The organism is Microbacterium sp. NPDC079356, assembly GCF_049545465.1.
Taxonomy (GTDB): Bacteria; Actinomycetota; Actinomycetes; order Actinomycetales; family Microbacteriaceae; genus Microbacterium; species Microbacterium gawkjiense.
On the sequence record NZ_JBMWDN010000006.1, the window covers coordinates 55,332 to 136,608 of the forward strand.

83 protein-coding genes (1 of these 83 running past the window's edge) are annotated in these 81,277 nt (G+C 70.9%); 67 read left to right on the top strand and 16 right to left on the bottom strand.

What is annotated here, in order from left to right:
- The 5 genes from ACPEH0_RS12885 to rpsO form a co-directional block, all read left to right on the top strand.
- On the top strand, window positions 1-34 hold the end of the coding sequence (locus tag ACPEH0_RS12885) for a PrsW family intramembrane metalloprotease (protein WP_217531401.1). The gene continues 1,124 nt to the left of window position 1, outside the view; the window shows 34 of its 1,158 coding nt (coding positions 1,125-1,158); the start codon falls outside the window, past its left edge; the stop codon is at window positions 32-34.
- A gap of 221 nt (window positions 35-255) precedes the next feature.
- Window positions 256-819, top strand: a complete 564-nt coding sequence (locus ACPEH0_RS12890) for a YceI family protein (RefSeq protein ID WP_064003157.1) — start codon at window positions 256-258, stop codon at window positions 817-819.
- A gap of 40 nt (window positions 820-859) precedes the next feature.
- Window positions 860-1,228 carry an FKBP-type peptidyl-prolyl cis-trans isomerase gene (locus ACPEH0_RS12895; protein WP_217531400.1) on the top strand — a complete coding sequence of 123 codons (369 nt, stop codon included), beginning with the start codon at window positions 860-862 and terminating at the stop codon, window positions 1,226-1,228.
- A gap of 78 nt (window positions 1,229-1,306) precedes the next feature.
- On the top strand, window positions 1,307-2,854 hold the full coding sequence (locus tag ACPEH0_RS12900; RefSeq protein ID WP_366214350.1) for a M15 family metallopeptidase: 1,548 nt from the start codon (window positions 1,307-1,309) through the stop codon (window positions 2,852-2,854).
- A 125-nt stretch (window positions 2,855-2,979) separates the two neighbouring features.
- A complete protein-coding gene (gene rpsO, locus ACPEH0_RS12905; RefSeq protein ID WP_018187174.1) occupies window positions 2,980-3,249 on the top strand; it encodes a 30S ribosomal protein S15 in 270 nt (89 codons plus the stop codon).
- 82 nt (window positions 3,250-3,331) lie between these two features.
- Here the strand turns inward: rpsO and ACPEH0_RS12910 are convergent, their stop codons facing one another.
- Entirely contained in the window at window positions 3,332-4,342 is a 1,011-nt protein-coding gene (locus ACPEH0_RS12910) for an isopenicillin N synthase family dioxygenase (protein ID WP_217531399.1), read from the bottom strand.
- Window positions 4,343-4,401: 59 nt separating this feature from the next.
- Window positions 4,402-4,911, bottom strand: coding sequence for an Lrp/AsnC family transcriptional regulator (locus ACPEH0_RS12915; RefSeq protein ID WP_366214351.1), 510 nt, complete (start codon window positions 4,909-4,911; stop codon window positions 4,402-4,404).
- A 119-nt stretch (window positions 4,912-5,030) separates the two neighbouring features.
- Here ACPEH0_RS12915 and ald point away from each other — a divergent pair, with 119 nt between their 5' ends.
- Window positions 5,031-6,128, top strand: coding sequence for an alanine dehydrogenase (ald, locus tag ACPEH0_RS12920; RefSeq protein ID WP_311289752.1), 1,098 nt, complete (start codon window positions 5,031-5,033; stop codon window positions 6,126-6,128).
- A gap of 6 nt (window positions 6,129-6,134) precedes the next feature.
- On the opposite strand, the gene ACPEH0_RS12925 is transcribed toward ald, so the two are convergent.
- The gene (locus ACPEH0_RS12925) at window positions 6,135-6,794 is read right to left on the bottom strand and encodes an acyltransferase family protein (protein ID WP_366214353.1); all 660 of its coding nucleotides are present in this window, start codon (window positions 6,792-6,794) and stop codon (window positions 6,135-6,137) included.
- 110 nt (window positions 6,795-6,904) lie between these two features.
- Between ACPEH0_RS12925 and ACPEH0_RS12930 the strand changes: the two genes are divergently transcribed.
- Entirely contained in the window at window positions 6,905-8,101 is a 1,197-nt protein-coding gene (locus ACPEH0_RS12930; protein ID WP_359920866.1) for an LLM class flavin-dependent oxidoreductase, read from the top strand.
- A complete protein-coding gene (locus tag ACPEH0_RS12935; RefSeq protein WP_366214354.1) occupies window positions 8,098-8,742 on the top strand; it encodes an FMN reductase in 645 nt (214 codons plus the stop codon). Before ACPEH0_RS12930 ends, ACPEH0_RS12935 begins: the two co-directional genes overlap by 4 nt.
- A 5-nt stretch (window positions 8,743-8,747) precedes the next feature.
- On the opposite strand, the gene ACPEH0_RS12940 is transcribed toward ACPEH0_RS12935, so the two are convergent.
- Window positions 8,748-9,344, bottom strand: a complete 597-nt coding sequence (locus ACPEH0_RS12940; protein WP_366214355.1) for a DedA family protein — start codon at window positions 9,342-9,344, stop codon at window positions 8,748-8,750.
- Between the two features lie 150 nt (window positions 9,345-9,494).
- Between ACPEH0_RS12940 and ACPEH0_RS12945 the strand changes: the two genes are divergently transcribed.
- Window positions 9,495-11,450, top strand: coding sequence for a glycosyltransferase (locus ACPEH0_RS12945; RefSeq protein WP_217531395.1), 1,956 nt, complete (start codon window positions 9,495-9,497; stop codon window positions 11,448-11,450).
- Between the two features lie 10 nt (window positions 11,451-11,460).
- On the opposite strand, the gene ACPEH0_RS12950 is transcribed toward ACPEH0_RS12945, so the two are convergent.
- Together ACPEH0_RS12950 and ACPEH0_RS12955 are read right to left on the bottom strand one after the other, a co-directional pair.
- Entirely contained in the window at window positions 11,461-12,141 is a 681-nt protein-coding gene (locus ACPEH0_RS12950; protein ID WP_311289757.1) for a response regulator, read from the bottom strand.
- Window positions 12,138-13,403, bottom strand: coding sequence for a sensor histidine kinase (locus tag ACPEH0_RS12955; protein WP_366214356.1), 1,266 nt, complete (start codon window positions 13,401-13,403; stop codon window positions 12,138-12,140). Before ACPEH0_RS12955 ends, ACPEH0_RS12950 begins: the two co-directional genes overlap by 4 nt.
- Before the next feature lie 127 nt (window positions 13,404-13,530).
- Here ACPEH0_RS12955 and ACPEH0_RS12960 point away from each other — a divergent pair, with 127 nt between their 5' ends.
- A complete protein-coding gene (locus tag ACPEH0_RS12960) occupies window positions 13,531-14,970 on the top strand; it encodes a cation:dicarboxylate symporter family transporter (protein ID WP_366214357.1) in 1,440 nt (479 codons plus the stop codon).
- A gap of 72 nt (window positions 14,971-15,042) precedes the next feature.
- Here the strand turns inward: ACPEH0_RS12960 and ACPEH0_RS12965 are convergent, their stop codons facing one another.
- Window positions 15,043-15,225 carry a DUF5302 domain-containing protein gene (locus ACPEH0_RS12965; RefSeq protein ID WP_064003169.1) on the bottom strand — a complete coding sequence of 61 codons (183 nt, stop codon included), beginning with the start codon at window positions 15,223-15,225 and terminating at the stop codon, window positions 15,043-15,045.
- Window positions 15,226-15,519: 294 nt separating this feature from the next.
- Between ACPEH0_RS12965 and ACPEH0_RS12970 the strand changes: the two genes are divergently transcribed.
- The 6 genes from ACPEH0_RS12970 to ACPEH0_RS12995 all read left to right on the top strand — a co-directional run bounded on the left by ACPEH0_RS12970 (window position 15,520) and on the right by ACPEH0_RS12995 (window position 21,763).
- Window positions 15,520-17,784, top strand: coding sequence for a polyribonucleotide nucleotidyltransferase (locus ACPEH0_RS12970; protein WP_064003170.1), 2,265 nt, complete (start codon window positions 15,520-15,522; stop codon window positions 17,782-17,784).
- 204 nt (window positions 17,785-17,988) lie between these two features.
- Window positions 17,989-19,008 carry an aldo/keto reductase gene (locus ACPEH0_RS12975; protein ID WP_217531392.1) on the top strand — a complete coding sequence of 340 codons (1,020 nt, stop codon included), beginning with the start codon at window positions 17,989-17,991 and terminating at the stop codon, window positions 19,006-19,008.
- A gap of 64 nt (window positions 19,009-19,072) precedes the next feature.
- A complete protein-coding gene (locus tag ACPEH0_RS12980) occupies window positions 19,073-19,672 on the top strand; it encodes a histidine phosphatase family protein (RefSeq protein WP_217531391.1) in 600 nt (199 codons plus the stop codon).
- A gap of 1 nt (window position 19,673) precedes the next feature.
- Window positions 19,674-20,495 carry a sulfite exporter TauE/SafE family protein gene (locus ACPEH0_RS12985; protein WP_217531390.1) on the top strand — a complete coding sequence of 274 codons (822 nt, stop codon included), beginning with the start codon at window positions 19,674-19,676 and terminating at the stop codon, window positions 20,493-20,495.
- A 9-nt stretch (window positions 20,496-20,504) separates the two neighbouring features.
- Complete coding sequence (dapB, locus tag ACPEH0_RS12990) at window positions 20,505-21,317, top strand: 4-hydroxy-tetrahydrodipicolinate reductase (protein ID WP_217531389.1); 813 nt, start codon at window positions 20,505-20,507, stop codon at window positions 21,315-21,317.
- Window positions 21,314-21,763, top strand: coding sequence for a tetratricopeptide repeat protein (locus ACPEH0_RS12995; RefSeq protein WP_366214358.1), 450 nt, complete (start codon window positions 21,314-21,316; stop codon window positions 21,761-21,763). The genes dapB and ACPEH0_RS12995 overlap by 4 nt, the downstream gene beginning before the upstream one ends.
- Window positions 21,764-21,767: 4 nt before the next feature.
- On the opposite strand, the gene ACPEH0_RS13000 is transcribed toward ACPEH0_RS12995, so the two are convergent.
- From ACPEH0_RS13000 to ACPEH0_RS13015, 4 genes are all read right to left on the bottom strand, one after another.
- Window positions 21,768-22,658: a TIGR01777 family oxidoreductase gene (locus ACPEH0_RS13000; RefSeq protein WP_366214359.1), complete on the bottom strand. Its 891-nt coding sequence runs from the start codon at window positions 22,656-22,658 to the stop codon at window positions 21,768-21,770.
- Complete coding sequence (locus ACPEH0_RS13005) at window positions 22,651-23,076, bottom strand: OsmC family peroxiredoxin (protein WP_359920772.1); 426 nt, start codon at window positions 23,074-23,076, stop codon at window positions 22,651-22,653. Before ACPEH0_RS13005 ends, ACPEH0_RS13000 begins: the two co-directional genes overlap by 8 nt.
- Window positions 23,077-23,170: 94 nt before the next feature.
- Window positions 23,171-23,737 carry a DUF4395 domain-containing protein gene (locus tag ACPEH0_RS13010; RefSeq protein ID WP_217531386.1) on the bottom strand — a complete coding sequence of 189 codons (567 nt, stop codon included), beginning with the start codon at window positions 23,735-23,737 and terminating at the stop codon, window positions 23,171-23,173.
- Window positions 23,730-24,167 carry a TlpA family protein disulfide reductase gene (locus ACPEH0_RS13015; RefSeq protein WP_064003179.1) on the bottom strand — a complete coding sequence of 146 codons (438 nt, stop codon included), beginning with the start codon at window positions 24,165-24,167 and terminating at the stop codon, window positions 23,730-23,732. Before ACPEH0_RS13015 ends, ACPEH0_RS13010 begins: the two co-directional genes overlap by 8 nt.
- 82 nt (window positions 24,168-24,249) lie before the next feature.
- On the opposite strand from ACPEH0_RS13015, the gene thyX reads away from it, so the two are divergent.
- The 18 genes from thyX (at window position 24,250) to dapF (ending at window position 42,082) form a co-directional block, all read left to right on the top strand.
- Window positions 24,250-24,993, top strand: coding sequence for an FAD-dependent thymidylate synthase (gene thyX, locus ACPEH0_RS13020; protein ID WP_217531385.1), 744 nt, complete (start codon window positions 24,250-24,252; stop codon window positions 24,991-24,993).
- A gap of 21 nt (window positions 24,994-25,014) precedes the next feature.
- Window positions 25,015-25,764 carry an SDR family NAD(P)-dependent oxidoreductase gene (locus tag ACPEH0_RS13025; protein WP_366214360.1) on the top strand — a complete coding sequence of 250 codons (750 nt, stop codon included), beginning with the start codon at window positions 25,015-25,017 and terminating at the stop codon, window positions 25,762-25,764.
- A 193-nt stretch (window positions 25,765-25,957) separates the two neighbouring features.
- A complete protein-coding gene (locus ACPEH0_RS13030; protein WP_366214361.1) occupies window positions 25,958-26,839 on the top strand; it encodes a type IV toxin-antitoxin system AbiEi family antitoxin domain-containing protein in 882 nt (293 codons plus the stop codon).
- Between the two features lie 164 nt (window positions 26,840-27,003).
- The gene (gene dapA / locus ACPEH0_RS13035; protein WP_064003182.1) at window positions 27,004-27,981 is read left to right on the top strand and encodes a 4-hydroxy-tetrahydrodipicolinate synthase; all 978 of its coding nucleotides are present in this window, start codon (window positions 27,004-27,006) and stop codon (window positions 27,979-27,981) included.
- On the top strand, window positions 27,978-29,654 hold the full coding sequence (locus tag ACPEH0_RS13040; RefSeq protein ID WP_311859948.1) for a ribonuclease J: 1,677 nt from the start codon (window positions 27,978-27,980) through the stop codon (window positions 29,652-29,654). Before dapA ends, ACPEH0_RS13040 begins: the two co-directional genes overlap by 4 nt.
- A 21-nt stretch (window positions 29,655-29,675) precedes the next feature.
- Complete coding sequence (locus ACPEH0_RS13045; protein WP_217531381.1) at window positions 29,676-30,167, top strand: GNAT family N-acetyltransferase; 492 nt, start codon at window positions 29,676-29,678, stop codon at window positions 30,165-30,167.
- A 68-nt stretch (window positions 30,168-30,235) separates the two neighbouring features.
- Window positions 30,236-32,932, top strand: coding sequence for an FtsK/SpoIIIE family DNA translocase (locus tag ACPEH0_RS13050; protein WP_253034314.1), 2,697 nt, complete (start codon window positions 30,236-30,238; stop codon window positions 32,930-32,932).
- Window positions 32,933-32,965: 33 nt separating this feature from the next.
- Window positions 32,966-33,532, top strand: coding sequence for a CDP-diacylglycerol--glycerol-3-phosphate 3-phosphatidyltransferase (gene pgsA / locus ACPEH0_RS13055; protein ID WP_217531379.1), 567 nt, complete (start codon window positions 32,966-32,968; stop codon window positions 33,530-33,532).
- Complete coding sequence (locus tag ACPEH0_RS13060; RefSeq protein WP_359920787.1) at window positions 33,532-34,068, top strand: CinA family protein; 537 nt, start codon at window positions 33,532-33,534, stop codon at window positions 34,066-34,068. Before pgsA ends, ACPEH0_RS13060 begins: the two co-directional genes overlap by 1 nt.
- A 149-nt stretch (window positions 34,069-34,217) precedes the next feature.
- Complete coding sequence (locus tag ACPEH0_RS13065) at window positions 34,218-34,538, top strand: helix-turn-helix domain-containing protein (RefSeq protein WP_311859944.1); 321 nt, start codon at window positions 34,218-34,220, stop codon at window positions 34,536-34,538.
- Between the two features lie 7 nt (window positions 34,539-34,545).
- Window positions 34,546-34,767, top strand: coding sequence for a DUF3046 domain-containing protein (locus ACPEH0_RS13070; protein WP_064003189.1), 222 nt, complete (start codon window positions 34,546-34,548; stop codon window positions 34,765-34,767).
- A 226-nt stretch (window positions 34,768-34,993) separates the two neighbouring features.
- Window positions 34,994-36,052, top strand: coding sequence for a recombinase RecA (gene recA / locus ACPEH0_RS13075; RefSeq protein WP_064003190.1), 1,059 nt, complete (start codon window positions 34,994-34,996; stop codon window positions 36,050-36,052).
- Between the two features lie 2 nt (window positions 36,053-36,054).
- Window positions 36,055-36,762, top strand: a complete 708-nt coding sequence (locus ACPEH0_RS13080; protein ID WP_366214362.1) for a regulatory protein RecX — start codon at window positions 36,055-36,057, stop codon at window positions 36,760-36,762.
- 83 nt (window positions 36,763-36,845) lie between these two features.
- Window positions 36,846-37,766 (top strand): ATP-binding cassette domain-containing protein, encoded by a 921-nt coding sequence (locus ACPEH0_RS13085; RefSeq protein ID WP_217531376.1) that lies wholly within the window; start codon window positions 36,846-36,848, stop codon window positions 37,764-37,766.
- Window positions 37,763-38,641, top strand: coding sequence for an ABC transporter permease (locus tag ACPEH0_RS13090; protein ID WP_366214363.1), 879 nt, complete (start codon window positions 37,763-37,765; stop codon window positions 38,639-38,641). The genes ACPEH0_RS13085 and ACPEH0_RS13090 overlap by 4 nt, the downstream gene beginning before the upstream one ends.
- A gap of 48 nt (window positions 38,642-38,689) precedes the next feature.
- Window positions 38,690-40,246 (top strand): tRNA (N6-isopentenyl adenosine(37)-C2)-methylthiotransferase MiaB, encoded by a 1,557-nt coding sequence (gene miaB / locus ACPEH0_RS13095; RefSeq protein ID WP_366214364.1) that lies wholly within the window; start codon window positions 38,690-38,692, stop codon window positions 40,244-40,246.
- A gap of 4 nt (window positions 40,247-40,250) precedes the next feature.
- The gene (gene miaA / locus ACPEH0_RS13100; protein ID WP_366214365.1) at window positions 40,251-41,177 is read left to right on the top strand and encodes a tRNA (adenosine(37)-N6)-dimethylallyltransferase MiaA; all 927 of its coding nucleotides are present in this window, start codon (window positions 40,251-40,253) and stop codon (window positions 41,175-41,177) included.
- A gap of 38 nt (window positions 41,178-41,215) precedes the next feature.
- Window positions 41,216-42,082, top strand: a complete 867-nt coding sequence (dapF, locus tag ACPEH0_RS13105) for a diaminopimelate epimerase (RefSeq protein WP_366214366.1) — start codon at window positions 41,216-41,218, stop codon at window positions 42,080-42,082.
- Window positions 42,083-42,096: 14 nt separating this feature from the next.
- Here the strand turns inward: dapF and ACPEH0_RS13110 are convergent, their stop codons facing one another.
- The gene (locus tag ACPEH0_RS13110) at window positions 42,097-42,738 is read right to left on the bottom strand and encodes a class I SAM-dependent methyltransferase (protein ID WP_217531371.1); all 642 of its coding nucleotides are present in this window, start codon (window positions 42,736-42,738) and stop codon (window positions 42,097-42,099) included.
- Window positions 42,739-42,816: 78 nt separating this feature from the next.
- Here ACPEH0_RS13110 and hflX point away from each other — a divergent pair, with 78 nt between their 5' ends.
- On the top strand, window positions 42,817-44,331 hold the full coding sequence (gene hflX / locus ACPEH0_RS13115) for a GTPase HflX (protein ID WP_064003198.1): 1,515 nt from the start codon (window positions 42,817-42,819) through the stop codon (window positions 44,329-44,331).
- Window positions 44,332-44,343: 12 nt separating this feature from the next.
- Here the strand turns inward: hflX and ACPEH0_RS13120 are convergent, their stop codons facing one another.
- The gene (locus ACPEH0_RS13120) at window positions 44,344-46,242 is read right to left on the bottom strand and encodes a prolyl oligopeptidase family serine peptidase (protein ID WP_366214367.1); all 1,899 of its coding nucleotides are present in this window, start codon (window positions 46,240-46,242) and stop codon (window positions 44,344-44,346) included.
- A gap of 210 nt (window positions 46,243-46,452) precedes the next feature.
- Between ACPEH0_RS13120 and ACPEH0_RS13125 the strand changes: the two genes are divergently transcribed.
- Window positions 46,453-47,409, top strand: coding sequence for a methylenetetrahydrofolate reductase (locus ACPEH0_RS13125; protein WP_217531369.1), 957 nt, complete (start codon window positions 46,453-46,455; stop codon window positions 47,407-47,409).
- Window positions 47,406-49,730 carry a 5-methyltetrahydropteroyltriglutamate--homocysteine S-methyltransferase gene (metE, locus tag ACPEH0_RS13130; RefSeq protein WP_366214368.1) on the top strand — a complete coding sequence of 775 codons (2,325 nt, stop codon included), beginning with the start codon at window positions 47,406-47,408 and terminating at the stop codon, window positions 49,728-49,730. Before ACPEH0_RS13125 ends, metE begins: the two co-directional genes overlap by 4 nt.
- Before the next feature lie 57 nt (window positions 49,731-49,787).
- Here the strand turns inward: metE and lexA are convergent, their stop codons facing one another.
- Window positions 49,788-50,453, bottom strand: coding sequence for a transcriptional repressor LexA (gene lexA, locus ACPEH0_RS13135; protein ID WP_064003202.1), 666 nt, complete (start codon window positions 50,451-50,453; stop codon window positions 49,788-49,790).
- A 277-nt stretch (window positions 50,454-50,730) separates the two neighbouring features.
- On the opposite strand from lexA, the gene ACPEH0_RS13140 reads away from it, so the two are divergent.
- Genes ACPEH0_RS13140 through ACPEH0_RS13165 form a run of 6 tightly spaced genes read left to right on the top strand, consistent with a single transcriptional unit; the run spans window position 50,731 to window position 55,093 of the window.
- Window positions 50,731-51,126 (top strand): LysM peptidoglycan-binding domain-containing protein, encoded by a 396-nt coding sequence (locus ACPEH0_RS13140; protein ID WP_217531367.1) that lies wholly within the window; start codon window positions 50,731-50,733, stop codon window positions 51,124-51,126.
- Between the two features lie 27 nt (window positions 51,127-51,153).
- Window positions 51,154-52,227, top strand: coding sequence for a histidinol-phosphate transaminase (locus tag ACPEH0_RS13145; protein WP_366214369.1), 1,074 nt, complete (start codon window positions 51,154-51,156; stop codon window positions 52,225-52,227).
- Window positions 52,228-52,280: 53 nt separating this feature from the next.
- Window positions 52,281-52,892: an imidazoleglycerol-phosphate dehydratase HisB gene (gene hisB, locus ACPEH0_RS13150; RefSeq protein WP_423719482.1), complete on the top strand. Its 612-nt coding sequence runs from the start codon at window positions 52,281-52,283 to the stop codon at window positions 52,890-52,892.
- Window positions 52,889-53,533 carry an imidazole glycerol phosphate synthase subunit HisH gene (gene hisH, locus ACPEH0_RS13155; protein WP_217531365.1) on the top strand — a complete coding sequence of 215 codons (645 nt, stop codon included), beginning with the start codon at window positions 52,889-52,891 and terminating at the stop codon, window positions 53,531-53,533. Before hisB ends, hisH begins: the two co-directional genes overlap by 4 nt.
- Before the next feature lie 53 nt (window positions 53,534-53,586).
- On the top strand, window positions 53,587-54,333 hold the full coding sequence (priA, locus tag ACPEH0_RS13160; RefSeq protein WP_217531364.1) for a bifunctional 1-(5-phosphoribosyl)-5-((5-phosphoribosylamino)methylideneamino)imidazole-4-carboxamide isomerase/phosphoribosylanthranilate isomerase PriA: 747 nt from the start codon (window positions 53,587-53,589) through the stop codon (window positions 54,331-54,333).
- A complete protein-coding gene (locus ACPEH0_RS13165; protein WP_366214371.1) occupies window positions 54,317-55,093 on the top strand; it encodes an SseB family protein in 777 nt (258 codons plus the stop codon). Before priA ends, ACPEH0_RS13165 begins: the two co-directional genes overlap by 17 nt.
- A gap of 3 nt (window positions 55,094-55,096) precedes the next feature.
- Here the strand turns inward: ACPEH0_RS13165 and ACPEH0_RS13170 are convergent, their stop codons facing one another.
- Window positions 55,097-55,495 (bottom strand): DUF1844 domain-containing protein, encoded by a 399-nt coding sequence (locus ACPEH0_RS13170; protein ID WP_064003209.1) that lies wholly within the window; start codon window positions 55,493-55,495, stop codon window positions 55,097-55,099.
- 210 nt (window positions 55,496-55,705) lie between these two features.
- Here ACPEH0_RS13170 and infC point away from each other — a divergent pair, with 210 nt between their 5' ends.
- From infC to ACPEH0_RS13225, 11 genes are all read left to right on the top strand, one after another.
- Window positions 55,706-56,368 (top strand): translation initiation factor IF-3, encoded by a 663-nt coding sequence (gene infC / locus ACPEH0_RS13175; protein WP_082886179.1) that lies wholly within the window; start codon window positions 55,706-55,708, stop codon window positions 56,366-56,368.
- 47 nt (window positions 56,369-56,415) lie between these two features.
- Window positions 56,416-56,610, top strand: a complete 195-nt coding sequence (gene rpmI, locus ACPEH0_RS13180; protein ID WP_064003210.1) for a 50S ribosomal protein L35 — start codon at window positions 56,416-56,418, stop codon at window positions 56,608-56,610.
- A 32-nt stretch (window positions 56,611-56,642) separates the two neighbouring features.
- Window positions 56,643-57,023 (top strand): 50S ribosomal protein L20, encoded by a 381-nt coding sequence (gene rplT / locus ACPEH0_RS13185; RefSeq protein WP_064003211.1) that lies wholly within the window; start codon window positions 56,643-56,645, stop codon window positions 57,021-57,023.
- A gap of 96 nt (window positions 57,024-57,119) precedes the next feature.
- Window positions 57,120-57,917, top strand: coding sequence for a TrmH family RNA methyltransferase (locus tag ACPEH0_RS13190; RefSeq protein ID WP_366214372.1), 798 nt, complete (start codon window positions 57,120-57,122; stop codon window positions 57,915-57,917).
- A 164-nt stretch (window positions 57,918-58,081) separates the two neighbouring features.
- Complete coding sequence (locus tag ACPEH0_RS13195) at window positions 58,082-58,801, top strand: amino acid ABC transporter ATP-binding protein (protein ID WP_197471643.1); 720 nt, start codon at window positions 58,082-58,084, stop codon at window positions 58,799-58,801.
- A 60-nt stretch (window positions 58,802-58,861) separates the two neighbouring features.
- The gene (locus tag ACPEH0_RS13200; protein WP_366214373.1) at window positions 58,862-59,770 is read left to right on the top strand and encodes a glutamate ABC transporter substrate-binding protein; all 909 of its coding nucleotides are present in this window, start codon (window positions 58,862-58,864) and stop codon (window positions 59,768-59,770) included.
- 72 nt (window positions 59,771-59,842) lie between these two features.
- Complete coding sequence (locus tag ACPEH0_RS13205) at window positions 59,843-60,499, top strand: amino acid ABC transporter permease (RefSeq protein ID WP_366214374.1); 657 nt, start codon at window positions 59,843-59,845, stop codon at window positions 60,497-60,499.
- Complete coding sequence (locus tag ACPEH0_RS13210) at window positions 60,496-61,422, top strand: amino acid ABC transporter permease (RefSeq protein WP_366214375.1); 927 nt, start codon at window positions 60,496-60,498, stop codon at window positions 61,420-61,422. The genes ACPEH0_RS13205 and ACPEH0_RS13210 overlap by 4 nt, the downstream gene beginning before the upstream one ends.
- Window positions 61,423-61,473: 51 nt before the next feature.
- Complete coding sequence (gene pheS, locus ACPEH0_RS13215; protein WP_366214376.1) at window positions 61,474-62,514, top strand: phenylalanine--tRNA ligase subunit alpha; 1,041 nt, start codon at window positions 61,474-61,476, stop codon at window positions 62,512-62,514.
- On the top strand, window positions 62,514-65,024 hold the full coding sequence (gene pheT / locus ACPEH0_RS13220; protein ID WP_366214377.1) for a phenylalanine--tRNA ligase subunit beta: 2,511 nt from the start codon (window positions 62,514-62,516) through the stop codon (window positions 65,022-65,024). Before pheS ends, pheT begins: the two co-directional genes overlap by 1 nt.
- Window positions 65,025-65,081: 57 nt before the next feature.
- Window positions 65,082-65,474: a hypothetical protein gene (locus tag ACPEH0_RS13225; RefSeq protein ID WP_366214378.1), complete on the top strand. Its 393-nt coding sequence runs from the start codon at window positions 65,082-65,084 to the stop codon at window positions 65,472-65,474.
- A 6-nt stretch (window positions 65,475-65,480) separates the two neighbouring features.
- Here the strand turns inward: ACPEH0_RS13225 and ACPEH0_RS13230 are convergent, their stop codons facing one another.
- Entirely contained in the window at window positions 65,481-66,605 is a 1,125-nt protein-coding gene (locus ACPEH0_RS13230) for an AAA family ATPase (protein ID WP_366214379.1), read from the bottom strand.
- Window positions 66,606-66,662: 57 nt separating this feature from the next.
- Between ACPEH0_RS13230 and ACPEH0_RS13235 the strand changes: the two genes are divergently transcribed.
- The 13 genes from ACPEH0_RS13235 to tyrS all read left to right on the top strand — a co-directional run bounded on the left by ACPEH0_RS13235 (window position 66,663) and on the right by tyrS (window position 80,837).
- The gene (locus ACPEH0_RS13235; RefSeq protein WP_366214380.1) at window positions 66,663-67,433 is read left to right on the top strand and encodes an ABC transporter ATP-binding protein; all 771 of its coding nucleotides are present in this window, start codon (window positions 66,663-66,665) and stop codon (window positions 67,431-67,433) included.
- Window positions 67,415-68,995 (top strand): hypothetical protein, encoded by a 1,581-nt coding sequence (locus ACPEH0_RS13240; RefSeq protein ID WP_366214381.1) that lies wholly within the window; start codon window positions 67,415-67,417, stop codon window positions 68,993-68,995. The genes ACPEH0_RS13235 and ACPEH0_RS13240 overlap by 19 nt, the downstream gene beginning before the upstream one ends.
- A gap of 48 nt (window positions 68,996-69,043) precedes the next feature.
- Window positions 69,044-70,036 carry an NAD-dependent epimerase/dehydratase family protein gene (locus tag ACPEH0_RS13245; protein ID WP_366214382.1) on the top strand — a complete coding sequence of 331 codons (993 nt, stop codon included), beginning with the start codon at window positions 69,044-69,046 and terminating at the stop codon, window positions 70,034-70,036.
- A 209-nt stretch (window positions 70,037-70,245) separates the two neighbouring features.
- Window positions 70,246-71,292, top strand: a complete 1,047-nt coding sequence (gene argC, locus ACPEH0_RS13250) for an N-acetyl-gamma-glutamyl-phosphate reductase (RefSeq protein ID WP_366214383.1) — start codon at window positions 70,246-70,248, stop codon at window positions 71,290-71,292.
- Window positions 71,289-72,446, top strand: a complete 1,158-nt coding sequence (gene argJ, locus ACPEH0_RS13255) for a bifunctional glutamate N-acetyltransferase/amino-acid acetyltransferase ArgJ (protein WP_366214384.1) — start codon at window positions 71,289-71,291, stop codon at window positions 72,444-72,446. Before argC ends, argJ begins: the two co-directional genes overlap by 4 nt.
- Window positions 72,443-73,342, top strand: a complete 900-nt coding sequence (gene argB, locus ACPEH0_RS13260) for an acetylglutamate kinase (protein WP_366214385.1) — start codon at window positions 72,443-72,445, stop codon at window positions 73,340-73,342. Before argJ ends, argB begins: the two co-directional genes overlap by 4 nt.
- A complete protein-coding gene (locus ACPEH0_RS13265) occupies window positions 73,339-74,598 on the top strand; it encodes an acetylornithine transaminase (RefSeq protein ID WP_366214386.1) in 1,260 nt (419 codons plus the stop codon). The genes argB and ACPEH0_RS13265 overlap by 4 nt, the downstream gene beginning before the upstream one ends.
- On the top strand, window positions 74,595-75,518 hold the full coding sequence (argF, locus tag ACPEH0_RS13270; protein WP_366214387.1) for an ornithine carbamoyltransferase: 924 nt from the start codon (window positions 74,595-74,597) through the stop codon (window positions 75,516-75,518). The genes ACPEH0_RS13265 and argF overlap by 4 nt, the downstream gene beginning before the upstream one ends.
- Window positions 75,497-76,624, top strand: coding sequence for a heparan-alpha-glucosaminide N-acetyltransferase domain-containing protein (locus ACPEH0_RS13275; protein WP_366214388.1), 1,128 nt, complete (start codon window positions 75,497-75,499; stop codon window positions 76,622-76,624). Before argF ends, ACPEH0_RS13275 begins: the two co-directional genes overlap by 22 nt.
- On the top strand, window positions 76,621-78,051 hold the full coding sequence (gene argH / locus ACPEH0_RS13280; RefSeq protein ID WP_366214389.1) for an argininosuccinate lyase: 1,431 nt from the start codon (window positions 76,621-76,623) through the stop codon (window positions 78,049-78,051). The genes ACPEH0_RS13275 and argH overlap by 4 nt, the downstream gene beginning before the upstream one ends.
- A gap of 88 nt (window positions 78,052-78,139) precedes the next feature.
- Complete coding sequence (locus ACPEH0_RS13285; protein ID WP_217531345.1) at window positions 78,140-78,781, top strand: SatD family protein; 642 nt, start codon at window positions 78,140-78,142, stop codon at window positions 78,779-78,781.
- Window positions 78,778-79,473: a hypothetical protein gene (locus tag ACPEH0_RS13290; protein WP_217531344.1), complete on the top strand. Its 696-nt coding sequence runs from the start codon at window positions 78,778-78,780 to the stop codon at window positions 79,471-79,473. The genes ACPEH0_RS13285 and ACPEH0_RS13290 overlap by 4 nt, the downstream gene beginning before the upstream one ends.
- 50 nt (window positions 79,474-79,523) lie before the next feature.
- Entirely contained in the window at window positions 79,524-80,837 is a 1,314-nt protein-coding gene (tyrS, locus tag ACPEH0_RS13295) for a tyrosine--tRNA ligase (protein WP_366214390.1), read from the top strand.
- The last annotated feature ends 440 nt before the right edge of the window (window positions 80,838-81,277 follow it).

An 81,277-nucleotide genomic window follows, 5' to 3' on the forward strand; every position in this document is an offset into this window, starting at 1 on the left:
CACGCGGGCCCGCGGGGACGTCCTCGCCCGCTGAGGGGGACTGCCGGAGAAAAGACTCAGCGCCCGGTGCCGCGGCGATGCCTGCGAGTCTTCCGGGCGCTGAGTTGGCCTGGAAAAATGATCCCGCTCACTCCCGACGCTGTCAAGACCCCCGCCCGCGGCGGGTTTTTCTATTCAGGGGAATAGGATCGGATGCGGCGACGTTTCGCCCTCTCGACCGCCGGAGCATTCCGGACCCCCAGACGAAGGACCACCATGACCGACTCCACCGCGACCCTCGACATCCCCGGCTACAAGGCGGGGACCTGGATCCTCGACGCCTCGCACAGCGAGGTCGGCTTCAGCGTCCGCCACATGATGATCTCGAAGGTCCGTGGCCACTTCAACGTCAAGGAGGCGACCCTCGTCGCCCCCGAGAACCCGCTCGAGGCCACTCTCGAGGCGAAGGTCGACGCGGCATCGCTCGACACCAAGGACGAGGGCCGCGACGGCCACCTCCGCAGCGCCGACTTCTTCGACGTCGAGACCTACCCCGAGATCACCTTCACGTCGACCGGTGTGCGCGTCGAGGGCGGCGACTTCCTCGTCGACGGCGACCTCACGATCAAGGACGTCACCAAGCCCGTCACCTTCGAGGTCGACTTCGGTGGCTTCGGCACCGACCCCTGGGGCAACTACAAGGCGGGTGCGACGGCGAAGACCGTCATCAACCGCGAGGACTTCGGTCTGACCTGGAACGCGGCGCTCGAGACCGGCGGCGTGCTCGTCGGCAAGGACGTCACCATCGAGCTCGACCTCCAGGGTTCCGTCCAGGCCTGACGGCTTTGACCACGGAGAGCGCCTCGGGTTGGATGGACTCATGACTGCAGACCGCACCAAGCCCGAGATCGACGCGCCTCAGGGTCCCGCACCCGCTGACCTGGTCGTCCGCGACCTGATCGAGGGGGACGGTGTCGAGGCGAAGCCCGGCGACACCGTCACCGTCCACTACGTGGGCGTCGAGTACCTCTCCGGTGAGGAGTTCGACTCGTCCTGGAACCGCGGCGAGAGCATCCAGTTCCCGCTCCGCGGCCTGATCCAGGGATGGCAGGACGGGATCCCGGGGATGAAGGTGGGCGGCCGGCGTGAACTCGTCATCCCGCCGCACCTCGCGTACGGTCCCGCCGGTGGACACTTCCTCGGCGGCAAGACGCTGATCTTCATCATCGATCTGCTCGACGTCGCCTGATCCGACGTCTCACGTGTGGCCCGGCCGTTCCTCGGTCGGGCCACACGTGCGCCCGGGCTCTGCCCTAAGGTGAGCACCATGGGGAACGAACGCCCGCGGGCACGGTGGACGGCGGTGCTCGCCGCGGCGGTACTCGCGTTGACCGTGGTCCTGACGCCCGGCGCGGCATCGGCGCAGACCGCGGCGCCCACCGGCACGCCCTCGCCCACGCCGACCCAGGCACCGACACCCACCCCGACACCCACCCCGACACCGACGGCATCCCCGTCCCCGGCGGTCACGGTCCACGGCTACTACCGCACGCCGTGGTCCACCGACCCGCGGGTCTACCGCACCCGGACGGACGGCAGCGTCACCGCGCTGTCGCGGGAGCAGTGGAAGGCCGCTGGGAGTCCCCGCATCCGCACCCTTCCCGTCACCTATGGGCGGGTGACGTGGTCCCCTCAGGTGTACGCACTGATCACCTGGCCGGACGGCACGGACGACCGCGGTGTCGACAAGGTCGTCGCGCTCGATCGGACGTCGTTCGTGAGCGCCGGCTCGCCGAAGGTCCGCCTGATGGGACATGTGTCGACGACGCGCTACTTCCGCTACCAGTCCGGGCCGTCGGACCTTTACGCGCGCACGCCCGACGGGAAGACGAAGAAGATGACGTCGGCGGAGCGGCGCGCGGCGGGTTCGCCGCGCGCGGGCTCCGTGGTGGCCGGCGGCTGGTACCGCGCCGTCTGGTCGCCCGCCGTGCACTTCGTCCGCACGAACGGATCGCACCGGGTGATCACGGCCGCGGAGTACCGGCGCGCCGGGAAGCCGCAGGTGGCGCGCGCTCCGGTCGTCTACGCGAAGACGGCATGGTCCCCGGTCGTCTACGGCCTCGTCACGTGGCCGACCTCGGCCGCCGACCGGAGCATCGACACCGTCGAAGCGCTCAGCGCGGCCGAGTACGCGCGGGCGGGCCGCCCGAAGACGACCATCCGCTCGCGGATCCCCGGCGATTCGTTCGTGCGCCTGTCGACGGGGTCCTTGATCCTCCACCGTATGGACGGCTATCTGACCCCGGTGACGACCGCGCAGTGGCGTTCCGCGGGGTCGCCCGCGGTCCGCACCGTCGCCCCCGGCAAGCCGATGTACATCCGCGGCATCCTGATCGTGAACAAGTCGATCCCGTTGCCGTCCTCCTACGGCAACGGGCTCCGTCCGGAGCTGACGAGCGCCTGGGCGAGGATGCGGGCCGACGCCAGGAAGGACGGCGTCTCGCTCTCGATCATCTCGGGCTTCCGCTCCTACGCCTCGCAGCAGAGCGTCTTCGCGAGCAAGGTCCGTCAGCACGGCAGGGCGGAGGCCGAACGGCGCTCGGCGCGACCCGGCCACAGCGAGCATCAGACCGGTTTGGCCATCGACGTCAATTCGATCTCGCAGTCCTGGGGCGAGACCCGCGCCGGCCGGTGGGTGGCCGCGAACGCGCATCGGTACGGTTTCATCGTGCGGTACCCCCGAGGCGAGGAGAAGGTGACCGGCTACCGCTGGGAGCCGTGGCACCTGCGGTACGTCGGCACGGGGGTGGCGACGCATCTGAAGAAGACCGGCCTCACGCTGGACGAGTACCTCGGTGTGACTTCGCGCTACTGACGGCGGGCGGTGACCTCGGTCCCCGTCGTGTAGACTCCTGTGGTTGCCGTTCGATCGGCCGCGGATAAAGAGAGCCCACGCATCAGGCGTCGGGCGCCGCGCAACGAAGAGGAAGGGGATCACCTATGGCACTGGAAGCAGACGTCAAGAAGGCGATCATCGAAGAGTACGCGACGCACCCCGGTGACACCGGATCCCCCGAGGTGCAGGTCGCGATGCTGACGCAGCGCATCAAGGACCTCACCGAGCACCTCAAGGAGCACAAGCACGACCACCACTCGCGTCGTGGGCTGTTCCTGCTCGTCGGTCAGCGCCGCCGTCTCCTGGGCTACCTCCAGGACGTCGACATCAACCGTTACCGCTCGCTCATCGAGCGCCTCGGCCTCCGTCGATAAGGCACCGCACCCAGCGTTCAATCGCGCAAAACATTCTTGAGAAGGCCGCCCCACGGTGTGGGGCGGTCTTCGTCGTTCCGGATCAGGCCCGCGCGGCGACGAGGTCGGGGTGCCAGATCGCGGCGACGTCCGGGTGCGCCCGCAGCCGCGACTTGAGCGCGTTCTCGCCGTGGAGCCCGTGGATGGGGTTGCGGGGGTCCTGCGACACCCCGCGCGCCTGAGCGGCCAGGTCGGCCGGGAGGTCGATCGCGGGCAGCTCGGCGTCGAGTGACGGGTTGAAGAAGAACGGGACCGAGATGCGGTCCTCGGGTGCCCGGGGCGAGACGACGCGATGGTTGGTCGCGGTGAGGTACCCGCCGGTGGCGTGTTCGAGCAGTTCGCCGATGTTGACGACGAAGGATCCCGGAACGGCGGGTGCGTCGATCCATTCGCCGTCGCGCTCGACCTGCAGGCCGCCCTTGCCGGGCTCGACCCACAGCAGCGTGACGACACCCGCATCCTTGTGCGCACCGACGCCCTGCTGGGGCTCGGGCGCAGCGGACCCCGGGTAGCGGACGATCTTGAGCAGGGTCTGCGCCTCGCCGAAGTGGTCGTCGAAGTAGGTCGCGGGTGCGCCGAGGGCCTCGGCCCACGCGCGCAGCAGCGTCCGGGCCACGTCCGACAGGATCGTCGTCCACTCCTCGGCGATCCCGCGGAGTTCGGGCTGGGCGCTCGGCCACAGGTTGGGTCCGACGAGCGCGGCGTAGGCGGGGGCGTCCGGGTCGGTCACCGCCGGGCGCTCCGGTCCGATGTCGATCTGCTCGCGCCAGTCCACGAGGCCCTGCGTGCGCTCGCCGCCGATACGCGTGTACCCGCGGAAGTGCGGGCTCTTCACGTTCTCGATCTCGAGCTTCGCCTCGTCGGGCAGCGCGAAGAAGGTGCGCGCGGCGCGGTGGAGGCGGGCCTCGAGTTCGGGGGAGACGCCCGTGCCGGTGAGGTAGAAGAACCCGACCTCGTGGGTGACCCGGCGCAGTTCGGCACGGAACGCGTCGGCGGCCTCGGGCCCCTGATCGAGCAGTGAGAGGTCGAGGACGGGGAGGCTCTGAGCGGACATGGTCCGAGGATAAGCAGGCCGCCCCGGCGTGCCGCCCAATGTTGCGGGTCGTTACCGGCTCAGTGGAACGGGGCGGCGACGCGATTGCGGTGGTAGTCGAAGATGATGCTCGTCCGGGTGTTCGCGACGCTGCGCTGCGCGGAGAGGTGCTCGACGACGAAGGCCCGCACCTCGCTGGAGTCCGCGACGGCGATGTGGATGAGGAAGTCGTCCGACCCGCCGAGGAAGAACATCTGGATGACCTGGGGGAGCCCGCGCACCTCGTGGGCGAACTCCGTGATGCTCTCGTGGCGCGAGCCGGGTCGCAGCGTCACGTGCACCATCGCCTGGAGTCCCGCACCGACGACCCGCTGGTCCACGCTCGCGTGGAAGCCGGTGAGGACCCCGCGCTCCACCAGCGCGCGGGTGCGGGCGTGCGCGGTCGACGGTGCCACCCCGATGCGGGCGGCGAGTTCCGCGTTCGTGAGCCGCGCATCGGCGGCGAGGGCGTCGACGATCGAACGATCGACCTCGTCGAGGTGGACGGCGGGTCGAAGATCCTTCGCCCGGTCGTGCGAAATAGCCGTCATTCCGTCTCCTTCTTCCGTCCCCAGGCCATCTTCACCGAAGGATGTTCCGTTGTCACACGTTCGTCACGAATCATCTGCAGGATGAATCCACATCACTCGCCGACGAGGAGCGTGCCGCCATGCGCATCGGGGTCCCCACTGAGATCAAGAACAACGAGAACCGGGTGGCGATCACCCCCGCCGGTGTGGACGCCCTCGTCTCCCGCGGTCATGAGGTCCTCGTGCAGTCCGGGGCCGGCGCGGGCTCCCGCCTCTCCGACGACGCCTTCGCGGCGGCCGGTGCGACGATCACGCCGGACGCCGAATCGACCTGGGGCGACGCCGAGCTCGTGGTGAAGGTCAAGGAGCCCATCGCCGCCGAGTACGGTCACCTCCGGGGCGACCTCACCCTCTTCGCCTACCTCCACCTGGCCGCGGACCGACCGCTCACCGACGCCCTCATTGCGGCGGGAACCACCGCCGTGGCGTACGAGACCGTGCAGGCGGCGGATCGGTCGCTGCCCCTCCTGTCGCCCATGAGCGAGGTCGCCGGCCGGATCTCCATCACCGTCGGCGCGCACACGCTCATGAGTGCCGCAGGCGGCCGCGGCACCCTCCTGGGCGGGGTCGCCGGGACGCCGAAGGCAAAGGTCGTCGTCATCGGCGGCGGGGTGGCCGGCGAGCACGCGGCGGCGAACGCCCTCGGGATGGGTGCGAACGTCACCGTCATCGATGTCTCGCTGCCGCGGCTGCGTGAGCTCGAGAAACGGTATGCCGGCCTGCACACCCGCGCCTCCAGCCGGTACGAGATCGCGGAGCAGGTGGCATCCGCTGATCTCGTCATCGGATCGGTCCTCATCCCGGGTGCGGCGGCGCCGAAGCTCGTCACGCTCGACATGGTGGCGGGCATGAAGGCGGGCGCGGTCCTCGTCGACATCGCGATCGACCAGGGCGGCTGCTTCGAGGGTTCGCGTCCGACCACGCACGACGACCCCACGTTCGCCGTCCACGACGCCGTGTACTACTGCGTCGCGAACATGCCCGGCGCGGTGCCCGAGACCTCCACGCGCGCCCTCACGAACGCAACGCTGCCCTACGTCACGGCGCTCGCCGACAAGGGGTGGGATGCCGCATCGGCGGCCGATCCCGCGCTGGCCAAGGGACTGAACGTGCGAGCGGGGCGGGTCGTCAACGAGGGCGTCGCCGCGGCGTTCGGCCTGTCGTTCGCCCCCGCCTGACTCCTCTCAGGTACTGGGCGTCCCGCTCGGCGCGCCCGGCCGCCGCGACCCCGTCGGGTCGTTGCGCCGTCCGTCGCTCCGCGTGAGGTCGGGGTCGGCGAAGAGCCATCCGGGGCGCGGTTCGATCAGCGGGCGGAAGACGCGGCGGACCGGTCGGGACGCCAGGAGCACCGTGATCGCCACCGACAGGAGGGCGACGAGCGGCAGCCACAGCCACGTCGGATCGAGTCCGCGCAGCACCCCCGATTCCCGGAACGGGTAGAGCACGAAGGAGTGCAGGAGGTAGACGTACATCGTGTACCGTCCGATCGAGGTCCAGCGGTACGGCAGCACGAGCCGGAAGATGGCGAGGGCGAGCAGGAACCAGAGGGTCCACGACGGCTGGGTGAGGTTCGGGTTCGCCTGGCCCTCGACGAGGAACTTCGTCAGCGTCCACAGGCCCTCGAAGATCACGTACGGCACGACGATGTCGGTGAGGAGACGGGTCATCCGTCGTCTGCTCGGCGGGTCGGAGCGCGAGAAGTAGCCCGAGATGAGCGCGAACGCCGGCATGTGGAACGCGTAGATCAGGAAGTAGAGGCTCTGCGCGATGTCCGAGTCGTACGTCAGCCGCTGGATGGCGTGCCCGAGGACGACGAGCAGTACCTGCGGGAATACCGTGGACACCACGGCGTTGACACCGGTATATTCACTTGCATGAATCGGGCGCGATCCGTCCGGGAATCGAGAGGGACACCGTGAGCGACACCAGCAGCACCACCACCACCTGGCCCGGGGTGCAGTTCGGCATCTTCACCGTCACCGACATCACGCAGGACCCCACCACGGGTCACACGCCGAGCGAGCGAGAGCGCATTGCGGCGACCGTCGAGATCGCCAAGCACGCCGAAGAGGTGGGCCTCGACGTCTTCGCCATCGGCGAGCACCACAACCCCCCGTTCTGGTCGTCCTCGCCGACGACGACGCTCGCGTACATCGCGGCGCAGACCGAGCGCCTCATCCTCTCGACCTCGACGACGCTCATCACGACGAACGACCCCGTGAAGATCGCCGAGGACTACGCGATGTTGCAGCACCTGTCGGGCGGTCGCATGGACCTCATGCTCGGGCGCGGCAACACCGGTCCCGTCTACCCCTGGTTCGGCAAGGACATCCGTCAGGGCGTGCCGCTCGCGATCGAGAACTACGCCCTGCTCCACAAGCTGTGGCGTGAGGACGTCGTCGACTTCGAGGGCACGTTCCGCACGCCGCTGCAGGGCTTCACCTCGACGCCGCGGCCGCTCGACGGTGTGCCGCCCTTCGTGTGGCACGGCTCGATCCGCACGCCCGAGATCGCCGAGCAGGCCGCGTACTACGGCGACGGCTTCTTCGCGAACAACATCTTCTGGCCCGCCGAGCACTACCAGCGCCTGATCGGCCTCTACCGTCAGCGCTGGGAGCACTACGGCCACGGGGCTCCCGAGACGGCGATCGTCGGCATCGGCGGTCAGGCGTTCATGGCGAAGAACTCGCAGGATGCCGTCGCGCAGTTCCGCCCGTACTTCGACAACGCCCCCGTCTACGGCCACGGCCCGTCGATGGAGGACTTCACCGAGATGACGCCGCTCACCGTCGGTTCGCCGCAGCAGGTGATCGACCGGTACGCAGGCATGCGCGACCTGTTCGGCGACTTCCAGCGTCAGCTCTTCCTCGTCGACCACGCGGGGCTTCCGTTGAAGACCGTGCTCGAGCAGCTCGACTTCCTCGGCGGCGAGGTCGTGCCGGTGCTCCGCAAGGAGCTGGCGAAGGATCGGCCGGCCATCGTCCCCGATGCCCCCACCCACGCGGCGCGGGTGGCTGCCACGTACGGTGACGGTCCGGTCCGTGAGGCCCGCCCGCGTGCGAACCGCGGCGACAACCTCTCCGGCCCGAGCCCGTACCAGGACACCCCGGCTCCCGTCGGCGCCGCGTTCGGTCTGGGCGGTGCACGATGACCGCCCGTCGCATCGCGGTCGTCTCCGCCGGGCTGTCGAACCCGTCGTCGACGCGGATGCTGGCCGACAAGCTGGCGACCGCCGTGCTCGCGGACCTGAAGGAACGGGGGGTGGAGGCATCCGTCGACACCTTCGAACTCCGCGAGTACGCGCACGACATCACGAACAACCTGCTCACCGGGTTCGCCCCGCCCGCCCTCGAGACGATGATCAACACGGTCGTGTCGGCCGACGCGCTCATCGTCGTGACGCCGATCTTCTCGACGAGCTACTCGGGCCTGTTCAAGTCGTTCATCGACGTGCTCGACCCCGACGCGCTGCAGGGCAAGCCCGTCCTCATCGGGGCGAACGCGGGGACGGCGCGGCACTCGCTCGCGATCGACTACGCGATCCGTCCGCTGTTCGCCTACCTGCACGCCGAGGCGGTCTCGACCGGTGTGTTCGCCGCGTCCTCGGACTGGGGTGCCCGCGCCGACGACGTCTCGCCGCTGTCGGCTCGCATCGAGCGCGGCGCACGGGAACTGGCGGATGCCGTGACGCGGCGCCCGGCCGGCGAGACGCTCGACCCGTTCGACCCCGAGTCCTACCTCGGCAAGGGCGGCTCGTTCGGCCACCTGCTCGGCGGTCTCACGGGGGAGTGACCCCGTCAGCGTGAGCGGCGGCCCGTCCAGCGGGCCGCCGCCGCGTCGATCGTCACGCCCAGGATGATCGCGACGGCGATGGAGACGATGACGGCCAGCGCGGGGCTCCCCGGCAGGAGACCGCCGATCGCGGCACCCACGACCGCCTGGTAGAGCGCCCAGACGCTCGCCGCGACCGCGACCGCACCCAGGTACCGGGCCGCGGGCACCCTCGTCGCTCCCGCGGTGAGGTTGACCGCGAGCCGCGCGAAGGGGATGAACCGCGCTGTGAACACCACCGTCGCCGTCCCGCGCGACAGGCGGGCTCCCGCCCACTCGAACGCGGCACGGATGCGGCGGTGCCGCATCCATCCCCACCGCTCCACGCCGGCGAACCGTCCCACGCCGTAGCAGAGCGCGTCGCCGCAGAAGGCGGCGACGGCGGCCACCGCGACGACGGCGGCGAGCGGGGGCGTCCCGGTGGCGGCTGCGAGCGCTCCCGCCGCGGTGACGGCCACCTCGCCCGGGACGACGACGAGGACGGCGTCGGCGAGGACGAGGGCGAAGAGCGCCGGCAGCGCCCACGGGCCCGCCGCGACGCTCGTCAGCAGATCGGCGAACACGGCGCCTGTGTAGCAGGCGGGGGTGAACGACGCGCGAACGGGGGACGGCGCGGAACCGGTCGGTGGACGCGCGGGGAGGGGTGGATGAACACTCCGCGATCCGGGCCTTCCGCGCTGTGTCAGGGCTCCGCCGCCCGTCACCCTGGTGCTGTGAGAGTCGCGGTCGTCACCGAGTCCTTCCTCCCGCACATGAATGGGGTCACCGGATCCGTCCTGCAGATCCGGGATCATCTCGAACGACGCGGGCACGACGTGTTCGTCATCGCGCCCGCCGCCGGACGCCGGGAGCTCGGGATGCCGGGCCGCGCCGTGCCGTCCGTCCCGCTGCCGCGGTACCCCGCCGTCCGTCTCGCCGTGCCGCCGGTCGCCTCGCTCGTCCGCGACCTCGCCCGCTTCGACGCGGACGTGGTCCACCTCGCCTCGCCGTTCCTGCTCGGGTGGCAGGGGCTGCTCGCCGCGGAGGCGCGCCGGCTGCCGAGCGTCGCCGTGTACCAGACCGACGTCGTCTCGTACGCGGGGAGGTACGGGCTCCCGCAGGGGGCCGCCCTGGCCGAGGCGCACGTGCGCCGGCTGCACCGCCGTGCGACCCTCACCCTCGCCCCCTCCGCGTCGGCGCGCGCGCAGCTCGAGGGGTTCGGCGTCGACCGCGTCGCGCTGTGGGGACGCGGCGTCGACGGTGCGCGGTTCACGCCGAGCCGACGCGACGAGCGGTGGCGGCGGAGCGTCGCCCCCGGCGAGGTGATCGTCGGGTACGTGGGGAGACTGGCTCCCGAGAAGCAGGTGGAGGACCTCGCGGCGCTGCGGGGGATCCCCGGCATCCGTCTCGTCATCGTCGGGGACGGGCCTGCGCGACCGGTCCTCGAGCAGCTCCTGCCGGACGCGGTCTTCCTCGGCCACCTCGACGGCGACGCGCTGGCGACCGCGCTCGCGTCGTTCGACGTCTTCGTCCACCCCGGCGAGAGCGAGACTTTCGGCCAGACGATCCAGGAGGCGCAGGCCAGCGGCGTCCCGGTCGTGGCGACGGGGGCCGGCGGTCCCGTCGACCTCGTCCGCAGCAGCGTCGACGGGTGGCTCTACCGCCCGGGCGACGCGGACGACCTGCGCGCGCGGGTCGCCGACCTCGCCGGCGACGGCGCGAAGCGGCGCGCCTTTGCCCGCGCCGCCCGCGACGCGGTGTCGGGACGCACCTGGGAGGCGCTCGCGGACCGCCTCGTCGAGCATTACGACCGTGCTGCGATGCTGCACCGGACGGATGCCGGGCGCCGGGCCCTCGCGTGGCCCCGCCCGGACGTCGCCGCCCCCGGCGCCGCGGAGGGGCGCTCCTGGTCCCGATACGTCGCGCTGGGGGACTCGATCTCCGAGGGCCTGTGCGATGCGTCCCGCATGCCGCGGGGTGCGTTCCGCGGATGGGCCGACCGGCTCGCGCACCTGCTCGCGCTGAGCGGCGGGGAGCGTCGTGCCTTCCGTTACGCGAACCTGGCCGTCCGCAGTCGCCGCGTCGCGCACCTCGTCGAGGAGCAGCTGCCCCGCTGTCTCGAGATGCGCCCCGACCTGGTGTCGGTGCTGATCGGCGCCAACGACCTCACGCAGGTGCGGTGCGACCCGGTCGCGCTGGCCGCGCAGGTGGAGGACGCCGTGACCCGCCTCCGCGACGCGGGGTGCGACGTGCTGCTTGCGACGGTCTTCCTCCCGGACAGGTGGGCGGCGGGCGTTTTCACCCGACGCTTCGCCGTCTACAACGCGCACCTGCGCCGGGCGGCCGCGCGCACCGGCGCGATCCTCCTCGACCTCGCGGCCCTCCCCGAGCTGTCGCGCGTCGAGCTCTGGGCCGACGACAAGGTGCACCTGCGCTCGCGGGGGCATCGCTACGTCGCCTATCGCGCCGCCGAGGCGGTCGGCATGCCCGACGCCGAGGCGCTCGCCGGTCTCGACGAGGCGTTCCACGTCGACGAGGAGCCCCCGGCCGGCTCGTGGCTGCGCCGCGATGCGCTGCCGTGGGTGTGGCGCCGGCTGCGGGGCCGGACGGCCGGGGACGGGCTGACGGCGAAGGTCCCGGACTACGTCCTGGTCGGCCGTCCCGCCGGGCGGGCCGGCGTGCAGCGCTGAACGGCGCCGCTCACTGCTTCCAGCGGTACTCCGTCTCGGGGCGACCCGGGGTCCCGTACCGTTGCACCCGCTCGACCCGGCCCGCCTCGGCGAGGTGCTCCAGGTATCGCCGCGCGGCGACCCGCGACATCCCGAGCCGGTCCGCCGCCTCCCGCGCCGACGCCGGCCCTGTCCGCAGCAGCGCGCTCACGCGGCCGAGGGTCTCGGGCGACAGCCCCTTCGGCAGAGTCGGCGCGGGCGCGGTGCGCAGCGTTCCGAGCATCGCGTCGATCTCGGCCTGCGTCGCCGCGCCCGCCGTCTGCGACACCTGGTCGCGGAAGCGGCGGTACTGCTGCATCCGATCCTGGAAGTCGCCGAACGTGAAGGGTTTGACGAGGTACTGCACCGCACCGAGCGTGATCGCCTGTCGCACCACCTCCGCATCGCGGACCGACGTGATCGCGATGACGTCGACCGTCCCGGCTCGGGCGCGCAAGTGGCGGAGGACATCGAGGCCCGAGCCGTCCGGCATCGTCATGTCGAGCAGGACGAGGTCGATGTCGGCGGCGCGGGGACTGTCGAGTAGGGCGGCGACGGCGGCGCGTGCGCCGGTGCACTCGGCGACGACCTCGAAGCCGTCCAGCCGCTCGACGTAGTGCCGGTGGAGTTCGAGGGTGAGGGCGTCGTCGTCGACGACCAGCACGCCGATCATCCGTTGCTCCGGGGGAGGATGACGCGGAACGTCGTCGGATCGGACGTCACCGAGATCGTGCCCTCGGCCTCCTCCACGATCGAGCGCACGAGGGCGAGGCCCACGCCGCGACCGAGCTCGCCCGCGGGTTTCGTCGAGAAGCCGTGCGCGAAGATGCGGTCCGCGATCTCAGCCGGGATGCCGTCCCCGCTGTCGGCGACCTCGACGGCGAGCTCGTCCTCCGCGGTGGGGGTCATGCGCACGTCCACCCACCGCGGCGCGGCGCCGGACGCCGCGGCATCCAGCGCATTGTCGATGAGGTTTCCGACGACCGACACCGCGTCGACGGGGGAAAGCACCGATCGCGGCGCGTCGGCGTCGATGCGCGCGCGCCACTCGATGCCGCGCTCGGCGGCCTGCGACGCCTTTCCGAGCAGCAGGGCGCCCACAGTGGGGTCGCCCTCGCGGCGGGCCGCGACCTGATCGACGAGCAACTGGCTCTGCCGGGCGTCCTCCGAGAGGATCTCGATCGCCTCGCTCGTGCGGCCCAGTTCGAGCAGGGCGATGGCCGTGTGCGATCGGTTGCCGTGCTCGTGCGTCTGCGCCCGGAGCGCCTCCCCGAGGGTGCGCATGGACTCGTACGACGAGACGGCGTCGCGCACCGCGCCGGCGGGGAGGTCTCCGGTGACCCGCCGGGTCGCCCGCCGGGCGAGGATGGCTCCGGCGAGCCCCGCCGCGGCGAGGACCACCGCGATGCCGACCGCCACCAGGACGCGCGGGCCGAGCGTCTCGGCGATCGATCCGATCGTGACGCCCACCGACACGCGCCCCACGACCTCGCCGTCCGAGACGACCGGCACGATCGTCCGGACGGACGGCCCCAGGGTCCCGGTGAACTCCTCCGTGAGGGTCGCGGTGCCCTCGGGGATGGTCCCGAGGTAGCGCTCGCCGATCCGAGCCGGGTCAGGATGGGTGATCCGGATGCCGGAGGGGTCCATCACGGTCACGAAGTCGACGCCGGCGTCGGCGATGATCGCCTCGATCACGGGCTGCAGGACGCGCGACGCCGCGGCGCGGTCCCCCTGCGCAAGGGCGTCGACGACGCCGGCGCTGTCGGCGATCGTCTCGGCCACCGCCCGCGTCACCCGCTCGGCCTCCGCGCGGACGGCGCGCTGGCCCTCCCAGAGCAGGATCCCCGCCATCGCGAGGGAGAGGACGACGACGGCGGCCGAGACGGCGACGAAGACGCGGGATGCCGCGCTCGTCGGTCGGGGTCGCGCCACCCTGCACTCCTCTCGCCGTTCTGCGAACAATACGACCACAACGGCGGATGCCGGTCCGCGAGGCGCACGCTGATCCTCGTCGACACCGCCGTCGGCTCACGACAAAGACTGTCACGCAGGAGAGATCATGGCCCTCACAACCTCGTTCCGGCTCCCCGGATACAACCCCCGCCGCGGCAAGCAGGCCTGGGACAAGCACACCTGGCTGTACGTCTCGGTGATCATCGCGGTGGTCCTCGGCTGCGTCGTCGGTCTCCTCTGGCCGACCTTCGCCGTCGAGCTGGAACCGGTCGGCAAAGCGTTCGTCAACCTCATCAAGATGATGATCGCGCCGATCATCTTCTGCACGATCGTCGTCGGGGTCGGCTCCATCGCCAAGGCGGCCACCGTCGGTCGCATCGGCGGCCTCGCGCTCCTCTACTTCATGGCGATGTCGACCTTCGCCCTGGGAGTCGGTCTCGTGGTCGGCAACATCATCCACCCGGGTGAGGGCCTCAACATGCAGAGCGCGACCTACGACACCGGTTCGCTGCCCGAGGCGAAGACGACGACGGAGTTCATCCTCGGCATCATCCCGACCACCTTCTTCTCGGCCTTCACCGGCGAGAGCGTCCTCCAGGTCCTGTTCATCGCTCTGCTCGTCGGCTTCGCCCTGCAGAAGATGGGCGCCAAGGGCGAGCCCATCATGAACGCGGTCAAGAACCTCCAGGCCCTCGTCTTCCGCATCCTCGGCATGATCCTCTGGCTCGCCCCGATCGGTGCGTTCGGCGCCATCGCCGCCGTCGTCGGCAAGACCGGTGTCGCGGCGATCCTGAGCCTCGGCCTTCTGATGATCGCCTTCTACATCACGTGCATCGTGTTCATCGTCGGCGTCCTCGGAACGCTCCTGTACGCCGTCGCCCGCATCAACATCTTCCAGGTGATGAAGTACCTCGGCCGCGAGTACCTGCTCATCGTGGGCACCTCCTCGAGCGAGTCGGCCCTGCCGCGCCTGATCGCCAAGATGGAGCACCTCGGCGTCTCCAAGCCCGTCGTGGGCATCACGGTCCCCACCGGGTACTCGTTCAACCTCGACGGCACCGCGATCTACCTGACGATGGCGTCGCTGTTCATCGCCGCCGGCATGGGCGCGCCGATGTCGATCCCCGAGCAGATCGGTCTCCTGGTCTTCATGATCATCGCCTCAAAGGGTGCTGCCGGTGTCACCGGTGCGGGCCTGGCGACCCTCGCGGGCGGTCTGCAGGCCTACCGCCCCGACCTCGTCAACGGCGTCGGCGTCATCGTCGGCATCGACCGGTTCATGTCCGAGGGCCGTGCGCTCACGAACTTCACCGGCAACGCGGTCGCGACGCTCCTCATCGGCACGTGGACGAAGCAGATCGATCGCGAGCAGGTCGCCGCGGTCCTCGCGGGGCAGCGACCCTTCGACGAGTCGACGCTCACGGGTCACGGCGTCTCGGACGACACCGGCGCCGTCGACACGACGGGCCTCGGTGACGCCGCCCTCGACGAGGCAGCGGCCAAGGAGGAGCGCGCTCGCCGCCGCGCGGAGGTGGCTTCGCACTGACGCGACACGAACGCGGCGGGCCCGGACAGCCAGAAGGTGTCCGGGCCCGCCGTCATGTCGGGCCGTTCGGGCTCAGCCGCTCTTGCGTCGGAACTCGCGCTTGGTGACGGCGCCGTGCGTCCCGTGCACGGCGGAGTCCCCGTCCAGGTGGGCTTCACCCTTCCGGCTCTGCGCGTTCTTCTTCTCGAGCGCCTCGCGGAACTTCCGCTTCATGTCTTCGGATGCCGCGTCCGCGGTCTTCTCGTCGTCGCTCATGCCGCCACGATACGCACTCCGAAGGGTCCGCTGATAGGCTGGGCCGGGTTGCCCGCGGTCCTCATCGCGGCATCCGCTCAACTTCACAGTGAGCTCATGGAGCAGGCCCGGCAGGAAGCTGGTCCCCTGTGGTGGATTCCCATCCCGTTCCCGCGGATGGTGGTCTTCGACTGGTGGCCAGCGCAGGCGGTCCTCGCGGATTCTCCGCGCGCCCATATCTGCCTGTTCCTGCTCCTTCGCACGATCTCGCTCGCGAAACGCGCGTGCGAGTCTAAACAAAGAAGGAGAGACCTCTTGGAAGGTCCTGAAATCACCGCCGCCGAAGCCGTCCTCGACAACGGACGCTTCGGCACCCGCACCGTCCGGTTCGAGACCGGACGCCTCGCCCAGCAGGCGCAGGGCGCCGTCGCCGCCTACCTCGACGAGGAGACGATGCTCCTGTCGGCCACCAGCGCCGGCAAGCACCCCCGTGAGGGCTTCGACTTCTTCCCGCTGACCGTCGACGTCGAAGAGCGTTCGTACGCGGCGGGCAAGATCCCCGGCTCGTTCTTCCGTCGCGAGGGTCGTCCCTCGACGGAGGCGATCCTCGTCTGCCGCCTCATCGACCGGCCGCTGCGTCCGTCGTTCGTCGACGGCCTCCGCAACGAGGTCCAGATCGTCGTGACGGTGCTGTCCATCGCGCCCGGCGAGTACTACGACGCCCTCGCGATCAATGCGGCCTCCGCGTCGACGCAGATCTCGGGTCTGCCGTTCTCGGGCCCGATCGCCGGTGTGCGCCTCGCGCTCATCCCCGGTCACGGCGAGCACGCCGACCAGTGGGTCGCGTTCCCGAACCAGAAGCAGGTCGAGGAGGCCGTATTCGACCTCATGGTCGCCGGTCGCGTCCTGCCCGACGGCGACGTCGCGATCATGATGGTCGAGGCCGAGGCCACCGAGAACTCGTGGAACCTCATCAAGGGCGGCGCCGTCAAGCCGAGCGAGGACATCGTCGCCGGTGGCCTCGAGGCCGCCAAGCCGTTCCTCAAGCAGCTCGTCGAGGCGCAGGCGCAGATGGCCGCCGAGTCCTCGCGCGAGCCGGGCGTCTACCCCGTCTTCCCGCCGTACAGCTCCGAGGTCTACGACTTCGTGGCCGGCCGCGCCTACGACGACCTGGTGAACGTGTACCAGATCGCCGACAAGCAGGAGCGTCAGGCTGCCGACGACGCCGTGAAGGACCGCGTCAAGGCGGAGCTCATCGCGGCCGTCGAGGCGGAGCAGCTGCCCGCCGGCGCGCCGATCGAGTTCTCCGCCGCGTACAAGTCGGTGACGAAGGTCGTCGTCCGCGGCCGCATCCTCTCCGAGGGCGTCCGCATGGACGGCCGCGGGCTGGCCGACATCCGTCCGCTCGACGCCGAGGTGCAGGTCATCCCGCGCGTCCACGGCTCGGCGATCTTCCAGCGCGGCGAGACCCAGATCCTGGGTGTCACCACTCTGAACATGCTCAAGATGGAGCAGCAGATCGACTCGCTGTCGCCCACGACGAGCAAGCGCTACATGCACCACTACAACTTCCCGCCCTACTCGACCGGTGAGACCGGCCGTGTCGGCAGCCCGAAGCGTCGCGAGATCGGGCACGGCTTCCTGGCCGAGCGCGCCCTCGTGCCCGTGCTGCCGAGCCGCGAGGAGTTCCCGTACGCGATCCGCCAGGTGTCCGAGGCGCTCGGCTCCAACGGCTCGACGTCGATGGGCTCGGTGTGCGCCTCGACCCTGTCGCTGCTGAACGCCGGTGTGCCGCTGCGCGCACCCGTCGCCGGCATCGCGATGGGCCTCGTGACCGACGAGGTCGACGGCCAGACGCGCTACGCCGCGCTGACCGATATCCTCGGCGCCGAGGACGCCCTCGGCGACATGGACTTCAAGGTCGCCGGCACGAGCGAGTTCATCACCGCGATCCAGCTCGACACGAAGCTCGACGGCATCCCGTCGTCGGTGCTCGCCGCCGCGCTGACGCAGGCGAAGGATGCCCGCCTCACGATCCTGAACGTCCTGAACTCGGCCATCGACGCGCCCGACGAGATGGCGCCCACCGCGCCGCGTGTCATCAGCGTCCAGATCCCGGTCGACAAGATCGGCGAGCTGATCGGCCCCAAGGGCAAGACGATCAACGCGATCCAGGACGAGACCGGCGCGCAGATCTCGATCGAGGACGACGGCACGGTGTACATCGGCGCCGTCGACGGTCCCTCGGCCGAGGCCGCGCGGGCGCAGGTGAACGCCATCGCCAACCCGACCAACCCCGAGGTCGGCGAGCAGTTCCTGGGCACGGTCGTCAAGATCGCGACCTTCGGTGCGTTCGTCTCGCTCCTGCCCGGCAAGGACGGCCTGCTGCACGTCAGCGAGGTCCGCAAGCTCGCGGGCGGCAAGCGTGTCGAGAACGTCGAGGACGTCCTCGGTGTCGGTCAGAAGATCCTGGTCCGCATCACCAAGATCGACGACCGCGGCAAGCTGTCGCTCGAGCCCGTGGTCGAGGAGTCGGCTCCCGCCGGCGACGCGGCCGCCGAGGCGCCGGCCGAGGCCTGATCCTCCTCTGACGAACGCCCGTCCTCTTCGGAGGGCGGGCGTTCGCCGTTTCACTGCCGCCCCGCTGCGGCAACCGTTATCGAAACGTCATCGTTCACGGGGTGGCTGTGCACGTCGCGTCCGAGGGCTGCTCTACCCTCGGAGTGAGCGCACCCGGCGGCGCGTGGACGCATGTCTCCCCGAGCGCTCTGCAAGGAGACGGGCATGGCAGCGTTCGAGACGGCGGATCCGACGTCGCCGAGCGCCGCGCCCACCCTGCACCCGTCCGGTCCGCTGCCCGTCCACGGCGCTCCGGTGGGGCGCACCGTGCGCGTCCCCCTGGGCGAGACCGGGTTCTCGGTGTTCCCGCTCATCCTCGGCGGCGGCGAGTTCGGCTGGCACGTCGACATCGCGGCGGCCCACGCCATCCTCGACCGCTACGTCGACCGCGGCGGCAATGCGCTCCACACCTCCGACAGCTACGCCGCCGGTCGCAGCGAGCACGCCATCGGCAGATGGATGGCGGCCCGGCGCAACCGCGACGACATCGTCCTCACGGTCCGGGTCGGTCGCGGCGCCGACAACCCCGGTCTCGGCCCGGTCAACCTCGTGCGGGCCGTCGAGGCATCCCTCATCCGACTCGGCACCGACCGGATCGACGTGCTGTCCCTCGACGGCACCTCCGACCGCACCACCATGCTCGAGGACACCCTCGCCACGGCGGAGTGGCTCGTCGAGTCGGGCAAGGTGCGCGCTGTCGGCGCCGCGGGCTACCGCGCCGCGCAGCTGGTGGAGGCCCGCATCCTGTCGGCGGCCGGATACCCCCGCTTCACGGTGCTCGACGTGCCGTACAACGTGCTCCGGCGCGACGAGTTCGACGGCGATCTGCGACTGGTCGCCGGCGCGCAGGGCATCGCCGTCACGCCGTCGCAGGCCCTCGAGCACGGGTACCTGTCGGGGATGCATCGCGACCGCGACCACGTCGGGGGCACGGTGCGCGGTCGCCAGTTGGCGGCGAGTATGAACCGTCGAGGCGCGCGCACCCTGCGGGCGCTCGACCGCATCTCGGGCGAGCTCGCGGTGCCGCCCGCCGCCGTCGCGATCGCCTGGCTCCTCGGGCAGCGGGTCGTCGCGGCCCCGATCGTCAACGCGTACGCCGTCGCCCACGTCGACGAACTCGTGCAAGGCGTCGGTGTGCACCTCAGCCGCGCCCACCTCGCAGAGATCGCGCGAGCCACCGACTGAGGCTGGTTTAGGGTGGAGGGAGCCGGGGCAACCCCCGGCGCACCTTCGACGAAGCGAGCAAGCGGTGACGCACTATCTTTATCTGGTGCGACACGGCGAGCACCTCGACGCCGAGCACGGGCTCGCCGACGGACCGCTTTCGCCGCGCGGTCGTCGGCAGGCCGAGCTTCTCGCCGATCGTCTCTCGGGCGTCCCGCTCACCGCTGTGTGGCACTCACCGCTGGTGCGTGCGGCCGAGACCGCTCGCGCTGTCGCCGAGCGCCTGCCCGCGGTCGACCCCGAGCCCACCGCCCTGCTGTTCGACTGCGTGCCGAGTGGCATGACGCCGGACACCCCGCACGTGTACGAGCCGTTCTTCGGGGGAGTGACCGAGGCCGAGGCCGACGCGGGAGCCGCGCAGATGGCGGATGCCGGGGCGGAATTCCTCGCGCACCGTCCCCACGCGCACGAGCTGCTCATCACCCACAACTTCGTCATCGCGTGGTTCGTACGCGAGGTGCTGCAGGCGCCGGAATGGCGGTGGCTGACGATCAACCAGGCGCACTGCGGCCTGACGGTGCTGGCGCAGCGCCCGGGGCGTCCGTGGACGCTCGTCTCCCACAACGACCTCGCGCACCTGCCCGTGGAGCTGCGGACGGGTCTCCCCGACATCCTCTCGGTGTGAGGTGCTGACAGGCCCTCTCCTCGCCGAGTGGCTCCCCGTCTCCGCGGGCGCCCTGCTGTTCCTCGTCGTCGCCGCCGGTGTCGCCGGCTGGGTGGACGCCGTCGTCGGAGGAGGCGGCCTCATCCAGCTCCCCGCCCTCGTGATCGGGGTGCCGAAGGACGTCGCCACGCCGTTCATCCTCGGGACGAACAAGCTCTCGTCCTTCTTCGGGACGCTCTCGGCCAGCTGGGTCTATCTGCGTCGTGTCCGGGTCCACCTCACCCTCCTGATCCCGCTCGTCGCCGGGGCGTTCGCCGGTTCCGCCGTCGGTGCGGCCCTCTCGCGGTACGTGCCCCGTGAGCTCCTGACCCCCGTCGTGCTCGTCGCCGTCGTCGCCGTCGGCGTCTACACGCTGCTGCGGCCGCGCATGGGGCTGAACCACGAGCCGCGGCATACGGATCGCCGCGCCGTGGTGTGGCGCTCGGGCGCCATCGGGCTCGGGGTCGGCTTCTACGACGGCATCCTCGGGCCGGGCACCGGGTCGTTCTTCGTCATCCTCCTCGTCAGCGTCCTCGGCTTCGGGTTCCTGCAGGCGAGTGTGAACGCCAAGATCGCGAACCTCACGACGAACCTGGCCGCGCTCATCGTCTACGGCGTGCACGGCGAGATCATCCTCGCCCTCGGCCTGCTGATGGCGTGCGCCAACATCACCGGTGGCCTCCTCGGCGCACGGATGGCCACCCGCGGCGGCAACGGCTTCGTCCGCGTCGTGTTCCTCGTCGTCCTCGGCCTGCTGGTCGTCAAGCTCGCGTGGGACACGATCGCGTCGTTCCTGCCCGCCTAGGCTGGTGGCATGACGACGCGCGTGGCCCTCGTGGGCGGGAACGGCAAACTCGGCGGGATCATCGCGCAGGTGATCGCAGCGACCGACGGATACGAAACGGTCGCCGTCCTCGGGTCCTCGAGCGACCTCGCCGAGCTCGACGGTGCCGATCTCGTCGTCGACGCCTCGACCCCGGCCGTGTCGATCGACGTCGTCCGCGCCGCGATCGAGCGCGGCAAGAACGTCCTCGTCGGCACCTCCGGATGGTCCGCCGAGCGCATCGCCCTCGTCCGCCCGCTGGTGGATGCCGCCGGCACGGGCGCCGTCTTCATCCCGAACTTCTCGCTGGGTTCGGTGATCGGGTCCGCGCTGGCTGCGGCATCCGCTCCCTTCTTCCCCTCGATCGAGATCGTCGAGACCCACCGCGAGACGAAGGTCGATTCGCCCAGCGGCACGGCCGTCCGCACCGCGGAGCTCATCGCCGCGGCGCGGTCGGAGGTCGGACCCGTCGAGGCGCCGCACGTCGACCAGCGCGCGCGGGGCCAGCAGATCGCCAGTGTCCCCGTCCATTCGCTCCGCCGTCCGGGGGTCATCGCCCGCCAGGAGACGATCCTGTCGGGGCCGGGGGAGTCGCTCACGATCGTCCACGACACGGTGGACCCTGCCGCGGCCTATGCCCCCGGCATCCGCGTGGCACTCGACGCCGCCCGCGACGCGTCGGGGATCGTCGTCGGTCTCGACGCGATGATCGACATCGGGATCCGGATGCCGCACACGTCCCGCACCGTGCCGGTCGCCGACGGGGACGTCTCGGGCCAGGTCGCCGCGACGACCGCCCGATGAGGACCCGCATCGGCGTCGGGATCGTCGCCGTCGTCCTCGTCCTCTACATCGCCCTCGTCGCGCAGCGCGCCGTGCTGCTCGTGGCGAGCGGCGATCCGGTGGGCATCGCGATGGGGATCGCCCTCGTGCTCCTGCCCGTCGTGGCGGTGTGGGCGCTGTGGCGCGAGCTGAGCTTCGGCCTGGGAGCGCAGCGGCTCGGCCGACGACTCGAGGCCGAGGGCGGCCTGCCGGAGGAGGAACTGTCGCTGCGCCCGAGCGGACGCCCCGTGCAGGCCGAGGCCGATGCGCTCTTCCCGGCGTACCGCGACGCCGTCGAGCGCGACCCCGGCGACTGGCGCGCCTGGTACCGGATGGGGCTCCTCTACGACGGTGCGGGCGACCGCCGGCGCGCACGCAGCGCCATCCGCACCGCGATCTCGCGCGAGCGCGCCGACCGTCGCGGCTGACCGGTCAGACGGCCGCCGCGACGGCGTCCTCGACGGTCGGATGCCGGAACGTGAAGCCCGTCTCGAGCAGCACCGCCGGGACGACGTGCGTGTCGTTGGCGAGCAGCGCCTCGACCGCGTCCTTGCCGAGCACGAGCCGGACCGCCCACAGGGGCGCGCGCAGCACGTACGGGCGGTTCAGGCGGCGTGCCAGGGCGAACCCGAGGTCGTTCGCGGTGGCGCGTTCGGGCCCCGTCAGGTTGACCGGCCCCGTGATCCCGCGGTCGATGACGTGGCGGATCGCACGGACCTCGTCCTCGAGCGAGATCCACGGCCACACCTGCGTGCCGCGGCCGAGCGGCCCCGACAGGCCGAGCTTGGTGAGCAGCAGCAGCGGCTTCAGCACGCCGTCCTGGTGGACGACGGGGGCGGTGCGCAGCAGCGCGGTGCGGACGCCCGATGCGGTCGCCGCGGACTCCCACTCGCCGCAGAGGTCGGACAGGAACGCGTCGCCGCGCGGACCCGACTCGTCGAAGGTCCGGCCGTGCGCGTCAGGCGGGTAGTACCCGGTCGCCGAGGAGCTCACGAACAACGGCGCCTCGTCCGCGAGCTCGCGGAGGGCGCGGGCGAGTGTCTGCGTCGGATGGATGCGCGACCACACCAGCGTCTTCTTGTACGAGGGCGTCCACGGGAAGCGCCCGATCGTCGCGCCGTTGAAGTTCACGACGGCCGCAGCCCCCGCGAGCACCTGGGGGTCGAGCGGCGATTCGCCCGGCGCCCAGGTCACCTCGTCGGGGGTCTGCGCCTCGTGGCGGACGAGTCGCGTGACGGTGTACCCGTCGGCCCGCAGCGAATCGACGAGCGCCCGTCCGATCAGACCCGACGCCCCCGAGACGACGACGCGGCGATCAGGCAAGCGTCGCCTCGAGCGTGATCTCGATGCCGGAGAGGGCTGCCGAGACGGGGCATCCCGCCTTCGCCTCGTGGGCGATGCGGTCGAAGTCCTCCGCCGAGAGGCCGGGCACCGACGCGTTGACGTTCAGGTGCGAGCCGGTGATCCCGGTGCCGGGGATAAAGGTGACGGATGCCGTGGTCTCGACGCTCTCGGGCGGGGTGCCGTTCTCGGCGAGGGCGTTGGAGAGGGCCATGCTGAAGCACGACGAGTGCGCGGCGGCGATGAGTTCCTCGGGCGTCGTCACCGAGGTGGATCCCTCGCTGCGCGCCTTCCAGTTCACGGCGAACGGTCCCTGGTTGGAGCTCTCGAGGGCGACCTCGCCCGAACCTTCGAACAGGGTGCCCTTCCAGCTGGTGGTGGCTTCGCTCGTGACGCTCATGGTGTCTCCTCGGTCGTGGTCGTGACGGATCGATGCCGAGCCTAAACCTCGTCCATGAGCGTGCGATATGACTTGACGCGGCCGCAGCGGAGCGTCAGGCGATACGGCCCACGAGGCGGACGCGCTGCAGGACCAGCCACAACTGGCATCCGAGGCACAGCCCGAACACGGCGTTGAGGAACGCGGCCATGAAGGCGAGGCCCGCGGCGATCGGGAGCGCCACCGGGACGCCCATCACGTGGAGCAGCAGACCGACGGTGGTGACGAAGAGTCCGACGCCCTGGGCGAAACGGGGCGGACGGGGGTCCTCGAGGTCGGTCGGGGGAGCGAGGCGGGGCTGGATGAGGCGGCGGTAGAGCACACCCCACGGCGCCGTGCGCGGCGAGACCACACCCCACAGGAACAGCACCGCGATCACGAGGACGGCGAGGAAGCCGAGGTCGAGGAGGCGCATCGGCAGCGGTGTGAACGGAAGCACCCAGCCCTGGACCGGGACGATGAACATGCCGCCGCCCAGCGGGCCGAGCCAGCCGAATCCGGCGTCGGTGTGAGCGGTCGAGCTCCCCAGCAGCGCCAGCAGCGTCGCAACGAGCAGCAGCACCGACGTGACGGATGCCGCGAACCGCGGCCCGCGCGGATCGATCCCGCGCACCTCAGCCACGGCCGGCTCCCGTGGTCACCCGGTCGAGCTCCATCTCGACGACCTGGCGTCCGGGTGTGCCGCCGAACCGGGAGCGCACGACGCCGTGCTTGTCGAGGATGAGGGTGGTCGGGGTCTGCAGGACCCGGAAGTGCTGCGCGATGTCGACGCGGTGGGTGAGGTCGACGTCGAGGTGGATGACCCCGTCCCGCTCGTCCGCGATCTCGCGGAGCGTGCGGTGGACGCCCGGGCACCGGCCGCACATCTCGGTGCTGAACTGCAGCAGGGTCGCCTCGTCGCCGAGCCGCTCCGCGCCCAGGCGGGTCGGCTCGACGACCTCCTGCGGGTCGAAGGGACGCGGCCGGTTCTGCCGCCACCGCAGCGTGAGACCGATGCCGACGGTGACCGCGAGCAGCGCGGTCAGCACGACGATGGCGGGGAGGAGTTCCATGACCGCTCCACAGTAATGCCGGCCGCGGTGTCGGGGCGCCGCGGCGTCATCCGGCGTCACCCCGGCGGGTAGTGTGTGAGCCGTGAGTGAGCGCGCCGACAGCCCCGAGATCGAGTTCCGCAGCGATGTCACCGTCGAGCTGGTGCGCTCGTCGGCATCCGACAGTGACGTGCTCTTCGCGGCCCGGGTCTCGACCCAGGGCGAGCAGACCCTCGAGGCCGCCGCCGAGGGCACCGAGGCGACGGGGCGCGACCGCGGCCTCATCAACTACCTCATGCGCGACCGCCACGGTTCGCCGTTCGAGCACAACTCGATGACCTTCTACGTCCAGGCGCCGATCTTCGTGTTCCGCGAATTCATGCGGCACCGCATGGCGTCCTACAACGAGGAGTCGGGCCGCTACCGCGAGCTGCGTCCCGTCTTCTACGTCCCGGCCCCCGAGCGCAATCTCGTGCAGGTCGGCAAGCCCGGCGCCTACCAGTTCCTCCCCGGGTCCGAGGAGCAGGTCGAGCTCGTCGCCCGCGAGACGCGCGCGGCATCCGTCGCCGCTTTCGAGAGCTATCAGCGGATGCTGGACGCCGGCATCGCCCGCGAGGTCGCCCGCATCGTCCTGCCGCTGAACATCATGTCCTCGATGTACGTGACGGTGAACGCCCGGTCGCTGATGAATTTCCTGTCGCTGCGCACCACCCGCGAGGGCACGCACTTCCCGTCGTTCCCGCAGCGCGAGATCGAGATGTGCGCCGAGAAGATGGAGAACGTGTGGCGCGAGCTCATGCCGCTCACGTACGCCGCCTTCAACGCGAACGGTCGCGTCGCCCCCTGACCCGCTCCTAGGCTGGCGCGCATGACTCGCACCGCCCTCGTCACCGGAGCCAGCTCCGGGATCGGCGCAGAGTACGCCCGTCAGTTGTCGTCCCGCGGCGCCGAAGTCGTCCTCGTCGGCCGCGACGCCGACGCGCTGCGCGCTCTCGTCGACGAGATCGCGGCGGCCGGAGGACGGGCCGAGCTCCTCGTGGCCGACCTGCTCGATCCCGCCGAGCGGCGGCGCGTCGAGGAGCGCGCGGCGGGTGTCGACGTGCTCGTCAACTGCGCCGGCTACGGCCTGCGCCGCGCGTTCGAGGAGAGCGACATCGACGAGGAGGCCCGCCACCTCGAGCTCCACGCCGAGGTGACGATGCGTCTCACCCGTGCCGCGCTGCCCGCCATGCTCGAGCGCGGCAGTGGCCGCATCCTGAACGTCGCCTCGGTGGCGGGGCTGGTCCCGCGGGGCACCTACGGAGCGGCCAAGGCGTGGGTCGTGAGTTTCAGCCGGTGGGCGAACGCCGTCTACGCGCCCCGCGGCGTGACGGTCACGGCGGTGTGTCCGGGCTTCGTCCACACGAACTTCCACGAGCGGCTCGGCCTGCCGCCCGGACAGGAGGGCGTCCCCGGATGGATGTGGCTGGAGGCCCCTCAAGTGGTGCGCACCTCGCTGCGCGACGCCGCCCGCGGCCGTGCCGTCAGCATCCCCTCGTTCCGATACAAGGCTCTCGTCGCCGTCTCACAGCTGCTGCCCGACCGCGTGGTGGTGCCCGCCGCTTCCCGCGGCCGCTGACCCGGAACACCGTTTTCGCAGCCGACACGCCGCCGGGGCGTGCGTTCGCTGCGGCGTGTCTCCGGTCGACCGGTCATCTGCGTCGGGATGCCGGGTGTCATCGCCTCCTCACACGAGATCGGCCCGCTGCCGCTGTCCACAGGTGCGACGACTCCGCACCGGATCCGGGCCGGACGCCGCCACGCTCGATCGGGTGCTTCCCACCGCCGTCACCGCCGTCGCCGCCGTCGCGTCCCAAGGGGGAGTCGCGCGGACGCGGACCCTTCGGGACACGGGAGTGACGGATGCCGCACTCCGCGCCGCGGTCGAGGCGGGTCACCTCCTTCGAGCACGACAGGGCGTGTACGCCCTCCCGGATACCGCCCCCGCCGTTCTCGAGGCACTGCGAGGGCGGGGTCGGGTCGCCTGCCTCAGCGCCGCGCGACATCACGGGCTCTGGACCCTCGATGGGGGACCGCACTCGCAGACCCACATGTGGGTCGATCCGGACCGACACACCGTCCCCGCGCCCGTCGGCGTCGTCGTCCACCGAGACGGTCACCGGGCACCGCGTCGCCTCGAGACGGTCGACCTCGTGCACTGCCTGAGCCAGATCGCCCGATGCGCCGGCACGGAGGCCTTTCTCTGCGCGCTCGAATCCTCGCTGCGGCAGGGACTCCTCACGCATGGCGAACGGGAAGAGCTGCGAACCGCGGTACCCGTCGGCATCCGTCCGCTGGTCGATCTCGCGCGAGCGGATGCGGACAGCGGGCTCGAAACGCTCATCCGGTATCGGCTGCACCTCCTCGGCATCCCCTGCCTCTCCCAGGTCACCATTCCCGGCGTCGGCAGAGTCGACCTGGTCGTGGGGGACTGCCTCATCATCGAGGCCGACGGTCGAACGCATGAAGGCGAGGGCAGGCACCGCGACCTCGTTCGCGATGCGGTCGCGGCGACCCTCGGCTTCGTGACCCTGAGATTCGACGCGGCGATGATCCTCCACGATTGGCCCACGGTCGAGTCCGCCGTCCTCGGGGTCCTCGCACGCGGCGGTCACGAGTCCGACTTCGGCCGTCGCGTCCGTGCCGCTTTCTGATCGAAAGACCGGCGAAGGGGCCGGCACGCCGCTCACTCGACGATCATCGGGGCGCGCCCTCCACCTGACCGGTCCTTTCTGCCCGAACCCGACCGCGCGCCCGACCCAGCCTCCCGACCACCACCCCGCACGACCGGCGGACCCCGACCGGTACCCTGGGAACCATGACGCACTCCGCCAATCCGTTCGGTCAGGTGCTCGTCGCGCTCGTCACTCCGATGACGGCCGACGGCGAGGTCGATTGGCCCGCGGTCGAGAAGCACATCGACGACGTCATCACCGGCGGCGCCGACGGCATCGTCGTGACCGGCACGACCGGTGAGACCAGCACGCTGACGGATGCCGAGAAGCTGAAGCTCGTCGAGGTCGGCAAGTCCGTCTCCTCGGGTCGCGCCAAGATCATCACGGGCGGCGGTTCCAACGAGACCGCTCACGCGATCGAGCTCTACAAGGCGAGCGAGAAGGCCGGCGCGGACGGCATCATGATCGTCACGCCGTACTACAACAAGCCCACCCAGGCCGGCATCCTGACGCATTTCCGCCTCGTCGCCGACGCGACGGACCTGCCCGTCATCCTCTACGACATCCCCGGGCGCACGGGCGTGCCGATCAAGTATGAGACGATCCTGCGCCTCGCCAAGCACCCGAACATCCTCGCGGTGAAGGACGCCAAGGGCGACTTCAGCGAGGTCAGCCGCGTCCTCAACCAGACGGACCTGCTCTACTTCTCCGGCGACGACGCCAACGTCCTGCCGCACCTCTCGATCGGCGCCGCCGGCCTCATCGGCGTCACGGCGAACATCACGTCCGCTCCCTACCGGGTGATCGTGGATGCCGTGAACCGGGGCGACCTGAAGACCGCGACCGCCGCGCACCAGAAGCTCGAACCCCTCGTCCGCGCCGTGATGACCCACGTCCCGGGCACCGTGAGTGCGAAGTACATCCTCCACGGACTCGGCCGCATCTCCAGCCCGCGCGTGCGTCTGCCGCTCGTCGGGCCGGAGGAGTGGGAAGCCGCCCTCATCGAGGACGAGCTCGCCCTCGTCGCGGATGTCGACGGTGCCGACTTCTCCAACTTCCGACCTGACCGCAATGCCGCCGCCGGCGGCGCCCTCCCGAAGGTGCATGGAACAACTCGATGACCACTCCCGTCTCCGCCCCTGAAGCACTCGCGCCCGGCACGCTGCGGGTGACCCCCGTCGGCGGACTCGGTGAGGTCGGCCGCAACATGACGGTCTTCGAGTTCGACGGCAAGCTGCTCATCGTCGACTGCGGCGTGCTCTTCCCTGAGGAGCACCAGCCCGGCGTCGACCTGATCCTGCCCGACTTCGAGGCGATCCGCGGCCGGCTCGACGACATCGTCGGCGTCGTCCTCACGCACGGTCACGAGGATCACATCGGTGCGGTGCCCTACCTCCTCAAGCGCAAGGGCGACATCCCCCTCATCGGGTCGCAGCTGACCCTCGCGCTCGTCGAGGCGAAGCTCAAGGAGCACCGGATCAAGCCGTACACGCTCACGGTGAAAGAGGGGCAGCGCGAGCAGGTGGGGCCCTTCGACCTCGAGTTCGTCGCGGTCAACCACTCCATCCCGGATGCGCTGGCCGTCGGCATCCGCACCCCCGCGGGTCTCGTCCTCGCGACGGGCGACTTCAAGATGGACCAGCTGCCGCTCGACGGTCGCCTCACGGACCTCCGCGCGTTCGCCCGTCTCGGCGAGGAGGGGGTCGACCTCTTCCTCGTCGACTCCACGAACGCCGACGTCCCCGGCTTCACCCCGCTCGAGCGCGCCATCGGACCGGTGCTCGATCAGGTGATCGGCAAGGCGCCGCGCCGCGTCATCGTCGCGAGCTTCTCGAGCCACGTGCACCGCGTCCAGCAGGTCATCGACGCTGCCGCCGCCCACGGCCGGCGGGTCGCGTTCCTCGGCCGGTCGATGGTCCGCAACATGACGATCGCCGAGCAGCTCGGCTACCTCCACGTCCCCGACGGCGTCCTGATCGATTACAAGAAGGCCAAGGACCTCCCCGACGATCGCATCGTCTACATGTCGACGGGTTCGCAGGGCGAGCCGATGGCCGTGCTCTCGCGGATGGCGAACCTCGACCACGCGATCGAGCCGGGCGAGGGCGACACGGTCATCCTGGCCTCGAGCCTCATCCCGGGCAACGAGAACGCCGTGTACCGCGTGATCGACGGGCTGACCAAGCTCGGGGCGAACGTCGTCCACAAGGCGAACGCGAAGGTCCACGTCTCGGGCCACGCCGCCGCCGGTGAGCTCCTCTACTGCTACAACATCCTGAAGCCGAAGAACGTCCTGCCCGTCCACGGCGAGTACCGCCACCTCATGGCGAACGCCAAGCTCGCGCAGGACAGCGGCATCCCCGCCGAGAACACGATCCTCGCCGAGAACGGCACCGTCATCGACCTGAAGGACGGGGTGGCTCGTGTCGTGGGTCAGCTCGACCTCGGCTTCGTATACGTCGACGGGTCGTCCGTCGGCGAGATCACGGACGCCGACCTGAAGGACCGTCGCATCCTGGGTGAGGAGGGGTTCATCTCCGTCATCGTCGTGGTGGATGCCGCGACCGGCCGCATCGTCACGGGTCCTGAGATCCACGCGCGCGGCGTCGCGGAGGACGACGCGGTGTTCGACTCCGTGAAGCCGAAGATCGCTCAGGCGCTCACCGACGCCGCCCAGTCGGGTGTCCGCGACCAGCACGCCCTGCAGCAGGTCGTGCGCCGCACGATCGGGCGCTGGGTCAACCAGTCGCTGCGTCGTCGACCGATGATCGTCCCCATGGTGATCGAAGCCTGACGAGGCCGCTACCATTCGGGCATGCCCGAGTCGTGGTCGCTGCGCCCGGCCGTTCAGGCGGACGGGGTGTTCCTCGGCGACATGGTCGTCGAGGCCGCCAACTGGCGGCCCGGTGCGGCGCGCCCGCGACACGAGATCTTGTCGCATCCCGATTACAGCAGGTACCTGTCGGGGTGGATGCGGCCCGGTGACGTCGGGTTCGTCGCCGTCGCCGGCGCGGAACAGGTCGGGGCCGCGTGGTACCGGACGATGCCGCCGAACGATCCCGGCTTCGGGTACGTCGGCACGGGGGTGCCCGAGCTCATCATCGGGGTGAAACCGCTGTGGCGTTCGCACGGCGTCGGACGTGCGCTCCTGCGGCGACTGTGCGACGAGGCCCGTACCGAGGGCCGCGCGCGCATCTGCCTGTCCGTCGAGCGGGGGAACTTCGCCCAGGTCCTCTACCGGAGCGAGGGGTTCGCGGTCACGCGCAGCGGGTTCGGCCGCGACACGATGGTCATGCGCCTCGGCTGACCGCGGATACCGGCGAGGGGTCGCGTCAATCCGGGCACATGTCGGTCCTCGCGCCTACCGTGGAAGGTATGCCCAGGAGCAGCAGTCCGGCCAGCAAACCCCGCGCCTCCGCGTCGGGCTCCTCGGCGCGCGCGAAGAAAGCCGAGCCCACGCCTCGTCGAAAGGCCGAACCGGCCCCGAAGCGGTACGTCGACGACGTCGAGCGTCCCCCGGTCCTGGTCCGCGCCTGGCTGGGGCTCGCACACGTGGCGGGCGGCATGTTCCGCGCCTTCGGCTCCGAATCGCTCGAGAAGGACCAGCGGCGCGACGGGTTCCCGTTCCTCCTCGTCCTCATGGCGATCGCCGGCGCCGTCGTCGAATGGTTCCTCATCGGGACCGAGGTCGGCACCAACATCAGCGCCTACACCGTGGGTGCGCTCATCGGCCGCGAGGCGTTCGTCTTCCCCGTCATCCTGCTCCTGCTCGCGGGGTGGCTCTTCCGGCATCCGCCCTCCGTCCACGACAACGGCCGGATCGGCATCGGTGCGGGCCTGTTCATCCTCGCGGTCGCCGGTTTCTGCCACGTCGTCGCGGACCGACCGCAGCCGAGCGAGGGCCTCGCCGCACTGAGCGCCGCGGGCGGCCTCTTCGGGTGGGCCATCGGCGAGCCGTTGACGGTGCTCTCCGAGATCGGGGCCGGCATCGTGCTGGGCCTGCTCGCGTTCCTCAGCGTCCTCATCCTCACCAAGACACCGCCGAACCGCATCGGGCGGCGCCTCGGCGACCTGTACGCCTGGATGTTCGGCGCCGAGCGCTCCGAGGCCGACGACGCCCCGTCCCAGGGTCGGACCGGACCGACGGTCGCCTTCGACGCACCCGAGGACGAGGGCGAGTCGCTGCCCTGGTGGCGGCGCAACAAGTCCGGCCGCGAAGAGGACGCCGACGGCGGACTGGGCGCCGACGACCTGACGGCGCTCCTCGAGGCCAGCGGCGACGGCAGCTTCGACAACCCGGTGACGACGCCGACGCCCGAGGTGATGCCGGATGCCGTGACGGAGATCATCGCGCCCGCCGCGCCTCGCACGCCGGGCCGCAAACGCGACGCCGCGGCCGGGGACGTGCCGCCCGTCCCGCCGCTGCCGGACTTCGTGGCCGCGAATCTCGACTCCGTCGACCCGGATGCCGCGGACTACCGGCTGCCGTCCGCCGACGCGCTCGCCGCCGGCACGCCGCACAAGGCGCGCTCCGAGGCGAACGACGCGATGGTCCGCGCCATCATGGGCGTCTTCGAGCAGTTCTCCATCGACGCGAAGGTGACCGGCTTCTCGCGCGGCCCGACCGTGACCCAGTATGAAATCGCTCTGGGGTCCGGGGTCAAGGTCGAGCGCATCACCGCGCTCACCAACAACATCGCCTACGCCGTCGCCTCCAACGAGGTCCGCATCCTCGCCCCGATTCCGGGCAAGAGCGCGATCGGTGTCGAGATCCCCAACACCGACCGCGAGATCGTCACGCTCGGCGACGTCCTGCGCTCGCCCAACGCGCAGCAGGCGACGCATCCCATGACGATCGGCATCGGCAAGGACGTCGGCGGCGGCTACGTCGTCGCGAACCTCGCCAAGATGCCCCACCTCCTGGTCGCGGGATCGACCGGCTCGGGCAAGTCGAGCTTCGTGAACTCGATGATCACGAGCCTGCTGATGCGCGCGAAGCCGTCGGACGTCCGCATGGTGCTCATCGACCCCAAGCGGGTGGAGCTCACCTCGTACGCCGGCGTGCCGCACCTCATCACGCCCATCATCACGAACCCCAAGAAAGCGGCCGAAGCGCTGCAGTGGGTCGTGAAGGAGATGGACATGCGGTACGACGACCTCGCGTCGTTCGGATTCCGTCACATCGACGACTTCAACCGCGCCGTCGTGGCGGGCGAGATCCAGCTCCCCGCCGGCAGCGAGCGCGTCCTGAAGCCCTATCCCTACCTGCTGGTCGTGGTCGACGAGCTCGCGGACCTCATGATGGTCGCTCCCCGCGACGTCGAGGACTCGATCGTCCGCATCACGCAGTTGGCCCGTGCCTCCGGCATCCACCTCGTCCTCGCGACGCAGCGGCCGTCGGTCGACGTCGTGACGGGTCTGATCAAGGCGAACGTCCCGTCCCGTCTCGCGTTCGCGGTGACGAGCGTCACCGACTCGCGCGTCATCCTCGACCAGCCCGGCGCCGACCGCCTCATCGGACAGGGCGACGGCCTCTTCCTCCCGATGGGGGCCTCGAAGGCCGTGCGCGTCCAGGGCGCCTGGGTCGCCGAGAAGGAGATCGAGAAGGTCGTCGCGCACGTCAAGAACCAGGCGCGACCCGAGTACCGCAAGGACGTCGAGGCGATCGTCGAGAAGAAGGAGATCGACGCCGACATCGGTGACGACCTCGAGCTGCTCCTCGCCGCCGCCGAGCAGATCATCACGACCCAGTTCGGGTCGACGTCGATGCTGCAACGCAAGCTCCGGGTCGGCTTCGCGAAGGCGGGTCGCCTCATGGACCTCCTCGAGGCGCGCGAGATCGTCGGTCCCTCCGAGGGTTCCAAGGCCCGCGACGTGCTCGTCACCCCCGACGAGCTGCCCGCCGTCCTCGCCCGCCTCCGCGGCGAGGAGCCTCCGGCGGACGCGACGCCTGTGTCGACTCCTGCGGCCGACCCGTACGGGCCCGACGCGGTGACGCAGCAGTTCGAAGGCTACGAGGTCGTCGAGTCCGAGGGTGATGAGGATGCCTGGGGTCTCACGGGCCGCGACTAGGGTCGGGTGTCCGCGGCTCGATAGGCTCGGACCGTGACGATCCCGCGGCAGCTCCCGAACGCCATCACGATCCTGCGCATCCTGTGCGCGCCGGTGTTCGTCTGGATGCTCCTCGCCGACGGCGGCTCGGACGGCCCGCTCCGGTGGTGGGCGGCGGTGCTGTTCATCGTCGCGATCGCGACGGACGGCATCGACGGGTATCTCGCCCGCAAGCACGACATCGTGACGGACCTCGGCAAGCTGCTCGATCCGATCGCCGACAAGGTGCTGACCGGCGCCGCCTTCGTGTCGCTGTCCATCCTCGGGGAACTGCCCGTCTGGGTCGTCGTCCTCGTCCTCGTGCGCGAACTCGGGATCACGGTGCACCGCCTCGTCGTGGCCACCGACCACGTGGTCGCGGCCGCCTGGATGGGCAAGCTGAAGACGGTCGCGCAGGCCGTCGCCCTCTCGCTCGCCCTCCTACCGCTCTGGACAGTCGTGGGGGAGTGGATCCACGTCGTCAACACGATCACGATGAGCGTGGCCGTCGTCCTGACCGTCGCCAGCGGGATCGACTACGTCGTCACCGCGCTCCGCTCCCGCACCTCGAGGAAGCCATGATGCGCCGGACGCCCAGCGAACTCCCCGAGGAGCTCGAGCAGACCGCGGTCGCCAGCGGACCCCGCTCCGAGTCCGAGCGGCTCGTCGAGCGGCTGAAGGAACTGGGGTGGACCCTCGGTGTCGCCGAGTCGCTCACGGGCGGCCTCGTCGCGGCATCCGTCGTCTCGGTGTCGGGTGCGTCGGCCGTCTTCCGCGGCGGCGTCGTCGCCTACGCCACCGATCTGAAGGAGCGGCTCCTCGGGGTCGACGCGACCCTCCTCGAGGCCCACGGTCCCGTGCATCCGCGGGTGGCGCGCCAGATGGCGGACGGCGTCCGTCGCACCGTCGGGGGCGCTGAGCCCGCCGACGTCGGCATCGCCACGACGGGGATCGCAGGCCCGGTGTCGTCGGACGGGCAGCCGGTGGGAACGGTGCACATCGCCGTCTCCACGCCCCTCGGATCGCGGGTCGAGTCGCTCCTGTTGAAGGGCGACCGGGACGAGATCCGCACGGCTGCGGCAGCCCGTGCGATCACGCTCGCCGTCGACGCTCTCTGAGGCGGGAATAGCGCTCGTTCCGAGCACGTTACGTCTCGGTGATTCCCATCCATTCCCCAGCGCTCGGGGTCTAGGGTGACATCGAACGTGTTGTACCGTGGTTCCCCCGCGAGGGATTCGGTGGATCGCAGCAGAGGGAGGGCCCACGCATGATCCTGGTTCGTCAAGAGATCGGTGACGTCCTCCGCGACTTCCGTCTGCAGAAGGGTCACACCCTCCGCCAGGTGTCCGGCAAGGCCAGTGTGGCCCTCGGCTACCTGAGCGAAGTCGAGCGCGGGCAGAAGGAGGCGTCGAGCGAGATCCTCGCCGCCGTCGCCGAGGCACTGGATGTGCCGATCTCCGCCATCATGCGCGAGGTGGGCGAGCGCATCTCCGTGCTCGAGGGCCTGCACTCGCTGGGCGACGTCGTCCCGGACGACCTCGCGTCGTTGGGAGAGGACGTCCCCGCTCCCGAGCTGTCGCTGCGCTGACCGCTCGATGCGTCACAGCGAGTTCGATCGCGCCGTCTCGGACGAGTTCGGTGCCGGGGGGTCTGCCCTCGTCTCGGATCTGGTGCTCTCCGCCGTGGGTAACAAGACGGCGCGCGAAGCGCTGGACGCCGGCGTCCCGCCGCGCGAGGTCTGGTACGCGCTCTGCGCGGAGACCGACGTCCCCGTCGCCCGCCGACACGGGGCAGGACGGCTCGATCCGCGCCGCTGACCGGCGTGTCGTATCGAAGATGCGTTCGATGCGAGCGTAGTCTCCTTCACAGCGGGTGTCGTAGAGACGTCATCCACGGAAGCAGGCGCCGGCAGATGGATGTCGGAGGGTCCTCCTAACGTGAACGACGTCAGATGACACCCCCGCCCTGTCGCAGAATCCGAACCGTCGGTGACGATCGCGACAGCCTACGGGCGACGGAACCGCGAGCACGAAGGAGCACGACATGCCATCACCTGCCGACCGCGAGAAGGCCCTCGAATCGGCCCTCGCCCAGATCGATCGCCAGTTCGGCAAAGGATCGATCATGCGACTGGGCAGCGACGAGCGCGCTCCCGTCGAGGTCATCCCGACCGGTTCCATCGCGCTCGACGTCGCGCTCGGTATCGGCGGCATCCCCCGCGGCCGTGTCGTGGAGATCTACGGTCCGGAGTCCTCGGGTAAGACGACGCTGACGCTGCACGCGATCGCGAACACGCAGCGCGCCGGTGGCATCGCCGCCTTCATCGATGCCGAGCACGCACTCGACCCCGCCTACGCCGAGAAGCTGGGCGTCGACATCGACGCCCTGCTCGTCTCGCAGCCCGACACGGGTGAGCAGGCGCTCGAGATCGCCGACATGCTGATCCGCTCCGGCGCCATCGACCTCGTCGTCATCGACTCCGTCGCCGCGCTCGTCCCCGAGGCCGAGATCAAGGGTGAGATGGGTGACTCCCACGTGGGTCTCCAGGCGCGCCTCATGTCGCAGGCCCTCCGCAAGATCACGGGTGGTCTGAACCAGACGAAGACGACCGCGATCTTCATCAACCAGCTCCGCGAGAAGATCGGTGTGTTCTTCGGTTCGCCCGAGACCACCGCCGGCGGTAAGGCGCTCAAGTTCTACGCGTCCGTCCGCCTCGACATCCGTCGCATCGAGACGCTGAAGGACGGCTCAGAGGCCGTGGGCAACCGCACACGTGTGAAGGTCGTCAAGAACAAGATGGCGCCTCCCTTCAAGCAGGCGGAGTTCGACATCCTCTACGGTGTCGGGATCTCCCGCGAGGGCAGCCTCATCGACTTCGGCGTCGAGCACGGCATCGTCAAGAAGTCGGGTGCGTGGTACACGTACGAGGGCGAGCAGCTCGGTCAGGGCAAGGAGAACTCCCGCAACTTCCTGCTGAAGAACACCGATGTGGCAGCCGAGATCGAGACCAAGATCAAGCAGAAGCTCGGCATCGGTCAGCCCAAGCAGGCTGCAGCGGATGCCGCGACGCCCGACGAGCTGGCGGCTCGCCGCCCGGCCTGATCATGACGGACCGGAACGGGGGCGAGCGCGACTCGCTCGCCCCCGTCATCCCCCTTTTCGGACAGCGGGTCGAGCGCTCATCCGTATCCTCCGGCGATACCGAGGCGCAGCCGTGGCATGCGACGTGGATCGGCGAGCGATCGGAATCGGAGCGGGCCGCGCGTGCCGCCCATCCGGCGACGGGAACCCTTCCCGTGGTCGTCCCCGCCGAGGAGGATGAGGCCGCTGCGGCGGCGGAGCGGACGCTGCTGCGAAAACTCCGCACGCGGTCGCTGTCCGTCCGGGAGGCGCGATCGGCTCTCCGAGAGCACGACCTCGACGAGGCCGCATCCGAGGGCATCATCGACAGGTTCCTCTCGTTGGGGTACCTCGACGACGCCGCCCTGGCGGAGCAGCTGATCGACAAGGCGACCTCCCGCAAGGCGCAGGGTCGTCAGGCCATCGCGCAGACGCTCTCGCAGCGAGGAATCCCGCGAGAGGTCGTCGACGAGGCGCTCGCACAGCTTCCCGACGACGAGACCGAGCGCGCGCTCGAGTTCGCCCGTACCAAGGCGCGCGGACTGATGGGTGTGGAGCGGGATGCCGCGCTGCGGCGGTTGGCAGGTCAGCTCGCCCGACGGGGGTACGGCGCCGTCGCGCTGTCGGTGGCGCGTCAGGCGCTCGACGAGCTCAGCGCGCCTCCACGGAGCGGGGTTCGTTTCGAGCCGTGACTCCCGTGTCGACGGTGTCGTCGTGCGGCCTCGTCTGACAGACTCGGCCCCACGTGCGCATCGCACGACGGAGAGGGTGTGCAGTGGCGATCGAGGTCGAGGGACTCGTCAAGTCGTACCGGGCGGTGCGGGCGGTGGACGGGATCTCGCTGACCGTCCCCGACGGGCAGCTCTTCGCCTTCCTCGGCTCCAATGGCGCGGGCAAGTCGACGACGATCGGATGCCTCACGACGCTGCTCCGGTCCGATGCGGGTCGCGTGCGGGTGGCCGGCCGGGACGTGGCGGCCGACGGTGAGGCGGTGCGGTCCGAGATCGGCGTCGTCTTCCAGCGCTCGCTCCTCGACGACGGCCTCACAGTGCGGGAGAACCTCGCCCTGCGGGCGACGCTGTCGGGCGTGTCCCGCAGGCGCTTCGGTGTGCGTCTGTCCGAACTGTCCGAGGTGATCGAGCTCGAGGACGTCCTCGGGCGCCCGTACGGACGGCTGTCCGGCGGTCAGCGCCGCCGCGCGGACATCGCGCGCGCCCTCCTTCACGAGCCGGCGATCCTCTTCCTCGACGAACCGACGGCGGGCCTCGACCCCGCCAGCCGCGTCGCTGTCTGGGCCGCGATCGGCAGACTCCGCCGCGAGCGGGGACTCACCGTCTTCCTCACGACCCACTACATGGAGGAGACCGAGGAAGCGGATCAGGTCAGCATCATCGACGCGGGCCGCATCGTGGCCGAGGGGACGCCGACCGAGTTGCGCGCCCGGTTCAGCCGCAGCATCCTCACTGTGACGACCGACGACCCCGCGGCCGTGCTCGCCCATCCCGACGTCGACGCCGCGACGGTCGAACGCGGCGGCGAGGTGCTGGTCGTCCCCGTGGCGGGCGCGGACCAGGCGCGCCGCATCCTCGCCGTCCTGGGCGACGGCGTGCGCGACTTCGAGTTCCGGCACGGGCGCATGGACGACGTGTTCCTCGCGCTCACGGGCCGACGGGACGAAACGGAGGAGGCGGCGTGAGGATCGTCGCGGCCATCGTGCGCCGCAACCTCACCCTCTTCTTCCGCGACCGCCTCAACGTCTTCTTCTCGCTACTGAGCGGTCTCATCCTCTTCCTCCTGTACACGCTCTTCCTCGCGCGGCTGCAGGTCGACGGGCTCGAGCAGTCCCTGCCTCGCGCGAGCCGCGGCGAGATCGAGGCGTTCGTCGACAGTTGGATGCTGTCGGGCATCGTCCTGCTCACGACGGTCACCTCGGGCATCGGCGCCGTCTCGGTGTTCGTGGACGATCGGGCGACGGGGCGATTCGGCGATTTCCTGGTCGCCCCGATCCGGCGAACGCACCTCGTGCTCGGCTACCTCATCTCCTCGGTCACCGTCGCCGTGCTCATGTCGGGGATCATCTTCGTCCTCACCGTCCTGCACCTCGGTCTCGTCCGCGGCGCGTGGTTGCCGCCGGAGCAGATCGCCGCCGCCCTCGGGGCGATGCTCCTGTGCTGCGCGGCGTTCACGACTCTCGGGTGCTTCGGAGCGTCGTTCCTCACGACGACCGGGGCCTACTCCGCGTTCTCCACCGTCGTGGGCACCGTGCTGGGGTTCGTCGCGGGCTCGTACATCCCGGTCGGCTCGCTGCCCGAGACCGTGGCCGACGTCATCAACGCGCTGCCGTTCGCGCAGGGGGCGATGCTGCTGCGGCGCCCCTTCACGGAGGGCACGCTCCAGGCGGTGACGGGTGGCGACACGAAGGCCGTCGCCAACCTGTCGGAGTTCTACGGCATCGACATCGCCGTCGGGGCCGCGACGGTGCCCGCGTGGGCGGCCGTCACGATCCTGCTGGCTGTCGCGGTCGTCTTCAGCGCGATCTCGGCGGGCCGCATCCGTTCGCTCCTGCGCTGAGCGGCGCCGCCTCCGGTACCGCGACGCGGCTCGTAGAATGGCCTGATCATGACCAGCCCTTCCGCTGCCCCCACCCTCATCGCCCCGTCCGCCGCCGCGCTCGCCGCCGACGGCCGGCCGCGCACCTACGAGGTGCGGACGTTCGGGTGCCAGATGAACGTCCACGACTCCGAGCGGCTCTCAGGATCGCTCGAGTCGGCCGGGTACGTGCGCGCCGATGCGGGGACCGAGGCCGACGTCGTCGTGATCAACACGTGCGCGGTGCGCGACAACGCGGCGGGCAAGCTGTACGGCACGCTCGGTCACCTCAAGAGCCGCAAGGACAAGCACGACGGCATGCAGATCGCCGTCGGCGGGTGCCTGGCCCAGATGGACAAGGATGCCGTCCAGCAGAAGGCTCCCTGGGTCGACGTGGTCTTCGGCACCCACAACATGGGGTCGCTTCCGAGCCTCCTCGAGCGTGCCCGCCACAACGGCGAGGCGGAGCTCGAGATCCTGGAGTCCCTCGAGGTGTTCCCCTCGACCCTCCCCACCAAGCGCGACTCCGCGCACAGCGGCTGGGTCTCCATCTCGGTCGGCTGCAACAACACGTGCACGTTCTGCATCGTCCCGAGCCTGCGCGGCAAGGAGAAGGACCGTCGCCCCGGCGACATCCTGAACGAGATCCGGCTGCTCGTCGAGGACGGCGCGATCGAGGTCACCCTGCTCGGTCAGAACGTCAACAGCTACGGCGTCGAGTTCGGCGACCGGCAGGCCTTCAGCAAGCTCCTCCGCGCCGCCGGCGAGATCCCCGGTCTCGAGCGGGTGCGCTTCACGAGCCCGCACCCGGCCGCCTTCACCGACGACGTGATCGACGCGATGGCCGAGACCCCCGCGGTCATGCCGCAGCTGCACATGCCCCTGCAGTCGGGATCGGACCGCATCCTCAAGGCGATGCGTCGTTCGTACCGCAGCGAGCGGTTCCTCGGCATCCTCGACCGTGTGCGCGAGAAGATGCCGCACGCCGCGATCTCGACGGATATCATCGTCGGGTTCCCCGGCGAGACCGACGAGGACTTCGAGGACACGATGCGTGTCGTCGAGCAGGCGCGGTTCGCCGGCGCGTTCACCTTCCAGTACTCGATCCGCGAGGGCACGCCCGCGGCGACCATGCCCGACCAGGTGCCGAAGGAGGTCGTGCAGGAGCGGTACAACCGCCTCGTCGCCCTCCAGGAGCGGATCTCCCTCGAGGAGAACCAGGCCCAGCTCGGTCGCACGGTCGAGGTGCTCGTGTCCACGGGGGAGGGGAAGAAGGACGCCGCGACCCGCCGCCTGACCGGTCGCGCCGAGGACAACCGCCTCGTGCACTTCGAGGTTCCCGACGGATCGCCGACGCCGCGCCCCGGCGACGTCGTCACGACGGCGATCACCCACGCCGCTCCGTTCCACCTGCTCGCCGACAGCCCCGACGGCGCGCCGCTGCGCATCCGCCGCACGCGGGCCGGCGACGCGTGGGATCGCGCGCAGGCGGACTCCTGCGGCGTGCCCGCCCCGGCGGGGGAGGCGGGGCCCCGGGCGGTCTCGCTCGGTCTGCCGGCGCTGCGCACCGCGACGCCCGGGCTCTGATCCCGTGGGCGCGGCGCGCCTGTGGGCGATCGTCGGCGCGACCGGCACCGGCAAGACCGCGCTGTCGCTGGAGATCGCCGAGGAGCTGATCCGTCGCGGTCGGCTGGCCGAGATCGTGAACGCCGACGCCATGCAGCTCTACCGCGGCATGGACATCGGGACGGCCAAACTGCCCGAGGCGGAGCGTCGCGGCATCCCGCATCATCTCTTCGACGAGTTCGACGTGACCGAGGACGTCGCCGTCGCGGTGTACCAGGAGCGCGCGCGGGCGGCGATCCGCGGGATCTTCGACCGCGGCGGCGACGCGATCCTCGTCGGCGGGTCTGGCCTCTACGTCTCGAGTGTCGTCTTCGACTTCCGGTTCCCGCCGCGCGATCCCGCCCTGCGTGCTCGTCTCGAGGCGGACCTCGACGCGCACGGCGCGGAGGCGCTCCTCGCCCGCATCCGGGAGGTGGACCCGGATGCCGCCGGCCGTCTCAATCCGCGCAACGGCAGGCGCGTCGTCCGTGCCCTCGAGGTGCTCCTGCAGGGCGCCGACACGCACGGTGCCGCGCTGCCGGACGCGCCCGTGCTGTGGCATCCCGACACGACGATCGTGGGCGTGCATCTCGAGCGCGGGGAGCTGGTGCAGCGACTCGACGAGCGGGTGCGCGGGATGTGGCGGGACGGTCTGCTCGCCGAGGTCGAGACGTTGCGGGCGGAGGGACTCGAGTCGGGCCCGACCGCGCCCCGGGCGATCGGTTACGCGCAGGCCCACGCGCAGCTCACGGGCCGGATGACCGAGGACGAGGCGATCGCCGAGACCCAAGCGCTGACGCGGCGGTACGCCCGCCGTCAGGTGTCGTGGTTCCGCCGATACCCCGGGATCCAGTGGGTGGATGCCGGGACCCCCGGCGCCCGCCTGGTGGCGGCGGCACCGCACTCGCCGTGACCGGCGTCCGCGCCGCTGCCCGCGCCTAGACTGGTCCGGTGTCGACGATCGCATTCACGAAGGGCCACGGGACGGGCAACGACTTCGTCGTGGTCGCCGATCCCGACGGCGACCTGTACCTGACCGGCGAGCAGATCGCCGCTCTGACCGATCGTCGCTTCGGCATCGGCGGTGACGGGCTGTTGCGCGTCGTGCGCTCCTCGGCCATCGACGCCGGCGCGCAGACCCCCGACGCCGAGTGGTTCATGGACTACCGCAACGCCGACGGATCCGTCGCCGAGATGTGCGGCAACGGGGTCCGCGTCTTCGTGAAGTACCTGCTCAGCGCCGGGCTCGCGACGCTCGCGCCGGGCGAGACCCTCCGGATCGGCACCCGCGCCGGCACCAAGACCGTCACCCTCGCCGACAACGGCTTCGAGGTCGACCTGGGCCTGTGGCGACCGACGGCGGACGAGGTCCTCGTCCGCGCCCGCGGGCTCAAGGTCGCCCGACCCGGTCTCGGCATCGACGTCGGGAACCCGCACGTCGTCGTCGCGCTCTCCAGCGAGGACGAGCTCGCCGGGCTGGACCTGTCCGTGCAGCCGCTCCTCGACCCGGAGCCCGCCGCCGGCGCCAACGTCGAGTTCGTCGTCCCCGAGGAGCCCCTCGTCACCGACGGCGTCGGCGCCATCCGCATGCGCGTGTTCGAGCGGGGCGTGGGCGAGACCCTCTCGTGCGGGACGGGGGTCGCGGCATCCGCGCTCGCCGTCCGTCACTGGGCCGGCACCGGTGCGCCGGACCGTTGGAACGTCGACGTGCCGGGCGGTCGCCTGGGCGTCCGGGTGCTCCGGACGGATGCGGGGGAGCGGGTGCTCCTCTCGGGGCCGGCATCCCTCGTCTTCTCCGGCGAGATCACCCTCGCCTGAGCCGGACGGCGACGTCAGGGGAGCGGGATCGTGCCCGTCGCGGGCGTGCCGTGGCGGCGCACCTTCAACACGCGGAAGCCGCGTCCGGTCGCCGCGCGGCTGACCGAATAGCCGCGGTCCAGCGAGGCGGCGAGCCAGCGCTGCAGCGAATCGGAGCCGAGGTTGCGCTGGACGACGAGCCACGCGTCGCTGCGTTCGGCGAGCCGGGGGATCCAGGTCTCGAGCATCCCGTGCAGGACGTCCTTACCCACCCGGATCGGAGGGTTCGAACGGATCGTGCGGAAGGCGACGCCCTCCGGAACATCTTCGGGCTGTACGGCGTTGACGTTGTCGAGGCCGAGTTCCTCCGCGTTGCGGCGGACGAGGTCGAGAGCCCGCTCGTTGACGTCCACGGCCCAGACCGTGGCGCGCGGGGCGTCGAGGGCGAGGGACAGTGCGATCGGACCCCAGCCGCATCCGAGGTCGAGCAGATGACCGCCGGCCGGTGGTGGGGGAGTGTTCGCCAGGAGCACGGCCGTCCCGCCGTCGATGTGGTCGGGACTGAACACCCCGCCCGCCGTCGTCACCTCGACATCGCGACCGGCCAGGGACACACGGATGCGGCGGAGGTTCTCAGAGCTGGACGGGGACGCGCTGAAGTAATGGTCGCTCCCCATGCGACGAGCGTAGCGGAGGCGGTCCCGGGCGCGGGAAGCTAGAGTTCACGGATGGCCGCGAGGCCGCGAAAGGATCACATGACAGACACCACCACCCCTGCCACGACGGACGAACCGGTGGACCCGGTCGACCGCGTGCTCGCGCGCGCCGAAGCGCGTTCGGGGGTGCGCGTGTTCGGCGCCGCACAGGCGTTGCAGGACGAGAGCACCGTCGCTTACGGCGACACCGACGGCGAGCAATGGGACCGCGAGGAGCGCGCCGCGCTGCGCCGCGTCCCCGGCCTGTCGACCGAACTCGAGGACGTCACCGAGGTCGAGTACCGGCAGCTGCGCCTCGAGAACGTCGTCCTCGTGGGCGTCTACCCGCAGGGATCGACGGAGGATGCCGAGAACTCGCTGCGCGAGCTCGCGGCGCTCGCCGAGACCGCCGGTGCCGTCGTCCTCGACGGCGTGCTGCAGCGGCGTCCGCACCCCGACCCGGCGACCTACATCGGCCGCGGGAAGGCCGCGGAACTGCGCGACCTCGTCGTCGCCGTCGGCGCCGACACCGTCATCGCCGACACCGAGCTCGCCCCCAGCCAGCGGCGTGCGCTCGAGGACGTCGTCAAGGTCAAGGTCATCGACCGCACGACCGTCATCCTCGACATCTTCAGCCAGCACGCGAAGAGCCGCGAGGGCAAGGCGCAGGTCGAGCTCGCCCAGCTCGAGTACCTCCTCCCGCGCCTGCGCGGGTGGGGTGACTCGATGAGCCGTCAGGCGGGTGGCCAGGTCGGTGCCGGCGGTGCCGGTATGGGCTCGCGCGGTCCCGGTGAGACGAAGATCGAGCTCGACCGTCGCCGCATCCGCACCCGCATGGCGATGCTGCGCCGGCAGATCCGCGACTTCGCGCCCGCCCGCGACGCCAAGCGCGCCGAGCGCAAGCGCAACACGATCCCCTCGGTCGCGATCGCGGGGTACACGAACGCCGGCAAGTCGAGCCTGCTGAACAAGCTCACGAGCGCGGGTGTCCTCGTCGAGAACGCCCTGTTCGCGACGCTGGATGCCACGGTGCGCCGGGCCCAGGCCGCCGACGGACGCGTCTACACGCTGACCGACACCGTCGGGTTCGTCCGCAACCTGCCGCACCAGTTGGTCGAGGCGTTCCGCTCGACGCTCGAGGAGGTCGGCGATGCCGACGTCATCGTGCACGTCGTCGACGGGTCGCACCCCGATCCGGCGGCGCAGCTGGCGACCGTGCGCGACGTGATGGGCGACGTGGGCGCTCGCTCGACGAACGAGATCGTCGTCTTCAACAAGGCCGATCTCATCGACCCCGACACGCGGCTCGTGCTGCGCGGGCTCGAGCCGAAGGCCCACTTCGTCTCGTCCCGGACGGGCGAAGGCGTCGCCGAGCTGCGCGCGACGATCGAGGACGCCCTGCCGCTGCCGGCCGTCGAGGTCCGGGCGCTCGTGCCGTACGACCGCGGCGACCTCGTCAACGCGGTCCACGAGTCCGGACACATCCTGTCGACACGCCACGAGGAGGGCGGAACCGCCGTCCACGCGCACGTGTCGGAGCGACTCGCCGCGGAGCTCGCGCCCTTCACCCGCTGAGCGCGCCCGCGGTCAGCTGAGCGTGATCGCGGGGACGCCGGGCGTCTCGAAACCGAACACCTCGCCCAGGAAGGCGAGTTCGGACTCGAGCGCGTGGATGACGTTCTCCCCCCGTCGGAAGCCGTGCCCCTCGCCGTCGTACAGGACGTAGGCGTGGGGCACGCCCTTCGCCGCCAGCGCGTCCCGGATCGCTTCGGCCTGCGACGGCGGCACCACCGCGTCGTCGGCGCCCTGCAGCAGGAGCACCGGCACGCGGAAGCCCTCCGTGTGGCCGAGGGGTGAGCGTTCGAGGTAGAGCGCCTCGGCCTCGGGCAGGGGCCCGATGAGCCCGTCGAGGTAGCGCGCCTCGAAGTCGTGGGTGTCGGTCGCCAGCAGCCGCGCATCCCCCACCCCGTAGCGGGAGATGCCCGCGCTGAACACGTCCGTCCCGACGAGGGCGGCGAGGACGGTCCACCCGCCGGCAGAACCACCGGCGATCGCGATGCGGGCGGCATCCGCTCGTCCCTCCGCCGCGAGACCGGATGCCGCGGCTGCCACGTCGTCGCGGTCGACGACGCCCCACTGCCCCCGCAGTCGTTCGCGGTAGGCGCGTCCGTACCCGGTCGAGCCGCCGTAGTTGACCTCCAGGACGCCGATGCCGCGGCTCGTGAAGAAGGTGATTCGGCTGTCGGCGACGCCGCCGACGTGCGCCGTCGGGCCGCCGTGCACGAGGACGAGGTACGGCGGCAGTTCGCCCTCGGGGGCGGCGAAGTCCGGACTCGTCGGCGGGTGGTCGTAGGCGTGGACGCCGCCGTGCGGTCCGGGGACGGTCAGCGGGCGTACCGGCGGGATCCACTCCGCGCCCAGACCCGAGGGTGTGCCGCGGACGAGGCGCGCGCGTCCGTCCGGGGCGATCTCCCAGATGCCGGTGATCCCAGGGCCCGTCCCCGAGACGAGCGCGCGCGAGCCCGCCACGTCCTCGACGACGACGCGGGATCGTGCCGGCACGTCCGTCGCGGCGACGACGCCGTCCGCCCCGATGCGCACGACCTCGTCGGCGCCGTTCGTGCGGACGGCGACGAATCCGCCGTCGGCGAGCGGGGCGTACCACCGCACGCCGAGCACCCACAGGCCGCCGCCGGTGTCCGCGTCCGCGGGTGCGACCGGCACGGATCCCTCGGGCGATGCCGCGTCTTCGCGGCGGAGGTTCCACCGCCCCGTCGGGTCGTCGACGAAGACGAGGCGGCACGCGGCATCCCACTCCGGCTGCAGCGCGGCGGTCGCGCCCGACGTCACCGTCCGCCAGGTCGACACGAGGCCGTCGTCGAGCTCCGCGACGCGGACCTGCGTGCGGTCCCACGGCATGTCCGGGTGGTCCCACGCGACCCAGGCGAGCCGCCGGCCGTCGGGCGACAGGGCGGGCTGAGCGAGGAAGTCGCTCCTGCTGACGAGCTCACGCACCTCGCCGCCCGCGAGCGGGATCGCAACGATCGACCGGCGGGGGACGGGGGAGTCGTCGTGGACCTCGCGGACGGCCAGCAGGGTGCCCGCCTGCCAGCGCAGGCCGCCGTGGCGGGCGCGGTCGTCGACCGGGGTGAGGGCCTCGGGCTCGCCGCCGGGGCGCAGCATCCAGACGCGCTGGTCTGTCTTCTCGACGAAGAACAGACGGCCGTCGTCGGAGGTCGTCCACGACCCACCGCCGTACTCGTGCACGCGGGACCGGGCGCTCCAGGGCGCGGGCAGCACGTCGATCGCGGTGCCGTCGTCGGCCGCGCGGCGCACCGTCGTCCGGCCGCCCTCGTCGGGCAGGGACTCGCCCCACCAGATCTCGTCGCCGACGTACCGTGCGCCGTCGAACCGCGCGGCCGCGGCGGAGGCGTCGGCGGCGGACAGCGGCGAGATCCAGGAACCGTAGGGGGCGATCGTCGTCATGGCTCCACGGTACGCGGCGGCCGGATCGAAACCGGGCGTCACATGCCCGTCACGGCGCCGACCCGCGTGGCAGCATGAGGGCATCAACAGTGGCCCGGAACCCCGGGCCCGGAGCGACAGCCGAGCCCGGCACCCGCCCGCGATGTCCCCGCACCCGTGTGTGCGGTCCGCGGCCGCCAGGCCTTTCCGTCCCGTCTCCGGAGCACCGCCATGTCGATCATCCAGCCCCCGTCGGTCACGACGGTGCCGGTCTCGTTCGAGGTCTACCCGCCGCGCACCGACGCGTCCTACGCCGCCCTCTACGAGACGATCGACCGGCTCGCCGCCGTCGACCCCGCCTTCATCTCCGTCACCTACGGCGCCGGCGGCTCCGGCGGCGGTCGCTCCCTCGAGGTGCTCACGCACATCCTGCGCGAGACGCGCGTCGAGCCGTTGGCGCACCTGACCTGCATCGGCAGCTCGTACGCCGAGGCGACGGCCCTCATCCGCGAGTTCCTCGACGCCGGCATACGCTCCTTCCTGGCGCTGCGGGGGGATCCGCCGGCGGGAGCCGGAGAGGATGCGGCGGCGCTCGGCGACCTCGAGAGCGCGGCCCAGCTGGTGCAGCTCATCGACCGCGTGCAGGCCGAGACGTCCCCGTACACCGAGGAGCCCATCCCCGGCGTCCCGGGCGCCGCCCGCGTCGAGCGGCGGCCGAGCGTCGACATCGCCGTCGCCGCCTTCCCCAACGGCCACCCGCGCTCGCGGTACCCCGCCGAGCACATCGACGCCCTCCTCGCGAAGCAGGCCGCGGGGGCGACCCTCGCGATCACCCAGTTGTTCTTCCACGCCGACGATTACCTTGCCTTCGTCGCCCGCGCCCGCAGTGCCGGGGTCGAGATCCCGATCCTGCCGGGCATCATGCCGATCACCTCGCCCTCCCGACTGCGCCGTGTCATCGAGCTGACGGGCGAGCAGGTCCCCGGCACCCTCGCCGTCGACCTCGACGTCGAGCCCACCGCCGACGGTCGCCGCGAGATCGGTGTCCGATACGCCGCCGATCTCTGCCGGGCCGTCCTCGCGGGCGGTGCCCCCGGCATCCATCTCTACGCCTTCAACAATCACGACACCGTCCTCGCCACCCTGCGCGAGGCGGGCATCATCCCCGCGACAGAGGAGACCTCATGACCGCCTTCCCCGCCGGAACGATCCTCGGCTACCCCCGCATCGGCCGTCGCCGCGAACTCAAGCGCGCCGTCGAGGCCCACTGGAGCGGCGCGCTCGACGAGGCGGGACTCGAGTCCGTCGCCGCCGACCTGCGCCGGACCACCCGCGCCCGCCTCGCCGAGCTCGGGCTGGGTCGCGGTGACTCGTCGATCCCCGAGACGTTCTCCTTCTACGACCAGGTCCTCGACGTCGCCGCGGCCGTCGGCGCCCTTCCCGAGCGGTTCGCGCACCTGCGTGCGGAGGACGGGTCGGTGCCGCTGTCGGCCCTGTTCGCCGCCGCCCGCGGCGTGGGCGAGGCCGCGCCGCTGGAGATGACGAAGTGGTTCGACACGAACTACCACTACCTCGTGCCCGAGATCGGCCCCGATACGCGGTTCGCCCTCTCGAGCGATCGGTTCGCGCGGCAGGTGGCGGAGGCCGTCGCGGACGGATACGTCACCCGTCCGGTGCTCGTCGGCCCGGTCACCTTCCTCGCCCTCGCGAAGGGGACGGATGCCGCGGCCCCCGGCACGCGCCCGTTGGACCGGCTCGACGACCTGCTGCCCGTGTACGTCGAGCTGCTCGCCGCTCTCCGCGACGCAGGGGCGCACTGGGTGCAGATCGACGAGCCGGCCCTCGTGAGCCAGTCGCTCGGGTACTCGGACGACGAGCTCGCGACCGCCGCCGCCCGCTCACTCGACGTCCTCACCGCCTCCGGCGACCGTCCCGAGATCCTGGTCGCCGCCGGATACGGCGCGCTCTCCGCGCCCGCCTGGCGCGCGATCGCCGCCTCCGCCGCCGAGGGCCTCGCGATCGACCTCACCCGCGGCGGCGTGCCGTCGCCCGTCGCGGGACTCGACGACAAGGTGATCGTCGCGGGCGTCGTCGACGGCCGGAACGTCTGGCGGGGCGACCTCGCCGGCGCGGCGGACGTGCTCGACGCGGTCGGCGGCCTCGGCGCCGCGGCCGTCGCGGTCGGCACCTCGACGTCGCTGCAGCACGTGCCGCACGACCTCGCCGACGAGCCCGACCTCGATCCCCGCCTCGTGTCCTGGCTCGCCTTCGCCGATCAGAAGGTCTCCCAGGTGACGACCCTGGCACGCGGGCTCGCCGATGGTCGCGACGCGATCGCCGGGGAGTTGGATGCCGCGACGGCCGCCCTCGCCGACCGCCGCTCGGCGCCCGGGGTCCGCGACGGCGCCGTCCGCGCCCGTGCCGGCGGGCTCACCCCGGCAGACCGATCCCGCACCCCGTTCGAGGTGCGTGCCGCCGCACAGGACGCGGTGCTGGGTCTGCCGGCGCTCCCGACGACCACGATCGGATCCTTCCCGCAGACCGCCGAGATCCGCCGGGCGCGCGCCCGCGCGACGCGCGGCGAGATCGACGAGGCGACCTACGAAGGGTTCCTCCGCGACGAGATCGCGCGCGTCATCGCTCTGCAGGAGGACATCGGGCTCGACGTCCTCGTGCACGGCGAGCCCGAGCGCAACGACATGGTGCAGTACTTCGCCGAGAACCTCGACGGGTTCGCGGTCACCCGCAACGGGTGGGTGCAGTCCTACGGCTCCCGCGCGACGCGCCCGTCGATCCTGTGGGGGGACGTCTCGCGCCCCGCACCCATCACGGTGCCGTGGGCGGCCTACGCGCAGTCGCTGTCCGCCGCGCCCGTCAAGGGCATGCTGACCGGACCCGTCACGATCCTCGCCTGGTCCTTCGTCCGCGACGACCAGCCGCTCGGCGAGACGGCCGACCAGGTCGCCCTCGCACTCCGCGACGAGATCGCCGACCTCGAGCGGGCGGGCATCGCGATCGTGCAGGTCGACGAGCCGGCGCTCCGGGAGCTCCTGCCGCTGCGGACCGCCGACCAGCCGGCGTACCTCGACTGGTCGGTCGGGTCCTTCCGGCTCGCCACTGCGGGCGCCGCCGACGAGACCCAGATCCACACGCACCTCTGCTACTCCGAGTTCGGGGTCGTGATCGACGCGATCGCGGCGCTCGATGCCGACGTCACGTCGATCGAGGCCGCCCGCAGTCGGGGCGAGGTCATCTCGGAGGTCGCGGCATCCGGATTCGCCCACGGCATCGGACCGGGCGTCTACGACATCCACTCGCCGCGCGTGCCGTCCGTCGACGAGGTGTCGTCGCTGCTCGAGCGCGCCGTCGCGGAGCTCGACGTCCGTCGCCTGTGGGTGAACCCGGACTGCGGTCTGAAGACGCGCGGGTACGACGAGACGGTCGCCTCCCTCCGCCACATCGTCGCGGCGGCTCGCGCGGTCCGCGCCGAGGTGGGCGCCGGGGTCTGAGGCCGCAACGAAGAGAGGGGATGCCGCCCGGCATCCCCTCTCTTCGCGTGCGCGCCGTCACACGGCGCGCAGGACCGCGACGACCTTGCCCAGGACGACCGCGTCGTCGCCGAGGATCGGCTCGAAGGCCGAGTTGCGGGGGAGCAGCCACGTGTGACCGTCGCGCTGGCGGAAGGTCTTCACCGTCGCCTCGCCGTCGAGCATGGCGGCGACGATCTCGCCGTTGTCGGCGGTGGCCTGCGAGCGGACGACGACCCAGTCGCCGTCGCAGATCGCGGCGTCGATCATCGAGTCGCCCGAGACCTTCAGCATGAACAGTTCGCCCTTGCCGACGAGCTGACGGGGGAGGGGGAAGATCTCCTCGACCTGCTGGTCGGCGGTGATGGGGACGCCGGCGGCGATCCGGCCGACCAGCGGCACCATCGCGGCGTCGCCGACGCTCGGGGCGACGTCCGCAGGGTTCTCGCCCGCCGAGCCCGGCAGATCGATGAGGACCTCCATGGCGCGCGTCTTGCCGGGGTCGCGACGGAGGTAGCCGCTCAGCTCGAGCTGGTTGAGCTGATGGGTGACGCTCGAGAGCGACTTGAGGCCGACGGCGTCGCCGATCTCGCGCATGCTCGGCGGGTATCCGTGACGGGCGATGGAGCGCTGGATCACCTCGAGGATGGCGAGCTGCTTGTCGCTCAGGCTCTTGCGCCGACGCGTCTGCGGCTTGTCGCTCATGTCGTTCCTTTCGTCACCCCGGGGTCCCTCCGGGAGCACTCGCCTTCGAATGTCGGAGGTTGGTGATGGGCTCTGGTCATCGAAACCGTATCCGGTGTCGATCGGATCGTCCCGTAGCCGACCGCGTGTCGTCTTCGATCGATCTGCGGAGAACCGCACCCTTGACAGTCGACGAACTTCGAAGATAGATTCGGAAGAGAACTTCGCACCCGTCCGTCCCGGCCGACGGGCGGGGGCGAAGATCTCATCTGACCGGGGTCACCCCGAGGAGGACACCATGAACTCGATCACCGCGACCACCAGCACCGCGATCACCATCACCACCGCGACTGCGCCTGTCGTGCGCACGCGCCTTCGGATGACCACGCGAGGTCGCCGTGTCCTCGCCACGCTCGCCGCACTGCCCGTGGTCGTCGCTCTGGGCGTCGGCATCCTCTCCAGCGGGGGTGCTCTCGCGAGCGGCGACGCGGGGGCGTCCGCGGGGTCTTTCGACACCGTGACCGTGATGCCCGGCGAATCGCTGTGGAGCATCGCGCAGGACATCGCGCCCGACAGCGACCCGCGCGACGTCATCGACGCGATCGTCCGCCTCAACGCGCTGTCGTCCTCCGCGGTGGACGCCGGTCAGTCGATCGCGATCCCGGCCACCTACTCGGCGCAGGCGGGCGAGTAAGGCCGCGCCACGTCCTACGATGGCGGGGTGAGTGCCAGTCTCGACGACCTCCCCCTCCGCGACGACCTGCGCGGCAAGATCCCCTACGGCGCCCCGCAGGCGTCGCTGCCCGTGACGCTCAACGTCAACGAGAACACCCACCCGGTTCCCGAAGAGGTCGCGGACGACATCCTCGACGGCATCGCGCAGGCGCTGCGCGACATCAACCGCTACCCCGACCGTGAGTTCACGGCTCTGCGCGAGGGGTTCGCGGATTACCTGGGCCACGGTCTCGAACCGGATCAGATCTGGGCGGCCAACGGGTCGAACGAGGTCCTCCAGCACATCCTGCAGGCGTTCGGTGGGCCGGGGCGCTCGGCCTTCGGGTTCGCGCCGACGTACTCCATGTACCCGTTGCTCACGGGCGCCACGGGCGCCACCTACGTGAGCGGTACGCGCGGCGACGACTTCACCCTGTCCGCAGCGGATGCCGCCGAGCAGATAGAACGCGCGCAGCCGGACGTGGTCTTCCTCTGCACACCGAACAACCCCACCGGCACGCCGCTGTCGCTCGAGGTCATCGAGGCCGTCTACGAGGCCTCCCGGGGCATCGTGATCGTCGACGAGGCGTACCAGGAGTTCGCCCCGCGCGACGAGCCGTCCGCGCTCACGCTGCTTCACGACCGCGAGCGTCTCGTCGTGTCGCGCACGATGAGCAAGGCCTTCGCCTTCGCCGGGGCGCGCGTGGGCTACCTCGCCGCCGATCCCGCGCTCATCGACGCGCTCCGCCTGGTGCGCCTGCCGTATCACCTCAGCGCACTCACCCAGGCCGCGGCCACGGCCGCCCTCCGCCACGCCCCGACGATGCTCCGCATGGTCGATGACATCGTCGCGCAGCGCGACCGCATCTCGGCGACCCTGTCGGCGCTCGGGTACTCGCCGTACGAGAGCTGGTCCAATTTCGTCCTCTTCGGGGGCGTGGACGACCCGGCGGCGACCTGGCAGGGTCTCTACGACCGCGGCGTCCTCATCCGCGACGTCGGCCTGCCGCACACCCTCCGCGTCACGGCGGGCAGCGAAGAGGAGTCGACGGCGTTCCTCGAGGCGCTCGCCTCCCTCTGAGCCGACTCCGTCACGGGCGCGGTCGGCCCATCATGCCTCGGTAGACTCGGGGCATGAGCACCCCTGCGCCCCGCACCGCCTCCGTCCGGCGGGCGACCAGCGAGTCGACCATCGAGCTCGAGCTCGACCTCGACGGCACCGGTCGGAGCACGATCGACACGACCGTGCCGTTCTTCGACCACCTGCTCACGGCGTTCGCGAAGCACTCGCTCACAGACCTGACGGTCCGCGCGGCGGGCGACACCCACATCGACGCGCACCACACCGTCGAGGACACGGCCATCGTGCTCGGCCAGGCGATCCGTCAGGCACTGGGCGACAAGTCCGGCATCTCGCGGTACGGCGATGCGCTCGTGCCGCTCGACGAGGCGCTGGCGCAGGCGGTCGTCGACATCAGCGGCCGGCCCTACCTCGTCCACTCCGGTGAGCCGGCGGGCTACGAGTTCCACCTGATCGGCGGCCACTTCACCGGCTCGCTCGTGCGCCACACCTTCGAGACGATCGCCTTCCACGCCGGCCTGACCATGCACGTGACCCTCGTCGCCGGCCGCGATCCGCACCACATCGCCGAGGCGGAGTACAAGGCCTTCGCCCGCGCGTTCCGCCAGGCGAAGGCGCTCGATCCCCTCGTCGCCGGCATCCCGAGCACCAAGGGCGCCCTGTGACGGATGCACCGCTCGTCGCGGTCCTCGACTACGGCTCCGGCAACGTCCACTCGGCCGTCAAGGCGCTCAGCGAAGCGGGCGCCGATGCGCGGCTGACGAAGGATCGCGGCCTGATCGCCGACGCCGCCGGACTCCTCGTCCCGGGCGTCGGGGCCTTCTCCGCCGTCATGTCGGCCTTGCGCGCGAGCCGCGGCGACGAGCTCATCGGTCGCCGTCTCGCCGGGGGGATGCCGGTCCTCGGCATCTGCGTCGGGATGCAGGTGATGTTCGAGCTGGGCGTCGAACGCGGAGTCGACACCGAGGGGCTGGGGGAGTGGCCGGGCGCGGTCACCGAGCTGCAGGCACCGGTGCTGCCCCACATGGGCTGGAACACCGTCCGCGCCGGCGAGGGGTCGACGCTCTTCGCCGGACTCGAGGACGAACGCTTCTACTTCGTGCACTCCTACGGCGCGCAGGACTGGACCCTCGACGTCATCAAGCCGTTCCGCGAGCCGGTGCTCACCTGGTGCGATTACGGGGCGCCGTTCCTCGCCGCCGTCGAGAACGGCCCGCTGTCGGCGACGCAGTTCCACCCCGAGAAGTCGGGCGCGGCCGGCATCCGTCTGCTGTCGAACTGGATCGGGTCGCTTCCCGCGTCCTAGTAACGTGTCCCTCTGTGCGCGCGCCCGGTGCGCACATCGTCCCACCCGGAGCCATGAACGAATTCGCATCCACGCCCGAACTGATCCTGCTGCCCGCTGTGGACGTCGCCGACGGCAAGGCCGTCCGACTGACGCAGGGTGAGGCCGGCACCGAGACGAGCTATGGCGACCCCGTCGACGCAGCCCAGGAGTGGGCGCGCCAGGGGGCCGAGTGGATCCACCTCGTCGACCTCGACGCCGCGTTCGGTCGTGGGTCGAACGCGACCCTGCTGCGCAAGGTCATCAAGTCGCTCCGCGGGGTGAAGGTCGAGCTCTCGGGCGGCATCCGCGACGACGAATCGCTCGACGCGGCGCTCGACTCCGGTGCCACGCGCATCAACCTCGGCACCGCGGCGCTCGAGAACCCGGAGTGGGCGGCCGACGTCATCCTGCGCTACGGCGAGGCGATCGCCGTCGGCCTCGACGTCCGGGGCACCACGCTCGCGGCGCGCGGATGGACCCGCGACGGCGGCGACCTGTGGCAGGTGCTGGACCGCCTCGAGGATGCCGGGTGCAGCCGCTACGTCCTCACCGACGTGACGAAGGACGGCACGCTGCAGGGCCCGAACATCGAGCTGCTGCGCGAGGTCGCCGTCCGCACCGACAAGCCCGTCGTCGCCTCCGGTGGCATCTCGAGCCTCGACGACATCGCGGCGCTGCGCGAACTCGTCCCCCTCGGCGTCGAGGGCGCCATCGTCGGCAAGGCCCTGTACGCCGGCGCGTTCACGCTGGCCGAGGCGCTGGATGTCGCCGGACACTGACCCGCACGCGCACTCGGCGGATTCCGCCGGCGTGCCCTGGGAGGGGCGGAGCTTCCAGCCCAACCCTCACAGCGGCGACGACGGCAGCGCCGACCCCGCGCTGCTGGCCGCGCTCACCGCGTTCCACGCGGGGGAGGGGGATGCCGCGGCGGTCGTCGACGCGTATCGCACGGCACGCCTGCTGATCCCCCTCGTCGCCGAGAAGGGCGAGGAGGGTGTCGGCCCGACGGGGCTCACCGTCGACAAGACCCAGGAGCTCTCGATCGTCACCGTCGCCGCGCCCGACGGGCGCCGCGTCCTGCCGGTGTTCTCCTCCGTGCAGGCGATGTCGCGGTGGGATGCCGCGGCCCGTCCGGTCCCCGCCGACGGCGTCCGCACGGCGCTGTCGGCCGCCGCGGACGACACCGACCTCATCGTGATCGACCCCGGCAGTGAGACCGAGTTCGTCCTGCGTCGTCCGGCGGTCTGGGCGATCGGTCAGGGGCAGAGCTGGGAGCCGCCGCACACCTCGCCCGAGGTGTTCGCCGGCCTGCAGGAGTCGACCGGCACCGAGCTCGGTGTGCTCGACCTGTCCGTCGCGACGGGCGACCCGCACTCGCGGCTGCGCGGTTCGGAGCTGATCGTCAGTCTCCACCTCGTGGACGGCCTGGATCAGGCGGCGCTCGACGCGATCCTGCAGCGTCTGGCTTCGCGATGGGCGGCGGATGACCGCGTCGCGGTCCTGGTGGACTCGCTGACTGTCAAACTCGTCCGCGCCTGAACGTCAGGTGACGGGGCCGGTCCACTTCTCGCCGGGCCCCTTGCCGATCGGGTCGGGGATGCTGGATGCCTCGCGGAAGGCGAGCTGCAGTGTGCGCAGCCCGTCGCGGAGGGATCGGGCGTGCATGTCGCTCACCTCGGGGGCGGCGGCGGTGATGAGGCCGGCGAGGGCGTTGATGAGCTTGCGCGCCTCGTCGAGGTCCTTCTGGGTGTCGGGGTCGTCGGCGAGGCCGAGCTTCACGGCCGCGGCGCTCATGAGGTGCACCGAGGTGGTCGTGATCACCTCGACGGCGGGGACGTCCGCGATGTCCCGCGTGGCGGACTGTGCGACCCGCTCCTGCTCGTCCCAGCGCGAGAGGCGCTCGGGGTCGTGGTCGCTGTGGTCGGCCGGAATAGTGCTCACGTGCTGCTCTCTGCTAGACTTCTGCGGGCACCGGAGTGTTCTGCTCCGTGTCGAAAGAGGATCACATCCCACCCGCGCTTGCCGCTCCAGGCTACCGGGTCCCGCACTCCGCCTCGTTCCGCGAGGTTGTCCAGGGTGCAGAACACAGAACGCCGATGCGTGCATCGTGCGGGGTGGACGTGACGATCTTCCGCCCGGCGACACATTTCCGTGTCACCGGAGGCCGTCCACCGCACGAAAGAGGAGTTCCGCATCAGCGATCCCCGCACCAATGACCGCATCCGCGTCCCCGAGGTCCGCCTCGTCGGACCCGCGGGTGAGCAGGTCGGCGTCGTCCGCATCGAGGTGGCCATGCGCCTGGCCCAAGAGGCCGACCTCGATCTCGTCGAGGTAGCCCCGAACTCGAAGCCCCCCGTGGTCAAGATCATGGATTACGGCAAGTTCAAGTACGAGGCTGCGCAGAAGGCCAAGGAAGCGCGGCGCAATCAGGCGAACACCGTCCTCAAGGAGGTCCGGTTCCGTCTGAAGATCGAGGCGCACGACTACATCACCAAGCTCAAGCGCGCGGAGGGCTTCCTCCAGGCCGGCGACAAGGTGAAGGCGATGATCCTGTTCCGCGGTCGCGAGCAGTCGCGTCCCGAGCAGGGTGTGCGTCTGCTCCGCAAGTTCGCGGAGGACGTCGCCGAGTTCGGCACCGTGGAGTCCAACCCCACGATCGACGGCCGCAACATGGTGATGGTGGTGGCTCCCCACAAGAACAAGTCCGAGGTCAAGACCGAGCAGAACGCGGCCCGCGCCGCGACGAAGCAGGCCGCCCGCGAGGCGCGCACCGGTCAGGCCGACGAGACCCCCGCCTCCGCTCCGGCGGAGTAAGCGGCCCCAGACCCCCGCCCGGCGGGAACCACAACGAAGGAAGAGATATGCCCAAGCAGAAGACCCACTCGGGCGCCAAGAAGCGCTTCAAGGTCACCGGCAGCGGAAAGATCAAGAAGCAGCAGGCGAACCTCCGTCACAACTTCGAGGGCAAGCCCACGAAGCGCACCCGCCGCCTGTCCGCCGACAAGATCCTGGCTCCCGGCGACGCCAAGGTCGCCAAGAAGCTCCTCGGCCTCTGAGCGCCGACGCAACACCCTAGGAAGTAGAAGAAATGGCTAGAGTCAAGCGGGCTGTCAACGCCCACAAGAAGCGTCGCGTCATCCTCGAGCGCGCCTCCGGTTACCGCGGACAGCGTTCGCGTCTGTACCGCAAGGCGAAGGAGCAGGTCACCCACTCGCTCGTCTACGCGTACCGCGACCGTCGCAAGCGCAAGGGCGACTTCCGTCGCCTCTGGATCCAGCGCATCAACGCCGCTGCCCGCCAGAACGGCATCACGTACAACCGCTTCATCCAGGGCCTCGGCCTCGCGGGTGTCCAGGTCGACCGCCGCATGCTCGCCGAGCTCGCGGTCAACGAGCCGGCCGTCTTCGCGTCGCTCGTCGCCACGGCCAAGGCTGCGCTGCCGGCCGACGTCAACGCGCCCAAGGCCTGATCGCCTCAGCATCCGTGAGAAGGCGTCCTCTTCGGAGGGCGCCTTTTCGCGTTCCCGGATGCCGGTGCTCGCCGCGCGCCGCCCTACACTGAGAGCGTGCTCGAGAACCCACGTTCACCGCGCGTCCGCGCGGTCGCGAAGCTGACGAAGCGCACGGCGCGGCAGGAGACCGGCCTCTACCTCCTCGAGGGCCCGCAGGCCGCCCGGGAGGCTCTGCTCTGGCGGCCGGACACCCTGCTCGAGCTGTATGCGACCCCGACGGCATGGGACAAGCATCAGGACATCCGCGATGCGGCATCCGAGGCCGGTGTCGAGGTGGCCTTCGCGAGCGAGCAAGTCATCGACGCCATGGCCGACACGGTGACGCCCCAGGGCATCGTGGCCGTCGCCCGCCAGGTGCCGACCTCGGTGCGCGACGTCTTCGACGGCGAGCCCCGCCTCATCGTGATCTGCGAGGAGGTGCGCGACCCGGGCAACCTCGGGACGATCATCCGAGCAGCGGATGCCGTCGGTGCCGACGCGGTCATCCTCACCGGTCGCACGGTGGACCCCTTCAACCCCAAGGTCGTCCGCGCGACGACCGGTTCGCTCTTCCACCTGCCCGTCGCGGTGGGGGTGGACCTCGCGGATGCGACGGGGCGGGCACGCTCCGCGGGTCTGCGCATCGTCGCGGCCGACGTCGGGGGAGAGGACTTCGTCGATCACCGGACGACCCTGGCGGAGCCGACCGCGTGGGTCTTCGGGAACGAGGCGCGCGGACTCGACGAGGACGCCCTCCAGCTCGTGGACCTGTCGCTCCGGCTGCCCATCTACGGCCGCGCCGAGTCGCTGAATCTCGCGACGGCGGCGAGCGTCTGCCTCTACGAATCGGCTTTCGCGCAGCGCGCGACCTGAAGCGACCATTCTCGAGGGTTGATTACGGAACTGTAAACCCCGTGGCATCCGCTCGTTCACCGGGGCGGGCGTTGCCTAGGGTGAGTTCCATGACCACTCCTGCTGCCGATCCCGCGCCGCGCACGTCGAACATCGACGTTCGTCGAGGCGAGCCGCTCGTCGTCATGTCCGACGTGCAGAAGCACTACGGCGACTTCCAGGCGCTCACCGACATCAACCTGTCGGTGAACCGCGGCGAGGTCGTCGTCGTGGTCGGCCCGTCGGGGTCCGGCAAGTCGACGCTCTGCCGCACGATCAACCGTCTCGAGACGATCACCAGCGGCCGCATCACGATCGACGGCGCCGATCTCCCTGCGGAGGGTAAGGCACTCGCCGCGCTCCGTGCCGACGTCGGCATGGTCTTCCAGTCCTTCAACCTGTTCTCGCACCTGACGATCCTCGACAACGTGACGCTCGGGCCGATCAAGGTGAAGGGCATGAAGAAGGCGGATGCCGAGAAGCTCGCCCGTGAGCTGCTCGACCGCGTGGGCGTCGGCCACCAGGCCGACAAACTGCCCGCGCAGCTCTCCGGCGGCCAGCAGCAGCGCGTGGCGATCGCCCGTGCGCTCGCGATGAAGCCGAAGGTGATGCTCTTCGACGAGCCGACGTCCGCGCTCGACCCCGAGATGATCAACGAGGTCCTCGACGTCATGGTCGGCCTCGCGCAGGACGGGATGACGATGATCGTCGTCACCCACGAGATGGGCTTCGCCCGGAAGGCGGCCGACCGCGTGGTCTTCATGGCGGACGGCCAGATCGTCGAGGAGGCCGCACCGCAGGAGTTCTTCACGAACCCGAAGAGCGACCGCGCGAAGGACTTCCTCTCGAAGCTCATCACCCACTGAGACGTACGCGCCCTGCACCGGCGCGACGAACGACGCACGACACGAAACCAGGAGGATCACATGCGTAAGACTCGACTCGCCGGCACGTTCGCCGGCATCGCGATCGCGGCACTCGCGCTCGCCGGCTGCAACAGCGGCAGCCCCACCGCTCCCGGCGCCGAGGGCGGCACTGGCGGCGAAGGCACCGAGGGCAGCGAGGCCCTCTGGGAGGTCGCCAGCGACGTGTCGCTCGACGGCAGCCCCACCTTCGACCGCGCCTCCGAGGCCGGCAAGATCGTCGTCGGTGTCAAGAGCGACCAGCCCGGTCTCGGTTACGAGGACGCCGTCTCCGGTGAGCGCACCGGCTTCGACGTCGACATCGCACGGTGGATCGCCGCTTCGCTCGGTTTCGACGAGGACCAGATCGACTTCCAGACGATCCCCTCCGCCAACCGTGAGCAGGAGATCGTCAACGGCAACATCGACTACTACGTCGGCACCTACTCGATGACGGACGCCCGCGACGAGGTCATCGACTTCGCCGGCCCCTACTTCATCACCGGTCAGGGCCTGCTGGTCGCTGCGGACGACGACTCGATCAGCGGTCCGGACGACCTCGCCGACAAGGTCACGTGTTCCGTCACGGGATCCACGCCGCTGCAGCGCATCCGCGACGAGTACAACGGCGAGGTCACCGAGCGTCAGACCTACTCCGAGTGCGTCGAGCAGCTGCTCAATGGTCAGGTCGACGCGATCACGACCGATGAGGCGATCCTCGCCGGCTACGTCGCGGAGGACCCGGACAACCTCAAGCTCGCCGGCGAGCCCTTCAGCGAGGAGCGCTACGGCGTCGGTCTCGCCGACGGGGACACCGTGCTGAAGGACCACATCAACACGCTGTTTACCGACGGCGGCGACGTCTGGACCGCCCTGTATGAGGAGTACCTCGAGCCGGCCGGTGTGAAGGCCGAGCAGCCCGAGGTCGACTGACCGCCGTGCCCGGGGAGACGCGCATGCTCGTCTCCCCGGGCATCCCCCCTCTGAGACGTTCGAAAGGATCGCATGGGCGTCATCACCGACAACCTCGACTTCTGGGGCGAAGCGCTCCTGGGCACGCTCGTGCTCTTCTTCGGGGGTGGACTCCTCGCGCTGATTCTCGGGATCATCGTCGGAGCGATGCGTGTGTCGCCGGTGCCGATCGCGCGCGGCGTCGGCACCGTCTACGTCAACACGATCCGCAACACCCCGTTGACCCTCGTGTTCTTCGGGTTCGCCTTCACGCTGCCGCCGCTGCTCGACGTCCGGGCGAGCGGTGGTGTCCAGGTTGTCTTCGCCATCGCGGCGCTCGGCATCTACACGGCGACCTACGTCGCGGAGACCGTCCGGTCGGGGATCAACACCGTCCCCGTCGGTCAGGCGGAAGCCGCCCGTGCGCTGGGCCTCACCTTCGGTCAGGTCATGTCGCTGGTGGTTCTTCCCCAGGCCTTCCGGTCGGTCATCCCCCCGATGATGAGCGTCTTCATCGCTCTCCTCAAGAACACGACCGTCGCCGCCGGGTTCTCGGTGATGAACCTCGGATCGGCTCGCGACTGGCTCAGCGAGCGTGGTGAGAATCAGCTCGTCGTCATCCTGTGGGTCATGGTGATCTTCGTCGCGCTCGTCCTGCTCCTCTCGTGGGGTCAGCGATCGCTCGAGAACCGTTGGAAGGTGGCGCGATGAGCAGCAGCGTGCTGTACGACGTCCCCGGGCCTCGCGCCGTCGCCCGTAACCGCGTGATCGGGGCAGCGACAATCGTGGTGGTCGCCGCTGTCGTCGGATTCCTCGTGTGGCGGCTGGCGGTCACGGGACAGTTCTCCGCCGAGAAGTGGAACGCCTTCACCTACACGCGGATCTGGGAGCAGTTCCTCCTCGCCGCCGGCCGTACGTTGGCCGCGTTCGCAGCTGCCGCTGTCGGAGCCCTCATTCTCGGGTTCGTGTTGGCGATCGGGCGTCTCTCCGATCACGCGTGGCTGCGGTGGCCGGTGGGCGCCGTGGTCGAGTTCCTCCGCGCCGTTCCCGTCCTCGTGATGATGTTCCTGCTCTACTACGGACTCCCGGTCGTCGGTGTCCGAATGGAGGGCTACTGGGTGGTCGTCGTCGCGCTCATCCTCTACAACGGATCCGTGCTCGCCGAGGTCATCCGTGCCGGTGTCGAATCGCTGCCCCGAGGCCAGTCAGAGGCGGGATACGCGCTCGGGCTCACGAAGTCCGGCGTGATGCGCCTGGTCCTCCTGCCGCAGGCGATCCGCGCGATGATGCCGGTGATCCTCGCGCAGCTTGTCGTGACCCTGAAAGATACGGCCCTCGGGTTCATCATCACCTACGAAGAGCTGCTCTTCTACGCCAAGTACCTGGGGTCGCAGAACTCGCTCGACCGTCCCATCGTCCAGGCGACCCTCGTCGCAGGCGCCATCTATATCGGGCTGTGCCTCGCGTTGTCGGGTGTCGCGCGACTGGTCGAGAAGCGCCTCGGGCGTGTTCCGAAGAGCAGCGCCGGTCCCGCGCGGCCGGTGCAGGAGACCACCGACACCGAGCTCATTGCGGCGCAGCGGGGTCTCGGTAAGTTCAACCCCGGTGCCGGCGGAGGTGGCGGTAGTTTCTGACGTCGGTCTACCGGCGGGGCGGGCTCCGGCCCGCCGGTAGACTCGTCTCTCGTGTCCGACGCACCCCAGATCACCCCCGAGGCGGTGGATGCCGCCGTCGCCGAGGCGCTGGCCGCCTTCGCTGCCGCTCCCGACACCGCCGCGCTGAAAGCCGCCCGTTCGGCCCACACCGCGGAGGGGTCGCCGCTCGCGCGTCTGAACGCCGAGCTGCGGAACGTCCCCAACGACCAGAAGGCCGCCTCCGGCAAGCTCGTCGGTCAGGCTCGCGGTCGCGTGAACCAGGCGCTCGCCGCCCGTGAGGCCGAGCTCGCCGCGGCCGAGACGGCGGCGAAGCTCGAGGCCGAGCGCGTCGACATCACCGCGATCGTCCCCGCGACGCGTGTCGGGGCGCGGCATCCGATCTCGCTCCTGCAGGAGGAGATCGCCGACCTCTTCGTCGGCATGGGGTGGGAGATCGCGGAGGGTCCCGAGCTCGAGCACGAGTGGTTCAACTTCGACGCGCTGAACTTCGCCCCCGACCACCCTGCGCGTCAGATGCAGGACACCTTCTTCGTCGACCCGGTGGCGCGTCACCTGGTCATGCGCACGCACACGAGCCCCGTTCAGGTGCGCTCCATGCTCGAGCGCGAAGTGCCGATCTACATCCTCTGCCCGGGACGGGTGTACCGCACCGACGAGTTCGACGCGACCCACCTGCCCGCGTTCACGCAGTTCGAGGGCCTCGTGATCGACAAGGGCATCACGATGGCGAACCTCAAGGGCACGCTCGACCACGCCGCGAAGGTCCTCTTCGGAGCCGAGGCCAAGACCCGGTTCCGCACCAACTACTTCCCGTTCACCGAGCCGTCCGCCGAGCTCGACCTGTGGCACCCGACCTTCCCGGGCGGGGCGCGCTGGATCGAGTGGGGCGGATGCGGGATGGTGAACCCCAACGTCCTCCGCGCCGCGGGCATCGACCCCGAGGTCTACTCGGGCTTCGCCTTCGGCATGGGCATCGAGCGGACCCTCATGTTCCGCAGCGATGTGCAGGACATGCGCGACATGGCCGAAGGCGATGTCCGCTTCAGCGAGCAGTTCGGAATGGTGGTCTGATGCGCGTCCCGCTCTCCTGGTTGCGCGAGTACGTCGACGTCGCGCCCGGTACGACCCCCGAGGACGTCCTCGCGTCGCTCGTCTCGGTCGGGTTCGAGGAAGAGGACGTGCACACGTTCGACCTCAGCGGACCGATCGTCGTCGGCCGTGTGGTCTCGTTCGAGGCCGAACCGCAGTCCAACGGCAAGACCATCCGGTGGTGCGAGGTCGACGTCGGTGAGGCGCACGGCGGCATCCGCGGCATCGTCTGCGGTGCCGGCAACTTCTCCGAGGGCGACAAGGTCGTCGTGACCCTGCCCGGTGCGGTCCTTCCCGGGCCCTTCCCGATCGCGGCACGCAAGACCTACGGTCATGTCTCCGACGGCATGATCGCCTCAGCCAAGGAGCTGGGCCTCGGCGACGAGCACTCCGGCATCCTGCGCCTCACCGAGCTCGGTCTCGACCCCGACGTCGGCACCGACGCGATCGCCCTCCTGGGGCTCGACGACGTGGCCGTCGACATCAACGTCACCCCCGACCGCGGCTACGCCCTGTCGATTCGCGGCGTGGCACGCGAATACGCCCACGCCACGGGAGCGACCTTCCGCGACCCGGGTCTGCGCGACTTCGAGGAGCTCCAGCAGCCGACCGGCGGATTCCCCGTCGCGATCGACGACGCGGCGCCCATCCACGGCAACCCCGGCGCGAGCGAGTTCGTCGTCCGCATCGTGCGCGACGTCGACCCCTCCCGCCCGACGCCGCCGTGGATGACCGCGCGGCTCACGCTCGCCGGCATCCGTTCCCTCGGCATCCTGATCGACATCACGAACTACGTGATGCTCGAACTCGGCAACCCGATCCACGGTTACGACCTCGACACGCTGACCGGTGGCATCACCGTCCGTCGCGCGACCGCCGGGGAGAAGCTCACGACCCTCGACGGCAAGGAGCGCACGCTCCACACCGAGGACCTGCTCATCACCGACGCGTCCGGCCCGATCGGCCTGGCGGGTGTCATGGGCGGCGGCAGGACCGAGATGGGGGATGCCACGCGCAACGTCCTCATCGAGGCGGCGATCTTCGACACCGTGTCCATCGCACGCACGGCCCGCCGGCACAAGCTGCCCAGCGAGGCGTCGCGACGCTTCGAGCGCGGCGTCGACCCGCTCATCCCGTTCGTCGCCGCCCGCCGCGTCGCCGACCTCATGGTCGAGCTCGCCGGCGGCACCCTCGACACGGAGACCGGCGGCGCACTGTTCGCCGAGGTGTTCATCCCCTCGATCGAGCTGCCGAAGACCTTCACCGCCGGCCTGATCGGCGTCGACTACTCAGACGACGAGGTCGTCGGCGCCCTCGAGACGATCGGATGCGACGTCGCGGACGAGGGCGAGGCCTGGGAGGTCATCCCGCCGTCCTGGCGTCCCGACCTCACCGACCGCTGGACGCTCGCGGAGGAGGTCGCCCGCATCCACGGGCTCGACCGCATCCCCTCCATCCTCCCGACGCCGCCGTCCGGGCGCGGACTCACGCCGCACCAGCGCGGACGCCGGCGCGTCGCGAACGCGCTCGCCGCGGCCGGGTTCGTCGAGGTCGTCGCCTTCCCGTTCACGACCGAGGAGCAGAACGACCTCCACGGCTCGGCGGCGGGGGAGCACGTCCCCTCGATCCGTCTCGCGAACCCGCTCGACGGCCAGGCGCCGTACCTGCGACGCTCGCTCCTGCCCGGTCTGCTGCAGATCGCGCACCGGAACGTCTCGCGCGGCTTCACCGATCTGGCGCTCTTCGAGTCGGGCAGCGTCTTCACCCCCGACGAGGGCGTGACCTACGGCACCGACACCGTCCCGCCGCTCGCGCAGCGCCCCGACGAGCAGACCCTCGCGGCCCTGCACGGCTCGATCCCGCCGCAGCCGCGGCACGTCGCCGTGCTTCTCCACGGCAACGCGGCGGTCAAGCGTCCCGGCGGCGCCGCGGCGCCGTACGACCTCGCGGACGCGCTCGGCGCGGTCCGCACGATCGCCGCCGCGGCGGGCGTGCAGATCGACGTGCAGCAGGGTCAGCGCGCAGCGCTCCACCCGGGGCGCACCGGCATCCTCACCGTCCGCGGTGATGAGGTCGGCTACGTCGGCGAGCTCCTCCCGGCCGTCGCCGAGGCGGCCGACCTGCACGGACGCGTGTTCGTCGCGGAGCTCGACCTCGACGGCATCCTGTCGCTCGTGCGCGAACCGGAGGTCTCCCCCTCACTGGCGACCTTCCCCGCGGCGACGCAGGACGTGTCCCTCGTCGTGCCGGCGGACGTCGCCGCCGGTGACGTGCGGGCCGCCCTCGTCGACGGCGCGGGGCAGCTCCTCGAGGATCTGCGCCTGGTCGACGACTATCGCGGTGCCGGCGTCGCGGACGGGTCGAAGAGCCTCACGTTCGCGCTGCGGTTCCGCGCCGACGACCGCACGCTGACAGCATCGGAGGCCACCGACGCGAAGCTCGCCGGTGTCGCCGTCGCCGCGGAACGCTTCGGGGCGACGATCCGCGACTGACGACGTCCCCCGAACGGCCGACTGCGGGGTCGGCCGACCGAGGGGTACGTTTCGGTCATGACATCCACGACTGCCGGTGCCCGACCGTCCGAGGACGGCGCGCCGCTGCGCATGCCGCGCGGAGCGGTCCTCATCCGCGCCCTGGCGATCGTCAATCTGCTCACGATCGTGATGAGCGTGGTCGCGTTCGCGACGGGGTGGCAGTACGGGACATGGCTGTTCCCGCAGGCAGCCGTCTTCTTCCCCAGCGCCTGGGCCGAGATCGTCCCGCGCGGAGCGGTCTGGCTCGTGTTCGCCGGCATCGCGGCGATCGCCGCAGGTGTACGTGCGCGGCGTGCGCCCGCGGGGCATCGGGGCTACGCGGTGCTCCGCTCGCTCACGATCTTCGGCGCGGTGGTCGCCGTCGTGATGGCTGCTCTCGTCGTCGCGGCCTCGTTCATCACGCTCTGACCCGCGTCAGCGCGTGCCCCAGTTCCACGGCGGACCCTCGAGTCGCCCCTGACCGCTCACGAGTGTGCCGTCGAGGTGCCGTTCGAGCGGGATCCGGTGGGCGTCGGGGAGGGCGTCGATGAGCCCCGCGGCGTGCGACACCAGAAGGACCTGCGTCTGTGCGGCCGCCGCGCGCACGAGGTTCGCCAGTGGCGCGAGCAGGCTCACGTGCAGGCTCGATTCGGGCTCGTTGAGGATCGTGAGCGGCGCCGGCCGGGCGGGAAGCAGCGCCGCGCAGAGCAGCAGGTAGCGCAGCGTGCCGTCCGAGAGCTCCGCGGCATCCAGCGGCCGGAGCAGGCCCGGCTGCGTCAGGGTGAGTCGCAGGAGGCCGTCGGATGCCGCGATGCGCACCCGACTGCCCGGGAACGCCTCGTCCACCGCCCGATCGAGCAGGCGGCCGAACCCCGCGTCGACCACTGTCGCCCACACGGCGGCGAGGTTCGATCCGTCGTGCGCGAGCACGGGGGATCTCGTGCCGACCTGCGGGCGCCGCGCGGGGGCGTCCGCATCGACGCGGAAGTGGTCGTAGAACCGCCAGCCGTTCATGATGCGCCGCAGACCCAGCAGCTCGGGTGCGGTGTCGCCGTCGGCGAGGTCGATGATGATGCTCTCGAAGGGGGCGAGCTTCTGGTCGAGCGAGACCCAGCCGCCGTCACGGACGCGCGTCTGGGCGCGCAGCCGGTCGATGAGGAGCGTCGACGGTTTGGCGAGCGGGCCGGCGAAGATCTGCTCGCGCTTGATCTCGGGGTCCCGCGCGAACACGCTGTCCTGCGACGCCTGCGGGATGCCCAGATCGACGAGGTAACCGAGCTCGTCGGACGCGAACCCGAGTCGCACCGCGATCGGGTTACGGCGCACCGTCCCCTGATCGCCGCCGTTCTCCGGGCCCGCCCAGAGCAGCGAGGACAGACCGCCCTCGCGGGCGACGGCGCCGATGAGGTCGCCGGTCGCGGCGGAGGCGAGCAGCCGCAGGGCGCGGTAGAGGTTCGACTTGCCCGAGCCGTTCGGGCCGGTCACGACGGTGAGCTCCTGCAGGGGGATCACGAGGTCGCGAAGCGACCGGTAACCCGAGACGGCGAGCGTGCGCAGCATCCCTCCACTGTGCCAGTCGGCCCCGACACGCGTGGTCGGGGCGGTTAGGCTCGGCCGGTGACCGACTCTCCGACCGTCCCCGCCCTGCAGCTGACCGGATTGGTGAAGCAGTTCGGCTCCGTCACCGCCGTCGCCGGCATCGACCTCACGGTCCCCGCCGGATCGTTCTACGGGCTCGTCGGCCCTAACGGCGCCGGCAAGACGACGACCCTGTCGATGGCCACCGGGCTGCTCAAGCCCGACGCCGGGAGTGCCCACGTGCACGGCGTCGACGTGTGGGGCGACCCCGCGACGGCCAAGCGCATGATCGGCAACCTCGCCGACGGCATCCGGCTGTTCGACCGCCTGACGGGGGAGCAGCTCGTCACCTACACGGGCATGATGTTCGGTCTTCCCCGCGAGGAGATCGGCCAGCGGGTGTCGGACCTCCTCGACCTCATGGACCTGCGCGCCGCAGCCGGGTCGATCGTCGCGGACTACTCGGCCGGCATGACCAAGAAGATCGCGCTCGCCTGCGCCCTCATCCACGCGCCGCGTCTGCTGGTCCTCGACGAGCCGTTCGAATCGGTCGATCCCGTCTCGGCGGCGAACATCGAAGACGTCCTGCGCGGGTACACCGCCTCCGGCGGATCCGTCATCGTCTCCAGCCACTCGATGGACCTGGTGCAGCGCATGTGCGACCACGTCGCCGTCATCGCCGCCGGTCGGGTGCTCGCCGCGGGGACCGTCGACGAGGTCCGCGCCGGCGACAGCCTGCAGAACCGGTTCGTCTCGCTCGTGGGCGGACGCCACCAGTCGGAGGGTCCGCAGTGGTTGCGACAGTCCTGAAGCTGCGGTACCGCGCCCTCGCCAACACGCTGGCACGTCGCCCGTGGCAGCTCGTGGGCTTCATCTTCGGCGCGCTCTGGGCCATCGGCGCGCTCGTCTCGATCGTCGCGGGGATGGTGGCGCTCGCCGTCTTCCAACCGCTCGGGACCGCCACCGTCGTGGCGGTGCTCGGGGGGAGCGCGCTGCTGCTGGGATGGGTGCTGGGTCCGATCCTCCTCACCGGCATGGACACGTCCATCGACGCGCGCGGCCTCGCCGTCTTCCCGTTCACCCGGACCCAGACGATGCTCGCGCTCGGCGGCACCGGGCTGACCGGTCTCCCCGGCATCGCGACGACCCTCGCGGCGCTGAGCACGGTCATCCTGTGGGTGAGGTGGCCGCTGGCGGCGGTCGTCTCGATCCCCGCGGCCGTGCTCGCGGTTCTCACCTGCGTCCTCGCCTCCCGTCTCGTCGGCGAACTCTCCGGCGGCCTGGGCGGCAACCGCCGCGGCCGCGAACTGATCGGCACGGTCGTGCTGATCCTGCTCGTCCTGTCGGGGCCGATCCTCACCGGCGTCCTCACCCTGCTCGACGCCGGCGGCGACCTGGTGACGCGGCTCACATCCGCCGCCGCGGTCCTGCCGTGGACCCCGATCGGCGCCGCGTGGGGCGTCGCCCCCGCGCTCGCCGCGGGCGACGTCCTGTCGGCGGTGGCGCGCCTCGGCATCGCGGTCGCCACCGTCGGCGCGCTGTGGGTGGTGTGGTCGCGGGTCATCGACGCGGGGACGGATGCCGCGCCGCGCCGCACCCGCAAGGTGGCGGCTGCCGGCCGCCTCGGCCTCTTCGGGCTCCTGCCGACCGGCGGCGTCGGTGCGACCTGGGCGCGATCGCTGAACGGCTGGCTGCGCGACCCGCGGTACCTCCGTCAGCTCCTGGTCGTGCCTCTCCTGCCGATCGTGTTCCTCGTCACCGGCGGGACCGACGGGTTCTTCTTCGGCTTCTCGCCCGTCTTCGCGGCGCTGATGCTCTCCATCGCCGGGTACACCGACGTCTCCTACGACGGCACGGCGTACGCGACCGTCCTCGCCACGGGTGTGCGCGGCGTGGCCGACCGGGCCGGCCGCACCCTGGGTGCGGCGTGCGTCGGACTGCCGCTCATCGTCCTGCTCGCGACCGTGACCGCGGTCCTCTCGGGCAATCTGGCGACACTCCCGATCACGCTGGGCGCCTCCGTGGGCATCGTCCTCGTCGGTTACGGGGTCTCCGCCGTCTCGTCGGCGCTGATCATCAGCCCTGTGGCGGCTCCGGGCGACAGCCCGTTCAAGAGCGTGCCGGGCCAGACCTTCGTCAACGGACTGCTCGCCTTCGTCGTGTGGGGTGTCGTCATCGCGCTGTCGACGCCGACGATCGCGGTCGCCGCCTACGCCTCGACCACCGAGGACGGGGTCTGGACCTGGGTCGCGCTCGCGGTGGGCGTCGTCGAGGGAGTCGTGATCGCCGTCCTCGGCATCGTCGTTGGCGGTCGCCTCCTCGACCGGACCGGACCCGACCTGCTGGCGAAGATCCGGGCGCTCCCGAGCTGATCGCAGCGCGGGGTGTCGCCCGGCGGCCCCCGCTGGTTCGATGGGGGCATGACCCGCATCCTCATCCTCAGCGGTACCGGCTGGCTCGGATCCCGCATCGCCCAGCGGTGGGTCGACCGCGGCGCCGAGGTGACCTGCCTCGCGCGCGGCCACCGTGCCGCGCCGGCGGGCGCCCGTCTCGTGGTCGCCGACCGCGCGGCGCCCGATGCCTATCGCGAGGTCGCGGACCGGGACTGGGACGACGTCGTCGATGTCTCCTCGGTCCCGTCGTACGTGCGGGCCGCTGCGGACGCCCTTGGCGGTCGCGCAGCGCACGCCACCTACGTATCGAGCGTCTCGGTGTACGCCGGAGCGGACGAGGAGTGTGCGGACGAGACCGCCGAGATCGTCCCCGCGTGGCAGGACGGCGACGAGGAGGACTACGCCCGCGCGAAGGTCGCCGCCGAGCGCGCCGCGGACGGTCTCGCCGCACGGCTCGCGATCGTCCGACCCGGACTCATCGTCGGCCCCGGCGACCCGACCGACCGGTTCGGCTACTGGCCCGCACGGTTCGCCGCGGCGGCCGACGGGCCGGTCCTCGTGCCGCAGACGGAGGGCAGGGTGCAGGTGATCGACGTCGACGACCTGGCGGACTTCATCGTGGCGGCCGGCGCCCGCGCGTTCGAGGGTGTCGTGAACGCGGTGGGCGAGCCGCATCCCTTCGCGGGGTTCGTCGCCCTCGTGCAGCGGCTCTCGGGGCACACGGGTCAGGTGCAGGTCGCTCCGGGCGACTGGCTCGAACGCCACGGCGTGAGCCACTGGATGGGTCCGCGGTCCCTTCCGCTGTGGCTGCCCGACGACATGCGCGGCTTCGCGACGCGCAGCAACGCGGCCTATCGCGCGGCGGGTGGCCGCATCCGTCCCCTGGCCGAGACGACCGCGCGGGTCCTCGACGACGAGCGCGCCCGCGGTGTCTCGCGCTCACGCGGGTCGGGGCTCGAGCGCGCCGCGGAGCTCGACCTCCTGCGCATCCTGACGGAGGGTCCCGCGACGGCGTCGTGACCGTCGATTTGCGGGACCGGATGCCGCGGCGATACCGTCGCGGTGTGTCCTCCGCCGCGATCCTCCCCGCCTCCGCGGGCTCGCGCGCGCGTCGACGTCTGGGCGACCGCCGACGCTAGGCGACCCTCCCGCTGTGCTCCGCGTCTCGGAGTGAGCCGCAGGTGTCGCCGTTCCGGCCCCGTTCCCCCCCAGACAATAAGGTTGAATCCATGACCATCTCGGTCGCCGTCTCCGGCGCTTCCGGCTATGCGGGCGGCGAGATCCTCCGCCTGCTCACCGCTCACCCCGAGGTCGAGATCCGCAGCGTCACGGCGCACTCCAACGCCGGGCAGCCGCTCAGCGACCATCAGCCGCACCTGCGCTCGCTCGCGCACCTCACCCTGCAGGACACGACGCCCGAGGTCCTCGCGGGCCACGACGTCGTCTTCCTCGCCCTGCCGCACGGTCAGTCCACGCAGTACACCGAGACGCTGGCGGACGTCCCCCTCGTCATCGACGCGGGTGCCGACCACCGACTGACCGACCAGGCCGCGTGGGACCAGTTCTACGGCGGCGACTTCCCCGAGCCGTGGGCGTACGGCGTGCCCGAGCTCCTCGTCGACGGGGGGAAGCAGCGCGACGTGCTGGCGGGTGCGCGGCGGATCGCCGCGCCGGGGTGCAACGCGTCCACCGTGTCGCTCAGTCTCGCGCCCGGTGTGGCCGCCGGCGTCATCGACCCGGGCGACATCGTGTCGGTCCTCGCGGTCGGCCCGTCCGGAGCGGGCAAGAGCCTCAAGACGAACCTCCTCGCCTCCGAGATCCTCGGCAGCGCGAACCCGTATGCCGTGGGCGGCACGCACCGCCACATCCCCGAGATCCGTCAGGCGCTCGCCGCCGCCGCGCCCGCCGCCGACATCCGGATCTCGTTCACCCCCGTTCTCGTCCCCATGGCGCGCGGCATCCTCGCGACCTCGACGGCGCCGATCGTGCCCGGTGCCACCGACGCGCAGATCCGGGAGGCGTGGGAGTCCGCGTACGCCGACGAGACGTTCGTCCAGGTGCTGCCCGAGGGGCGGTTCCCGCGCACGGCGGACGTCCTCGGCGCCAACACGGCGCTCCTGGGCCTCGCTATCGACCGCGCCGCGAACCGCGTCGTCGTGGTCGCCGCGGTCGACAACCTCGTCAAGGGCACCGCGGGTGCCGCGATCCAATCGATGAACATCGCCCTCGGTCTCCCCGAGTCGACGGGTCTGAGCGTGAACGGTGTAGCCCCGTGAGTGTCACGGCAGCGCAGGGATTCGAGGCGGCCGGCGTCGCCGTCGGCCTGAAGTCCACGGGAGCGAACGACGTCGCGATCGTCGTCAACCGCGGTCCGAAGAAGGTCGGTGCGGCCGTCTTCACCACCAACCGCGCCAAGGCGAACCCCATCCTCTGGTCGCAGCAGGTCATCGGGGACGGCGTCGTCGAGGCGATCGTCCTCAACTCCGGCGGAGCGAACTGCTTCACCGGACCCTTCGGCTTCCAGACCACGCACCAGACCGCCGAGAGGGCCGCCGAGCTCCTGGGCGTCGGCGCCGGCGATGTCCTCGTGTGCTCGACCGGGCTCATCGGCACGGGGGACGAGGTCTTCCGTGCCAAGGTCCTCGACGGCGTCGAGAAGGGGGTCGCCGCCCTCTCCGCCGACGGGGGCGAGGCGGCATCCCTCGCCATCATGACCACCGACTCCCGGCCCAAGCGCGCCGTCGTCGGCCGCGACGGCTGGACGATCGGCGGCATGGCCAAGGGCGCCGGCATGCTCGCCCCGGGGCTGGCGACGATGCTCGTCGTCATCACGACCGACGCCGATCTGGATGCCGCGGCCGCCGACACCGCGCTCCGCGAGGCGACGCGGGTCAGCTTCGACCGGCTCGACTCCGACGGCTGCATGTCGACGAACGACCAGGTGACGCTCCTCGCGAGCGGAGCCAGCGGCATCCGACCCGACCCGGCCGACTTCGCGGCCGCTCTCACCGAGCTGTGCCTCGACCTCGCGACGCAACTGCAGGGCGACGCCGAGGGGGCGAGCCACGACATCACGATCGAGGTCGTCGGCGCCGCGAGCGAGGACGACGCCGTCACGGTGGGCCGCTCGGTCGCGCGCAACAACCTCTTCAAGGCCGCGATCTTCGGCAACGACCCGAACTGGGGTCGCGTGCTCGCGGCGATCGGGACGACGGATGCCGCCTTCGACCCCTACGACGTGGACGTGTCCTTCAACGGGGTCCGCGTGTGCACGGCCGGCGGCCCCGATCGCCCCCGCGAGGAGGTCGACCTGACGCCCCGCGCGACGCACATCCTCATCGACCTGCGCGTCGGGGATGCCGCGGCGACGATCCGCACCAACGACCTGACCCACGACTACGTCCACGAGAACAGCGCCTACTCGTCATGACCGACATCCAGCAGACCACCCCAGAAGAGGCCACCGGCAAGGCCGCGGTCCTCGTCGAGTCCCTTCCCTGGCTCAAGCGTTTCCGCGAGCAGATCGTCGTCATCAAGTACGGCGGCAACGCGATGGTCAGCGAAGAGCTGCAGACCGCGTTCGCCGAGGACATCGCCTACCTGCACCACGTCGGTGTGAAGGTCGTCGTCGTCCATGGCGGTGGCCCGCAGATCTCGAAGATGCTCGACCGTCTCGACATCCCGAGCGAGTTCAAGGGTGGCTACCGCGTCACGAGCACCGAGGCCATCGGCGTCGTGCGCATGGTCCTGGCGGGGCAGATCAACCCGCAGCTCGTCTCGCGGATCAACGCGCACGGCTCGTTCGCGACCGGCATGTCCGGAGAGGACGCCGGGCTCTTCCAGGGGCGGCGCCGGGGTGTCGTCGTCGACGGCGCCGAGCACGACCTCGGGCACGTCGGCGACGTCGTCGCCGTCGACCCTCAGCCGATCCTCGATCAGCTGGCCGCCGGTCGCGTACCGGTCGTCTCCTCGATCGCCCCCGACGTCGACGATCCGGGCAGCTCGCTCAACGTGAACGCGGATGCCGCCGCCGCCGCCCTCGCGGTCGCGCTCGGCGCGGTCAAGCTCGTCATCCTGACCGATGTCGCGGGGCTCTACGCCGACTGGCCCAACCGCGACTCGCTCGTCTCGAACCTGACCGCGACGGAGTTGCGGACGATGCTGCCGCGCCTGGAATCCGGGATGATCCCGAAGATGCAGGCATGCCTCGACGCTGTTGACGGCGGCGTGAACCGCGCCGCGATCATCGACGGACGCCAGCCCCACTCGGTGCTGGTCGAGCTGTTCACACAGCGGGGGATCGGGACCGAGGTGGTGGCGGGATGACCGTGCAGACGACGACGACCTGGAAGGACGATGCCGCGCGCGACCTCGTCCTCAACTCCGGCGAACGCTACGCGATGCTCGTGCGCGGGGAGGGCGCTCACCTGTGGGACGACGAGGGCACGCGCTACCTCGACTTCCTGGGTGGGATTGCCGTGATCTCGCTCGGTCACGCGCACCCGGTCTTCGTGCAGGCGGTCGCCGACCAGGCCGCCACCCTCGGCCACGTCTCCAACTACTTCGCGACGCCGCCGCAGCTCGGGCTCGCCGCCCGCCTCAAGCGGCTGGCGGGCACGGGGGAGTCCGGTCGGGTCTACTTCGGCAACTCCGGCGCCGAGGCCAACGAGGCCGCCTTCAAGCTCGCCCGCCTGCACGGCGGATCCGAGCGCCCCCGCATCCTCGCCCTGAAGAACGCGTTCCACGGGCGCACGATGGGGACCCTCGCCCTCACCGGCAAGCCCGCCATGCAGCAGCCGTTCGAGCCGATGGTCCCGGGTGTGGAGTTCCTCGACTCCACGATCGAGGCGCTCGAGGCGGCGATCGACGACCGCGTCGCCGCCCTGTTCGTCGAGCCCATCAAGGGCGAGGCCGGCGTGCTCGAACTGCCCGAGGGATACCTCGCCGCCGCGCGCGAGATCACCCGGCGCCACGGCGCGCTCCTGATCATCGACGAGATCCAGACCGGCGCCGGTCGCACGGGGGCATGGTTCGCCTTCCAGCACTCCGGGATCACCCCCGATGCGATCACGGTCGCCAAGGGGATCGGCAACGGCATCCCGATCGGCGCGCTCGTCACCTTCGGCGCCGCGAGCGACCTGTTCTACCCAGGCACCCACGGGTCGACCTTCGGCGGCAACCCGCTCGCGACCGCGGTCGCGTCGGCCGTCCTGGACGAGATCGAACGAGCGGGACTCGTCGAGGCGGCCGCCGAACGCGGCCGGCAGATCCGCGACGCGGTCACGGCGATCGGTTCCCCGTTGGTGACCGGATGCCGCGGCCAGGGGCTTCTCATCGGGGTCGCCCTGCGGCATCCCGTCGCCGGAGCCGTCGTCGCCGCGGCGCAGCAGCACGGGCTCATCATCAACGCCGCGAACGACGCGACGATCCGCCTGGCGCCGGCGCTCACGATCGGCGATGTCGAGATCGACGAGTTCCAGACGCTGTTCGCCCGCGCCCTCGCCACCGTCGAGGACGCCCTGATGCTCGACGACACCCCCGGTACCGACGACACTTCTGACACGACGGAGGCCCCCGCATGACCCGCCACCTGCTGCGCGACGACGACCTGACCCCCGCCGAACAGGCCGAGATCCTCGACCTCGCGGTCGAGCTCAAGGGCGACCGCTGGAAGGAGAAGCCGCTCGCGGGTCCGCAGACCGTCGCCGTCATCTTCGACAAGTCCTCCACCCGCACCCGTGTCTCGTTCGCCGTCGGCATCGCCGACCTCGGCGGGTCCCCGCTCATCATCTCGACGGCGAACAGTCAGCTCGGCGGCAAGGAGACCCCGTCCGACACGGCGCGCGTCCTCGAGCGTCAGGTCGCTGCGATCGTGTGGCGCACCTACGCGCAGGCAGGTCTCGAGGAGATGGCGGCGGGCACCCGCGTCCCCGTCGTCAACGCGCTGAGCGACGACTTCCACCCTTGCCAGCTGCTCGCGGACCTCCTCACCATCCGCGAGCACAAGGGCGAGCTGAAGGGTCTGACGCTGACGTTTTTCGGCGACGGTCTCTCCAACATGTCGCACTCGTACGCGCTCGCCGGCGTCACCGCCGGCATGCACGTGCGGATCGCCTCGCCGGAGGCTTACGCGCCCCGGGCGGACGTGGTCGCCGACGCCGACCGGATCGCTGCGGAGACGGGCGGATCGCTCACCCTCTTCACCGACCCGAACGAGGCCGCGGCCGGTGCCGACGTCATCGTCACCGACACGTGGGTCTCGATGGGCAAGGAGGAGGAGAAGATCGCCCGCCTGCGCGATCTCGGCTCCTACAAGGTGACCCAGGAGACCATGACGCTCGCGAAGGACGACGCGATCTTCATCCACTGCCTCCCCGCCGACCGCGGGTACGAAGTGGATGCGGATGTCATCGACGGTCCGCAGAGCGTCGTCTGGGACGAGGCGGAGAACCGCCTGCACGCGCAGAAGGCGCTGCTGGTGTGGCTGCTCCGGCAGCAGTGAGCCGTGCCTGGCGGAGCTGGAACGGCCCCGCCAGGCTCCACGGCGTCGACCTCGCCCGCGCCCTCGCGGTGTTCGGGATGCTCGCCGCCCACCTGCTCACCATCGAGCAGCCGCTGCGGATCGCCGACCCTGCGACGTGGATCGACGTCGTCAACGGGCGCTCCTCGATCCTGTTCGCCGTGCTGGCGGGCGTCTCGATCGCGCTCATGACCGGGGGACGGATGCCGCGCCGCGCCCCGCGGCTGGGGGTCGACCGCCGTCGTCTCGCGGTCCGGGCCGTCCTGCTGTGGGCGATCGGTCTGCTCCTGACGCAGACCGGCGTCCCGATCTACGTGATCCTGCCGGCCTACGGCATCCTCTTCCTCCTCGCACTGCCCCTGCTGGCGCTTCCGGCGTGGGCGCTGTGGGCGATCGCGGCATCCGTCGCCCTCGTCGTCCCCTGGTTCCTGCCGTTCCTCGACGCCCTGCCGATCTGGGACGGCGAGGCGGGGGAGACGCTCTTCTTCGCCGTCGGGTGGGCCTACCCCTTCCCGCTGTGGATCGCCTTCGTCGCGGCGGGGATGGCGCTGGGGCGCACCGATCTGCGGCGGGCGGGCACCCAGGCGCTGATCCTCGCGGCGGGTGTCGCACTCACGGCGCTCGGCGCGGTCATCGGGCTCCTCGCGGACATGGCCGGCGGGGCGCCACCGGACTCCTACGCCGCGGCCGTCCTCAGTGCGGAGGCGCACAGCGGCGGGATCGTCGAGGTCGTGTCGTCGACGGGGTTCGCGATGGCCGTCCTCGGCGCGTGCCTGCTCGTGTGCCGGACGCCGCTGACCTGGGTGCTGGCACCTCTGCGCGCCGTCGGGTCGATGCCCCTGACCGCCTACGTCGGCCAGGTCGTCGCCTGGGCTCTCATCGCCCTCGCGGTGCTCGGCGACACGACAGACCTGCGGGCGTTCCGCGATCTGCATCCGCTCGGGTGGTTCTTCCTGGGAGCGATCGTCCTGTGCAGCCTGTGGGCGATCCTCGTCGGCCGCGGACCGCTCGAGAGTGCGCTCGCGGCGGTGTCGCGGCGAGCGGTGCCGACGGACGGCGGGGAGCCCGCCGATAGGGTGGAGTCGTGAGCGAGAGCAAGAACGAAGCAACGAATCAGGGTGCGTTGTGGGGCGGGCGTTTCGCCTCGGGCCCCTCCCCGGAGCTCGCTGCGCTGAGCCGCTCGACGCACTTCGACTGGGCCCTCGCGCTCTACGACCTGCGCGGTTCGCACGCGCACGCGCGCGCCCTGGGACGTGCCGGTTACCTCACCGCCGACGAGGAGGCCCGGATGCACGCGGGCCTCGATGCGCTCGGCGAGGCGGTGCGGTCGGGCGAGCTCGTCGCGACCGAGTCGGACGAGGACGTGCACGGTGCCCTCGAGGCGGCGCTGATCCGCGAGGTGGGCCCCGAATTGGGCGGCAAGCTGCGGGCCGGACGCAGCCGCAACGACCAGATCGCCACGCTCGTGCGGCTGTTCCTCCTCGATCACTCGCGCGTGATCGCGCGTGATCTCGTGCGTGTCATCGATGCCATCGTCGCGCAGGCCGAGGCGCACCCCCAGGCGATCATGCCCGGTCGCACGCACCTGCAGCACGCGCAGCCCGTCCTGCTCGCCCACCATCTCCAGGCGCACGCCTGGCCCCTCGTCCGCGACCTCGAGCGGCTCCGCGACTGGTCGGTCCGCGCGTCGGTCTCGCCCTACGGCGGGGGAGCGCTCGCCGGTGCCACGTTCGGCCTGGACGCGCAGCTCGTCGCCGACGAGCTGGGTCTCGCCCGGCCCGCCGAGAACTCGATGGACGGCACGGCCGCCCGCGACGTGGTCGCCGAGTTCGCCTTCATCACGGCGATGATCGGTGTGGACATCTCGCGTTTCGCCGAGGACATCATCATCTGGAACACGCGGGAGTTCTCCTTCGTCCGCTTGGACGACGGCTTCTCGACGGGTTCGAGCATCATGCCGCAGAAGAAGAACCCCGACATCGCCGAACTCGCACGGGGCAAGTCGGGTCGCCTCATCGGCAACCTGGCCGGTCTGCTCGCGACGCTCAAGGCGCTGCCGTTGGCGTACAACCGCGATCTGCAGGAGGACAAGGAGCCGGTCTTCGATTCGGTGGCGACCCTCGAGGTGCTGCTGCCGGCGTTCGCGGGGATGATCGCGACTCTCCGGTTCGACACCGGGCGGATGGCCGCGTCGGCTCCCGAGGGTTTCTCCCTCGCCACGGATGTCGCGGACTGGCTCGTCAAGCGCGGCGTTCCCTTCCGCGACGCGCACGAGATCTCCGGGGCGTTGGTGCAGGCGTGCGAGTCGCGCGGGATCGAGTTGGCGGATGCCGACGACGCCCTCCTCGCCGAGGTGTCACCGCACCTGGAGTCGGGGGTGCGTGAGGTGCTCACGGTCGAGGGATCGGTGGCGAGCAGGGATGGGTCCGGTGGGACGGCTCCGGTGCGGGTCTCGGAGCAGCGCGCCGCGCTCGTCGCGCGCACCCAGGAACTCGCTCGCGCCCTGAGCGCGTGACTCTGCGACCGTCTCCCTCACTTATCTCCTCGACAAAATAAGTAAAAAGCTTATTGCCAGCTCGGCATAAGCGTCCTACCCTGTCCCTATGAGCGACGACGCAGCGGTGATCGCCGACATCGTCGGATCACGCCGCCTTCCGGACCGCGCGGCGGCGCAGCGGGCGATCGTGGCGACCGCGGAACGCGTCCACGCGGACCACCCGGTCGCCGGTGCACCCCTCACCGCGACCGTCGGGGACGAGTTCCAAGCCGTCTACCCGGGACTCGCGGCGGCGCTGACGTCCCTGCTGCTCGTGCAGCTGCACCTCCCCGACGGGGTTCAGCTGAGGTTCGGGGTCGGTGTCGGCGCGGTGAACCCGGTCGACGAGTCGATCACGGACGGACCCGGATGGTGGGCAGCCCGGGCGGCGATCGACGAGGCCCACCGATTGCAGGACCGCGCCGTGCCGCGCGCGCGCACCCGCATCGCCGCCGCGGAGGGGCAGGATGCCGTCATGCTCCACCGCATCGCGTACGCCAACGCCTACCTGCTCGCGCGGGACGATCTCGTCGCGTCGATGAGCGAACGGACGCGACGGCTGACCTACGGACGCTGCCTCGGCCGCACCCAACGGGAGCTCGCCGAGGCCGAGGGCGTCACCCAGCCCGCGGTCTCGCAGGCGCTCGCGTCGGCGGGATCCGCGGCGCTCGTCGCGGGTTTCGCCGACCTGAGCCGGGAGCTCTCGTGATCGGCGCGGGGATCGTCCTTCTGGCGGTGGGTGTCGCCGACCTCATCCGCCTGCACGTTCCGTCTCGGGGCCGCGCCGGTGCGTACGCGGTCGCCGCCCTCGTCGTCCTCATCGGTGCCGCCGGTGCGGACGCGGTGGTGTGGGCGTTCGTCGCCGTCGCGGTCGCGGCCGTCTGGGTCCTCGCCACGCCCGGCTCCGCTGGGGGCCGGGCGGGTCTCTGGCCGCTCGTCGCGGTCGCGGTCGTCGCGTTCGTCGCGGTCGCGTTCGACGGAGTGCGCCTGAATCAGGGGCCGCTGGGCGAGTCGTGGCCTGCGGATTCCCCCCTCGGCGCCGTCAGCCTGGACGTGGCGCTGTTCGTGCTCGGTGCGGTCGTCTTCCTGAGCGAATCCGGCAACGTGGTCGTCCGTGCCGCGCTCCGCGGGGGAGACGTCGCCGCCGATGCCCCGAACGCGTTGAAGGGCGGCCGCCTCATCGGCCCGCTCGAGCGTGTGCTCGTGTTCGCCTTGACGGTGACCGGCGCGTTCACGCTCCTGGCTGCGGTCCTCGCGGCGAAGGGCATCGTGCGGTTCCCCGAGATCTCCCGTGACAGCGACCTGGGTACGCGCGCCGAGTACTTCCTCATCGGCAGCCTGGTCAGCTGGGTGACGGCGCTCGGTGCCGCCTTCCTCCTCTGGTGGGGGACGTCGGTCTGAGCCGTGCCGGCACGCGGGGCCGCCACACGCCCGCTGATAGCCTGGAAGACGTGTCTGAATCCGCTCCGAGCGCCGAACTGAAGGCCCTCGCGCCCGCCAACGACCCGTCCTTCGCCAACGTGTGGGACGAGATCGTCTGGCGTGGTCTCGTGCACGTGTCCACCGATGAGGCATCGCTCCGCGAGATGCTCTCGGGGGAGCCGATCACGTACTACTGCGGGTTCGACCCGACCGCTCCGAGCCTGCACCTCGGCAACCTGGTTCAGCTCCTGCTCCTGCGACGGCTGCAGCTGGCCGGGCACAAGCCGCTGGGCCTCGTCGGTGGGTCCACCGGGCTCATCGGGGACCCGCGGCCGACGGCGGAGCGCACGCTCAACACCCGTGAGACCGTCACCGAGTGGGTCGAGCGTCTGCGCGGTCAGGTGGAGCGGTTCCTCAGCTTCGAGGGGGACAACGCCGCCCGGATGGTGAACAACCTCGACTGGACGGCGCCCCTGAGTGCGATCGACTTCCTCCGCGAGATCGGCAAGCACTACCGCGTCGGCACGATGCTGAAGAAGGATGCCGTCGCCGCCCGCCTGAACTCGGATGCGGGCATCAGCTACACCGAGTTCAGCTACCAGATCCTGCAGGGCATGGACTTCCTGGAGCTCCACCGCCAGTACGGCTGCGTCCTCCAGACGGGTGGCAGCGATCAGTGGGGCAACCTGACGAGCGGGACCGACCTCATCCACCGGGTCGAGGGGTCGTCCGTGCACGCGATCGGCACCCCGCTCATCACGAACAGCGACGGGACGAAGTTTGGCAAGAGCGAGGGCAACGCCGTCTGGCTGGATGCCGACATGTGCAGCCCGTACCGGATGTACCAGTTCTGGCTCAACACGGACGACGCCGACGTCATCGCGCGACTGAAGGTGTTCACCTTCCTGACGCGTTCCGAGATCGAGGAGTACGAGCGGCTCGTGGCCGATGAGCCCTTCCGCCGAGCCGCGCAGCGCCGGCTGGCGATGGAGGTCACGACGACCGTCCACGGGGTGGATGCCGCGACCGCGGTCGCCGCGGCGTCCGACGCCCTGTTCGGTCAGGGTGATCTGACGGCGTTGGATGCCCCGACGCTGCGCTCCGCGCTGGAGGAACTCCCGCACATGACCGCCGCCGGCGGCGTGCCGGTCGTCCAGGCACTGCTCGAGACCGGTCTCGTGTCGAGCGCGAGCGAGGCGCGCCGCGCGATCGCCCAGGGCGGGGTGTCGGTCGACGGCGTCAAGGTCGCCGACGAGGAGCACGTCGTCTCCGGTTCGCTTCCCGGTGGTGTGTCGGTGGTGCGGCGGGGCAAGAAGACCCTCGCAGGGGTGTTCGTCTCCTGACCGCGGCGTTCCGAGAGGCCGTCGTCCCCGCCGTGGGGAGGGCGGCCTCTGCGCGTACGGCGCGGATTCCTGCGCGACACGCCCGGGATGCGAACATGATTTGCCCGACCCGGGGGAGCGGCGTAACTTATTACTTGTTCGCCCCACAGGGAAGAGCGAGAGACCGAAAGGCCTCCGGCCCCCTCAAGCGGAGAACGAAATCCATCCCAAACCTCTCCTAGAGAGAACAAGGCCTTGTGGTCTAGGATGGGGACTCCACCTCGAAGCCCCGTGGTGATGAGCCCGACACGATCTTCTGATCGTTGCGTGCCGTCCTGATCGGGAGTCGAGCGAAGAGTCAGTGACGTTGCCTCACTACGAAGCCCTTGCGGGGGTGGTGTGGGAGCATCCGATCCTTGAGAACTCAACAGCGTGCACTTGTCAAATGCCAAATAACCTCG

Excerpts from the sequence above, each read along its gene's own strand:
- ACPEH0_RS13025 (WP_366214360.1), top strand. The coding sequence starts at position 25,015 with ATGACTCGCACCGCCCTCGTCACCGGAGCCAGCTCCGGGATCGGCGCA.
- ACPEH0_RS12910 (WP_217531399.1), bottom strand. The coding sequence starts at position 4,342 with ATGTCCGCTCAGAGCCTCCCCGTCCTCGACCTCTCACTGCTCGATCAG.
- ACPEH0_RS13045 (WP_217531381.1), top strand. The coding sequence starts at position 29,676 with ATGCCCGAGTCGTGGTCGCTGCGCCCGGCCGTTCAGGCGGACGGGGTG.
- ACPEH0_RS13120 (WP_366214367.1), bottom strand. The coding sequence starts at position 46,242 with ATGACGACGATCGCCCCCTACGGTTCCTGGATCTCGCCGCTGTCCGCC.
- priA (WP_217531364.1), top strand. The coding sequence starts at position 53,587 with ATGAACGAATTCGCATCCACGCCCGAACTGATCCTGCTGCCCGCTGTG.
- ACPEH0_RS12915 (WP_366214351.1), bottom strand. The coding sequence starts at position 4,911 with ATGACGGCTATTTCGCACGACCGGGCGAAGGATCTTCGACCCGCCGTC.
- recA (WP_064003190.1), top strand. The coding sequence starts at position 34,994 with ATGCCATCACCTGCCGACCGCGAGAAGGCCCTCGAATCGGCCCTCGCC.
- hisB (WP_423719482.1), top strand. The coding sequence starts at position 52,281 with ATGAGCACCCCTGCGCCCCGCACCGCCTCCGTCCGGCGGGCGACCAGC.
- lexA (WP_064003202.1), bottom strand. The coding sequence starts at position 50,453 with ATGAGCGACAAGCCGCAGACGCGTCGGCGCAAGAGCCTGAGCGACAAG.
- ACPEH0_RS13285 (WP_217531345.1), top strand. The coding sequence starts at position 78,140 with ATGAGCGACGACGCAGCGGTGATCGCCGACATCGTCGGATCACGCCGC.
- argB (WP_366214385.1), top strand. The coding sequence starts at position 72,443 with ATGACCGACATCCAGCAGACCACCCCAGAAGAGGCCACCGGCAAGGCC.
- ACPEH0_RS13265 (WP_366214386.1), top strand. The coding sequence starts at position 73,339 with ATGACCGTGCAGACGACGACGACCTGGAAGGACGATGCCGCGCGCGAC.
- ACPEH0_RS13165 (WP_366214371.1), top strand. The coding sequence starts at position 54,317 with ATGTCGCCGGACACTGACCCGCACGCGCACTCGGCGGATTCCGCCGGC.
- ACPEH0_RS12890 (WP_064003157.1), top strand. The coding sequence starts at position 256 with ATGACCGACTCCACCGCGACCCTCGACATCCCCGGCTACAAGGCGGGG.
- ACPEH0_RS12935 (WP_366214354.1), top strand. The coding sequence starts at position 8,098 with ATGACCGCCCGTCGCATCGCGGTCGTCTCCGCCGGGCTGTCGAACCCG.
- ACPEH0_RS13245 (WP_366214382.1), top strand. The coding sequence starts at position 69,044 with ATGACCCGCATCCTCATCCTCAGCGGTACCGGCTGGCTCGGATCCCGC.
- ACPEH0_RS12995 (WP_366214358.1), top strand. The coding sequence starts at position 21,314 with ATGAGGACCCGCATCGGCGTCGGGATCGTCGCCGTCGTCCTCGTCCTC.
- ACPEH0_RS12975 (WP_217531392.1), top strand. The coding sequence starts at position 17,989 with ATGGCAGCGTTCGAGACGGCGGATCCGACGTCGCCGAGCGCCGCGCCC.
- ACPEH0_RS12900 (WP_366214350.1), top strand. The coding sequence starts at position 1,307 with ATGGGGAACGAACGCCCGCGGGCACGGTGGACGGCGGTGCTCGCCGCG.
- ACPEH0_RS13200 (WP_366214373.1), top strand. The coding sequence starts at position 58,862 with ATGCGTAAGACTCGACTCGCCGGCACGTTCGCCGGCATCGCGATCGCG.
- ACPEH0_RS13210 (WP_366214375.1), top strand. The coding sequence starts at position 60,496 with ATGAGCAGCAGCGTGCTGTACGACGTCCCCGGGCCTCGCGCCGTCGCC.
- ACPEH0_RS12965 (WP_064003169.1), bottom strand. The coding sequence starts at position 15,225 with ATGAGCGACGACGAGAAGACCGCGGACGCGGCATCCGAAGACATGAAG.
- ACPEH0_RS12960 (WP_366214357.1), top strand. The coding sequence starts at position 13,531 with ATGGCCCTCACAACCTCGTTCCGGCTCCCCGGATACAACCCCCGCCGC.
- dapB (WP_217531389.1), top strand. The coding sequence starts at position 20,505 with ATGACGACGCGCGTGGCCCTCGTGGGCGGGAACGGCAAACTCGGCGGG.
- argF (WP_366214387.1), top strand. The coding sequence starts at position 74,595 with ATGACCCGCCACCTGCTGCGCGACGACGACCTGACCCCCGCCGAACAG.
- ACPEH0_RS13040 (WP_311859948.1), top strand. The coding sequence starts at position 27,978 with ATGACCACTCCCGTCTCCGCCCCTGAAGCACTCGCGCCCGGCACGCTG.
- ACPEH0_RS13125 (WP_217531369.1), top strand. The coding sequence starts at position 46,453 with ATGTCGATCATCCAGCCCCCGTCGGTCACGACGGTGCCGGTCTCGTTC.
- ACPEH0_RS13195 (WP_197471643.1), top strand. The coding sequence starts at position 58,082 with ATGTCCGACGTGCAGAAGCACTACGGCGACTTCCAGGCGCTCACCGAC.
- ACPEH0_RS13080 (WP_366214362.1), top strand. The coding sequence starts at position 36,055 with ATGACGGACCGGAACGGGGGCGAGCGCGACTCGCTCGCCCCCGTCATC.
- argC (WP_366214383.1), top strand. The coding sequence starts at position 70,246 with ATGACCATCTCGGTCGCCGTCTCCGGCGCTTCCGGCTATGCGGGCGGC.
- metE (WP_366214368.1), top strand. The coding sequence starts at position 47,406 with ATGACCGCCTTCCCCGCCGGAACGATCCTCGGCTACCCCCGCATCGGC.
- ACPEH0_RS13230 (WP_366214379.1), bottom strand. The coding sequence starts at position 66,605 with ATGCTGCGCACGCTCGCCGTCTCGGGTTACCGGTCGCTTCGCGACCTC.
- ACPEH0_RS13110 (WP_217531371.1), bottom strand. The coding sequence starts at position 42,738 with ATGGGGAGCGACCATTACTTCAGCGCGTCCCCGTCCAGCTCTGAGAAC.
- ACPEH0_RS13070 (WP_064003189.1), top strand. The coding sequence starts at position 34,546 with ATGCGTCACAGCGAGTTCGATCGCGCCGTCTCGGACGAGTTCGGTGCC.
- ACPEH0_RS13065 (WP_311859944.1), top strand. The coding sequence starts at position 34,218 with ATGATCCTGGTTCGTCAAGAGATCGGTGACGTCCTCCGCGACTTCCGT.
- ACPEH0_RS13015 (WP_064003179.1), bottom strand. The coding sequence starts at position 24,167 with ATGGAACTCCTCCCCGCCATCGTCGTGCTGACCGCGCTGCTCGCGGTC.
- ACPEH0_RS12950 (WP_311289757.1), bottom strand. The coding sequence starts at position 12,141 with ATGATCGGCGTGCTGGTCGTCGACGACGACGCCCTCACCCTCGAACTC.
- ACPEH0_RS12895 (WP_217531400.1), top strand. The coding sequence starts at position 860 with ATGACTGCAGACCGCACCAAGCCCGAGATCGACGCGCCTCAGGGTCCC.
- ACPEH0_RS13060 (WP_359920787.1), top strand. The coding sequence starts at position 33,532 with ATGCGCCGGACGCCCAGCGAACTCCCCGAGGAGCTCGAGCAGACCGCG.
- ACPEH0_RS13140 (WP_217531367.1), top strand. The coding sequence starts at position 50,731 with ATGAACTCGATCACCGCGACCACCAGCACCGCGATCACCATCACCACC.
- rplT (WP_064003211.1), top strand. The coding sequence starts at position 56,643 with ATGGCTAGAGTCAAGCGGGCTGTCAACGCCCACAAGAAGCGTCGCGTC.
- dapA (WP_064003182.1), top strand. The coding sequence starts at position 27,004 with ATGACGCACTCCGCCAATCCGTTCGGTCAGGTGCTCGTCGCGCTCGTC.
- ACPEH0_RS13050 (WP_253034314.1), top strand. The coding sequence starts at position 30,236 with ATGCCCAGGAGCAGCAGTCCGGCCAGCAAACCCCGCGCCTCCGCGTCG.
- ACPEH0_RS13005 (WP_359920772.1), bottom strand. The coding sequence starts at position 23,076 with ATGAGCGTCACGAGCGAAGCCACCACCAGCTGGAAGGGCACCCTGTTC.
- ACPEH0_RS13225 (WP_366214378.1), top strand. The coding sequence starts at position 65,082 with ATGACATCCACGACTGCCGGTGCCCGACCGTCCGAGGACGGCGCGCCG.
- rpmI (WP_064003210.1), top strand. The coding sequence starts at position 56,416 with ATGCCCAAGCAGAAGACCCACTCGGGCGCCAAGAAGCGCTTCAAGGTC.
- pheT (WP_366214377.1), top strand. The coding sequence starts at position 62,514 with ATGCGCGTCCCGCTCTCCTGGTTGCGCGAGTACGTCGACGTCGCGCCC.
- ACPEH0_RS13205 (WP_366214374.1), top strand. The coding sequence starts at position 59,843 with ATGGGCGTCATCACCGACAACCTCGACTTCTGGGGCGAAGCGCTCCTG.
- hflX (WP_064003198.1), top strand. The coding sequence starts at position 42,817 with ATGACAGACACCACCACCCCTGCCACGACGGACGAACCGGTGGACCCG.
- ald (WP_311289752.1), top strand. The coding sequence starts at position 5,031 with ATGCGCATCGGGGTCCCCACTGAGATCAAGAACAACGAGAACCGGGTG.
- miaB (WP_366214364.1), top strand. The coding sequence starts at position 38,690 with ATGACCAGCCCTTCCGCTGCCCCCACCCTCATCGCCCCGTCCGCCGCC.
- rpsO (WP_018187174.1), top strand. The coding sequence starts at position 2,980 with ATGGCACTGGAAGCAGACGTCAAGAAGGCGATCATCGAAGAGTACGCG.